Source organism: Actinokineospora sp. UV203, from assembly GCF_056323665.1.
The window spans coordinates 4,245,916-4,358,400 of sequence record NZ_CM150484.1 but is presented as its reverse complement, the minus strand read 5'-3'; the positions used below and the strand labels follow the sequence as shown (position 1 = coordinate 4,358,400).

The 112,485-nt window shown below is 68.4% G+C and carries 112 protein-coding genes and 1 pseudogene (2 of these 113 cut by a window edge); 64 read left to right on the top strand and 49 right to left on the bottom strand.

All coding sequences use genetic code 11. The features are described 5' to 3' along the window. From ACUZ2Y_RS20750 to ACUZ2Y_RS20740, 3 genes are all read right to left on the bottom strand, one after another. A protein-coding gene (locus ACUZ2Y_RS20750; protein WP_476321337.1) for an AMED_5909 family protein crosses the window boundary here: on the bottom strand, positions 1–89 show its 5' end (the start). Its footprint begins 184 nt before the window's first position; only the first 89 of its 273 coding nucleotides appear in the window; the start codon lies at positions 87–89; the stop codon falls past the left edge of the window. Between the two features lie 86 nt (positions 90–175). Further along, a complete protein-coding gene (locus ACUZ2Y_RS20745) occupies positions 176–487 on the bottom strand; it encodes a hypothetical protein (RefSeq protein ID WP_476321336.1) in 312 nt (103 codons plus the stop codon). Positions 488–770: 283 nt separating this feature from the next. Beyond that, positions 771–1,196: a plasmid replication, integration and excision activator gene (locus ACUZ2Y_RS20740; RefSeq protein WP_476321335.1), complete on the bottom strand. Its 426-nt coding sequence runs from the start codon at positions 1,194–1,196 to the stop codon at positions 771–773. A 177-nt stretch (positions 1,197–1,373) separates the two neighbouring features. Here ACUZ2Y_RS20740 and ACUZ2Y_RS20735 point away from each other — a divergent pair, with 177 nt between their 5' ends. The 4 genes from ACUZ2Y_RS20735 (at position 1,374) to ACUZ2Y_RS20720 (ending at position 5,115) form a co-directional block, all read left to right on the top strand. Next, complete coding sequence (locus ACUZ2Y_RS20735; RefSeq protein ID WP_476321333.1) at positions 1,374–2,216, top strand: GntR family transcriptional regulator; 843 nt, start codon at positions 1,374–1,376, stop codon at positions 2,214–2,216. Beyond that, entirely contained in the window at positions 2,213–2,929 is a 717-nt protein-coding gene (locus ACUZ2Y_RS20730) for an HAD family hydrolase (protein WP_476321331.1), read from the top strand. The genes ACUZ2Y_RS20735 and ACUZ2Y_RS20730 overlap by 4 nt, the downstream gene beginning before the upstream one ends. Before the next feature lie 366 nt (positions 2,930–3,295). After that, complete coding sequence (locus tag ACUZ2Y_RS20725) at positions 3,296–3,466, top strand: hypothetical protein (RefSeq protein ID WP_476321329.1); 171 nt, start codon at positions 3,296–3,298, stop codon at positions 3,464–3,466. A 1,262-nt stretch (positions 3,467–4,728) separates the two neighbouring features. Continuing rightward, entirely contained in the window at positions 4,729–5,115 is a 387-nt protein-coding gene (locus ACUZ2Y_RS20720; RefSeq protein ID WP_476321327.1) for a hypothetical protein, read from the top strand. Between the two features lie 59 nt (positions 5,116–5,174). On the opposite strand, the gene ACUZ2Y_RS20715 is transcribed toward ACUZ2Y_RS20720, so the two are convergent. Further along, positions 5,175–5,657: a winged helix-turn-helix transcriptional regulator gene (locus ACUZ2Y_RS20715; protein WP_476321325.1), complete on the bottom strand. Its 483-nt coding sequence runs from the start codon at positions 5,655–5,657 to the stop codon at positions 5,175–5,177. Positions 5,658–5,724: 67 nt separating this feature from the next. Between ACUZ2Y_RS20715 and ACUZ2Y_RS20710 the strand changes: the two genes are divergently transcribed. From ACUZ2Y_RS20710 to ACUZ2Y_RS20695, 4 genes and pseudogenes are all read left to right on the top strand, one after another. Beyond that, positions 5,725–6,222 (top strand): PaaI family thioesterase, encoded by a 498-nt coding sequence (locus ACUZ2Y_RS20710; RefSeq protein ID WP_476321323.1) that lies wholly within the window; start codon positions 5,725–5,727, stop codon positions 6,220–6,222. A gap of 16 nt (positions 6,223–6,238) precedes the next feature. Next, positions 6,239–6,742: pseudogene (locus ACUZ2Y_RS20705) on the top strand (O-acetyl-ADP-ribose deacetylase); the annotation flags it as partial. After that, entirely contained in the window at positions 6,716–7,174 is a 459-nt protein-coding gene (locus ACUZ2Y_RS20700) for a DUF6508 domain-containing protein (protein ID WP_476331974.1), read from the top strand. The pseudogene ACUZ2Y_RS20705 and the gene ACUZ2Y_RS20700, both read left to right, overlap by 27 nt. Before the next feature lie 39 nt (positions 7,175–7,213). Continuing rightward, complete coding sequence (locus ACUZ2Y_RS20695) at positions 7,214–7,801, top strand: DinB family protein (RefSeq protein ID WP_476321321.1); 588 nt, start codon at positions 7,214–7,216, stop codon at positions 7,799–7,801. Between the two features lie 33 nt (positions 7,802–7,834). Here ACUZ2Y_RS20695 and ACUZ2Y_RS20690 read toward each other — a convergent pair whose 3' ends face one another. Further along, positions 7,835–8,029 carry a hypothetical protein gene (locus tag ACUZ2Y_RS20690; RefSeq protein ID WP_091376584.1) on the bottom strand — a complete coding sequence of 65 codons (195 nt, stop codon included), beginning with the start codon at positions 8,027–8,029 and terminating at the stop codon, positions 7,835–7,837. A 40-nt stretch (positions 8,030–8,069) separates the two neighbouring features. Continuing rightward, positions 8,070–8,525: a hypothetical protein gene (locus tag ACUZ2Y_RS20685; protein ID WP_476321318.1), complete on the bottom strand. Its 456-nt coding sequence runs from the start codon at positions 8,523–8,525 to the stop codon at positions 8,070–8,072. Positions 8,526–8,832: 307 nt separating this feature from the next. Here ACUZ2Y_RS20685 and ACUZ2Y_RS20680 point away from each other — a divergent pair, with 307 nt between their 5' ends. The 3 genes from ACUZ2Y_RS20680 (at position 8,833) to ACUZ2Y_RS20670 (ending at position 12,040) form a co-directional block, all read left to right on the top strand. Further along, positions 8,833–9,570, top strand: a complete 738-nt coding sequence (locus ACUZ2Y_RS20680; RefSeq protein WP_476321316.1) for a response regulator transcription factor — start codon at positions 8,833–8,835, stop codon at positions 9,568–9,570. A 122-nt stretch (positions 9,571–9,692) separates the two neighbouring features. Then, the gene (locus tag ACUZ2Y_RS20675) at positions 9,693–11,525 is read left to right on the top strand and encodes an acyl-CoA dehydrogenase (protein WP_476321314.1); all 1,833 of its coding nucleotides are present in this window, start codon (positions 9,693–9,695) and stop codon (positions 11,523–11,525) included. A 224-nt stretch (positions 11,526–11,749) separates the two neighbouring features. After that, positions 11,750–12,040, top strand: coding sequence for a GlsB/YeaQ/YmgE family stress response membrane protein (locus ACUZ2Y_RS20670; RefSeq protein WP_476321312.1), 291 nt, complete (start codon positions 11,750–11,752; stop codon positions 12,038–12,040). A gap of 61 nt (positions 12,041–12,101) precedes the next feature. Here ACUZ2Y_RS20670 and ACUZ2Y_RS20665 read toward each other — a convergent pair whose 3' ends face one another. The 3 genes from ACUZ2Y_RS20665 to ACUZ2Y_RS20655 form a co-directional block, all read right to left on the bottom strand. Further along, positions 12,102–13,952, bottom strand: a complete 1,851-nt coding sequence (locus ACUZ2Y_RS20665) for a VanW family protein (RefSeq protein WP_476321310.1) — start codon at positions 13,950–13,952, stop codon at positions 12,102–12,104. A gap of 31 nt (positions 13,953–13,983) precedes the next feature. Continuing rightward, positions 13,984–14,277, bottom strand: a complete 294-nt coding sequence (locus ACUZ2Y_RS20660) for a GroES family chaperonin (protein ID WP_476331972.1) — start codon at positions 14,275–14,277, stop codon at positions 13,984–13,986. A 70-nt stretch (positions 14,278–14,347) separates the two neighbouring features. Then, complete coding sequence (locus ACUZ2Y_RS20655; protein ID WP_476331970.1) at positions 14,348–16,159, bottom strand: NHL domain-containing thioredoxin family protein; 1,812 nt, start codon at positions 16,157–16,159, stop codon at positions 14,348–14,350. 106 nt (positions 16,160–16,265) lie between these two features. Between ACUZ2Y_RS20655 and ACUZ2Y_RS20650 the strand changes: the two genes are divergently transcribed. The 3 genes from ACUZ2Y_RS20650 (at position 16,266) to ACUZ2Y_RS20640 (ending at position 17,165) form a co-directional block, all read left to right on the top strand. After that, entirely contained in the window at positions 16,266–16,517 is a 252-nt protein-coding gene (locus ACUZ2Y_RS20650) for a type II toxin-antitoxin system Phd/YefM family antitoxin (protein ID WP_476321308.1), read from the top strand. A gap of 3 nt (positions 16,518–16,520) precedes the next feature. Continuing rightward, the gene (locus ACUZ2Y_RS20645) at positions 16,521–16,787 is read left to right on the top strand and encodes a type II toxin-antitoxin system RelE family toxin (protein WP_476321306.1); all 267 of its coding nucleotides are present in this window, start codon (positions 16,521–16,523) and stop codon (positions 16,785–16,787) included. Between the two features lie 69 nt (positions 16,788–16,856). Continuing rightward, positions 16,857–17,165: a hypothetical protein gene (locus ACUZ2Y_RS20640; protein WP_476321304.1), complete on the top strand. Its 309-nt coding sequence runs from the start codon at positions 16,857–16,859 to the stop codon at positions 17,163–17,165. Here the strand turns inward: ACUZ2Y_RS20640 and ACUZ2Y_RS20635 are convergent, their stop codons facing one another. From ACUZ2Y_RS20635 to ACUZ2Y_RS20605, 7 genes are all read right to left on the bottom strand, one after another. Next, complete coding sequence (locus tag ACUZ2Y_RS20635) at positions 17,166–17,624, bottom strand: SRPBCC family protein (protein WP_476321302.1); 459 nt, start codon at positions 17,622–17,624, stop codon at positions 17,166–17,168. It lies immediately after the preceding gene. Between the two features lie 21 nt (positions 17,625–17,645). Beyond that, on the bottom strand, positions 17,646–18,668 hold the full coding sequence (locus tag ACUZ2Y_RS20630; RefSeq protein WP_476321301.1) for a M36 family metallopeptidase: 1,023 nt from the start codon (positions 18,666–18,668) through the stop codon (positions 17,646–17,648). A 67-nt stretch (positions 18,669–18,735) separates the two neighbouring features. Then, positions 18,736–20,943, bottom strand: a complete 2,208-nt coding sequence (locus ACUZ2Y_RS20625; protein WP_476321299.1) for a hypothetical protein — start codon at positions 20,941–20,943, stop codon at positions 18,736–18,738. Positions 20,944–21,045: 102 nt separating this feature from the next. Beyond that, positions 21,046–21,798, bottom strand: coding sequence for an amino acid ABC transporter ATP-binding protein (locus ACUZ2Y_RS20620; RefSeq protein WP_476321297.1), 753 nt, complete (start codon positions 21,796–21,798; stop codon positions 21,046–21,048). Continuing rightward, a complete protein-coding gene (locus ACUZ2Y_RS20615; protein WP_476321295.1) occupies positions 21,795–22,625 on the bottom strand; it encodes an amino acid ABC transporter permease in 831 nt (276 codons plus the stop codon). The genes ACUZ2Y_RS20620 and ACUZ2Y_RS20615 overlap by 4 nt, the downstream gene beginning before the upstream one ends. 77 nt (positions 22,626–22,702) lie before the next feature. Beyond that, positions 22,703–23,518, bottom strand: a complete 816-nt coding sequence (locus tag ACUZ2Y_RS20610) for an ABC transporter substrate-binding protein (RefSeq protein ID WP_476321293.1) — start codon at positions 23,516–23,518, stop codon at positions 22,703–22,705. A 172-nt stretch (positions 23,519–23,690) separates the two neighbouring features. Further along, a complete protein-coding gene (locus ACUZ2Y_RS20605; RefSeq protein ID WP_476321291.1) occupies positions 23,691–26,351 on the bottom strand; it encodes an MGH1-like glycoside hydrolase domain-containing protein in 2,661 nt (886 codons plus the stop codon). 107 nt (positions 26,352–26,458) lie between these two features. Here ACUZ2Y_RS20605 and ACUZ2Y_RS20600 point away from each other — a divergent pair, with 107 nt between their 5' ends. Genes ACUZ2Y_RS20600 through ACUZ2Y_RS20550 form a run of 11 tightly spaced genes read left to right on the top strand, consistent with a single transcriptional unit; the run spans position 26,459 to position 34,505 of the window. Beyond that, positions 26,459–26,938 (top strand): hypothetical protein, encoded by a 480-nt coding sequence (locus ACUZ2Y_RS20600; RefSeq protein ID WP_476321289.1) that lies wholly within the window; start codon positions 26,459–26,461, stop codon positions 26,936–26,938. 2 nt (positions 26,939–26,940) lie between these two features. After that, positions 26,941–27,576 (top strand): DUF3558 domain-containing protein, encoded by a 636-nt coding sequence (locus ACUZ2Y_RS20595; RefSeq protein ID WP_476321287.1) that lies wholly within the window; start codon positions 26,941–26,943, stop codon positions 27,574–27,576. Position 27,577: 1 nt separating this feature from the next. Further along, positions 27,578–28,879, top strand: coding sequence for a hypothetical protein (locus ACUZ2Y_RS20590; RefSeq protein ID WP_476321285.1), 1,302 nt, complete (start codon positions 27,578–27,580; stop codon positions 28,877–28,879). A gap of 2 nt (positions 28,880–28,881) precedes the next feature. Continuing rightward, positions 28,882–29,610 (top strand): ESX secretion-associated protein EspG, encoded by a 729-nt coding sequence (locus ACUZ2Y_RS20585; RefSeq protein ID WP_476321283.1) that lies wholly within the window; start codon positions 28,882–28,884, stop codon positions 29,608–29,610. Between the two features lie 43 nt (positions 29,611–29,653). Continuing rightward, positions 29,654–30,769, top strand: a complete 1,116-nt coding sequence (locus ACUZ2Y_RS20580; RefSeq protein WP_476321281.1) for an ADP-ribosylglycohydrolase family protein — start codon at positions 29,654–29,656, stop codon at positions 30,767–30,769. Positions 30,770–30,805: 36 nt separating this feature from the next. After that, a complete protein-coding gene (locus ACUZ2Y_RS20575) occupies positions 30,806–31,339 on the top strand; it encodes a YbaB/EbfC family nucleoid-associated protein (RefSeq protein ID WP_476321279.1) in 534 nt (177 codons plus the stop codon). A 14-nt stretch (positions 31,340–31,353) separates the two neighbouring features. After that, positions 31,354–31,662, top strand: coding sequence for a type VII secretion target (locus ACUZ2Y_RS20570; RefSeq protein WP_476321277.1), 309 nt, complete (start codon positions 31,354–31,356; stop codon positions 31,660–31,662). Continuing rightward, positions 31,659–33,305: a glycohydrolase toxin TNT-related protein gene (locus tag ACUZ2Y_RS20565; protein ID WP_476321275.1), complete on the top strand. Its 1,647-nt coding sequence runs from the start codon at positions 31,659–31,661 to the stop codon at positions 33,303–33,305. The genes ACUZ2Y_RS20570 and ACUZ2Y_RS20565 overlap by 4 nt, the downstream gene beginning before the upstream one ends. Next, complete coding sequence (locus ACUZ2Y_RS20560) at positions 33,302–33,553, top strand: hypothetical protein (protein WP_476321273.1); 252 nt, start codon at positions 33,302–33,304, stop codon at positions 33,551–33,553. Before ACUZ2Y_RS20565 ends, ACUZ2Y_RS20560 begins: the two co-directional genes overlap by 4 nt. A 35-nt stretch (positions 33,554–33,588) precedes the next feature. Further along, entirely contained in the window at positions 33,589–33,861 is a 273-nt protein-coding gene (locus ACUZ2Y_RS20555; RefSeq protein ID WP_476321271.1) for a hypothetical protein, read from the top strand. Next, the gene (locus tag ACUZ2Y_RS20550; RefSeq protein WP_476321269.1) at positions 33,861–34,505 is read left to right on the top strand and encodes an endonuclease V; all 645 of its coding nucleotides are present in this window, start codon (positions 33,861–33,863) and stop codon (positions 34,503–34,505) included. The genes ACUZ2Y_RS20555 and ACUZ2Y_RS20550 overlap by 1 nt, the downstream gene beginning before the upstream one ends. On the opposite strand, the gene ACUZ2Y_RS20545 is transcribed toward ACUZ2Y_RS20550, so the two are convergent. After that, complete coding sequence (locus tag ACUZ2Y_RS20545) at positions 34,502–35,323, bottom strand: EamA family transporter (RefSeq protein WP_476321267.1); 822 nt, start codon at positions 35,321–35,323, stop codon at positions 34,502–34,504. The genes ACUZ2Y_RS20550 and ACUZ2Y_RS20545 overlap by 4 nt on opposite strands. Positions 35,324–35,467: 144 nt before the next feature. Then, positions 35,468–36,883 carry a M20/M25/M40 family metallo-hydrolase gene (locus ACUZ2Y_RS20540; protein WP_476321265.1) on the bottom strand — a complete coding sequence of 472 codons (1,416 nt, stop codon included), beginning with the start codon at positions 36,881–36,883 and terminating at the stop codon, positions 35,468–35,470. A gap of 94 nt (positions 36,884–36,977) precedes the next feature. Here ACUZ2Y_RS20540 and ACUZ2Y_RS20535 point away from each other — a divergent pair, with 94 nt between their 5' ends. From ACUZ2Y_RS20535 to ACUZ2Y_RS20515, 5 genes are all read left to right on the top strand, one after another. Further along, entirely contained in the window at positions 36,978–37,826 is an 849-nt protein-coding gene (locus ACUZ2Y_RS20535) for a helix-turn-helix domain-containing protein (RefSeq protein WP_476321263.1), read from the top strand. Positions 37,827–38,050: 224 nt separating this feature from the next. Next, entirely contained in the window at positions 38,051–38,908 is an 858-nt protein-coding gene (locus ACUZ2Y_RS20530) for a hypothetical protein (protein ID WP_476321261.1), read from the top strand. 312 nt (positions 38,909–39,220) lie between these two features. Then, positions 39,221–40,423 (top strand): pyruvate dehydrogenase (acetyl-transferring) E1 component subunit alpha, encoded by a 1,203-nt coding sequence (gene pdhA, locus ACUZ2Y_RS20525; protein WP_476321259.1) that lies wholly within the window; start codon positions 39,221–39,223, stop codon positions 40,421–40,423. Next, a complete protein-coding gene (locus ACUZ2Y_RS20520) occupies positions 40,423–41,448 on the top strand; it encodes an alpha-ketoacid dehydrogenase subunit beta (protein ID WP_476321257.1) in 1,026 nt (341 codons plus the stop codon). The genes pdhA and ACUZ2Y_RS20520 overlap by 1 nt, the downstream gene beginning before the upstream one ends. Positions 41,449–41,451: 3 nt before the next feature. Then, positions 41,452–42,852 (top strand): dihydrolipoamide acetyltransferase family protein, encoded by a 1,401-nt coding sequence (locus ACUZ2Y_RS20515; protein WP_476321255.1) that lies wholly within the window; start codon positions 41,452–41,454, stop codon positions 42,850–42,852. A 68-nt stretch (positions 42,853–42,920) separates the two neighbouring features. Here ACUZ2Y_RS20515 and ACUZ2Y_RS20510 read toward each other — a convergent pair whose 3' ends face one another. Both ACUZ2Y_RS20510 and ACUZ2Y_RS20505 read right to left on the bottom strand, forming a co-directional pair. Continuing rightward, positions 42,921–43,550 (bottom strand): SCP2 sterol-binding domain-containing protein, encoded by a 630-nt coding sequence (locus tag ACUZ2Y_RS20510; RefSeq protein WP_476321253.1) that lies wholly within the window; start codon positions 43,548–43,550, stop codon positions 42,921–42,923. A gap of 17 nt (positions 43,551–43,567) precedes the next feature. Continuing rightward, complete coding sequence (locus ACUZ2Y_RS20505; protein WP_476321251.1) at positions 43,568–44,206, bottom strand: SCP2 sterol-binding domain-containing protein; 639 nt, start codon at positions 44,204–44,206, stop codon at positions 43,568–43,570. Positions 44,207–44,282: 76 nt separating this feature from the next. Between ACUZ2Y_RS20505 and ACUZ2Y_RS20500 the strand changes: the two genes are divergently transcribed. Next, positions 44,283–44,936, top strand: coding sequence for a TetR/AcrR family transcriptional regulator (locus ACUZ2Y_RS20500; protein WP_091376695.1), 654 nt, complete (start codon positions 44,283–44,285; stop codon positions 44,934–44,936). Positions 44,937–44,941: 5 nt separating this feature from the next. Further along, a complete protein-coding gene (locus ACUZ2Y_RS20495) occupies positions 44,942–45,598 on the top strand; it encodes a hypothetical protein (protein ID WP_476321249.1) in 657 nt (218 codons plus the stop codon). A 44-nt stretch (positions 45,599–45,642) separates the two neighbouring features. On the opposite strand, the gene ACUZ2Y_RS20490 is transcribed toward ACUZ2Y_RS20495, so the two are convergent. The 3 genes from ACUZ2Y_RS20490 to ACUZ2Y_RS20480 all read right to left on the bottom strand — a co-directional run bounded on the left by ACUZ2Y_RS20490 (position 45,643) and on the right by ACUZ2Y_RS20480 (position 48,882). Next, positions 45,643–46,482, bottom strand: a complete 840-nt coding sequence (locus ACUZ2Y_RS20490) for a MaoC family dehydratase (RefSeq protein ID WP_476321247.1) — start codon at positions 46,480–46,482, stop codon at positions 45,643–45,645. Continuing rightward, entirely contained in the window at positions 46,482–47,825 is a 1,344-nt protein-coding gene (locus tag ACUZ2Y_RS20485; RefSeq protein WP_476321245.1) for a 3-oxoacyl-ACP reductase, read from the bottom strand. Before ACUZ2Y_RS20485 ends, ACUZ2Y_RS20490 begins: the two co-directional genes overlap by 1 nt. Positions 47,826–48,045: 220 nt before the next feature. Then, positions 48,046–48,882, bottom strand: a complete 837-nt coding sequence (locus ACUZ2Y_RS20480) for an RNA-guided endonuclease InsQ/TnpB family protein (protein ID WP_476321243.1) — start codon at positions 48,880–48,882, stop codon at positions 48,046–48,048. Between the two features lie 272 nt (positions 48,883–49,154). On the opposite strand from ACUZ2Y_RS20480, the gene ACUZ2Y_RS20475 reads away from it, so the two are divergent. Together ACUZ2Y_RS20475 and ACUZ2Y_RS20470 are read left to right on the top strand one after the other, a co-directional pair. Further along, positions 49,155–50,453 (top strand): acetyl-CoA C-acetyltransferase, encoded by a 1,299-nt coding sequence (locus ACUZ2Y_RS20475; RefSeq protein WP_476321241.1) that lies wholly within the window; start codon positions 49,155–49,157, stop codon positions 50,451–50,453. 121 nt (positions 50,454–50,574) lie between these two features. Next, the gene (locus ACUZ2Y_RS20470; RefSeq protein WP_476321239.1) at positions 50,575–51,768 is read left to right on the top strand and encodes an AAA family ATPase; all 1,194 of its coding nucleotides are present in this window, start codon (positions 50,575–50,577) and stop codon (positions 51,766–51,768) included. On the opposite strand, the gene ACUZ2Y_RS20465 is transcribed toward ACUZ2Y_RS20470, so the two are convergent. The 3 genes from ACUZ2Y_RS20465 to ACUZ2Y_RS20455 form a co-directional block, all read right to left on the bottom strand. Continuing rightward, the gene (locus ACUZ2Y_RS20465) at positions 51,697–51,852 is read right to left on the bottom strand and encodes a hypothetical protein (RefSeq protein WP_476321237.1); all 156 of its coding nucleotides are present in this window, start codon (positions 51,850–51,852) and stop codon (positions 51,697–51,699) included. The two genes, ACUZ2Y_RS20470 and ACUZ2Y_RS20465, sit on opposite strands and share 72 nt — an antisense overlap. A gap of 26 nt (positions 51,853–51,878) precedes the next feature. Beyond that, a complete protein-coding gene (locus ACUZ2Y_RS20460) occupies positions 51,879–52,061 on the bottom strand; it encodes a hypothetical protein (RefSeq protein ID WP_476321236.1) in 183 nt (60 codons plus the stop codon). A 414-nt stretch (positions 52,062–52,475) separates the two neighbouring features. Further along, entirely contained in the window at positions 52,476–52,622 is a 147-nt protein-coding gene (locus ACUZ2Y_RS20455; protein ID WP_166657913.1) for a hypothetical protein, read from the bottom strand. Positions 52,623–52,924: 302 nt separating this feature from the next. On the opposite strand from ACUZ2Y_RS20455, the gene ACUZ2Y_RS20450 reads away from it, so the two are divergent. Then, positions 52,925–53,839, top strand: coding sequence for an ROK family protein (locus tag ACUZ2Y_RS20450; RefSeq protein ID WP_476321234.1), 915 nt, complete (start codon positions 52,925–52,927; stop codon positions 53,837–53,839). Between the two features lie 187 nt (positions 53,840–54,026). Next, positions 54,027–54,341, top strand: coding sequence for a hypothetical protein (locus ACUZ2Y_RS20445; RefSeq protein ID WP_476321232.1), 315 nt, complete (start codon positions 54,027–54,029; stop codon positions 54,339–54,341). Positions 54,342–54,377: 36 nt separating this feature from the next. Here the strand turns inward: ACUZ2Y_RS20445 and mctP are convergent, their stop codons facing one another. From mctP to ACUZ2Y_RS20400, 9 genes are all read right to left on the bottom strand, one after another. Further along, a complete protein-coding gene (gene mctP / locus ACUZ2Y_RS20440; RefSeq protein WP_476331968.1) occupies positions 54,378–56,012 on the bottom strand; it encodes a monocarboxylate uptake permease MctP in 1,635 nt (544 codons plus the stop codon). Positions 56,013–56,017: 5 nt separating this feature from the next. Further along, on the bottom strand, positions 56,018–56,299 hold the full coding sequence (locus tag ACUZ2Y_RS20435; protein WP_476321230.1) for a DUF3311 domain-containing protein: 282 nt from the start codon (positions 56,297–56,299) through the stop codon (positions 56,018–56,020). A 160-nt stretch (positions 56,300–56,459) separates the two neighbouring features. Further along, the gene (locus ACUZ2Y_RS20430; protein WP_476321228.1) at positions 56,460–56,687 is read right to left on the bottom strand and encodes a hypothetical protein; all 228 of its coding nucleotides are present in this window, start codon (positions 56,685–56,687) and stop codon (positions 56,460–56,462) included. 125 nt (positions 56,688–56,812) lie between these two features. Beyond that, a complete protein-coding gene (locus ACUZ2Y_RS20425) occupies positions 56,813–58,636 on the bottom strand; it encodes a phosphoenolpyruvate carboxykinase (GTP) (protein WP_476321226.1) in 1,824 nt (607 codons plus the stop codon). Positions 58,637–59,113: 477 nt separating this feature from the next. Continuing rightward, a complete protein-coding gene (locus ACUZ2Y_RS20420; protein WP_476321224.1) occupies positions 59,114–59,905 on the bottom strand; it encodes a hypothetical protein in 792 nt (263 codons plus the stop codon). Between the two features lie 116 nt (positions 59,906–60,021). Beyond that, complete coding sequence (locus tag ACUZ2Y_RS20415) at positions 60,022–61,854, bottom strand: dynamin family protein (RefSeq protein WP_476321222.1); 1,833 nt, start codon at positions 61,852–61,854, stop codon at positions 60,022–60,024. Beyond that, a complete protein-coding gene (gene grpE / locus ACUZ2Y_RS20410) occupies positions 61,851–62,321 on the bottom strand; it encodes a nucleotide exchange factor GrpE (protein ID WP_476321220.1) in 471 nt (156 codons plus the stop codon). Before grpE ends, ACUZ2Y_RS20415 begins: the two co-directional genes overlap by 4 nt. A 26-nt stretch (positions 62,322–62,347) precedes the next feature. After that, on the bottom strand, positions 62,348–63,439 hold the full coding sequence (locus tag ACUZ2Y_RS20405; protein ID WP_476321218.1) for a methyltransferase: 1,092 nt from the start codon (positions 63,437–63,439) through the stop codon (positions 62,348–62,350). Positions 63,440–63,457: 18 nt separating this feature from the next. Further along, on the bottom strand, positions 63,458–65,032 hold the full coding sequence (locus ACUZ2Y_RS20400; RefSeq protein ID WP_476321216.1) for a dynamin family protein: 1,575 nt from the start codon (positions 65,030–65,032) through the stop codon (positions 63,458–63,460). Between the two features lie 180 nt (positions 65,033–65,212). Between ACUZ2Y_RS20400 and ACUZ2Y_RS20395 the strand changes: the two genes are divergently transcribed. Together ACUZ2Y_RS20395 and ACUZ2Y_RS20390 are read left to right on the top strand one after the other, a co-directional pair. Further along, complete coding sequence (locus ACUZ2Y_RS20395; RefSeq protein WP_476331966.1) at positions 65,213–66,358, top strand: sensor histidine kinase; 1,146 nt, start codon at positions 65,213–65,215, stop codon at positions 66,356–66,358. Positions 66,359–66,377: 19 nt separating this feature from the next. Next, the gene (locus tag ACUZ2Y_RS20390; protein ID WP_091376751.1) at positions 66,378–67,034 is read left to right on the top strand and encodes a response regulator; all 657 of its coding nucleotides are present in this window, start codon (positions 66,378–66,380) and stop codon (positions 67,032–67,034) included. Here ACUZ2Y_RS20390 and ACUZ2Y_RS20385 read toward each other — a convergent pair. Together ACUZ2Y_RS20385 and ACUZ2Y_RS20380 are read right to left on the bottom strand one after the other, a co-directional pair. Beyond that, complete coding sequence (locus tag ACUZ2Y_RS20385) at positions 67,031–67,942, bottom strand: SDR family oxidoreductase (RefSeq protein WP_476321214.1); 912 nt, start codon at positions 67,940–67,942, stop codon at positions 67,031–67,033. The genes ACUZ2Y_RS20390 and ACUZ2Y_RS20385 overlap by 4 nt on opposite strands. Beyond that, entirely contained in the window at positions 67,939–68,514 is a 576-nt protein-coding gene (locus tag ACUZ2Y_RS20380; RefSeq protein WP_476321213.1) for a TetR/AcrR family transcriptional regulator, read from the bottom strand. The genes ACUZ2Y_RS20385 and ACUZ2Y_RS20380 overlap by 4 nt, the downstream gene beginning before the upstream one ends. Positions 68,515–68,756: 242 nt before the next feature. Between ACUZ2Y_RS20380 and ACUZ2Y_RS20375 the strand changes: the two genes are divergently transcribed. The 7 genes from ACUZ2Y_RS20375 (at position 68,757) to ACUZ2Y_RS20345 (ending at position 75,199) form a co-directional block, all read left to right on the top strand. After that, positions 68,757–69,692: an ABC transporter ATP-binding protein gene (locus ACUZ2Y_RS20375; RefSeq protein ID WP_476321211.1), complete on the top strand. Its 936-nt coding sequence runs from the start codon at positions 68,757–68,759 to the stop codon at positions 69,690–69,692. Between the two features lie 4 nt (positions 69,693–69,696). Beyond that, positions 69,697–70,461, top strand: a complete 765-nt coding sequence (locus tag ACUZ2Y_RS20370; RefSeq protein WP_476321209.1) for a hypothetical protein — start codon at positions 69,697–69,699, stop codon at positions 70,459–70,461. Next, on the top strand, positions 70,461–71,186 hold the full coding sequence (locus ACUZ2Y_RS20365; RefSeq protein WP_476321207.1) for a hypothetical protein: 726 nt from the start codon (positions 70,461–70,463) through the stop codon (positions 71,184–71,186). Before ACUZ2Y_RS20370 ends, ACUZ2Y_RS20365 begins: the two co-directional genes overlap by 1 nt. 364 nt (positions 71,187–71,550) lie before the next feature. Beyond that, positions 71,551–72,045 carry a hypothetical protein gene (locus ACUZ2Y_RS20360; protein WP_476321206.1) on the top strand — a complete coding sequence of 165 codons (495 nt, stop codon included), beginning with the start codon at positions 71,551–71,553 and terminating at the stop codon, positions 72,043–72,045. Positions 72,046–72,129: 84 nt separating this feature from the next. After that, the gene (gene trmB, locus ACUZ2Y_RS20355) at positions 72,130–72,780 is read left to right on the top strand and encodes a tRNA (guanosine(46)-N7)-methyltransferase TrmB (RefSeq protein WP_476331964.1); all 651 of its coding nucleotides are present in this window, start codon (positions 72,130–72,132) and stop codon (positions 72,778–72,780) included. Between the two features lie 78 nt (positions 72,781–72,858). Next, positions 72,859–73,866, top strand: a complete 1,008-nt coding sequence (locus ACUZ2Y_RS20350) for a nitric oxide synthase oxygenase (RefSeq protein ID WP_476321204.1) — start codon at positions 72,859–72,861, stop codon at positions 73,864–73,866. A gap of 25 nt (positions 73,867–73,891) precedes the next feature. Next, positions 73,892–75,199, top strand: coding sequence for an amidohydrolase family protein (locus ACUZ2Y_RS20345; protein ID WP_476321202.1), 1,308 nt, complete (start codon positions 73,892–73,894; stop codon positions 75,197–75,199). A 249-nt stretch (positions 75,200–75,448) separates the two neighbouring features. Here the strand turns inward: ACUZ2Y_RS20345 and ACUZ2Y_RS20340 are convergent, their stop codons facing one another. The 5 genes from ACUZ2Y_RS20340 to ACUZ2Y_RS20320 form a co-directional block, all read right to left on the bottom strand. Further along, entirely contained in the window at positions 75,449–76,141 is a 693-nt protein-coding gene (locus tag ACUZ2Y_RS20340) for an SDR family oxidoreductase (RefSeq protein WP_476321200.1), read from the bottom strand. 59 nt (positions 76,142–76,200) lie between these two features. Beyond that, positions 76,201–78,255 (bottom strand): PhoX family protein, encoded by a 2,055-nt coding sequence (locus ACUZ2Y_RS20335; RefSeq protein ID WP_476321198.1) that lies wholly within the window; start codon positions 78,253–78,255, stop codon positions 76,201–76,203. A gap of 269 nt (positions 78,256–78,524) precedes the next feature. Beyond that, positions 78,525–79,109, bottom strand: coding sequence for a Uma2 family endonuclease (locus tag ACUZ2Y_RS20330; protein WP_476321196.1), 585 nt, complete (start codon positions 79,107–79,109; stop codon positions 78,525–78,527). A gap of 94 nt (positions 79,110–79,203) precedes the next feature. Beyond that, positions 79,204–80,295: an inositol-3-phosphate synthase gene (locus ACUZ2Y_RS20325; RefSeq protein ID WP_476321194.1), complete on the bottom strand. Its 1,092-nt coding sequence runs from the start codon at positions 80,293–80,295 to the stop codon at positions 79,204–79,206. Between the two features lie 76 nt (positions 80,296–80,371). Further along, positions 80,372–80,917, bottom strand: a complete 546-nt coding sequence (locus ACUZ2Y_RS20320) for a PadR family transcriptional regulator (RefSeq protein WP_476321192.1) — start codon at positions 80,915–80,917, stop codon at positions 80,372–80,374. Between the two features lie 238 nt (positions 80,918–81,155). Between ACUZ2Y_RS20320 and ACUZ2Y_RS20315 the strand changes: the two genes are divergently transcribed. The 4 genes from ACUZ2Y_RS20315 (at position 81,156) to rarD (ending at position 87,381) form a co-directional block, all read left to right on the top strand. Continuing rightward, entirely contained in the window at positions 81,156–81,560 is a 405-nt protein-coding gene (locus tag ACUZ2Y_RS20315; RefSeq protein WP_091376787.1) for a DUF5318 domain-containing protein, read from the top strand. Positions 81,561–81,666: 106 nt separating this feature from the next. Next, a complete protein-coding gene (locus ACUZ2Y_RS20310) occupies positions 81,667–84,726 on the top strand; it encodes a transglycosylase domain-containing protein (protein ID WP_476321190.1) in 3,060 nt (1,019 codons plus the stop codon). Between the two features lie 119 nt (positions 84,727–84,845). Next, positions 84,846–86,408: a glycosyltransferase family 87 protein gene (locus tag ACUZ2Y_RS20305; RefSeq protein WP_476321188.1), complete on the top strand. Its 1,563-nt coding sequence runs from the start codon at positions 84,846–84,848 to the stop codon at positions 86,406–86,408. Between the two features lie 67 nt (positions 86,409–86,475). Then, entirely contained in the window at positions 86,476–87,381 is a 906-nt protein-coding gene (gene rarD / locus ACUZ2Y_RS20300) for an EamA family transporter RarD (protein ID WP_476321186.1), read from the top strand. On the opposite strand, the gene ACUZ2Y_RS20295 is transcribed toward rarD, so the two are convergent. Together ACUZ2Y_RS20295 and ACUZ2Y_RS20290 are read right to left on the bottom strand one after the other, a co-directional pair. After that, positions 87,378–88,763, bottom strand: a complete 1,386-nt coding sequence (locus tag ACUZ2Y_RS20295; protein ID WP_476321184.1) for a glycosyltransferase family 87 protein — start codon at positions 88,761–88,763, stop codon at positions 87,378–87,380. The two genes, rarD and ACUZ2Y_RS20295, sit on opposite strands and share 4 nt — an antisense overlap. A gap of 44 nt (positions 88,764–88,807) precedes the next feature. After that, on the bottom strand, positions 88,808–89,578 hold the full coding sequence (locus tag ACUZ2Y_RS20290) for a deoxyribonuclease IV (protein WP_476321182.1): 771 nt from the start codon (positions 89,576–89,578) through the stop codon (positions 88,808–88,810). 163 nt (positions 89,579–89,741) lie between these two features. On the opposite strand from ACUZ2Y_RS20290, the gene ACUZ2Y_RS20285 reads away from it, so the two are divergent. The 7 genes from ACUZ2Y_RS20285 (at position 89,742) to ACUZ2Y_RS20255 (ending at position 97,597) form a co-directional block, all read left to right on the top strand. Continuing rightward, complete coding sequence (locus ACUZ2Y_RS20285) at positions 89,742–90,728, top strand: hypothetical protein (RefSeq protein ID WP_476321180.1); 987 nt, start codon at positions 89,742–89,744, stop codon at positions 90,726–90,728. A 59-nt stretch (positions 90,729–90,787) separates the two neighbouring features. Beyond that, on the top strand, positions 90,788–91,636 hold the full coding sequence (locus tag ACUZ2Y_RS20280) for a hypothetical protein (protein WP_476321178.1): 849 nt from the start codon (positions 90,788–90,790) through the stop codon (positions 91,634–91,636). Positions 91,637–91,719: 83 nt separating this feature from the next. Further along, complete coding sequence (gene rpsF / locus ACUZ2Y_RS20275; protein WP_091377087.1) at positions 91,720–92,010, top strand: 30S ribosomal protein S6; 291 nt, start codon at positions 91,720–91,722, stop codon at positions 92,008–92,010. 19 nt (positions 92,011–92,029) lie between these two features. Then, the gene (locus ACUZ2Y_RS20270; protein WP_187221702.1) at positions 92,030–92,533 is read left to right on the top strand and encodes a single-stranded DNA-binding protein; all 504 of its coding nucleotides are present in this window, start codon (positions 92,030–92,032) and stop codon (positions 92,531–92,533) included. Between the two features lie 59 nt (positions 92,534–92,592). Then, complete coding sequence (gene rpsR / locus ACUZ2Y_RS20265; RefSeq protein ID WP_054053205.1) at positions 92,593–92,841, top strand: 30S ribosomal protein S18; 249 nt, start codon at positions 92,593–92,595, stop codon at positions 92,839–92,841. Positions 92,842–92,855: 14 nt separating this feature from the next. Then, entirely contained in the window at positions 92,856–93,314 is a 459-nt protein-coding gene (gene rplI, locus ACUZ2Y_RS20260; protein WP_187221945.1) for a 50S ribosomal protein L9, read from the top strand. 368 nt (positions 93,315–93,682) lie between these two features. Then, entirely contained in the window at positions 93,683–97,597 is a 3,915-nt protein-coding gene (locus ACUZ2Y_RS20255; RefSeq protein ID WP_476321174.1) for a replicative DNA helicase, read from the top strand. Here ACUZ2Y_RS20255 and ACUZ2Y_RS20250 read toward each other — a convergent pair. Further along, positions 97,564–98,100, bottom strand: a complete 537-nt coding sequence (locus tag ACUZ2Y_RS20250; RefSeq protein ID WP_476321172.1) for a P-loop NTPase family protein — start codon at positions 98,098–98,100, stop codon at positions 97,564–97,566. The two genes, ACUZ2Y_RS20255 and ACUZ2Y_RS20250, sit on opposite strands and share 34 nt — an antisense overlap. A gap of 127 nt (positions 98,101–98,227) precedes the next feature. On the opposite strand from ACUZ2Y_RS20250, the gene ACUZ2Y_RS20245 reads away from it, so the two are divergent. Beyond that, positions 98,228–99,016: a dioxygenase family protein gene (locus tag ACUZ2Y_RS20245; RefSeq protein ID WP_476321170.1), complete on the top strand. Its 789-nt coding sequence runs from the start codon at positions 98,228–98,230 to the stop codon at positions 99,014–99,016. Positions 99,017–99,114: 98 nt separating this feature from the next. Continuing rightward, positions 99,115–99,963, top strand: coding sequence for a diguanylate cyclase domain-containing protein (locus tag ACUZ2Y_RS20240; protein ID WP_476321168.1), 849 nt, complete (start codon positions 99,115–99,117; stop codon positions 99,961–99,963). A 58-nt stretch (positions 99,964–100,021) separates the two neighbouring features. Here the strand turns inward: ACUZ2Y_RS20240 and ACUZ2Y_RS20235 are convergent, their stop codons facing one another. The 4 genes from ACUZ2Y_RS20235 to ACUZ2Y_RS20220 all read right to left on the bottom strand — a co-directional run bounded on the left by ACUZ2Y_RS20235 (position 100,022) and on the right by ACUZ2Y_RS20220 (position 108,081). Next, the gene (locus ACUZ2Y_RS20235; RefSeq protein ID WP_476320266.1) at positions 100,022–101,236 is read right to left on the bottom strand and encodes an IS30 family transposase; all 1,215 of its coding nucleotides are present in this window, start codon (positions 101,234–101,236) and stop codon (positions 100,022–100,024) included. A gap of 136 nt (positions 101,237–101,372) precedes the next feature. After that, entirely contained in the window at positions 101,373–104,639 is a 3,267-nt protein-coding gene (locus ACUZ2Y_RS20230) for a beta strand repeat-containing protein (RefSeq protein ID WP_476321166.1), read from the bottom strand. A gap of 196 nt (positions 104,640–104,835) precedes the next feature. Next, on the bottom strand, positions 104,836–105,636 hold the full coding sequence (locus tag ACUZ2Y_RS20225) for a hypothetical protein (protein WP_476321164.1): 801 nt from the start codon (positions 105,634–105,636) through the stop codon (positions 104,836–104,838). A gap of 204 nt (positions 105,637–105,840) precedes the next feature. Then, entirely contained in the window at positions 105,841–108,081 is a 2,241-nt protein-coding gene (locus ACUZ2Y_RS20220; RefSeq protein ID WP_476321162.1) for a hypothetical protein, read from the bottom strand. Positions 108,082–108,145: 64 nt separating this feature from the next. Here ACUZ2Y_RS20220 and ACUZ2Y_RS20215 point away from each other — a divergent pair, with 64 nt between their 5' ends. The 6 genes from ACUZ2Y_RS20215 to ACUZ2Y_RS20190 all read left to right on the top strand — a co-directional run. Beyond that, a complete protein-coding gene (locus ACUZ2Y_RS20215) occupies positions 108,146–109,306 on the top strand; it encodes an AI-2E family transporter (protein WP_476321160.1) in 1,161 nt (386 codons plus the stop codon). After that, positions 109,303–110,475 (top strand): MacS family sensor histidine kinase, encoded by a 1,173-nt coding sequence (macS, locus tag ACUZ2Y_RS20210; RefSeq protein WP_476321158.1) that lies wholly within the window; start codon positions 109,303–109,305, stop codon positions 110,473–110,475. Before ACUZ2Y_RS20215 ends, macS begins: the two co-directional genes overlap by 4 nt. 20 nt (positions 110,476–110,495) lie before the next feature. Next, positions 110,496–111,131 (top strand): response regulator, encoded by a 636-nt coding sequence (locus ACUZ2Y_RS20205; RefSeq protein WP_407642669.1) that lies wholly within the window; start codon positions 110,496–110,498, stop codon positions 111,129–111,131. A 65-nt stretch (positions 111,132–111,196) separates the two neighbouring features. Further along, positions 111,197–111,868 (top strand): DUF5753 domain-containing protein, encoded by a 672-nt coding sequence (locus ACUZ2Y_RS20200; protein ID WP_476321156.1) that lies wholly within the window; start codon positions 111,197–111,199, stop codon positions 111,866–111,868. 6 nt (positions 111,869–111,874) lie between these two features. After that, positions 111,875–112,063 carry a DUF397 domain-containing protein gene (locus ACUZ2Y_RS20195; RefSeq protein ID WP_476321154.1) on the top strand — a complete coding sequence of 63 codons (189 nt, stop codon included), beginning with the start codon at positions 111,875–111,877 and terminating at the stop codon, positions 112,061–112,063. A 26-nt stretch (positions 112,064–112,089) separates the two neighbouring features. Further along, positions 112,090–112,485, top strand: partial view of a DUF1707 SHOCT-like domain-containing protein gene (locus tag ACUZ2Y_RS20190; RefSeq protein WP_476321152.1) — the 5' portion only. Its footprint extends 219 nt past the window's final position; 396 of the gene's 615 nt are visible here — the first part of the coding sequence; it begins with the start codon at positions 112,090–112,092; the stop codon falls past the right edge of the window.

Below are 112,485 nucleotides of genomic sequence, written 5' to 3'. Positions count from 1 at the left end.
GGTGCCCGCCACAGGTACTCCCGTGCGGTGAGCAGCGTTGTCGGTAGTGGGGCGGGGTTGCGCCAGGTCTCTACCCTGGTGACCACCACGAACCTCCCTTCGGTTGGTGTTGTGGGAGGCACGACGGCGGGCACCCGGGCCGCCAAGCAACGGAGCACCCGCCGCCGTGCCGGACTCAAAACCCCGCCCCAGACAAACCCGGCCCGGCAGGGGTGATCCAGTGCCGACCCGACCGTTCAACCGGCGCGGGTTCGCCGTCCGGGTCGATCTCCGCCGCCAGCCGCGCCGACTCCCTAGCCAGCACCCGGCAGAAGTTCGCCATCGCGACCAACCCGTCAGGAAACGGCGCGACACTCAACAGCACATCGACCGCGTCCAGACTGATCACCAACGCCGGGGGATGCCCCTGCCCGAACCGCACAACACCGGCAGACGCCCCATGCCCAGGCGAACCGGACGCGGTGAACCGCAACGCTTGCCCGCTCATTGCCCACTTCCTTCGGATTGCTGAACACGCAGGACCTCCATGCCCGCGCGACGTTCGAACTCCTCAGCCGCAACTACGGCCGCATGGCGAGCCCACAGCGGGATTGCCAGCTCTGCCGCGAGCACCCTCCAAGCACCCGCGACCTCCGCGTACGCGCGAGACAGACGACGAATTGCCTCGATATCCACAGGCTGTGGACGAGACGCAGCGAACAGCGCCGCCGTCTGCTCGGCGTAAGCGACGTTCCAGCGGGCGACCGCATCTCGAGACGCCCGCCCCGTCATCACGCGGCGTTCTTCTGCTCAGCGGTAGCCACAGGCTTGGCCGCCCGAGCACCGCCAGGAGCCCGCATCCCGCCAGCCCGGAAGCTGTGCGCGATACGACCCTTGTTGTTCGCATACGGGGTGATCGTCAGGCGCTCGAACTCCACCGCCGCGAACGGGAACCCGTTGGCCTTCGGCGGCGGAACCGGCTGGTAGTCAGCCGCGATCTTCACCTTGAACTCAGCGCCGAACCGCGCAGCCTCCTCGTTCGCGTCCAGCGCACGGACGGTCCAGACGAGCTGGTTGGTCTCCTTGTCCCGCTCCTGCATCTTTGGTGCGGCCGGGTTGTCGGAGAACGCCATCGAGGGCTCCACACCCAGCACGAACGCACCCAGCGGAAACACCTCCCCGAAGTCGACCGCGAACCGCGTCGGAATGACCGGCATCTCAACCTCCAGAACTTGTCTAACCGGACTAGCCATGTCGTACAAGTAGAAAGGTAGCCAGCTTGGCTAGACATGTCAAGTAGTAAGAGTGGACTAGCTCGCTAGGTGAGCTAGACAAGGCGTCGCGGCTTGGGTCAGACTTGCGTGGCGGTAATACCGCCTCGAAAGGAGTCAACGATGGGGCTAGACCCCGACGACCCGCGGCCGCCATACGTGCAGGTAGCGAACGCTCTACGGGCCGCAATTTTGACCAAAAAGTTCACTGCGGGCGACAAGCTCCCATCCCGCAACGAGCTCGCCAAGACCTACAACGTGGCCCCCATGACCGTTCAGAACGCCCTTCGCGAACTACGCGACGAGGGCCTGATCGTGTCCCGCCAGGGCAGCGGCGTCTTCGTCCGCGAACGCACCGAACGCCCGGTCGGCCTACGCCCCCACATCGAACGCGCCTTCGAGGCCGAGCACGTGACGGTGGACTTCGCAGGCTTCTCCGGCGAAACCCTGCACGGAGCCATGCAGGAACCTCTCGACAAGATCCGAGCAGGCCGTCTACGCCCGGAATCCCTCACGGTGCGCATCCTCATCCCGGACACCACAGCTCCTCTGGCCATCCCGTGCCGTGTTGAGGACCTAGGCGACAGCCCCGAGTTCCGCGCCCGCGCAACCGCGATCATGCACCGCCACGTTGGTGCCCTCACCGACACCGTCAACGAGCTGGGCTCCCTCGGCATCGTCAACAACGCCACCGCCACCGTGCGCGTCCACCACGCAGCCCCACTGTTCAAGCTCTACATCGTCAACAACGAAGAAGCATTCTTCGGCTTCTACCCAGTCCGAGAACACGTCCTCACCTTCGGCGAGACGCCCACCCCGATCTACGACCTCATGGGCAAAGACGCCATCCTCTTCCACCACTCCACCACCGACGACGACACCTCCACGGGCTCGCAGTACGTTGACCAGGCCCGGACCTGGTTCGACAGCATGTGGGGAACGGTGTCCAAGGAATTCGCGCCGTGATCAGTCCGATAGACGACGAAGAACTTCTTGATCGGCTGCTGCGAGACGCGGATGCGCTCCTGATCGATTTCGATGGTCCGATGTGTAACGTCTTTTCAGGCATCCCACCTCGGATTGTGTCCGACCAACTCAAGGATGTTTTGCGGCAAGGTGGGCACGTAGCGTTGCCGGTACAAGTGGGCACTTCCGACGACCCGTTCGACGTGCTGCTTCACGCAGCACGGCTTGGAGTGGAGGAAGGCCGCTACGTGGAAGCCGCCTTCGCTGCCCATGAGGTAGAGGCCGTGCAGCAGGCTCAGCCAACCCCAGGAGCGTTCGAACTAATTCGTGCTTGGCATCAGGCGGGACGCCGCGCTGCCATTGTTAGCAACAACGGGGTTCGTGCCGTTGAGTCATTTATTGGACTGCACGACCTGATGGGGTCTTTCGACTACATATCGGCGAGAATCGGTAGTGACGTCGCGGAACTCAAGCCGAGTCCTTTTCTCGTTAATCAGGTAGTGCATGCATTCAAAGTCGAACCCCGCCGGGCTTTGATGATCGGCGATAGCCGTGCGGACATGCTCGCTTCACAGTCGGCCGCAGTTAATTTCGTCGGATATGCAAACAAGCCTAAAAAGGTGGCCCTCCTGCAGAGCGAAAGCACGTCGATGCTTACCACCTCCATGGAGCTGCCCGCTCGGGTTGCCGAAAGGCTCGCCCTGGGTGCCTGAAACAGCGACACGCCGAAGACTCATCTTTGCGCGACACGCCGATGCGACACGCAGCAATTTTGTACCCAGGTTGCTCACAGGCCTTTAGCTGGGGTTTTAGCATGCCGCTGCGGCACCGTACCCAAGTTATCCACAGACAGCTGTCCACAGACACACCCGAACGCGGGATACATCCCCAGGTTGTCCACAGGTCGGTCCCCAAGGTCATTTGCAAGCGGCCGATCGGGGGGTACACACTCCGAACAACGTCGCAGCCAGCGGCGATGGCGGTTGACTATCTATCCCTCCGTGCCCGACGCGAACCGGTTGGGCCGGGCAGGTCGGCTCCGGGATCAACGGATTAGTCCAGCCGACTCGGAGGTGACGGTGGCCAACCGCCGCCGTAAGAAGAATAAGAGCAAGAAGAAGGCCAACCGCGGCAACATGCCCCCGGCTGGCCGGGCGAGGATTCTGACTCCTGCCCGGCTCAGCGCGGTTGCCCTGACGATCCAGCTCGTCGGCCCGATCTGGTCGATCATCGACATGCTGGTTCGATAGCAAGTGGAGGCTGCTGGGTGGCTTACACGCTGCCCGGCAGCCCTCCACGCTCAAGTTGACCAGACTGAGTCAACCTAACGCGGGTAGCGTCTCTCACATACCCCATGCGGTCAAGTTCGCATCCACAGCCTCTCTACCCCGTCTTTGCAGGTCAAGGGCCTTGTATTCGCTGTTGTGGTGTGACCCGATCGCGACGCGAGACCGCCGAGCTGCTGAATTTGGCTCTATGGGATCAAGGCGCGCCGCCCGCGGCGGCGCGCTCGGTGGGCCTGTTGCGCTGGCACCAGAGCTACATCCATCGCGGCACGGTCCGGCCTGCCGCTCCGCTCACGGCCGGACGGCCGCGCGGCGCAGCCACGGAGCGGCGCGAGTCCCGCGAGCCACCACAGACGGCGCACACCGCCCATCTCCTCGTCAGCCTGCCGGGCGATGCCGAGACCTGCCTCCGAATGCCAGGGTGGAGCCATGGCATCTCAACCGGACTTGTCAGCCAGCCAGCCCGAATCGCCGCGCGCGGAGATCCCTCGGTATGCGTCCGGCCGAGCACCGCGACACCTGTTCACTCGCGACCAGCTCTGGACGGCATTCGGCCTACTTCCTGGCGGTCCCATACGGGGCATCGTGGAATCTCAGTACGACCCGGTTGCCCTCTACGCGGTCAACGAGGCCCAGCTACCAAACTGATAGACGGCCAGCTCCCGGTCAAGGGGCCACGGGCCAGCTCGATGTGCCCGCCCGGTCTAAAGACAGTCTGTGGGCCACCCCGACGCCTGATCATGACTACGGCCAGCGACGCCGCGTCAAGGCGGGAGAACGTGCCTTGACCCGACGCCACTGTCCGTGTTTTGGCTTCGTGTCGGGGTGCAGGGAGGGGACTGGGTGGCCAGACCAGCCGTGCTGTTCGCGTGCGATAAGCCCTGGTCAACAGCGGGCAATCCCGGTCAGTCTTGACTGAGGGCGGGTCCAGGTCAGAGATGATCTCCCGCTGACTCCGCCAGATTCCCAAGCTGAATATGCGGGTTCGATTCCCGTCATCCGCTCAGCGGAAGTACCAGCACGTCAGAAGGGGTGTCACCGGATCATCGGTGACACCCCTTCGGCATTCGGCGATCTCCCGCGCTCTCGTGACACAGCGCGGTTCTCTGCGCACGGAGCGTGGCACGGTTGATTGCCCGTAGGGGCGGATCTGCGTCCTTGCCCACTCCCACACTGGAGTCCTGTTAGGACAGTTGGATCACTATCGCCGAACGGGAGCGCTAACCATGACGAAGGTCAACATGGTGGTCGTCAACCTCACCAATCACACACTGGAGTTCACGGGCCTACGGGGCGACGACGTCACCCAGGGTCCGGACCCCATCGTGCGACCGGGCCAGGCGGGGGTGGTGGCGATCTTCGACGCCGGGAGGGGCCGTTGGGACTGGGTCTACCTCAAGGATCAGGACAGCGGCCTCGCCTACCAGCTCTACATCGAGGAAACCGGAGTCCAGACGAGATACACGTTCTTCGGCTACAAGGACCCGAATTCAAGCGAGAAGAACGGCAACCCGAAGCCGTTCGCCGACGGTGTCGACATGTGCTTCTGGGACGGCCAGTCGGCCGCGCTGTTCACGCTGTTGAGCGCGCCACTGCCACCCACGGAGTCGTGACCCCGAGGCGCGAAAGGGTGCTGCCCGGTCACGGGCGGCACCCTGCTCCTCGCGGCCGTTCAGGAGACCTCTCGGCGGTGGGCGCCCGGGCCCGGGCGGGCGACGACGTCGCGGGGGGAGTCGATCTCGTGGCCTTCGGCGCAGTGCAGGTGGGTGGTGACGGGGGCTCCGCAGTCTCGGTGTGACATCTCCACCGGGGAGCCTTCCGGGTCGGCTAGGTACTTGTTGCCCCAAGACCAGATGGCGACCAGGACCGGGTAGAGGTCGAAGCCCTTCTCCGTCAGCCGGTACTCGTGGCGTTCGCGTTCGCCTGGGTCGCGGTAGGGGCTGCGGCGGAGGACGCCTTGGTCGACGAGCATCGCTAGGCGGTTGGTCAGGACCTGGCGGGGGATGTCGGTGTGCTCCCGCATCTGGTCGAACCGGCGGATGCCGTTGAAGACCTCGCGGAGGACCACGAATGTCCAGCGTTCCCCCAGGACGCCCATCGCGCGGGCGATGGTGCAGTTGTCGACGGACCAGTCCAGTGCCGGTGGGCGGGTCACGGAGGGCTCCATCACCTCAGCCTAAGTCTCGTTGACAGACTCAGCAAGCCGGTGCGAGTCTGAGTCCATGACACAGACTCAGACGCGTACCCGCACTTTCAGCTGGGACGACCCGCAGATCAACGCCGCCGCGCTCGGGCAGCTCAGCGGGCTCGAACTGATCCAGGCGATGATCTCCGGCGAGTTCCCCGCCCCGCCGATCATGCGGCTGCTGGACATGGAGCGGATGGAAGCCGAGGAAGGCCGCGTGGTCGTCGAGATGCGCGCGCAGGAGTTCCACTACAACCCGCTGGGCGGGGTGCACGGCGGGGTCATCGCCACGCTGCTCGACACCGCCGCGGCCTGTGCGGTGCACACGACGCTGCCCGCGCGGACCGGGTACACCTCGCTGGACCTGACGACGAAGTTCCTGCGCCCCGCCTCCCTGGCGTCGGGCCTGCTGCGCTGCGAGGGCACCGTGATCTCACGGGGCCGCCGAACCGCCCTGGCCCAGGCCCAACTCACCGACGAAGCAGGCCGGTTGCTGGCCCACGCGACCTCCAGCTGCCTTATCTTCGAGGTCTGACGACTTGGGGCGGCACTTGAAGATCACCACGGTCCGCGGGGACATCACCGAACAGCACGTCGACGCCGTGGTCAACGCGGCGAACTCCTCGCTGCTCGGTGGGGGCGGGGTGGACGGCGCCATCCACCGCCGCGGCGGGAAGGCGATCCTCGACGAGTGCCGCGCGCTGCGGGCTTCGAAGTACGGCCGCGGTCTGCCCACGGGCCAAGCCGTCGCGACGACGGCCGGTGAGCTGCCCGCGCGGTGGGTGATCCACACCGTCGGCCCCGGCTACGGCGCAGACGATCGAGTCGAGCTGCTCGCGTCCTGCTACCGGGAGTCGCTGCGGGTCGCCGACGAGCTGGGCGCCGCGACCGTGGCGTTCCCCGCCGTGTCGGCCGGGTCGTACGGGTGGCCCGCCGAGGAGGCTGCCCGAGTCGCGGTGGAGACGGTCTGGGCGGCTGACACCAAGGTCGCCGAAGCGCGCTTCGTGCTGTTCGACGAGACCGTCCTCATGGCCTTCCAGGACGCGGTCCGGCAGGCGGGGCCGACGGACTCGGCGATCACCGCGGACCTGGCCGCGATACCAGAGGACCGCTGGCAGCGGCTGTTCGCGCGGATGGACGGGCTGACCGACGCCGACCGGGAAGTGAAGTGGGGCGGCGGCAACGAGATCAAACCCGGCGTCACGCAGATGCCGTACCCGATCTACAGCGACGCCGTCCAGGAGATCCGGGGCCTGCTCCCGATGGCGGTGTACGACTGGTCCGCATGGATTCGGGACAACCCGGTGTTCCCCGAAGGGGCCGGACTCGACCAGCGCCCGGTCGCCGACGCGGTGCGGCTCGCGACCGCATACATCCGTGGGGAACGGTTCAGCGACGGCGCCATCGGCCAGGCCGTGAACAACGGCGCGCTGGGGGCGATCGTCGACCGGCTGCGGAAATGGACCGAATCGGAGAAGCTGGAGTAGACCGCGGCCGCAGCGACCGTGGCGGACGCCGGGGGCGACATGCGCAAGCCGGAAGTCTTTGTCCAGGCCGACAGGGCGCTGAACAACGTCGTCGCGCGGATCGCCGACGACCAGTGGGACCGCGAGCTGCCGGACACGATGCGCTGGGCGTCGCAGTTGGTGACGCTCAAAGACCTGGTAAATCACCACGCCCGCGACGACGCGTGGATGCCCGACGTGCTGGCGGGCCGGACGATCGACGAGGTGGACGACCAGTACGAGGGCGACCTGCTAGGCGCCGATCCGCGGGCCGGGTTCGCCCGGTGGGTGGAGATCGCGACCGACGCGGTGGAGCGGTTCCACGACTTCGACCGGACCGTGCACCTGAGCTACGGCGACTACCCCGCGAGCGACTACCTGCTGCACGCGACGGTGTTCCGCGGAATGGGCCTCTACGACATCGCCGAGTTGGTCGGCATCGAGCCACGGGTGCCGGAGGAGACGGTGACCGCGCTCTACGAGGTGATCGCCCCGAAGGCGCAGGACCTGCGCGAGATAGGGGTGTTCGGGCCGGTGGTGGAGGTCGAGCCCGACGCTCCACTGGAAGACCGCCTGCTCGGACTCACCGGGCGGAGTCCACTACGGTGAGCGGCCGCCGCCTGGGCGGCGGCCGCTGGACCGTCAGTAGTTGTTGTTCCAGGTCCGATTGATGTCCGAGGCCTTGCTCGGCGCGCTGACGCGCAGCACGTCCCAGCGCAGCGCGGGCTCGGCGGAGTTCTTCAGCGTGATCTGGTCGCCGACCTTGACCCGCGGCTCCACCCAGCAGGTGAGGTAGCGATTGGCCGAGCGCAGATCTACCTGCACCTTCATCGTCATGCGATCAAGGTAGCCACGGTCGGGCCGGGTGGCGAGTGAATTACTTGACCCGGCTGCGGATCTCGTCGTACATCGCGGGCAGGCCGAACTCGCGGACCGTGGTGAGGACCTCGCGGGAGAGGGAACCGAAGGGCTTGCCCACGTCGACCTGCCACCACAGGTCGCCGATGGGGACACCGGCGCCGACGAGGATCAGATTGCCGATGCGCTCCTGCCAGCCGGTGCCCGCGTGGCCCGCGCCGCGCAGGTACGGTCGGATTCGAAGCTGACTGGTCCACTCGTCGGTCGCGGAGACACTCAGCGCGAGGGTGAACCGTGTGGCGCGCGGACCGAGGTTGGACTGCAAGATCGACACCTGGCCGACGTGGGAGTCGCGGACCATCCGGTAGCGACGACCCTTGCCCGCCAGCCCCAAAGCGCGGAGACCAGGTGCGAGCCCGGTTTCGACCATGAGCCGGAACCACTCGTCCGCGTTGCGCACCGCGCCTGGTTCCACCGCCGCCCCCTTAGCCCATGGGTTGGAATCACGCACCGCGTCCGACCGATTACTGATCTGACCCTTGGTGACCTTATCCCGGACCACCGACCGATCCCTAAACATTCCTTGCACTACTGGCGGGTAAGGAAGTTCGTCCGGTTCCACGGTCTGCCGAAGTACCGTATTGGAGTGTAATCTAGATCACAGCGTTATCACCCTGAAGGGTGAGTTTGTCAACGGCCATGGAAACGAACACCGAGCAGCACGTCACGACGTACGCACCCGCGCGTCCAGTCCCGGACGGGGAAAGTCTGGAGGACGTCGAATGCCACATAGTTTCACCCAGCCGGGGATGGCCCGGCCGCTGGAGGGCGGCTTAGGTGTCGCGCTCGTAGACGGCGTGCCGCTGTTCCGCGAGGGACTATCGGCGCTGATCATGCGCACAGCGGGCTTCACCTGGCTCGGCGCCACGGACACGCCACAGGGGGCGGTGCAGTTCGCCGAGCGGTACCACCCGAACGTCGTGCTCATCGACTCCGGACTCGACCCCCGCAGCCACCTGAGCAACATGCTGGCGGCGGCGAACCCGAGCCTGACCACGCTGGTCATGATCCGTGACGCACACCGGACCACCCAGTACGTGGCGACCGCGATCGCCTCGGGGGTGCACGGTGTGATCTTGCGCTCCGCGGAGCCGCCACAGATCATCGACGCGATCCGGTCCGTCCGGACGGACCGCCGCTACGTCGATCCGGCGCTCGCCCAGACCGTCGCGGCCCCGCGGGGACGGCTGACCAGGGTGCCGGACGCCACGCTGCCGCTGTCCCGGCGGGAGTTCCAGGTGCTGCAGCTCATCGCCGACGGACTGGAGAACCAGGCGATCGCGAAGATCCTCTATGTGTCCGTGGAAACCGTGCGGACCCACGTGAAGAGCATTCTGCGAAAACTCGGCGCCCGTGACCGCACACACGCGGTCGCCGTGGGCTTCCGGTCCGGTGTACTACTCACGCAGGAATCACCACGTCAGCCGGCACCGGACACCCCTTCACGAACGGGCACGTGACCGGAACCACCGGCCCATCACCCGTCCGCGTACGCGAATTCACTTGCCGAGGTTACTGACAAGTAATATCCTGTTGTTACCGGTGAGTAGCACTCTCTCGCGTGAAGACACGGAGCATCCAGATGGGTCACTACAAGAGCAACGTCCGAGACCTCGAGTTCAACCTGTTCGAGGTGTTCAACGTCCAGGACCGACTGGGCAAGGGCGTTCTGGCCGAATCCGACGAGGACACCGCCCGCGGTGTGCTGGCCGAGCTGAACAAGCTGGCCGTCGGCCCGTTGGCGGACTCCTTCGCCGAAGCCGACCGCAACCCGCCGGTCTACGACCCCAAGACGTTCAGCGCCACGCTGCCCGAGGCCTTCAAGAAGTCGTACAAGGCGCTCTGGGACGGCGAGTGGTGGCGGCTGGGCCTGACCGACGAGCTGGGCGGCTTCGGCCTGCCCCCGTCAGTGTCGTGGGCCGCCGCCGAGCTGATCCTCGGCTCGAACCCCGCCCTGTTCATGTACATGGCGGGCCCGGGCTTCGCCGCGGTGGTGAACAACAACGGCACCGAAGAGCAGAAGCGCTGGGCCAAGATCATGATCGAGCGCGCCTGGGGCGCGACGATGGTCCTCACCGAGCCGGACGCCGGTTCGGACGTCGGCGCGGGCCGCACCAAGGCGTTCAAGCAGGACGACGGCACCTGGCACATCGACGGCGTCAAGCGCTTCATCACCTCCGGTGACCAGGACATCACCGAGAACATCATGCACTTGGTGCTGGCCCGTCCCGACGGACACGGCCCGGGCACCAAGGGCCTGAGCCTGTTCCTGGTGCCGAAGTTCCACTTCGACAGCGAGACCGGCGAGCCCGGCGAGCGCAACGGCGCCTTCGTGACCAACGTCGAGCACAAGATGGGCCTGAAGGTCTCCACCACGTGCGAGGTCACCTTCGGCCAGCACGGCACCCCGGCCGTGGGCTGGCTCCTCGGCGAGGTGCACAACGGCATCGCGCAGATGTTCCAGGTCATCGAGTACGCCCGGATGATGGTCGGCACCAAGGCCATCGCCACGCTGTCCACCGGCTACCTGAACGCCCTGGAGTACGCCAAGGAGCGCGTGCAGGGCGCCGACCTGCCGAACATGGTCGACAAGTCCGCCCCGCGCGTCACCATCACCCACCACCCCGACGTGCGCCGCAGCCTGATGCTGCAGAAGGCCTACGCCGAGGGCCTGCGCGCGGTGTACCTCTACAACGCCACCTTCCAGGACCAGGTCTGGACCCAGGAGGGCGACGAGGCCTCCATCAAGCTGGCCGAGCGGGTCAACGACCTGCTGCTGCCGATCGTCAAGGGTGTCGGCTCCGAGCGGGCCACCGAGCAGCTCGTGCAGTCGCTGCAGACCCTCGGCGGCTCCGGCTTCCTGCAGGACTATCCGATCGAGCAGTACATCCGCGACTCGAAGATCGACTCGCTGTACGAGGGCACCACGGCGATCCAGTCGCTGGACTTCTTCTTCCGCAAGATCGTCCGCGACAAGGGCCAGGGCCTCGCGTTCGTCGCAGGCGAGATCACGAAGTTCATCGAGAGCGAGAGCGGGAACGGTCGCCTGAAGCAGGAGCGCGAGCTGCTGAAGCAGGCGCTGGAGGACGTGCAGGGCATGCTCGGCGCCCTCATCCAGTTCCTGACCGCGTCGCAGGAGGACTCCCGCAACATCTACAAGGTGGGCCAGCACAGCGTCCGCCTGCTGATGGCGACCGGCGACCTGATGGTCGGCTGGTTGCTGCAGCGCCAGGCCGAGATCGCCCTGGCCAAGCTGGACGCGGGCGCCTCGGAGAAGGACAAGCCGTTCTACGAGGGCAAGGTCGCCGTGGCGTCCTTCTTCGCGAAGAACGTCCTGCCCGAGCTCACCGCCGGTCGCAAGATCGTCGAGTCGGCCGACAACGACCTGATGGACATCGACGAGTCCGCTTTCTGATTCGAGCGCTTCCCGCGGCGCGGACGGCGGCGGTCACCCCCGGGTGACCGCCGCCTTTTCGTCCGGCACGACACGGGGGTCCGTCAAACGGGTTACAGCGGCACGAACTTCACCCACTTGAGTGATATTTCGTCGGCGATCACTGTGCCACGACAGGCGGGGTCAACTCGGCGGTGCCAGGCTTTCGTGAAGCGTTCGATCACGCCTCGAAGCGAGGAGCTGACATGGGTGTAGGCGGCATTATCAGCGCGATCATCGTCGGGGCCATTCTCGGCGTCGTCGGCCGGGCGATCGCGCCCGGCGACCAGAAGATCCCGTGGTGGCTGACCATTCTGACCGGTATCGCGGCCGCGTTCCTCGGCACGCTGCTGGCCAAGCCGTTCGGCTGGGACAAGACGGACGGGATCGACTTCCTGGAGGTCATCCTCCAGGTGATCGTCGCGGTCATCGCGGTCACACTGGTGGCAGCCATCTGGGCGAAGATGCGCGGCGGGACAACCGCTTCACGGCATTGACCCACTGAGACGACGACGGGTCCCGGTGAAACTTCACCGGGACCCTTGTCGTCGTGCCGGATCAGCCCGCCGGTGGAGGCGGCGGGCAGGTGATCTTCGGCTGCGGGTTGTACTTCACCGTCCGGGTGTTGCGCCGGACCTCAGCGCCCGTCGCCGCGTCGCGGATGATCCGGGTGTCGGAGGTGGTGAAGCCCGGGGCGCCGTTGCTGGGCTTGCAGTTGGCGGCCGGGCCCTGCTTCTCGAACGGCGGCGTCTCGGCCGTGCGGCCGCCTGCCACCGATTCGACGGTGTACTTCTTGGTGCCCCAGATCTTCACCGTGATCGACGACGGCGTCCAGATCGTCTGGATGGCGATGCCGGTGGCCGAGTCGTTGGTGAACTTGATGTCGATGATGCTGTTGCCCGCGTGGTCCTGGAACACCGTGGCCTCGCGCGCGGCCGGGTAGCGGCTGATGTAGTAGCTGTGCTCCTTGTGCCCGGCGTCCTTGAGCGCGGCGAAGTAGCTCGCGTTGTAGAGGGTCGTGGCGAACTGGGAGATGCCGCCGCCGACCTCGCGCCCCGGCGCGCCGTCCTTGATCACGCCCGCCTCGACGTAGCCCTGGGCCGTGGTGCGCGGACCGGTGTGGCCGTTGAGGCTGAACGTCTCGCCCGGCTTGACGATCGCGCCGTTGACCTTCTCCGCGGTGACGCGGATGTTGACGCCGGAGTCCGGGGCGAATCCCTTGGTGGTGAACTCGCCGATGACCTCCTTGATGCCGAGCTGGTTGGCCTGCTCGGTGGTCACCTTCGCGGGGGTCTTGGCGTACTCGACCTTGATCTCGCGGGGGTTCGGCTTCTTGAGGACGTCGAGCAGCGTCGCGAACGCGGTGTCGTACTTGATCCCCATGCCGTCGACCGACGGGGTCACGGTCGGGGCGCCGCCCTCGAAGACGACGAGGGCGTCCTTGCCTTCCTTCTCGGTGGACGCGAGCTGGGGCTTGACCGCCTCGACGATCTTCGCGGTGTCCAGCTCCGGCGTCAGGCCGCCGCCTTCGGCGACCTCGAAGGTCAGGGCCGACGCGATGACGGTGGGCTCGATCTTGGCGTCCTTGCCCTCGCCCTTCACCACGACGGGCGCGGCGACAGCGGGCTTGGCGACCTCCTCGAACGCGGCCTTCACGCCCTCGGGGGTGGTCTTGACCGGCGTCTCCGTGACCGGGAGCTCGACCGCCTTGCCGCCCGCCCAGTCGGCGACGAGCGCCGCGCGAGCCTTGCCCGCGTCGAGGTCCTGGCCGGGCGCCGGGTCCACCATGGCCGGGGTCGCGCCGTCGAACTTGATGCCGCCTTCGACCGGCGGGCGGGTGACCTTGGCCTTGAGCTGCTCGACGGCCTCGTCCAGGGCGACGTCGTTCGTGCCGGTGACGACACCGACCTCACGGGTGCTGAACAGCGAGGTGATCCGGACGATCGGGTTGAGCGGCTGGTCGCCCGCCTGGTCGAGCGTGGCGGGCCAGTCCAGGGTGAGCCCGGACTTGGTCGGGTCGATCTGGTCCTCGACACTGCCCGCGCGGATCTGGACCGGCTTCGACAGGCGCGGCTCGATCTGCTCGCGCAGGGTCCGCTCGGCTTCGGTCTGCGACATCCCGCCGACCTCGACGCCCGCGACCATGACACCGCGGGGGACTTCGCCGCTGCTCATCAGCATGTCCACGCCGTAGAGCAGGCCGAGCGCGCCGACGACCGCGCCCGCGATGATCGCGGGCTTGCGCCAGGAGCGGCCCTCGGGGGCTCCGGTTTCGGCGGGTTCGGCGGGCCGGAACTGCTCGGTCCCCTCATCCCATGGACCGCCCGGAACCCTGGGGATCAGCTCGGTGAGCTCCCCACTCGACTCCGGCCAGCTGTGCTCCTGCGGCCACTTGTGGTCGTCCGGCACGCCCTACACCTTCCCCTTGACGATCCCCGCGCTACAGATACAAACCGGTTCCGTGCTCAATGCGCTCACTCGCGATGGCGTGCACGTCCCGTTCGCGCATCACCAGTCGCCCCCGACCGTGGATCTCGATTTCCAGCTGGTCGTCGGGGTTGAACAGCACCCGGTCGCCGACCTTGATGTTCCGCACGTTGGTGCCGATCCCGAGAACGTCTCCCCACGCGAGCCGCTTGGCCACCTGCGCGGTCGCGGGGATGACGATGCCTCCGGAGCTGCGCCGCTCGCCCTCCTCGGGGGTGAGCTCGACCAGCAGCCGGTCGTGCAGCATCTGGATCTCGAGTTTCTGTTCCGGCACCGACGAATGGTAACCGTCTACTCGCGCTCGACCCGCACGCGTGCTATGGACTGGAGTCCAGCCCGCCCAGCATCAGGGGTAGACGGCTCGCGCCCGCGGCCGTGACCCGGACCGGCACACCCCAGTCTTGCCTGGTCAGGTGGCATGCCGCGTGCTCGGAGTCGTCGTCGCAGCTGGCGGCCTGCGCCACGACGTGCAGCACACCCTCGGGGATATCCGGGGCCACGACCAGCCGACGGGTCAGGTCGGTGCCGACGCCCGCACCTTCGACGAGCAGTTCCGGCGGGGAGGAGGTCACTTCCAGCCGGGTCGACGGGCCGTAGCGGTCGTCGAGCTTCTGCCCGTTCTGCGGGGCGAAGACGACGACCAGTTCGAGCTCGCCCGGGGCGATGTCCGACGGCGGCCTGCGCACCTCGTGCGCCTCGCCGTCGACGTGCAGGGCGGCTCCGGTGTGCAGGGCGGCTGCGGTGTGCCGTTCAAGCCGGTGCGCGGCCGAGGCGACGACGATCAGCTCGCTGCCCCGAACGACGATGCCGGAGGGTTCGGCGATGCCGGTGACCAGCGTGCTGACCTGGCCGGTGGCCGGGTCGTAGCGGCGGATGGCGCCGTTGTAGGTGTCGGCGATGGCGACGGTGCTGTCGTCGAGGACCGCGACCCCCAACGGGTGCTGCAGCAGTGCCTCGTCGGCGTGGCCGTCGCGGTGGCCGAAGGCGAACAGGCCTTTGCCGACCGCGGTGTGCACGGCGAAGTCCCCCGCGTTGATCCAGCGCAGGGCCGAGGTCTCGGCGTCGGCCATCCACAGGCGGTCGGCGGTGGGGGCGAAACCGGAGGTCTGGGCGAAGAAGGCCTCGGTCGGCGTGCCGTCCACCAAGCCTTCGACGGTGGTGCCCGCGAAGCGGGAGACCTCGCCCGCGACCGGGTCGAACCGGCCGAGCGTGTGGTTGCCCGCCATCGCGATGACGACGCCGCCCGCGGGCTCCCACCAGGCCACGTCCCAGGGGCTGGTCAGGTCGATCTTGGTCGCCGGGCCGTCGGTCGCGCCTGCCAGCCACTGGTTGCCGGTGCCCGCGACCGTGGTGACCTCGTCGGTGTCGAGGTTGATCCCGCGCAGCAGGTGGTTGACCGTGTCGGCGACGACAACGTGGTAGCCGACCGCTTCGGCGACGTGCGCGGGCAGCAGGGTCAGGCCCGAGGGCTCGGAGAAGGTGGCCGCTTCGCCGTCTTGGCGGCCGCGCTCGCCGGTGCCGAAGACCCGGACGATGTCGTCACCGTCCATCTCGACGACCCGGTGGTGAGTGGTGTCGGCGACGAGCAGCGTGCCGGTCCCGGTATTGATGGCCTTCGCGGGGAAGCGCAGGTCGGTTTCGGCGGGCACCGGAGGGATGTACGGGCCGTCGCCGCGGTGCAGGGTGCCCTTGGCCTCGTGCTCGGCGACGACCTCGGTGATGACCCGCCGCAACGCCTCCACATGCCCCTCACCGGCGGCGACGTGCACGACGTAGCCCTCGGGGTCGATGACGACCAGCGTCGGCCACGCCTTGACGGCGAAGGCCTGCCAGGTCGTCAGGTCGGGGTCGTCGAGCACCGGGTGGTGCACCCCGTAGCGCTCGACGGCCGCGGCGAGCGCGTCGGCGTCGGCCTCGTGCACGAACTTCGGCGAGTGCACGCCGACGGTGACCAGGACGTCGGCGAACTCGGCTTCGAGTGGGCGCAGTTCGTCGAGGACGTGCAGGCAGTTGACGCAGCAGAAGGTCCAGAAGTCGAGCAGGAGGACCTTGCCGCGGAAGTCGCCTAGGTGCAGGGTCTTGCCGCCGGTGTTGAGCCAGCCACGCCCGACGAGCTCGGCGGCGCGCACCCGGCCGCGGGTCTGAGAAGTCACATGCGAAGTGAACACCGACAGGGGGCACACTGTTCCTGCGGCACCGGTTTCAACGATTGACACGTTTTGCACAATCTGGGGTATGACTGAGATGCCCATCAGCGCGGCCAGGGATCATCTGGGTGAGCTGGTTTCCCGGGTCGAGCACGCCCACGAACGGGCTGTGCTGACCAGGCACGGCCGGCCGGTCGCGGCGGTGATCTCGATCGAGGACCTCCGGGCGCTGGAGCGGGTCGAAGACGAGGCTGATCTCGCCGCTGCCCAGGCGGCACTCTCAGAGCGACAGCCACGCGTGTCGCATCGCGACACTCTCAGCGAGTTCGGCGTCGCCTGAACCGTGGCGTACGAGATCGAGTGGACCGCCGCGGCGGTCCGCGAACTTCGGAAACTTGATCGCCCGGCGGGTCGCCGGATCGCGCTTGCCGTCACCGCCCTAGGCGACGAACCACGGCCGCCAGGGTCGCGAACACTCGTCGGCCGGCCTGCCGGCGTGATGCGGATCCGCATAGGTGACTATCGCGTCGTCTACCAAGTGGATGACCACAAAATCATCGTGACGGTCGTGCGGGTCCCCCACCGCCGCGAGGTGTACCGCACGCTTTGATCAGGCTTCGGCGGCCTGCTTGCACAACGGCTGCTACGTTTCGGCCGAATCCTGGGGAGGACCGATCTCATGAACGCACCGCAAGCGCCATATCCGCCGGTCGAGCCGAGGCCGAGGCCCAACGCGGACGCGTACGGCAAAGCGTTCGCGGCGGCGGGCATCGGTGGGCTGGCACTGCTCGTGTTGATCTTCGCCATGCCGGGCTCGAGCGCTGGATACGCGGTCGGGCGACTGCTTGTCCCGATGGTGATCACGGCGCTGTTCGTCGGCTACGCGGCCAAGGCGAGCACCGAGCGTTGGCACTGGTGGCAGTACTACCTGACGGTGATCCCGTCGGCGCTCCTACTGCTCGTGATCATGCTCCGGAATGGCGGCTGATCAGGCCTCCGCGGCCTGCTTGAGGTTGGCCAGCGTGCGTTCGATGTTGCACTGGTTGTGCACGCGGCGGTCGGTGACGCCGGTGCCGATGACGGTGAGCGGGCGCAGCCAGGCCGGGCGGTGGTCCCAGGTGCTCTCCGTGACCCGGCAGCCGGTCTCGGTCGGCTCGATGTCGTACTGCCAGCGCGAGACCGGCAGGCCGAGGAACTTCACGTCGAAGGCGAAGCGGGTCGGGTCGGCGTCGGTCACGGTGGACACCGTCGACCAGGCGCGGGGGCCTCGGCGGTTCGTGCCGCGGAAGCGGGCTCCGACCTTGGGTCCCGCGGCGCCGTCCAGCCAGCTGCCGCGGGCGAACTCCTCGGACACCCGCGCCAGGCCTGGAAGGTCGCTGACCAGCGAGAACACCTGATCGGCGGGGGCTTCGACATCGACCTGGGCGCGGGCGTCCGGTGAGTTCATGGCCTCACCCTAAACGATTTGTCATACCGACGGTATGCCGCGAGCCGCGAACGCCGCACGGACCGTGGCCGCCGCGCCCGGGCCGTCCATCGAGTCGGCCGTGGCGATGGTGGTCAGGGCCGCCGCGGTGAACGAGGTGTCGGGGGCGAAGCCGAACTGGGCGTTGATGATGATCCGGTCGGCGACCTTGGCACCCAGGGCGGTGCGGATGTCCCACAGGGCGCGGGACCAGATCATGCCGTCGCGGTGGACGCTGGTGTTGGTCATGTCCGCGTACTTGCGGTCGGTGTCGATCCGACGCAGGCAGTGCGGCTCCGTGGAGGTGTAGCTGACCGCGTCCCAGTCGGCGACGCAGGCGGCGGGGGCGTTGACCGGCCAGTTGTAGTTCTGGGCGGCGGCCAGGCCGACGGTGACGGCGAGGTAGTCGCCGAACGCCTCGCCGATGGAGCCCGCCTCGTGCGACGTGCCGAAGCCCGCGACCTGGGCGTCGTGCACCGCGTGGCCGTACTCGTGGACGATGACCTCGCCGTCCTCGGCGTCGTCGACTCCACCCTTGCCCATGCGGATGATGTCGTGCTTGTCCCAGGAGTACGAGTTGTCCTGGCCCCACTGGTTGGTGCGGATGTCCTGCGATTCGGCGTTGACCGGGCGCAGTTGCGAACCGAATCCGAGGGACTGCAGGTATTCCTGGGCCTCATTGCCCCAGAAGTACGCCATGACCTGTTCGAATTCGTCCTGGCTGCGGGTGTAGACGAAACGGCCGTCGTCGGCCCTGGCCGGGTTTCCCGTTTCGGCGCGCACGTTGACCCAGCGCCCGGTGAGGGTGCCGGAGCCGTCGAGGTTGCGCAGCGGGACGGTCGCGTACGCCGACGCGGGCACGGCGGAGTCGGCGTCCTTGGCGTCGGTGAGCGCCTGGTTTCCGCTGGACTGCACGGGGTTGACCATGAACACCTGGCCCACGCCGGTGGTCGGTGCTGCCTCCGCGGCGGGTACGGCGGTGACAGCGAGCCCTAATGTCAGGGCAAGGACGGTGCGGCGTCGCATCGGATCTCCAATGGCCAAAGGTGCACGGTGCCTGCATCCTGCCCCGCGCGAGCGCGCAGTGGAAGGCCTAATTGTTGCGCCGCAACATTCGCGTGACACCGGCGGCGACCGTGGTCGCGAGAATCCAGCCCGCCGCGACCAACCCGGCCGCGATCCATTGTGAGGCACCGCCGACCGTCCACTTGTTCTTGTGTCCGAAGTCGACGATGGGCACGATCAGGTCCAGGGTATAGAGGACCGGGTTCCACACGAGGTGATCGTCCTCGTTGGACTCACGGGGGGCTTCGATGGCGGCGAACCAGACCGATCCCGCGACCAGACAAGCGATCAGCCAAGCCAACGCGCGAGTGGGCCGGTAGCCGTAGCCGACCATGGACCGCTGGAACCAGCTCCACGCATGGATTCCCGGCCGGGTCACGTGCGCGCCGTCGGCGAGGGCGACGTAGCGGCGGCGCTGCTTCTCCACGAGCACGGTGGCGGCGTGTTCCTCGTTGCCGGAAGCCCGCAGCATCGCGGCGAGCTGGTCGTACGCGCCGGGACGGTAGACCTCGCGCATGCCGTGCCGCAGCCAGGCGAGCCGCTCGGCGATCCGGCCGTCGTCGTCCAGGCCGACCGGGGCGGTGAGGGCGTCGTAGCGGAAGTCCTGCAGTTCGATGCCGCCCGAGGCGTGCCACAGGGCTTCGTTGTCAGCGAGGGCGGCGCAGTGCAGGTGCCGCAGGTCGACCCGGCCGCCCGGCGGTGTGCCGACGTCGATGCGCAGTTCCTGCGTTTGCAGGCCGTAGGCGTTGAGCGCGATGCCGTTGGTACCGCTCGCGAGCCGGGCGCGTTGGAAGTTGGTCTCCCGGCCGACTTCGGCGCGGCGGATGCGGATCTCGCCTTCGGCGTGGCTGTCGGCGAGGATCAGGTCTCGGCCGATGTGGGCGACGCGCAGGTCGAGCGACGGCTTCGGCGAGCGGTCGCGGTGGTAGTGCCCTGGTGCCAGCAGTTTGCTGCCGCGCAGGTCGACGTTGGCGCCGATCGTGATGCCGGGCAGCAGCAGCGAGCCGAACACCGTGGCCGAGCGGGCGTCGAGGTTGCCGCCGACGGTGAAGCGCCTGCCCTCCAAGGCGTCGCCCGAGCGGTTGCTGAACACGGCGCGGTCGAGCAGGACGCTGCCCTGGACTTTCACGTCGACGAACCGTGCTTGGCCTGCGATGCGGGCGTCGCGGGCGTCGATGCCGCCGCGGACCTCGGTTCCGTCGAAGTGCAGGGACCGATCGGCGTACGGGCCGGGCCGCGGGCCGTCCGCGTCGTCGCGGAACGTCTCGCGACCGCCGGAGAGATCGACCCTGGCGTGCGCCAGGCGAAGCGAGCCGCCGATGTGCGCGTTGACGATGCGGACCGTGCCGCTGCTGGCGAAGCCGCGGTCCAGATTGACATTGCCGTCCACTTTGGACCGGTCGGCGACCAGGGTGGCGTTGGGGTCGTAGAACGGGTCGTCCGGGGGCACCGGCCGCGAGTGCTCGGTGCGGGGCGCGAGTTTGGCGCCCCGCAAGGAGAAGTCGCTGTCGACGCGGGCGCTGGCGAGCAACACCTGGCCGACGCTGCGGAACGGGGCGCCGGTCGCGCCGTCGGGGGTGAGGTGCAGGTTGCCGCCGACTTGCATGCCGTTGCCGTTGAGGGCGAAACCCTTGGGGTTGTTGAGGAGCGCGCCGGCGAAGTTGACGTTGCCGCCGGTGCGCATGCCGGGGATGCGGATCTCGCCTTCGGCCTGCAGGTTCGCCGCGAGCAGGGCACCGGCGAGCTGCAGCCGGTCGGCGTGCAGCGCCGGACCGCCCGCGCCGAAGAGCTTGCTTCCGCGCAGCACAAGGGATCCGTGGATCGCGGCGTCGACCAGGTCGACCGTGCCCTGCACGACGGTGCCGGCGATAAGCAGCACGTCGTTGTCGGTGTGCAGGTTCCGCCCGAAGAGCCCGGGAAGCGCGCAGTCGCGGAACTCGACACCCGCGAGCTTGCCCTGCCGAAGGTCGGGCGCGAACTCGAACCGGCAGCGGACGAACTCCAGCAGATAGGGGTATTCGACCCCGCGCAGGTCGAGTTCGCCGATCAGGAACTTGTCGGAGACGATCAGTACCGGCGCGGTGGCGGGCTTGCGCCTGCGCAGCACGCCACCGTTGTCCGGCTCGACCGCGCGAAGCACGTCGGCGGCGAGCATGTGCGACCACTCGGGCGGGTTCGGCCGGTGCGGATCCAACACCGGACCGCCCGATTCCCCGGCCCAGTCCGCGATCGCCATGCGCTTCTCCTCAGTTGATCAACCCAAGAAGTTGAACGCATTCCGGTCACGCTTGGTTCCCACCCGGTTGCCCCGCGTGTGCGAAGCAACCGGATGGACCAATCAGTCGAGGTGCGTCGGGTCGAGCACCCGGCGGAGGAACGACTGGGTGCGCTCGTGCTGCGGCGCACCGATCACCTGCGCGGGCGGGCCCTGCTCGATGACGTACCCGCCGTCCATGAAGAGCACCTTGTCCGCGACTTCCTTCGCGAACTGCATCTCGTGGGTGACGACCAGCATCGTCATGCCCTCGTCGGCCAGCTGGCGCATGACCGTCAGCACCTCGCCGACGAGTTCCGGGTCGAGCGCGGAAGTCGGCTCGTCGAACAGCATGACCTCGGGGTTCATCGACAGGGCGCGCGCGATGGCCACGCGCTGCTGCTGGCCGCCCGAGAGCTGACTCGGCAGCGCGTTGACCTTGTCGGCCAGCCCGACGCGCTCCATGTTCTCCATCGCGACCTTCTCGGCCTCGGCCTTGCCGCGGCCGAGCACCTTGCGCTGCGCGATGGTGAGGTTGTTCATCACCGTGAGGTGACCGAACAGGTTGAACGACTGGAACACCATGCCGATGCGTCGACGCGCCTCGTCGAGATCGCAGTCGGGGTGGGTCAGCTCGACGCCGTTGACGACGACGGTGCCACCGTTGGGCTCCTCCAGCAGGTTCACGCACCGCAGCAGCGTCGACTTGCCGGAGCCCGATGGGCCGATGACACAGACGACCTCGCCCGACTCGACCTCCACATCGATGCCCCGGAGGACTTCGAGGGGGCCGAAGCTCTTGGTGAGTCCGGTGATCCGGACGGCGGGCTCGCTCACTTCGTCGCCTCCACGTCCACGTCGACCTTCTCCGGCGAGGCGATCTTCTTGCCGCCGGTTCGCTTCTCCAGGTACCGGGACAGGTACGACAGGGGAATCGTGATGATCAGATAACAGATGCCCGCGACCAGGACCGGCGTCAGGCTCCGGGACTGGTTGAGCTCGGTGCGGCCGAACTGGGTCAGCTCGTACTGCAGCTGGCTGGAGCCGAGGAAAAGCACCAGGGACGAGTCCTTGGTGAGCAGGATCAGCTCGTTGGTCAGCGGCGGCAGGATGATCTTGAACGCCTGTGGGATGACGATCCAGAGCATCGCCTTCGTGGGCGACATGCCCAGCGACCGGGCGGCCTCGACCTGCCCCTTCGGCACCGCCTGGATGCCGGCGCGGATCGTCTCGGCCATGTAAGCCGAGCCGACGATGCCGAGCGCGATCATGATCGACACATAGCGGTCGAGTTGCGTGCCGAAGGCGAGCGGGACACCGCTGCCGACCGCCAGGATGACGAGCAGCGCGGGCAGGCCGCGGAAGAACTCGATGTAGGCACCCGCGATCCACCGGTACACCACGACAGTGGACAGTCGCATGAGGGCCAGGATCACGCCGAGCACCAGCCCGAACCCGAAGCCCAGCCCGGTGTAGATGAGGGTGTTCACCAGCGCGATGGTGATGACCTCGGGGAACATCTTCCCCGCGACCTCGAAGTCGAAGAACGCGGCGCGGATCTTGCCGAAGTCGGCGGTGAAGGCCCCGATCAGCACTACCAAGGCGAGGATGGCGTACTGGACGCCGCGGACAACCCGGACACGTTGGCGTTTGGTCATGGCCATGTGTTGCTCCTAGGGAAATGGCTCGGACATGCGGCGGGGCCGGCGCGTTGGTGACGCACCGACCCCGCGGCCGTTCGCTACTTGCTCGGCTTCTTGCCGAACCACTTCTCGTAGATCTTGTCGTACTCGCCGCTCGACTTCGCTTCCTTGAGCGTGTCGTTGATGATCTTCAGCAGCTTGTCGTTGCCCTTCTTGACGCCGATGCCGTACTGCTCACCGGTGTCGAACTCCTTGACGACCTCGTAGTCGGTCTTCTTCTTGGCCCAGTCGTAGAGCACGCCGTTGTCGTTGATGCCCGCGTCGACCGCGCCGGTCTCCACCGCGTTCAGCAGCAGACCGAGGTCCTCGAAGGTGACCAGCTCGACGTCCGGGGCGTTCTTCTTGGCGTACTCGTCACCGGTGGTGCCGTTCTGCACCGCCAGCTTCTTGCCCTTGAGGGACGCGAGGTCGGTGATGCCTGCCCCCTTCTTCGCCACGAGCGCCTGCGTCGCGTCGAAGTACGGGTCGGAGAAGTCGAAGTTCTGCTTGCGCGTGTCGGTGATCGTCATACCGGCGGCGGCGAGGTCGCACTTGCCGGAGTTCAGGTCCACACCGGACTGGATGCCGTCGAACGGGGTGTCGACGATCTCCTGCGTGACGTTGAGCTTCTTGGCGACCAGGTCGACGAGTTCGACGTCGAAGCCGATGACCTTGCCGTCCTTCTCGAACTGGAACGGCTCGTACGGCAGACCAGTGCAGGTGGTCAGCTTGCCCGCACTGATGAGCTGGGGGACATCCGCTCCGCCTGGGGTGGTGCCCCCGGAGGGCGTGTCCGTCTTCCCGCAGCCCGCCGCGGCGACCGCAAGGGCCAGCGCGGGAACCAGGGCGAGCACCTTAAGCTTGGATCGAAGCACGGTGTCACTCCTCGTAACTTTGTTCAGATCGAGTGCACGCATCCTGCCACCGTCTTAGCGTGATGTGCAGTACCAGTTCGTTTGTCACAGCTCCGCAGCCAAGTTGTTGCGCGACCTTGACCCGGCACGCGTCATTTGCGCCCTATGAAGGTCAAGACCGAAAGAAGTCCGCTCAGCAGGCAGCTTTCGGCCACCCGGCGATAAGCACGGCGACCAGCGCGGTCCACCCGGTCTGGTGCGAGGCACCCAGGCCTTCGCCCGTGTCGCCGTCGAAATATTCACTGAACGTGACGTGTTCGGCCCACAGGGGCGTGCCGCTCGCCTCGATCCGCTTGCCGTTGGCGGGCCGGTGGCCGTCCGCACCAGGCAAGAAGAGAGCCGACAGTCGACGCGAAAGCTCGCGGGCGGCCTCACCGGCGGTGACGTGGTTGGCCGAGCCGGTGGGCAGCTCGACGGTGATGCGGCCCCGGTGGAACTCGTCGAGCACGGTGAGCGCCTCGACCAGCAGGGCGTTGGTCGGGAACCAGACCGGGCCGCGCCAGTTGGAGTTGCCGCCGAACATCGGGGTGCGGGACTCGCCGGGCTCGTAGTCCACGCGGTGGCCGTAGCCCGCGATGTCGACCTCGATGCCGCCGCGGTGGGCGGCCGAGAGCGACCTGATGCCGTGCGGGGAGAGGAACTCGCCCTCGTCGAACATCCGGGTCAGGACCCGGCGCAGCTTCGACTCGTCGAGCAGCGACAGCAGCGCGCTGCGCTCGCCGTCGTCCTCACGCCAGGTGAGGAACTGGCCGAACTCGGGCTGGCGGTGCAGCACGTAGTTGAGCCGGTCGGCGAACGCTGGCAGCTCGGTGAACACCCACGGCTCCAGCGACGCCGAGGCGAACAGCGGGATCAGGCCGACCATCGACCGCACCCGCACCGGCCGGGACTCGCCGCCGCCGCGGGAGAGCAGGTCGTAGCAGAAGCCGTCCTCCTCGTCCCAGATCGGCGTCCCGGCCGACCCGAAGTGCGTCGAGGCCTGGGCGATGGCCAGGAAGTGCTCGACGAACTTGGTGGCGACGTCCTCGTAGGCCTCGTCGTGGCGGGCGAGTTCCAACGCCATCTGCATGAGGTGCAGCGCGTAGGTGGCCATCCAGGACGTGGCGTCGGACTGCTCGAACCGCCACCCGTCGGGCAGCTGCTCGGAGCGGTTGACCGGGCCGATGTTGTCCATGCCGAGGAAGCCGCCCTCGAACAGGTTGTTGCCCTCCGGGTCCTTGCGGTTGACCCACCAGGAGAAGTTCAGCAGCAGCTTGTGGAACACCCGGGCGAGGAACAGCCGGTCGCCGTGCCCGGTCGCGCGCTGCTCGGCCCGGTAGACCTGCAGCGTCGCCCACGCGTGCACGGGCGGGTTGACGTCGCCGAACTCCCACTCGTAGGCGGGCAGCCTGCCGTCGGGGTGCATGAGCCACTCGCGGCACAGCAGGATCAGCTGGTCCTTGGCGAAAGCGGGGTCGACCTGGGCGAACGCCACCATGTGGAAGGCCAGGTCCCACGCGGCGAACCACGGGTACTCCCACTCGTCGGGCATCGAGACGATGTCGGCGACGTCCATCTGCGTCCAGTGCCGGTTGCGCGCCCACGGCCCTTTCCGCTCGTCGGGCGCAGGCGGGTGGGCCGGGTCGCCTTCCAGCCACTCGCGGACCCGGAAGCGGTAGTGCTGCTTTGTCCACAGCAGCCCGGCGTAGGCGCGGCGGGCGACCTTCTTCTCCTCCGGCGTGGCGCCGAGGGCGACGCGGTCGTAGAACCCGTCAGCCTCGGCCTTGCGCTCGTCGATGGTCGCCTGGAAGTTCCGGCCGAACGCGCGGCCGTGGCCGTCACCGGCGATGAGCCGCAGCCGGACGGTCACCGACTCGCCGGGCGCGACCTCGTCGAACCGGTACCAGGCGGCGGCCTTCGTCCCGGGCTGGGAGGCGGCCTGGACGACCTGGCAGGAGTCGGGGTCGCCGGTGACGATGTGGTCGCCGATGCCGGACTTGGTGTACCGGCTCGGGTTGGCGGGGCGGCCGAAGAGCAAAGCCTCGTCGGTCTCGTTGTCGGTCACGAGGAGTTGCGGGTCGCCGTCGAAATGCAGGGTGTACCGGCCCAGGCTCGAGTGCTCAGCCACCACCCGCGACCAGCCGTCGACCGTCGAGGCGATCAGCGCGGGCCTGCGGGCGTCCCGGCCCCACGACCAGGTGTTGCGGAACCAGACCTGCGGCACCAGATGCAGCGGCGCGGGGTCGGGCCCGTGGTTGGTGGCGGTGATCTCGACACAGATGTCGTCGGGCGCTGCCTTCGCGTAGGTCACCTCGACGTCGAAGAACCGGTTGCCGTCGAGGACACCGGTGTCGGCCAGCTCCGGCTCCCGCCCGTCGCGGCCCGCGGCCCGGGCCAGCTCACGCAGGCGCTCGTAGGGGTAGGCGGCCTGTGGGTAGCGGTAGACCGATTTCATCCAGGAGTGGGTGGGGGTGCCGTCGGTGATCCACCAGTACTCCTTGACGTCCTCACCGTGGTTGCCCTCTTCGTTGGTGAGGCCGAAGTAGCGTTCCTTGAGGATCTCGTCCTGGCCGTTCCACAGGGCCAAGCCCAGATTGAGAAACCCGAACCGGTCGCAGATGCCCGCGATCCCATCCTCACCCCACCGGTAGGCGCGGGACCTGGCCTGCTCGAAGGGGAAGTAACCCCAGGCGTCACCGTTCGCGGAATAGTCCTCGCGGACCGTGCCCCACTGGCGGCCCGCGAGGTAGGGACCCCACTGCCGCCAGGGTGCGTCGGCGGTCGGGGACTGGGCCAACCTCTCGTGCTCACTCATCACCCCACAGTGTGCGGCAGCCCGTCGAATGCGGTGAAACGCCCCCGTGACGCCTACCAGGGCCGGTACGGTCGTCACGCAGCGGAGTGGGCGGGGACTGAGACGGCATGGACGCATTCGACAGCATCGCGGGATCACTGGACCGCGCATCGGCGCTGGGCAGCGCGTCGGCGCTGAGCAGCGCGGGCGCAGGCTTGCGCGGGGTCATGCCTCCGCCGCCGGGAAGCGGCGGGAAGTTCAACTTCGCCCCGAACGAGATCCGCGCCATCGTCAAGGACTGGCTGGAACTGGCCGACGGGTATCAGGAATCGTTGACAGGGTCGGTACGTCTCGTGCAGGTCGAAGGCCCAGGTGAAGAGGACGCCAGCGAGCGACATGCGGTGTCAGCCAGTGCGTCAGGCAGTGCTTACCTGGAGTCAGTAAAGCTGAAACACGCTTATTGCATCGAGCAAGCGGCAAAGTTTCAGGATGCCCTCGACCGCTACCTCGGCACCGAAGAAGCGAGCAAGATCAGGTTGCGGCTTCAAGAAGGCCAACTGCCCATCGGTGACACTTCCGGCGGGCACGCCACGACCGGAGGCATCTGACCGTGCGTATTCGTCACATCCTGGCCTGTGGTGTCGCCATTGTCGGCCTGGCGGGATGCACCAGTCCCCAGATCGGCGCTCCTGTGGAATCGAGCCCGCGGCCCGAAACGTCGACTCCTACGGAGAAGCCGACAAAATCCTCGGATCCCATAAGTGATCTACCGTCCCACGGCGCCCCCAAGGTCGAGTCCCCCGTGGAGACAGGCAAGTTCCAGCCCGATCCATGCGCCATCTTCACCGAGGATCAGTTGCGGGAATACGGCGTCGGTGCGGGCAAGCTGAATACCGACCCACTCGGCAAGATCTGCACCTGGAAAACCGCGGATTCAGGCTCGTTCGACCTCGGTTGGGACGTCAAGACGGGACGTGGGCTCAGCGGGGTCTACCACCAAAAGCAGATAGGGAAGTTCAAATTCTTCGAGCCGCTTGCCGACATTGAAGGGCTTCCAGCAGTCGCGCTCGGCGTGGTGGACACGAGAAGTGCGGGTGTTTGCAGTATCTCGGTGGGTGTGTCCGACACAGTGTCATTCCTGGTGTCGCTCGCGCAGTCGGCAGCCAAACAGGGCACTCGATCTCCGTGCGATGTGGCGGCCACGATAGCGGCTGACGCCGTGAGGAACATGAAGGCGGGGGCTTGAGATGACCGATCCGCGTAGCGGCGTGGCTGGACTTTCCGCATACGAGATCTACCAAGCCTTGAAAACGCGTGCTCGCGGAACCGAAAGCCTCCAGCAGGCGTCGTCAGCCGCTAATAAAGAGGCGGTCCTTGAAGCGGCGCGGGCAAGCCGGGTTCTTGAGCTGTCCGCCAAGATCGCGGCGGGCTGGGAGGGGGCTGCGGGAGATGCCGCGCTCGGTTCGGCGAAGCCGCTGATCGACGTGTCCAAGATCGGCGCCGAGAACCTCGAGAAGACCACCAAGATCCTCGAATCCCAGTCGGACGGATTCCATGCCGCCTCGTCGGCGGTGCGGCCGGTCGCTGAGAATCCGCCGGAGACCGGATTTATAGACGACGTCAGACCGTGGTTCACAGACACCCCGACCGAGACGGAAAAATACGAAGCCGACTCGCTCAACAACATCCGGGTGTACGAGGCGTACGACCACCAGTCGATGGCGCACGATGAGGCGCTGCCGATGGACTACTCCTACATCCAGGATCCCGGTGGCTCCATCGGCATTGAGCCGCCGGTGAAGAATCCGCCGGATGATCCGGGTGGTGGCGGTGACAAGGATCCGTACACGCCTCCGGGGCGCATCGACGAAGGCCGCGACGAGTGGACGCCGCCGCCGGTCAAGCCGGTCGAGCCGGTGGACCCCAGGCCGGTCGAGCCGGTCGACCCGACAAAGCCGGTCGACCCGACAAAGCCGGTCGAACCGGTCGACCCGACGAAGCCGGTTGAGCCGGTCGACCCGACCAAGCCGCAGCAGGTGGACGAGACCAAGCCCAACCAGCACATCCAGACGAAACCCGACCCGGTGCAGGTGCGGCCGCTTCCGGTCGACCAGCCCGGCCCGTCGAACCAGCACAACAGCATCTACGGACCCGGCGGCACCGGCGGCAATCCCCGCGGTGGCGACGGCACCGGTCGCGGCAGCGGCGGGCCCGGCGGCCCCCGTGGCGGAGGCGGCGGCGGTGCTGGAGGGGCCGGTGGCTCCGGCATGCGCGGCGGTGGCTTCGGCAGTGGGGCCGGTGAGCACGGGCCCGGTGGCCGTTCCGGTGCGATCGGCGCCGGTGGTGACCACGGGCCAGGCGGTCGCGGTGGCGCGGGCGCCGGTGGCCGTGGCGGCGGCGCGGGCATGGGCGGCGGTATGGGTGGCGGCGGCAGAGGGCAGGGCGGCGAGGACGAAGAGCACACCCGCGCGTCATTCCTGCAGGAAGACGACCCCGAGGCGATCTTCGGCACCGACCAGATCACCGCACCCCCGGTCATCGGGGGCTAGGGATGAAGGTCGAGCTTTCGGTCACCACCCTGTTCCGACTGCTGGAGAAGGCGAACCTCGGCGAGCCGCACGTGATCTTCGCCGGCGGTGCGCGGTACTACTCGCCGCGGTTTCAGCAGGAGACCGACGCGCGGTTGCGGCGGGAGCTTGACGCGGCCGGGATCAATGGGCCGCGTGGGGTGGACCCGGACTTCCTTGACCTGCTCTCGCTGATCCAGCGCGCGGGTGTGGAGTACTTCGGCTGGTTCCACGACGCCGAGGGGCCGTATTCGGTGCTCACGGCCGCACTCGGCAGGCACGCGGTGCTGGCGGAGCGGGTCGAGAACACGGTCACCTTCGAACGGGTCGAGCCCACCAGGCTGCTCGACGCGTTCCTGTTCCGGCTGCCGAACGTGCCCGCCGCGCGTGGGGAGTCGATCTCGGTGCGGCTGTCGGACCTCGACGCGCCCAAGTCCGATGGGTTCTCCCGGCCTTCGGGTCCGCCGCAGGCACGCAGGCTGCAGGAGCTGATGAAGCAGCCCCGGCTCAGCGGCGGGAAGCTCTACACCGCCAAGCGTGACCAGCGTGGAAAGCGTTTGCGGGCCGCGGACTGGATCACCGCGATCGACACCCAACAGGGCCGGTGGGCGGTCTACAAGACAAGTCGCGGCGAAAGCTCGGTCACCGCGGTCCCCGGCACGCCACAGCTGATCGCGACTCGGATGCGCGAACTGCGGGAATCGATCAACTGACCATGCGATCTCAAAGCGGGCCGCTGAACTAACCTCTGACGCCGTGGACGGTGATTTCCCCTACGACCGGGTGATTCCGGTCGATCAGTGGCTCGGCTGCCTGCTCGCGGGCGCGGTGGGCGACGCGCTCGGTGGGCCGGTCGAGTTCCTTTCGATCGCCGACATCCGGGCGCGGTTCGGGCCGGCAGGCACGACCGGGTACGCCGACGCGTACGGCGGGCGGGGGAAGATCACCGACGACACGCAGATGACGCTGTTCACCCTCGAAGCGATGATCCGCGCCCACATCGCCAAGCGACTGCTGTACTTCGATCAGCATCCGTCGTCGGTGTTGCAGCACGCCTACCAGCGGTGGCTGCACACGCAGGGCGTGCCGTGGCACAAGTCGGCCGGGTCGTACGCGATGCAGGCCGAGCCGGACGGCTGGCTTATCGGCGAGCGCGACCTCTTCCACCGCCGCGCGCCCGGCTCGACGGTGTTGCACGCCCTGGAGGGGTACGCGGCGGGCGCGGAACGCGGGACGCTGTCGCACCGGCTCAACGACTCCAAGGGCTGCGGCGCGGTGATGCGCGCGGCCCCATGCGCACTGTGGACGGAAGACCCACTCGACGGGTTCGTGATCGCCGCTCAGGCGGGCGCGCTCACCCACGGCCACCCCAGCGGCTACCTGTCCGCCGGCGCGCTCGCGTTCCTGGTCCACCGCCTGCTCGACGGCGCCGACCTGCCCGACGCGATCGCCGACGTCCGCGCGGAGCTGGTCACCTGGGAGGACTCCGCCGAGACGGTGGCGGCGCTCGACGGCGCGGTCGCGCTGGCCGAGCGCGGCAGGCCCTCGCCGGAGGCGCTCGCGGGCCTCGGCGGCGGCTGGGTCGGCGAGGAGGCCCTGGCGATCGGCGTGTGCGCCGCGCTGGCCGCCGACGACTTGGCCGACGGGCTTCTGCTGGCGGTCAACCATTCCGGCGACAGCGACTCGACCGGGTCCATCTGCGGCAACCTGCTCGGCGCGGTGCACGGCGTCGACGCGATTCCGGTGGACTGGTTGGCGGAGTTGGAACTTCGGGACGTCATCGAACGTCTGGGTAGGGACGCGCTGATCGAGTTCAGCAGGCACAACTCGCTTGAGGACCCCGAGTGGCAGGTGCGGTATCCGGCCTGGTGACGCCAGGTTCCGAGCGGCAGTCCGAGAGGGGAAACGGTGAACCAGCCGAATTTCGGTGGGGACGGCTACCAGACCGAGCAGGAGATGCGCCGCTGGGCCGCGGCGGTCGAGGAGAAAGCCCAGCGCTACCAGGTGATGCAGGCCGAGGTCGCGCGCGTCTCGGTGACCGAGTCCTCGCGGGACGACGTCGTCCGGGTGACGGTCGACGCGACCGGCGCGGTGACCGATCTGGTGATCAGCGACAAGCACCGTGACCTGGCGGGCGCGGAGCTCTCGACCATGGTTCTGACGACCATGCGCCGCGCCCAGTCGAGGATCACCGACCACGTCGCGGAGGTCATGACCCGCACTGTCGGCGACGATCAGCAGACGGTGACCACGGTGGTGGATTCGTATCGGCAGAGATTTCCGGAACCGGAGCCCGAATCCGAGCGTCCGACCGGAAGCGTGGTCGAGGAGATGCAGCTCGGCGACGTCCCGGAAGACGACCGGCCCCCGACCCGCCGGTCCCGTCCGCGCCCGCCGCAAGACGATGACGACGACTGGGGCGGACCGCCCATCCTGAGCTGATCGAAGGAGTCCCGGTGCCGAACGGATATGACGTCCTGACCGGTGAGTTAGCCGGTCACGCCGGCAGGCTCGACGCCCTGCAGGACCGCCTGGACCAGGCGCTGCAGGCGGCGAGCTCGGTGCACATGGGCACCGAGGCCTACGGCGTGATCTGCCAGTTCTTCGTGCCGATCGTGCACTCGGTCAGCGGCCCGGGCGTCGAGGCGATCCGGCAGGCGGCGGACTCCGTGACCGACACCGCCCAGGGCATCCGGGACAACACGACGTCCTACGACAACGTCGAGCAGGCCAACACCCAGCCCTTCGCGGGCGGTGCGCGATGACGAACCCGCTGATCGCCGAACGCGAGGACTCGACCACCGCCGTCACCGGCATCGGCATCGCCGAGTCCGCGATCGACATCTATAACGGCGTGCAGAGCGGCTCGTGGGTCGAGGGCGGCATCGGCGCACTCGGCGGCGGCCTCGAAGTCCTGTCGCTGGTGCTCGACCCGATCGGCACGCTCGGTCAGTACGCGGTCTCTTGGGTGATCGAACACGTCGCCCCGCTGCGGGACGCACTGAACTGGTTGGCCGGGGACGCCGACCAGATCGCCGCCTACGCGCAGACGTGGAAGAACGTGTCGCAGGCCGTCGCGGGTGTCGCGGCGGACTATCAGACCGAGGTCACCAACGGCACCGCAGGCTGGGCGGGCCCAGCGGCCGACGCCTACCGGAACAACGCCGGTCAGCAGAATGAGCACATCACCGCCGCCGGCACGGGCGCGGAGACGATCGGCACGGTCGTCGAGGTCGTCGGCGTGCTGGTCGGCGTGGTCCGCGGCATCGTGCGCGACCTGGTCGCCGAATGCATCTCCACGCTGCTGATCCGCCTGCCGCAGTGGCTCGCCGAACTCGGCCTCACGCTGGGTCTGGCCACCCCACACGTCGCCGCGTCGGTGGCGGCGCTGGTGTCGAAGTGGGTCGGCCGGATCACCGACATCATCGCCAAGCTGACCCGCTCGGTGGAGAAGCTGCGCCCGATCATGGCCAAGCTCGGCGAGATCTGGGAGGCCATCAAGCGCGGCCTGCAGAAGCTGCGCACGGTCGGCGGCACCGAATCCCCGAACGCGCCCGACACCGTCCGCTCCGCGACACCCACGACCACGCCCAGTGGTTCGGCCGCCCCGACCCTGCCGTCGAGCGCGACACCTACGACACCGAGCAGCACGACGACGCCCTCCGGTTCGGCGGACGCCCCGACGGCATCGAGCGCTACCCCCACTACGCCGTCGGGAACCACCACACCCAGCGGATCCGCGGACCCGTCGACCACACCGCATACTCCGCCGCCCGATGCCGATCCGACGCCGCCCGCGAGCGCCCGCGACTACGACGCGGCAGGCAAGACGATCCCGACCAACCAGTTGCGGCACCCGCACGCGAACCTGATCGACGACGACTTGATCAGCCAGGCCAGGGCGAACCCGAATCGAGACGCGATCATCAACACCAACGGCGTACCGGGGGACCACCCGGCAGTCCGCGACCTCATGCCCCCTGATTACGACCCACACGCCGGACTCGGCGAGGCGGGCTGGAATCAGCAGTACTGGCCAAGTGGCGACACCGGCCGCTACGGCAACCGGATGCTGGAGTGGCCCGACCCTGAAGCGCACCCTCAGGGCTTCAACACTCCGGAGTCCCGCACGCCGGGCGTCCTGCAGCCAGGCCAGACGATCGACCGGTTCGGCAGCGCGCGCGGCGACTTCGTCTCACCGGCCGACACGCCATATCCGCAGCGCGGCCTGCCGCCGGACAATCTCAACAACGGCTATCACCAGTACGAAGTGGTGCGCCCGTTGCCCGTGTGGGAAGGTCCGATCGCCCCCGCGATGGGTCAGCCGGGCGGCGGCACCCAATATGTGTTGCCGCACTCCGTGGTCGATTTGATCAACGCCGGATACCTCAGGGAGATCCCGCTGTGAACCTGCAAGCCCTCGGAACCGCGCTGGACGCGATGGGAATCGAGCCCAGGGTCGTCGCCCTCGGCGCGCGCGACGAACAGTGTTGGTGCGTCCTACCCGGCGCGGATGGGGTCTGGGAGGTGTACTGGCTGGAGCGAGGCCAGAAGAACCACCTTGTGCGGCTGCCGACTGAGGCCGCCGCGTGCGAACTGCTTTTGGGCAAGCTCGCGTACAGCGAACTCGTGGCGGGCAGGTTGCGCCGGGTGTGAGGGACACCTCGACTTTTCGTTCGGGCGCATACGCCGTGCTCGACGGCGTGGCACGGCCAGGCTTGTTCCCACCCGGTTCGCTCGACCGCGTCTGTTCGGTCGAGACCCACGCGACATGGCGCGACCTTCGGGTTGTCGTGGTCACAGCCGCGCCGGGCGGAGTCGTGTCGGTGCGGCTGGTGGACGAGGACGTCTCTCGAGCCGTCGACAGCGGCTTCCGTCAGGTCGAAAAGTACGAGTACGGACGCGACGTCCTTGTCTCGGACCTGATGGACGTGCACGAGATCGAGAAGGACCTGTTTCCGTGATGTCGAGACCATGGCCGGCGACCGCGGAAGCGGCGATCGCGGAACAGCATCGGCTTAAGGATCTCGTTTCGCACGAGGTCCCCGAAGGGTTCGCGCCGAAGACGGCGGCTGGGCTTGATGTGCACTACACCGATCGCGGGACCGCGGCCGTGTGCGTGCTGGACTTGGCCACACTTGAGGTGGTCGATCAGGCGGTCGTCACCGGGACCATCGATTTCCCTTACATCTCAGGCCTTTTCGCGTTCCGGGAGCTTCCGCTGCTCCTGCCCGCGCTGGAGAAGCTCTCGGTGACGCCGGACGTGCTGGTCTGCGACGGGCAAGGGATCGCGCATCCCCGACGGTTCGGGTTGGCGTGTCATGCGGGGGTGTTGACCGGCATTGCGTCCATCGGCGTGAGCAAGAGTCCCAACGGCGACTGGGACATGCCCGGCCCGCACCGCGGGGACTGGACGCGAATCGAGGACGAGCGCAGGCCGATGGGTCGAACGTTGCGCACGCGCGAAGGCGTCAAGCCGGTGTTCCTCTCCATCGGGCACAAGATGGACATCGACACCGCGACCGAGCTGGTCCTCACGCTCACCCCGAAATACCGCCTCCCGGAGACGACACGGCGCGCGGACCGGCTCAGCCGCGGCCTCGATTAGCGGCCCGCCACCACGACGGCGACCAGCAGCAACGCCATCCCGATGCCCGTCGACACCGTGAGCACCTCACCGAGCCAGCCGACCGCGATCACCGTCGCGGTGAGCGGTTCGACCAGGGTGATCACTGATGCCGTGGTCGCGTGGACGGATTTGAGGCCGGTGAAGAACATGGCGTACGCCAAGGCTGTCGGCACCGCGCCGAGGTAGCCGATCAGGCCCAGCGTTTCGGGTGTCATCACCGGGACCACGGCGAACGGCGCGAGCAGGACCGTCCCGACCGCGAGCGCGGCCAGTGTCTCGCCGAGTGACCCGCGGCCGAGGATCGTGGCCGCCGCGAAGCCCACGGCGGACAGCAGCGCCAACGCCAGGCCGGTGAGCGACGATCCGGCGGGCCCGCACAGGAACACCAGGCCGACCAGACCGCTGACCGCGCCCACGGACCCGCGCCTGCTGAACCAGGTGCGCGAGCCCAACGCGGTCAGTGCGGGTGTCGCGCCCAAGGTCACCGCGGTCGCGACGGCGACGCCGGACGCGCCCACCGCGGCGAAGTACGCCGACTGCGACACGGCCAGGCAGACACCGGTCGCGACCGAACGCGCGCCCGCGACTACCGGCTGCCCGGTCATCAGCCAGCGGACACCCAGCACCAACGCGAGCAGCACTGTGCCGCAGACGAACCGCCAGAAAGTGACGGCGACCGGGCTGAGGTCGGTAGTCCGGTCGAGGATCGCCGCCGCCGCGCCGCCGGTTCCCCAGGCGATGGCGGCGGTGACGACAAGGGAAAGGCCCTGCCAGGTGGGCAGGGTGGTGCGAGACATCATTTTCTCCAGGGAGATCGCTGCCGACACGGGAACCGTGTGCGGGCAGCGACCACCGACCTGGCATCAGAGGCCAGGTCGGTTGTGGAGAGCGCCGCCCGCTAGTGGGCGGGCGGAGGGGAAATGATGAAGTAGCCGTGCACGTCAGCTCCTGGCGTGGGCGTCGAGGATGTGGACGATCGCTTCGGTGACGCGGACCGCGTGCGCGACCTCAAGGGACTCGTCCGGCACGTGGATGTTGCTGTCCGGCCCGACCGCGCCGGTGATGACGAACTGCGCGTCGGGGTAGCGCTCGGCCAGCAGTCCCATGAACGGGATGGAACCACCCATTCCCATCGTGCGCCACGGATTTCCGAACACGGTGTCGCTCACACTGTCCAAAGAGGACCGCAGCCAGGGCGCCAGCGCGGGCGCGTTCCAGCCGCCCGCCGCCTCCAGCCGGGTGAGTTCGACCTGCGCGCCGTCCGGGACGTCGGTGGTCAGGATCTTGCGGACCGCTTCGAGGGACGCGTCGGCGTCGGCCGTCGGCGGCAGGCGGAAGCTCAGGGTGAGGGTGGTGAAGGGCCGCAGCACGTTGCCCGCGTCGGCCGGTTCGGGCATGCCCGACGCGCCGATGATCGACAGGGTGGGGCGCCAGCTGCTGTTGAGGAACAGCTCGACCTCGTCGTCGGTGACCGGACGGACGCCCGGCGCGAACGGGATCGCGGAGAGGACCGAACCAGGCGCGGACTCCACGGTCGCGCGCAGTTCGGCGAGCCGGTCCCCGGGGATCTCGACGTTCATCTCCGAGAGCTTGATTTCGCCGGTCGCCGAGTCCTCGATCCGGTCGAGCAGCTGCCGCAGGACGCGGAACGAGCTGGTCACGACCCCGCTGACGGTCCCGGAGTGCTGGCCGACGGTCAGCACCCGCACGGTCGCGGTCACCGACGCGAGTCCGCGCAGGGAGGTGGTCAGCCAGAGGCGGTCGTAGTCCATGCCCCCGGAGTCGAGGCAGACGACGAGCGACACCGCGCCGAGGCGGGCGTCGAGGTGTTCGAGGTACGCGGGCAGGTCTGGGCTGCCGGACTCCTCGCAGGTCTCCAGCAGCAGGACGCAGCGGCTGTGCGCACCACCGGAGGAGCGGACGGCTTCGATGGCGGCGGTCGCGGCGTAGCCCGCGTACCCGTCGTCGGAGGCGCCGCGGCCGTAGAGCTTGCCGTCGCGCAGGACGGGCGTCCACGGGCCGAGCCCCTCGGACCAGCCGCCGACGGGCGGCTGCTTGTCGAGGTGGCCGTAGAGCAGGACGGTGCCGTTGTCGACCCCGTCGGTCGCCGGGATGTCGATGAAAAGCAGCGGCGTGCGCTCCGGCAGTCGGACGACATCGATGATCGCGCCGGGGATGTTGCGTTTCGCGATCCAGGCCCGCAAGTGTTCGACGGCCGTGTCGAGGTTGCCGTTGGCGGCCCAGGCCTCGTCGAAAGCGGGGGAGAGGGCGGGGATGGCGATGAAGTCCTGGAGGCTGGGCAGGATCTCTGCGTCCCACAGGTTCCGGACGGTCTGCGCCGCTGCTGTCGTGTCCACGGCCCGATACTGCCACTGACGCTGTCCCGGTAGGTGAAACGGCTCATCTCATCGTGTCATTTCCCCAGGTTGTGATGTCTGGTGAAGTGATCACGTGAGCCGGATTGAGGGGACAGCTCGGACGCGGGCGTTGGCCGCCGAGCTGAAGGACCTGCGTGAACAGGCGGGACTGACGACCCGGGAGGCCGCCGCCCGTGTGGGCTTCTCGGCCGCCGGCTTGAACCGATCGGAGTTGGGGAAGCGGGTGCCCAGCCTGGAGGAGGTGGGGGCACTGCTCGCTGTCTATTCGGTGGTGGGCAAGAAGCGGGCGCGGATCCTCGAACTCACCCGCGCGGCGAACACGCCGGGCTGGTGGGAGTCCGGGTACGGGCGCCCACTCCAACTGCAACTGCCCGCGCTGATCACCTTCGAGTCGCAGGCCACCCGAATCGTCAACTTCGGCCCGCTGCTCATCCCCGGACTGCTGCAAACACACAACTACATACGCGCGGTCATGCGCTATGCCGGCATTTCGGAGGAAGACGCGGAGGCGCGGATCGCGACCAGGGTGCGGCGGCAGACCTTGCTGACCAAGAGCCGTGGCCCGTCATACTTGGCGATCGTCGATGAGGCCGCTCTCCGCAGGCCCATGGGCGGTTCGCTGGTGATGGCCGACCAGATCCGCAAGCTGGTCGAGATGTCCGAGTTGCCCAACGTGACGATCAGGGCCATCCCGTTTCGCCGGGGTGGATACCTCGCCGCCGGCGGGTTCTCGCTGCTGAACTTCAGCAAGGCGACCCCGATCGTGTTCCTCGACCAAGGCTCGGTTGGTGCGTTCCTGCACAAACCCGATGACACCTGTAGGTATCAGCGCTCCACCGACACGATGCTGAAGATCGCGTTGAGTGCTGAGGAGTCGGTGGATTTTCTGGCTCGAGTGGCCACCGACCATGACCGGGGATGAGGCATGGCCGCGCAGTGGCGGAATCGAGTTTCACTGGATCCGAAACGGACTGCATTGGAGTCGGACTCCAAAGCCCTTGACAGCGGGCAACTCTCGCTCACCGAAGCTTCCTGGCACCGGGCGCTGAGGTCGCTATCAGCTGGGGTCGGGCACTCTCGTCAGTGAGGCCGTGGCCGTGAAAGTTCCCGCACACGGTCACGGCCTCACCCGCTAACCTGCCGCCCATGAAGCGCTCCGTGGGTGTCCTCGCCATCGCCTGTCTCGCACTCACCGCCTGTGGTGAGAAACCCGCTGCCCCCAACGCTTCCCCGAGTTCCACCGCCGCCCCCAAGCCGACCGGTCTCACCGGTGCGCTCGCGGCTGTCCGGGCCAACGACAGCACCCGTGAGCGGTTCGAGTACGCCGACCTCACCAAGATCAAGCGGCTCAAGGACAGCAAGAACTTCGGCATGGTCGGCAGTTCGCAGATCACCGAGTCCCCCAAGAAGCTCAAGGACCTCCTGGCCCTCGACCTCGCCGCGTTCGACGAAGCCGTCACCGCGGGCAAGGCTCCGGCCGCCGCCGGGCGTTTACGCGGCACGTTCGACAGTGCCGCCGTCCAGGCCGCCGTCGCGAACAAGGCCGCCAAGCCTGAAGCTTTCTCCGCCGTCCACGCGACCGGTTCCGTGCTGCTCTACTCGTCGTCCGCGCCTCAGCTCGACTGGTTCGCCGAGGGGGCAGGCAGCTTGGCCGAGGACAAAACCATGGCCGCGCACGCGGGCTGCCTGGGCGATGTCGCGGCTGCCGCGATCGGGCCGATCGCCTCCGCCGGCGTTCGGATCGACGGCAAGGACGACACCACCGAGATCATCTGCCTCAAGGCGCACTCGCCCGAGGACGCGGCCGAGATGAAGATCCAGATCGAGGCCACGCTCAAGAGCGCGAAGACCTCCTCCGGCACGCCGTGGTCCCGGGTGGTCCCAAAGCCGACCGTCGACGTCGTGGGCGACACCGTCCGGATCACCTCGACGACCGCTCCCGCGGGCACCGTCATCGCCGCCTTCGCGAAGGGCGACATCGAGCGGCTTCCCCTGTTCGAGTGACGCAGGTCACCGTGAGTGCGGCGGGCGTGTGCGGAGTGTCCACACGCGCCGCGCTGAACTGCTTCAACCACGTTCCCGTTTGATCCCCTAACGTCGGGGATCCAAGTGTTTTCCCAGCTCAGCGGCCCGTGATCGACTTAAGCGGGGCACGGGCCCTTCACCAATCCGGGTAGCTTCGTGTCAGGATGTGGGAGAGAACCGTCAGCGCCGACGGTGACCTCCCACTCAATCCGGGTGGCAGGGGTGACCGGCGGCGCGGCTGCATGCCGTCGCCACAAGCGACTGTGCGGCCCAGACACGAGGAGAACGCGCATGTCGTCCCCAGAAACGTGGACGCACCCGGAGCCCCGGGAAGGTCCAGCCGCCACCGCTGCCGCACCCACAGCAGAGCAGGTGATCGCGGGATTGCGAGCGACAAGCGAAGGCGGTCCGGAGCTGGTCCAGCTCCTGACCCCGGAAGGCGAACGGGTCGAGAACCCCGAGTTCGACCGCTACGTCGCCGACGTCACCGCCGAGGACCTGCGCGGTTTGTACCGCGACATGGTCCTTGTCCGCCGCGCCGACCGTGAGGCCAACGCACTGCAGCGCCAGGGCCAGCTAGGCATCTGGGTCCCGCTGCTCGGCCAGGAGGCCGCCCAGATCGGCGCGGGTCGCGCGATGCGGCCCACCGATATGGCGTTCCCCAGCTACCGCGAGCACGGCATCGCGTGGACCAGGGGCATCCACCCCAAGGAGCTGCTGGGCATCTTCCGCGGCACCGACAACGGGAGCTGGGACTCGAACGCCACGCGCTTCCACCCGTACTGCATCGTCATCGGCAACCAGGTGCTCAACGCCGCCGGTTACGCGATGGGACAGCGGTTCGAGGGCAAGGTCGGTGACGACGACGGCGAAGCCACGATGGTCTTCTTCGGCGACGGCGCCACCTCGCAGGGTGACGTGCACGAGGGCTTCGTGTGGGCCGCGGTCTACGACGCGCCTCTTGTCTTCTTCTGCCAGAACAACCAGTGGGCCATCTCCGAGCCCACCGAACGCCAGACCCGCCTCCCGCTCTACCAGCGGGCCCGCGGCTACGGCTTCCCCGGCATCCGGGTCGACGGCAACGACGTCCTCGCGACGCTCGCCGTCACCCGCTGGGCGCTCGACGCCTGCCGCAACGGCAACGGCCCGGTGCTGATCGAGGCGTTCACCTACCGGATGGACGCCCACACCACCACCGACGACCCGACGCGCTACCGGCTCTCCGACGAACTCGAGGCCTGGAAGCTCAAGGACCCGATCGAGCGGCTGCGGGTGAACCTGGTCCGGCACGAGAACGCCGACCAGGCCTTCTTCGACTCCGTGCAGGCCGACGCCGACGCGCTGGCCGCGGAACTGCGCGACTACTGCTTCAACATGGGCGAACCGCCCATCGAGCAGATGTTCAACAACGTCTACGCCGAGCCGAGCCCGGTGCTCGACGCGCAGCGCGACGACTTCCTCGCCTACCACGCGAGCTTCGGAGGTGAGCACTGATGGCCGCACCCGCTATCAACAAGCCCGGGACTGAATCGACCGTCCAGTCGCTCACCCTCGGCAAGGCGCTCAACCTCGGCCTGCGGGCCGCGATGGAGGCCGACCCGAAGGTCCTCATGATGGGTGAGGACGTCGGCAAGCTCGGCGGCGTCTTCCGCATCACCGACGGCCTGCAGAAGGACTTCGGCGAGCACCGCGTGCTGGACACGCCGCTCTCGGAGTCCGGCATCATCGGCACCGCGGTCGGCCTGGCCGTGCGCGGCTTCCGCCCGGTGTGCGAGATCCAGTTCGACGGGTTCATCTTCCCCGGCTTCGACCAGATCGTCTCGCAGGTCGCGAAGCTGCACGCGCGCACGCAGGGGCGAGTCAAGATGCCCCTGGTGATCCGCGTTCCGTTCGGCGGCGGTATCGGCGCGGTCGAGCACCACTCGGAGTCCCCGGAGTCGTACTTCGCGCACACCGCGGGCCTCAAGGTCGTCTCGTGCTCCAACGCCGTGGACGCCTACTGGATGATCCAGCAGGCCATCCAGTCCGACGACCCGGTGCTGTTCTTCGAGCCGAAGCGGTACTACCACTCGGCGAACATGAAGGCCGAGATCGACACCAACGCGACGCCGATGCCGCTGTTCCAGTCGCGCGTGCTGCGGCAGGGCACGACGGCGACCGTGGTCGCCTACGGGCCGTCGGTGAAGGTCGCCATGGACGCGGCCACCGCCGCGCAGGAAGAGGGCAAGTCGCTGGAGGTCATCGACCTGCGGACGCTGTCCCCGCTCGACCTGGCGCCGGTCTACGACTCGGTGCGGCGCACCGGTCGGCTCGTCGTCGTGTCGGAGTCGCCCGCGGAGGCCTCGCTGACATCCGAGATCGCGGCGAAGGTCCAGCAGGAGTGCTTCTACTCCCTGGAGTCGCCGGTGCTGCGGGTCAACGGGTTCGACGTCCCGTATCCGCCCGCCAAGCTCGAAGAGCACTTCCTGCCCGACCTCGACCGAGTGCTCGACGCCGTCGACCGCTCCCTGGCGTGGTGAGAGATGCCTGAATACAAGAGCTTTCCGCTGCCCGACACCGCGGAGGGGCTGACCGAGGCCGAGATCCTGGCCTGGCACGTCCAGCCGGGCGACACGGTCACCGTCAACCAGATCATCTGCGAGATCGAGACCGCGAAGGCGGCCGTCGAGCTGCCCTGCCCGTGGGCGGGTGTGGTCACCGAGCTGCACGTCCAGCCGGGTCAGACCGTGGACGTCGGCACGCCGATCCTGACCATCGACGTCGACCCGGGCGGCGCCGCGAAACCGGCCGCCGCCAGCACCAACGGGTCCGCGCCCGCCGAGGCCGAGGAGGAGATGAAGCCGCTGGTCGGCTACGGCTCCAAGACGGTCACCGCCAAGCGCCGCACGCGCAACGGCCCGGCAGTCCCGGCCACCGCCGACGCGGCCGCCGCCCAGAGCACCGTTGGTGCGGCTTTTGAGCGGCACCAGGGCCCGGTGCCCGAGGAGGCCGCCCCGGTCCACGTCGACCCGACGCCGATCGTCCCGGACAGCCCGGCCGACCTGATCGACCTGCCCGGCGGGTACGTCCCGCTGGCCAAGCCGCCGGTCCGCAAGCTGGCCAAGGACCTCGGCGTCGACCTGCGGTCGCTGACCGGCACCGGCGACAGCGGCGTGATCACCCGCGCCGACGTCGAGCGGGCCGCGTCCAGCCCCGCGGAGGAGGGCCAGGTCAAGGCCCCGGTCCGCGGTGAGCGGCGGGTGCCGATCAAGGGCGTCCGCAAGATCACCGCCCAGGCCATGGTCGCCAGCGCCTTCACCGCACCGCACGTCACGGAGTTCCTGACCATCGACGTCACCCCGATGATGGAACTGCGCGCGAAACTGAAGAACCACCCGGAGTTCCGGAGCGTGCGACTGACCCCGCTCGCTTTCTGCGCCAAGGCGATCGCGATGGCGATCAAGCGCACCCCGGAGGTCAACTCCTCATGGGACGAAGCGGCTCAGGAGATCGTCTACAAGGACTACGTCCACCTGGGCATCGCGGCGGCAACCCCTCGCGGCTTGATCGTGCCGAAGATCCGCGACGCAGACACGTTGTCGTTGCGGGAACTGGCGGAGGCCCTGGACCTGCTGACCACGACCGCACGTGAGGGCAAAACCCCGCCATCGGACATGGTCAACGGCACCATCACGATCACCAACGTCGGCGTCTTCGGCGTCGACACCGGAACCCCGATCATCAACCCAGGCGAATCCGCGATCCTCGCCTTCGGCGCGATTCGGGACACGCCTTGGGTGGTCGATGGTGACATCAAGGTCCGCAAGGTCTGCCAACTCGCGCTGAGCTTCGACCACCGGTTGGTGGATGGCCAGCAGGGCTCGGAGTTCCTCGCCGACGTCGGCGCACTTTTGGCCGACCCGGGGCTGGCGATCACGTACTGAATGTCGATCTCAGTGTTCTGAGTGTTGGACTCGTTGTTCTGAACGGGGGACTCGCGGGAGTCCCCCGTTCAGGGTTTCGGGAGGTCGAAGTAGGAGATGAGGGTGGCGGCGAAGGCGATGTCGCCCTTGACTTTCACCTTGCCCGACAAGAACAGCATGGGCAGGTTCACGACCCCGGTGACCGCGCGCAGGAAGTCCGTCGGCGAGATGGTGACCGTGACCCGAGCATCGTCGGTCGGCTCATCGCCGGACTCGCAGCGGCCCTTTTCGATCACGGTCTCGAACCGGTCGTAGTCGCCGGGGCCTGAGCCGCCGGTGAAGCGCCAGTGGATGACGGCGTGCAGGCCTGCCGACCGCTCCCTGTTCAGGTGCGACGCCATCCGGCTGAAGACTTCCTCGAACACGACCTGTCGCAGCCGAGGGTGGGCCATGAGGGCATCAAGCTGCTCGCGGCTCGCCCGCGACATGAAGCTGATGAAGGTGTCCGTGCGCATCCCGGCGAGTTCGAGGCCGGTGCCCGCCGTCCCGAGCATGTCCAGGGTTGAGATGAGCTGGACGAACTGCCCAGGGTCCAGCTTCGCCGGGTCGATCGCGTCGGCGAAGCTGTCGAGGTCGTGGACCGTGCGCGGCTCGATGCGGTGCCACTTCTGCTTGCGGCGCCACTGTCGTCGGCTCCTGCCCAGTCGGCTCCTGCCCATTCTGGCAGTGTGCCTGGTCAAGCCCGTGGCAGATCGAACAGGCCGGCCAGTCCGGCGGCGAACGCCAGGTCGCCGCGCACTTTTAGTTTGCCGGTCATGAACAGCACTGGGGCGGAGGCGTTGTTCGAGATGAGCTTGAGGAAGTCGACCGGGGACAGGGTGATGGTCACCTTCGGCTGCTCGGACATCTCCCGGTTGACCGCGCAGGTGCCGTTCTCGATGACCGTCTCGTAGCGGTCGTAGCCGCCTTCTCCGGCGCCGCCGGTCAGCCGCCAGTGGATGACGGCGTGCAGGTCGCGGACGCGGTCTTGGCGCAGGTGGGTACTCATCCGCCTGAACACCTCATCGAGGATCCTGGCGCGCAGGGCCGGATCGACCATGATCGACTGGACCTGTTCGGTGGAGGCCGAGGAGATGAGCTTGGCGAAGGTGTCCGCGCCCATGCCGGACAGCTTGATATCCGCGCCCTCGGCGGCGAGCCGATGGAACGCGCGCAGCATCGTCGAGAGGTCGGATCGTCCGACTTTCCTCGGATCGATCGCGCGCCCGATAGCATCGACGTCGATGTCCATGGCAGTCGCTTCGGCGACGGTCATCCGATCGAGCAACGCGACCAGATCCCGCGGCTTCATCGCACCCTTGGGTGACTCAGACATCAGCCCCTCCTTACCTACTCCCCAGTAGGCTACGGACGGGTAGATTCACGTGCAAGTAGGAATCGGGAGGACCAGGGTGAGCGTGGACGAAGAGCGCAGATCAACGCGGGTGAAGCGACTGCCCCGCGAGGTCCGCGAACGCCAAATCCTCGACGCCGCGGTCCGGGTGTTCTCCCAGTACGGCTACCACAACGCCTCGATGGACGAGATCTCCGAGGTCGCCGGCGTCTCCAAGCCGATGATCTACGCGTACCTCGGCCACAAGGAAGACCTGTTCGCCGCCTGCATCCGCCGCGAGGCGACCATGCTGATGGAAGCCATCGCCGCCGGTGTGACCACCGAGCAGGCTCCCGACATGCAGCTCTGGCACGGTCTGCGGGCGTTCTTCCAGTTCGTCGGCGAGCAGAAGCAGAGCTGGCGGGTGCTGCACCGGCAGGCGACCTCACAGGGCGGCCCGTTCAGCGAAGAGCTCCTCGCCATGCGCGGCCGGGCCATCAACCTTGTCGACGCGTTGCTTGTGCGATCCGCCACCACCCGCGGTGAGGCCCCCGCGAAGTCCACGGAAGCCCTCGCGGCCGCCCTGGTCGGCGCCAGCGAGTCGCTCGCCGACTGGTGGCTGGACCATCCCGAGGTGTCGGACAAGACTGTGGCCTCCTGGTTGATGAACCTGGTCTGGATGGGCTTCGGCGACCTGGTCACCGGCACCGTGTGGACCCCGACCCCGGAGTGACGAAGATGCTCGCGATCATCCTGTGCGAGTGCCCGGAGACGGTGCTCGACCATGGCGTCGACACGGTCCGGCTGGGCAGCAGGCCCGAGCGCGCCGACCTGGAAGCCGCGTTCGCCCGAGCGGCGGACCGGCCGATCGGTGTGCTGGTCGAGGACGAGGAGTCCTTCGACCACTTCGTCGGCCTGCTCGACGGCGAGATGGCGTCGACCCCGATCACGCTGCTGGAGTGCCCGGAGACGTCCTTCCACCTGGAGGACACCGACCCCTTCATCCAGTGGGACGAGCCCGGTCCGGAGCGGCCGGTCCCCGCGGTGCGCAGCGACGACGGCACCGCGTCCTGCTTCCAGCTGACCCTCTACCCGGACTCCGACGACCCGGTGGACCTCCGGGTCCAGGTCGACGGTGTCGAACTGTTCACCGGCCCCGCGTACTCGGTGACCGCGTTCCCGAGGCCCGCGGGCACGGCGATCTGGGTGTCGACCCCGCGCACGGACCTGATCTCCAGGGTCCTGCGCCGCCCGCCGAGGTTCGCCCAGGTCGCGACCGGCACGGACGTGTGGGTCACGAGCAACCACGAGCTGACCCCGCTCGAAGGCGAGGGCCCACCCCGCAAGGGACACCGGCTGCGGCACAACCCGGCCGGGATCACCCTCCACAACTGAGAAACGGCCCACCGCCGAAACGGTGAGCCGTTCTTCATCAGCGACTAGAGGGCGGTGATCGTGCCCTCTAGGTGCGGCTGCGGCTTGCGCGCGTTCACGAGGTCGAACTTCCACCCGGCGCCCACCGGCGTGGCCGCGAAGCCCACCTTGGCGGGCAGCAGCACCGGCAGCTTGAACCGGACGTCGACGGTGTACGCGTCCGGCAGTCTGCCCTCGAACGCCGCCAGGCAGCGCGCCTTCGTCCACATGCCGTGGGCGATGGCGCGGGGGAAGCCGAACAGCTTGGCCGAGAGCGGGTGCAGGTGGATCGGGTTGCGGTCGCCCGAGACCTCCGCGTAGCGCCGGCCGATGTCCTCCGGGACCTTCCAGACCGACGTCGGCTCCGGCAGCTCCGAGCGCTCACCGTTCGGCTCGGACTTGCCCGAGCCGCCACCGCGGTTGAGGTAGGTGCTGACGTCGTGCCAGATGACCACACCGCCGATCGACGCCTCACTGATCATGTCGAACTGCCGCCCCTTGGGGTGCTCGCGGAGGTTCTCCACGTGCACCCGCAGGTCGAACTTCTCGTCGACGCGCAGCGAGCGGGTCTGGGTGATGCGGTTGGCGATGTGCACGGACCCGACCAGCGGGAACGGGAAATCGCTGTCCGTCATCAGCTTGACCTGCATCGGGAAGGTCAGCATGTGCGGGTAGGTCGCGGGCAGCTCGTCGGTCAGCCGGAACTCGCAGACCCGGTTGTAGTCGGCGAGGTGCCGCGGGTCGACCGAGACACCGGTGCGCACGTAGTCGCGCTCCGGCAGCGGGCCGCCCTTCTTCGTGAAGCCCGCGAGCACCGCCTTGGGGAACAGCAGCCCCAGGTTCGGCGACTCCTTCAGCTCCACCATCACGCCCCCAGGAGGCTCTGGCCGCAGACGCGCACGACGTTGCCGTTGACCGCGCCGGACGCCGGACTGGCGTACCAGGCGATCGTCTCGGCGACGTCCACCGGCAGACCGCCCTGGGCCATCGAGTTCATCCGGCGACCGGCCTCACGGATGAACAGCGGCACGGCGGCGGTCATCTGGGTCTCGATGAAGCCCGGCGCGACGGCGTTGATCGTGATGCCCTTGGCCGCGTACTCGTCGGCGAAGGCGTTGACCATGCCGATCACAGCGGCCTTGCTGGTGCCGTAGTTGCTCTGGCCCAGATTGCCCGCGATACCGGCGATCGAGGACACGCCGATGATGCGTCCACCAGAGCGCAGTGTCTCATTGGCCAGCAATGCCTCGTTGACCTTGAGCTGGCTGGTCAGGTTGACGGCCAGGACCGAGTCCCAGGCGCCTTCCTTCATGTTCGCCAGCGTCTTGTCTCGGGTGATGCCCGCGTTGTGCACCACGATGTCGACGCCGCCGTGGCGGGTCTTCAGGTACTCGACCAGCTTGGCGGGCGCGTCGGCCGCGGTGACGTCGAGCTGGAACGTCGAACCGCCGACCTTGTTGGCGACCTTGGCGAGGTCGGCGCCCTGGGCCGGGATGTCGAGGGCGATGACGTGCGCGCCGTCGCGGGCGAGCACCTCGGCGATGGCCGCGCCGATGCCGCGGGAGGCGCCGGTGACGAGCGCGACCTTGCCCGCGAGCGGGGCGTTCCAGTTCTCCGGCTCGGTGACGCCGCCGCCGTGCGTGCCGATCCGGATGACCTGGCCGTCGACGTAGGCCGACTTGGCCGAGAGCAGGAAGCGCAGGGTCGACTCGGCCTTGTCCTCAGCACCGGGCTGGACGTACACAAGCTGGGCGGTGGCGCCGCGCTTGAGCTCCTTGCCGACCGAGCGGGTGAAGCCCTCAAGCGAACGCTGGGCGATGATCTCGCCCGGAGCGGTCGCGCTCTCCGGCGGCGTGCCCAGGACGACGACCCGACCGGACGGCGCGATGGAGCGCATCACCGGGTGGAAGAAGTCATAGAGCGCCCGCAGCTGGGTGGGGTCAGTGATTCCGGTCGCGTCGAAGACGAGTCCGCCGTACTTTTGGGTGTCGCCCCCAGGCGGTGCGGTCAGGACCTCTATACCTGCCGACTTCAACACCGAGCCGATGGCGTCGACCAGTCGTCCGGTGCCCCCTACCAGCGCCGGGCCGGTCAGAGCGGGCTCGCCGCTCTTGTACCGGCGCAGCGGCTCGGGGTTCGGCAGTCCGAGACGCTTCACGAGAAGCCGTCCGACGCCGGAAGTGCTGAACTGTTGGTAGCGGTCAGTCATCCGTTTTACGCCTCCCTACTCGCTAGTAAACTTACTCCAGAGTAGGTTACGATGCTACCGCAGATGCAAACCTGTGCTCAGGAGGATGACATGGCCCGTTCGTCGGACCTTGACGGTCCTTCCTGCTTCATCGGCCGCAGCTCCGGCACTGCCGGAGTCTGACGTGGCCTCCACAGGCGTTTCGGCTCTCCGGGGAACTTCCCGGCGAGGGTTTGAGCTGTCAGACGGGGTCAGCCAACATTGCCGTGAGCATGTTGATGGCCGCGTTATGGTCGCGGTCGTGGGTAATGCCGCACGCGGGGCAAGCCCAGCACCGTTCGGCCGGCGTGAGTGCGGCGTTACGGTGCCCGCAGCTGGCAGCGGAGCAGGATTGGGAACTGGGGAACCAGCGATCGGCCTTCCACGACCGCGACCCGTACCACGCCGTCTTGTATTCGAGTTGGCGAACGAACTCACCCCAGCCGGCGCCCACGACCGCCCGTGCCATCCTTCGGTTGCCGATCATCCCCGCGATGTTGAGTGTTTCCACCGCGATCGCCGACTTGGTTCTCGCCGGCGTCGTAGCGGTCTTATGCAGGAAGTCTTTGCGCCGGTTGACAACCCGCAGGTGTATCCGGCCGAGTTCGACACGGCGCTTCGCCCGGTTGCTCGAGTCGGTTCGGGAACGCGCCAGTGCTTTGTTCGCCCTCCGCAGCTTCCGCAACGCGGATTTCAGCGGTTTGGGCGAGGAAATCTTGGTCAAGGTTCCGTCCGCGTCGGCAATTGTGGCGAATGTGGCCAGCCCGAGATCAATCCCACAAGCTGGAGCATCGGACGGAACCGCACGCCTTCTGTCAAGGTCGTCGCGATCCACGTCGACTTGGAACGAGATCCACCACCGGTCGACTTTTCTCCTTACGGTCGAGCCAAGCACTCGCGCCCTGCCGGCCGCGAGTCGATCGACCAGCCAAGACACGTCTTCCCTGGTCACGATCTTGCCGACACCAGGCACGTAGGATTTCTCGGCCTCACGCTGCGCCGATGCGGCCCGCAGACGCCCAAGTGCGAAGTTCTCCACGAGTCGAGACAACCCGGCGTGCCGACTGAGCATCACCCGCCGGCCATCGGTGGGAGCCAACTCGATTCGGAATCCCGGCTTAGTCACGGTTCGAGGCCCGATTGGCGTACGTGGGCAGCCGTGTCCGGCGACTCCGGGACGGACCATCACTTACGTGCGTCAGGTTCACCATCGGCGCATTACGACCAGGCACCGACAGCCAGTCCATGACCGACGGCGACCGCCAGTCACCGCATCGAGAAGAATCCAACAACAAGCACAAGGAATCACTGATGAGTACCCGAGCAGCCTCGTCCACCACTCGCGTGCGCCGCGTCGCGATCCTCGGCGGGAACCGGATTCCGTTCGCGCGGTCAAACGGGCCCTACGCCAAGGCTTCCAACCAGGACATGTTCACCGCCGCGCTGGATGGGCTCGTCGCCCGGTTCAGCCTGCAGGGCGAGCGCATCGGCGAGGTCGCGGCCGGTGCTGTCCTCAAGCACAGCAAGGACTTCAACCTCGCGCGTGAGTCCGTGCTCGGCAGCAAGCTCTCCCCGGAGACCCCCGCCTACGACATCCAGCAGGCGTGCGGCACCGGTCTCCAGGCGATCATGCAGGTCGCCAACAAGATCGCCCTCGGCCAGATCGACTCGGCCATCGCGGGCGGCGTCGACACCACCAGCGACGCCCCGCTGGCGGTGAACGAGGACCTGCGCCACATCCTCATCGCGCTGAACAACGCCAAGACCGTTCCGCAGAAGCTCGCCCTGGCCGCGAAGCTGCGCCCCAGCCACCTGATGCCCGACGTCCCGCGCAACGCGGAGCCGCGCACCGGTCTGGCCATGGGCGACCACGCCGCGATCACCGCCAAGGTGTGGGGCATCACCCGCGAGGCGCAGGACGAGCTGGCGGCCTCGAGCCACCAGAAGCTCGCCGCCGCCTACGACCGGGGCTTCTTCGACGACCTGGTCACCCCGTTCCAGGGCCTCTCGCGCGACCAGAACCTGCGCCCGGACTCGTCGGCGGAGAAGCTGGCGAAGCTCAAGCCGGCGTTCGGCGGCGCCGACGGCACCATGACCGCGGGCAACTCCACGCCGCTCACCGACGGCGCGTCCGCGGTGCTGCTGGCCTCGGAGCAGTGGGCCAAGGACCACAAGCTCCCGGTGCTCGCCTACCTCACCTTCTACGAGACCGCCGCGGTCGACTACGTCAACGGTGACGAGGGCCTGCTCATGGCGCCCGCGTACGCCGTGCCGCGCATGCTGGCCCGCGCGGGCATGACGCTGCAGGACTTCGACTTCTACGAGATCCACGAGGCGTTCGCGTCGCAGGTCCTGGCCACGCTGGCGGCGTGGGAGGACGTGGCGTTCGCCAAGGAGAAGCTGGGCCTGACCGAGCCGCTGGGCTCGATCGACCGGGCGAAGCTCAACGTCAACGGCTCCTCGCTCGCCGCGGGCCACCCGTTCGCCGCGACCGGCGGCCGGATCGTCGCGACGCTGGCCAAGCTGCTGAACGAGAAGGGGTCCGGCAAGGGCCTCATCTCGATCTGCGCGGCGGGTGGCCAGGGCGTCACGGCGATCATCGAGAAGTAGAAGCTCCTCTACGGGTCTCTAGCGAGCTGGCTAGAGACCCGTAGAGGCCCAACGGTCGACACGCCGTAGGGATTCTCGCTCAATATCGGGTCCACGCTAGAAACGCCGATACCGTCGGATGATGGACCCGGTCCGCAACCCGTTCGCTCCCGGCGCGGGCCAGCGCCCGCCCGAGCTCGCCGGTCGCGAGAAGGAACTCAAGGCGTTCGAGGTGGTCCTCGAACGCGTCGCCCGCGGCCGCCCGGAACGCAGCCTCGTCCTCACCGGCCTGCGCGGCGTGGGGAAGACGGTCCTGCTGGGCGAGCTTCGCTCGATGGCCGTCCGCCGCGGCTGGGGCGCGGGCAAGATCGAGGCCCGACCGGACGCCGACCTGCGCCGACCGCTGTCGGCCGCGCTGCACCGCGCCGTCCGCGACTTGGCGGTACGCCACCGTGCCCCCGACCGTGTCGAGTCGGTGCTGGGTGTGTTGAAAGCCTTTGCTCTAAAAGCAAACCCCGACAACGCGAAGCTGCGTGAGCGCTGGCAGCCGGGCATCGACGTCCCCGCCACCCAGGGCCGCGCGGACTCAGGCGACATCGAGATCGATTTGGTGGAGCTGTTCACCGAGGTGGCCGAGCTGGCCCAGGATGTCGGCACCGGCGTGGCGGTGTTGATCGACGAGATGCAGGACATCAACCCCGACGACATCTCCGCCCTCTGCGCCGCCTGCCACGAACTGTCCCAGTCTGGTGCGCCGCTGGTGGTCGTCGGCGCGGGCCTGCCGCACCTGCCCGCGGTCCTGTCGGCAAGCAAGTCCTACTCCGAGCGGCTGTTCAGGTACGTGCGCATCGACCGCCTGGACCGACGCGACGCTGATCAAGCCGTGCTCGCACCGGTGGACCGCGAGGACGCCGGGATCACGCCGGAGGCCTTGGACGCGCTGTTCGAGCGTTCCGGCGGCTACCCGTACTTCATCCAGGCCTACGGCAAAGCGGCGTGGGACGCGGCGCCCGACGACCCGATCACCGTGGAGGATGTCGCGGTCGCGGCGCCGGAGGCGGAAGCGGAGTTGGCGGTCGGCTTCTTCGGCTCCCGCTACGAGCGCGCGACACCGGCCGAACGCGAGTACCTGCGGGCGATGGCGGAACTGACGGAGGGAAAGGACGAGGGAGCGGGCACCTCGGATGTCGCGGTCTACCTGGGCCGCAAGCCATCGTCGTTGTCACCGGCGAGGGACAGCCTGATCAAGAAGGGCCTGATCTACTCAGCGGAACGTGGGCGCATCGCCTTCACCGTCCCCCACTTCGGCCGCTACCTCTTGGGCATGGACGAATGAGCACCGTGGGCGACTAGCCTCGGATCGACCTCGGCTGATCAACTGGGACACCCGCTGCGGTGACACTCCCAGGACCTCAGCCACGTCGCGGCCCGACAGGCCCGCGTCGATCAGCTTTGCCGCGAGTTTCGCGATTCAGTCGCCGCGCGCTCCCGCGCTTCGGCAGCATCAGTGACGGCTTGTCGAACATGCGACACCTCGGCCTGGTCGACTCCAGTGACCTTGAACTCGACAGACACTTGACCCTGATCGAGTGGGATGTCCTCCATGACCGCGATCAGGTCGCGTGCCATGGCCGTCGCCTCAGCCGCGGCCACCCCTTCGAAAGACAAGCCATCTGCGAACCGATGGGCTTGACCACTCCAACTGAGACCAGACTAAGGGGCGATGTGGACGCAGGCGGCGGGCACGGCCGATCAAGACGGCGGGCGTCGCCACGCCGGGTCAGGAGTAACCGCACCGTGGGGGTTTGGGGGCTCGGCCCCCAAGACAGAGGACGAAGGACGAAGGGCAGGGCGCGAAACGCGAAGCGTTGAGTGCCCAAATGGAAACCCCGTAGTGCTGCCAGGTCGGGGGTCCGCCAGCACTACGGGGTCAACCGGAACATCGTGCTGAGTCCCGGTGGTGTTACACAGAACCAAACTGTGCCCTGCATCACATTTTGGTTCTGTGTAATTGAAGGCTATTCAGGGTCGAGCAGGAAGGGCTTAGCGCCAGGTCACGTGCTGCGTCTGAGCGAGGGTGATCAGCTCGTGACGCATCGAGGGCGTAGCCGCCTGCTCGATCGCGCGAGTCACCGCCTTGCGAGTACGGGCCTCGACGCGGCGGGCTCGGATCTTCGCAGCGATGTTCATGGTGGTCGCATCCCCTTCGGAAGCTATTTGCCGTTCTGGCTGACCGGCATGACTCAAGTATGCACCTTCCGCTCCACAAATGCACCCGTTTGTCCGGTGAACTGGCGCACATCCCGATGAATCATCGGTCAACTACAGATGGGCTCCGGCGGCTGTCCGGTCTGGGGTGTGACCCGGCGGACACCCGGCTAACGCGAAACGGGGGTGGCGCGATGCCGTCCTACCCGCCTATCGAGTGATCTACTAAAATTCTTAGATCTACCTAGACAAGCGGAGACGACCGTCGGCGGCATACTTCTCGGGTGGCTTACCTGGGTATTGACATCGGCGGGACGAAGATCGCGGCCGGGATCGTCGACGGCGGCGGCAAAGTGCTGGAACGCCTGCAGGTCCCGACTCCCGAAGGCGACGCCGACACGGTGTTCGCGGCGATCGAGGAGTGCGTGCGGAAGCTGGACACCGAAGTCGACGGTGTCGGCGTGGCCAGCGCGGGCCCGCTCGACCTGCGGGCCGGCACCGTCTCGCCGGTCAACATCCCAGAGTGGCGTGGCTTCCCGCTGCGCGACCGGGTGCGACAGCTCTTCCCCGACAACGATGTCGTCCTGGCCAACGACGGCCTGTGCATGGCGCTCGGCGAGCACTGGGTGGGCGCGGGCCGCGGGACCGCCGACATGCTCGGCCTGGTCGTCTCGACCGGCGTCGGCGGCGGGCTGGTCCTCGGCGGTCGCGCGTACCCGGGCCGCACCGGCAACGCCGGGCACATCGGGCACACCGCCGTCGACGACGAGCCGGACTGTCCGTGCGGCGGCGTTGGCTGCGTCGAGGTCCGCGCGAGCGGGCCGAACCTGGTGACCTGGGCTCGATCCCAGGGATGGAACGCCCCGGACGACGCCGACGCCAAGGCGCTGGCGGACGCGGCGATGGCGGGCGACGAGATCGCGAACGCCGCGTTCGAGCGCAGCGGGCGAGCCGTCGGCATGGCGATCGCTTCGACCGCCGTGATGTTCGATCTTGAGCTGGCGGTGGTCGGCGGCGGGGTGGCCCAGGCCGGTGAGCTGCTGTTCGCGCCCATCCGTTCGGCGGTCGCCCGGCACGCCAAGTTGACGTATGTGAGCGATTTGCGGGTCGTTTCCGCCGAATTGGGCAAAGACGCGGGCATCGTCGGCGCCGCGTCGCTCGTGGCGCGACCTGCGACGATGCCGACTCCACCCGAATAGGCCAACAGTCGACTCCGGTGATCGCTTCCGGTCAGCGAATCACTCGATCGGCGTGCCTTGTCGCTTGCCTTCCGTTCGTCGCTGAACACGCTCCGCTCACCGTCTACTTCGAAGTAGAAGGGTGATCTTCGGCCGAATGGCGGCAGACTTAACGGCGACTCGGGCAGACCTAAGGAGTTCGACAGCTTTGGCCGTTAAAGGAGCAGAGTCCACCAGTGCGGAACACCGCCGCGCCGTGCACCTGACTTACGTGCCGCCCCCGGCTGACCGCACGATCCCGTCGCCGAGGTCGGAACCCGCGCCCGCGCGGCATTCCGCGGGGGAGAAGTTCATGCTCGCCGCCGAGCGCGTGCTGGGCGGCTTAGCGCCGACGCTGCGCCGGGCGCTGATGATGTTGGGCATCGCCGTGGGCGGGCTCATCGTCGTCGCGTTCACCGCGGGCGTCGCGATCGCCGGGGTGGCCGCCCTCATGCTGGCCGCCGTGGCGTACTCACAGAGGTAGGTGCGCGCGGGCCGACTGCCCGCGCGCACCTCGCCTCTAGTGCGCGCCGATCTTCTTCAGCTTCTTGTCACCCTCGTCGACGTGGTAGTCGCCGAGGTTGGTCTCGTCGGTGCCGTTGAACGTGCGCATCCGCCGAGCGATCACCGTCACCACGACCGCGACGAGCAGGTTCGCCGCGAGCGCCAGGATGCCCGCGTAGATCAGCAGGGTGTTGCCCGCGAAGGGGTGCCAGCCGAAGATGCTCAGGTCGGTGAGCTTGAGGGCCGACGACCCGAAGTGCTGACGCTTCCCGTCCGCGCTGGGGATGTTGTAGAGCAGCCACATGCCCCAGGCCATGCCGACGGTCCAGCCGGCGATCAGTCCGCGCATGTGGAACCACCGAGTGTAGAGCGCGATGGCCACGGCGGGCAGCGTCTGCAGGATCATCACGCCGCCGATGAGCTGCAGGTCGATCGAGAACTGCGGGTCGATGAACAGGATGAACGCGACCGCGCCGAACTTGACCACCAGCGACGCCAGCTTGGCCTGCTTGGCCTCCTGGGCGGGCGTGGCGTCCTTGTGCATGAACTCCTTGTAGACGTTGCGCGTCCACAGGTTCGCCGCGGCGATCGACATGATCGCGGCGGGCACCAGGGCGCCGATGCCGATCGCGGCGAACGCGATGCCGGCGAACCACGCCGGGAACTGGTCCTGGAACAGGACGGGCACGATGGTGTTCGTGTCAGCCTTGCCTGTCGCCTGGTTCATGATCGGCTTGGTGCCCGCCGAGATGGCCATGTAGCCGAGGAGCGCGAGCAGCCCGAGGACCAGCGAGTACGCGGGCAGCGCCGACATGTTCCGCTTGATCACCTTGCGCCCGCGGGAGGCGAGCACTCCGGTGATCGAGTGCGGGTACAGGAACAGCGCGAGCGCCGAGCCCAAGGCCAGCGTCGCGTACTGCAGCTGGTTGTTCCCGTTGAGCAGCAAGCCATCGCCCGCCGCGGGCGTCGCCTTGAACTTCTCCTCGGCCGAGCTGAAGATCTCGCTCCAGCCGCCGAGCTTGACCGGCAGGTAGATCACCGCGACGATGATCACCACGTAGATCAGGATGTCCTTGACGAACGCGATCAGCGCGGGCGCCCGCAGGCCCGACTGGTAGGTGTAGACCGCGAGGACGATGAACGCGATCAGCAAGGGCAGGTGCCCGACGATGCCGGAGCCGTTGAACCCGAGCGTGCGCAGCACCGCCTCCAGTCCGACCAGCTGCAGCGCGATGTACGGCATGGTGGCGACGATGCCGGTGATCGCGATCAGCAGGGCCAGCAGCGGCGAGCCGTAGCGCCCGCGGACGAAGTCGGCCGGGGTGACGTAGCCGTGCACCCGCGAGACCGACCACATGCGCAGCAGCGGCATGAAGACGATCGGGTAGACGATCACCGTGTACGGCAGGGCGAAGAACCCGGCCGCGCCCGCGCTGAACATCAGCGCCGGGACCGCGACGAAGGTGTACGCCGTGTAGAGGTCGCCGCCGATCAGGAACCACGTGATCCACGAGCCGAACTTGCGCCCGCCCAGTCCCCACTCGTCGAGGTGTTCGAGCGTCTCCCCGGCCTTCCATTTGGCCGCCACGAAGCCCATGACGGTGACCACGCCGAACAGCAGGGCGAAGACGATCAGCTCTGTCCAGTGCAGGTCGTTCACCGGCTCGTCCCTTCATCCAGGTCGTCCACGTCGAGGCCGTCGCCCGGCGCGGGCTTCGTCGGCGCGTCCGCCGTCTTGAAGAAGACGAGCGTCGTGCACAGGACGCCGACGGGAATCCCGACGAACTGGAACCAGTAGTAGAAGGGCATTCCGAACAGCTCAGGGCCGGTTCGGTTATAGAGGGGAGTGATCAACCAGAGCAGCGGAACCGCCAGCAGCAGGTTCCATGGGCTCCACCTCAGTGTGGAACCCGCTTTCCCAGGCAGGGCCATTGGCATACCTCGCTCGCTTCGCGGGAGTGTTGCCGGGAAACACTAGAGCGCGAGGGCGTTCCCGTCACCAGTTGACTGGTAACGAATTCATGCCGCGATTCGCCAACGAGAGGGCAATCGTCCACAGGCTGTGCACAACTTTGTCCACAGGCTGTGGACAGCAAGTTCAGAGGTCGAAGGCCGAAACGCTGTGCAGTTCGGCGAGTCGATCACCGATGATCAACAGGCAGGGCAGGCAGCGGGGGCCTTCGTGGGACGGGCCGATCCTGCCGAACGGCACGCTGTGCGTGCACGCGGCCTCGACGAAACTCGCCGGACGCTCATCGCTGGGGAAGGCGTGTACCCGTTCGTCGTATCCCGATCGCCGCCACCGCCATCTAGCCGCCTCGCCCATTGTCCTCAGCCTCCCCGAATCGTGATCGTCCTATTCATGGGACAGGACAACACGCTGATGGTGACGCTGAAAACGCCGGAAGGCCACCACGAATCTCGTGGTGGCCTTCCCGGTTTTGCCAGTTGCTAGCCCAGACGCTGCTTGAGCGCTTCGAACTCGTCGCGCAGCGGGGTCGGCAGCTTGTCGCCGATCTTGTCGAACCACTCCTCGATGAGGGGCAGCTCGGCCTTCCACTCCTCGACGTCGACCTTCAGCGCGGCCTCGATGTCACCGCGATCGCCCTCGACGCCGTCCAAGTCGAGGTCGTCGATGGTCGGCACGTAGCCGATCGGGGTCTCGACCGCCGCGGCCTTGCCCTCGATGCGCTCGATGGCCCACTTCAGCACGCGGGAGTTCTCACCGAATCCAGGCCACAGGAACTGCTTCTCGTCGCCACGGCGGAACCAGTTGACGTAGAAGATCTTCGGCAGCTTGGTCGCGTCGGCGCTCTTGCCGGTCTCGATCCAGTGCTTGAAGTAGTCACCGGCGTGGTAGCCGATGAACGGCAGCATCGCCATCGGGTCGCGGCGCACGACACCGACCTGGCCGACCGCGGCCGCGGTGGTCTCGCTGGACAGGGTGGCGCCCATGAAGGTGCCGTGCTGCCAGCTGCGCGACTCGGTGACCAGCGGGATCGTGGTGGCGCGGCGGCCACCGAAGAAGATCGCCGAGATCGGCACGCCGTTGGGGTCGTCCCACTCGGCGGCCTTGGTGTCGCACTGCTCGATCGGGGTGCAGTAGCGCGAGTTCGGGTGCGCCGCCTTCTCCTCCGAAGCAGGAGTCCAGTCGTTCTTCTTCCAGGACGTGAGGTGCTCGGGCGCTTCGCCAATGCCCTCCCACCAGATGTCACCGTCGTCGGTCAGGGCGACGTTGGTGAACAGCGAGTTGCCCTTGGCGATGGTCTTCATCGCGTTCGGGTTGGTGTGGAAGTCGGTGCCCGGCGCCACGCCGAAGAAGCCGTTCTCCGGGTTGACGGCGTAGAGGCGGCCGTCCTTGCCGAAGCGCATCCAGGCGATGTCGTCGCCGATGGTTTCGACCTTCCACCCGGGGATGGTCGGGTCGAGCATCGCGAGGTTGGTCTTGCCGCAGGCGCTGGGGAAGGCCGCCGCGACGAAGTAGACCTTGTTCTCCGGGGAGGTCAGCTTGAGGATGAGCATGTGCTCGGCCAGCCAGCCCTCGTCGCGGCCCATCACCGAGGCGATGCGCAGCGAGTAGCACTTCTTGCCCAGCAGGGCGTTGCCGCCGTAGCCGGAGCCGAAGCTCCAGATCAGCCGCTCCTCGGGGAAGTGCACGATGTACTTGGTGTCGCTGCACGGCCACGCGACGTCGGCCTGGCCCGCTTCGAGCGGCGCGCCGATCGAGTGCAGGGCGGGGACGAAGTCGCGCTCGGTGCCGTCGGCGTCGACGAACCGCTGCAGCGCCTTGGCGCCCATCCGGGTCATGATCTTCATCGAGACCACGACGTACTCGGAGTCGGTGATCTCGACGCCCAGCATCGGGTTCTCCGCGTCGAGCGGGCCCATGCAGAACGGGATCACGTACATCGTGCGGCCGCGCATCGAGCCCCGGTAGAGCTCGGTCATCACGGCCTTCATCTCGGCCGGGTCCATCCAGTTGTTCGTGGGACCGCAGTCGGCCTCATCCTGCGAGCAGATGTAGGTCCGCTCCTCGACGCGCGCGACGTCGTTGGGGTCGGAGGCCGCGTAGAACGAGTTCGGTTTTTTGTCCAGGCGGGTGAAGGTGCCTGCCTCCACCAGCTTGTCCGTCAGCCGGGTCCACTCCTCTTCGGAGCCGTCGACCCAGACCACCTGGTCCGGAACGGTCAGTTCTGCCACCTCGCGCACCCACGCCAGGAGTCGCTGGTGCGTCGTCGGTGCCTGGTCAACGCCAGGGATTGTCACTGCCGTCATCTCGCCTCGTCTCCTGACTGAACGCCGAAATGCCGATCAGGACGCCCTCTGTCCTGGGGGACCGACGGCGTCCACATCGAATGGCTGCGCGCCCGCTCCGGATGAAGCGGGTCCGTGCCATGAAGGAATGCATTGAGGCTAGCGAAGTGACTGCCAGGTAACCGAGACCTGTCCTGTCGGTTCCCTCACAGGAACGATAAGGGAATCGATTCAGTACACGGATGCGTAGTCACAAATCGGACATCCACCTGTCCGCTCTGCGAACTCGGCCGCCGAAACGTGAGTCTTCCCACGTCAGGCGGGGGGTTCAAGAAAAGATCCCGACACGCAGCTGCGTGCCGGGAGCTTGTCCGCCTCCCCGAAATTCAAGGGGTTGGTCACCCTGCCGTTCCTAAGGGGCCGGATCGGCGGTAACCGTGGTCGGGTCTCGTCACGATCCCCTTAGGTGGCGGTGGATGGCGCGGCCGGTTTGCTGGACTACTGGTTCCAGGCGGAGTCGGAGGCGGTGGTCTTGTCGCCGGAGCCCTCGGACTCGTAGGTGCCGTCGGAGTTGATGTGACCGGTCTCGACGGTCGTCCACTCGTCTTCGCCGGTGTGCTCGGAGATGGTGACGTCGCCGTCGGCCTCGACCACGATCGCCTGGTCGGCCTCGCCGTCGCCGTCGGAGTCGGTGAACGCGTAGGTGTTGCCGTCCTCGTCGGTGACGACCGCGGTGTCGTTGGTGCCGTCGCCGTCGGCGTCGTACTCCGCCTTGCCCGCGGTCTGGTCGCCGTCCTTGGTGTCGACGGTGATCTCCTCGCCGCCTGCGCCCTTCGAGTCCTTGGCGTCGCCCTCGGCGTTGTCGTCCTTCGACGAGGTCGGCGTGGCGTCGGTGCCCTTGTCTTCCTTGTCGCTCTTGTCGGCTGTGTTGTCACTCGAGGAGGCGCCACCCTCGTCAGCGCCGTCCCCCGAGGGCGCTTCGACGGAGTTGGGGTCTGCCTCGGTCCACTCGCCGGAGGACTCGTCGTACTCGGCGGCGCCGGTGACGTTGCCTTCCTCGTCGAGCTGGACCATCGTGTCCGCGGTGCCGTCGCCGTCGGTGTCCGTGAACGCCATGTAGCCGTCCTCGGTCTGCACGACGGCGGTGTCGTTCGAGCCGTCCTTGTCGTAGTCGTAGTTCTCTTCGACCTCGAACTCTTCGCCCCCGACCTCGACGGTCAGCTCGTCCTGGCTCGACGTGTCGTCGGCGGTGGTGTCGTCAGAGTCGGCGCCGGTCTCGTCCACGTACACGTGGAACCCCCTTACTGAATCCCTTTCGGGATCGTCCGTCTTAAGTGTGGGTATGACTGACGACCCGTCGGTCCGGTTCCCGGCGTTACCAAAGAACTTCGGTACCGCTGATCGGGTCAACCCTTGTCGCGCACAGAGCGGATGCTCGCGAGGAGCTTCTCCGCGCGGTCGCGTCCGGCGACTACGTCGGTCAGGCGCTTGTTTACCACGGTCACCAGCTTTTGCCGCTCGCTCACGTCAAGTCGTAATGCCTTGTCGACCTCACGGAGTTGTTCTTCGATTCCGGCGATCCGCTTGCCCAATGCCTCGTCGAGCGCGAGCGAGAGCTGCGACTCCGCGTCGATGAGCTGTTCGGACACCAACTGGTCCAACGTGGAGCGTGAATCGGCGATCGACTCGTTGAGCCAGAGCTTCATGTGCTGCTTGTCGGCGGAGTGCTTACGCGTGCGCGCGATCCACCAGCCCGCGCCAAGTCCGATGATGATGGTGGGCACCAACAAGATCGGCGCTGCCACGGCGCCCACGATCGGCAGCACCGCCATCTTGCCCGCGCCGAAGCCGCCCGAGATGCCCATGAAGACCAGCAGCTTGTCCTCCGCGGTCGGCATCCGCTTCTCGGCGGCGCGCAGGACTACTTGGGACTGACCGGAGCGGGCGAACTGCGAGCGGATGACCTCGAGTTCGTCGGGGCTGAACAGCTCGCTGAGCACGGTGTCGGCGACCTGGTTGAGCCGGGTGCTGACCGACTGGCTGATCCGGCCGGACACCAGCTGCATGGCGGCGTCGACCTGGCCGGGCAGGGCGGCGAGCTTGTCCCGGTCGGCGGTGTCGATGGCCTGGCGGAACCACGACTGCAGGTCGCGCATCTGGCGGCTGACCTCGTGCGCGTTCTCCAACCGGGCGCGCTGGATCTCGCTGCGGAGCTTGACCTGCCAACCCCTGGTCGAGGAGCGGCGCTCCGACGTCAGCTCCTCCTTGCGGGCGCGCAGGGCCTCGGCCTCAGCCTCGCCGGTGGTGAGGGCGCGGCGTTCGTTGTCCAGCTTCACTTTCAGCTCGCCGAGCGCCGAGGACAGCGCGCGCAGCGTGTTCGCCTCCGACAGCATCGCCGAGCGGCCGACGAGCAGGCTCTGCAGCGCCTGCTGCAGCTCCACGACGCCGGACTTCTCCTTGAGCATGGTCGCGGCCTCGGGGCTGGGCGCCTTGCCCGCCATGTCGAACATCCGCGACGACACCGGGTGGAAGGTGGCGCCTGCGAAGCGGGGGGCGTGCTCGGTCAGCAGGGCCTGGTTGGCTTCGAGCACCTGCCGCCAGCCGCGGTACTGATCCACTTTGGACAGCGCGAAGACGACCGTCTCCACCCGCTCGCCGATGTTGGCGAGGAAGTTCAGCTCGCCCAGGGTGAACGGGGCGGACGCGTCGACGACGAAGAGCAGCGCGGTCGCCGACGCGGCGGCCTCGATGGCCAGCTCGCCGTGCACGGAGTCGAGGCCGCCGACCCCGGGGGTGTCGACGAGGACGAGCTTCTCCAGCAGCGGCACGGGTCCGTCGACCTCGACGTAGCGCGGCGGCAGTTCGCCGTCGGGCAGGTCATGCGCGGCGGAGACCCAGTTGATCAGCTTGCCGAGGTCGACCGGGACCGGCGCGAGCTGGCCGGGGTAGCAGGCCCGGGCCTCCCACTGCGGCGCGTGGCCGAAGATCAGGTAGGTCGCGGTGGCCACGTCCGCGTCCACAGGGGACAGACCGGGCGTCTCGATCAGGGCGTTGACCAGCGAACTCTTGCCGCGGTTGGTCTCACCGACGACCACCACGGCCGGCTTCTTCTTGCGCCGCGAGCGGATCTCCTCGACCCACTGCGCGGACTCCGGCTCGGCTTCCCGGAGCAGGGCGAGCAGCTTCTCCCTGGCCAGCGCGACCTGCTTGGGCAGCGACAGCGGCTGGGGCTGGGTCATGCGGTGGTCGCCTTGGCTGTGTAGACGGTGACGATCGGCGGGCGCAGCACCTGCCCGCGGTCGCTGAAGCCGACGACCTCGGTCTCGGCGACCGTGCCGTCGAGCGCCTCGTCCTCGGTGCCCATGGTGCCGCCCGCCTCGTGCACCGACGGGTCGAACTTCACCCCGTCGGGCCGAACCGCGTCGACGCCGACCGCCGCGAGACCTTCCTCGATGCGTTCGGCGACACCGGAACTGCGGGCGCGGTCGTGCGCGTAGAGGCACAGCGTCACCAGCGCGCGGCGCTCGTCGAGCGCCTGGTCGTAGAGCTCCGGCGCGATGCTGACCAGCGCAGGTTCGACCCGGAAGTCGTCCACCAGCTCCACCGGCGCGGCGGCGTCCGCGTTCTCGATCACCTGCGCTTCGACCTGGATGGTCGAGTCCTCGTTGCCGCCGTCTTTGCTCTTGCCCTTGAACCAGGAAGCCACGGTTCCGGAGAGTACAGGCAGCGCACTCAGACAGGAGTCGATTCGAGCACGCACAGCGGAGAGACCGTCTGGACCACCTTGTCGAGCCGGAAGCCCGCCCGTGCCAGGAACTCCCGGTGCTCCTTCTCGGTGCGCTCCCGGCCGCCGACGATCACCAGCATCTCCAGGTCGATCAGCTTCGCGGGATGGGGAGTGTTTCCCTCCGGCACGACGAAGTCGACGAGCAGCAGCTTGCCCGCCGGATCGATCGCTTCCCGGATGTTGCGCAGGATCACCAGGGCCTTGTCGTCGGCCCAGTCGTGGATGATGTTCTTCAGAACGTAGGCGTCGCCGCCCGCCGGGACGGTCTCGAAGAACGACCCGGACTCGACCGAGCACCGATCCTGGACGCCGTGCGCGCGCAGCACCTCATCGGCCCCCGCGGTCACTGACGACAGATCGAACAACACGCCTTTCGAGTCCGGCGACCGCTGCAGGATCGCGGCCAGCAGGGAGCCGTGGCCGCCGCCGACGTCGACGATCTTGCGGAACCGGGAGAAGTCGTAGGCGGCGAGCACCGGGGTCTTCGCGAACGCCGACATGCTCGTCATGGCGGTGTTGAAGACTTCCGCGTAGGCCTTGTTCTGCTCGAAGTACGCCCAGACGTCCATCCCGCGAACCTTGGACACCGCGTCCCCGCCGTCGCGCACTGAGTCGAGCAGGTGTCCCCAGTGCTCCCAGTGCTCGGGTGAGCCGACCATCTTCGCCATGGACCCCATCGGCACCTCGGCGTCGGAGCGCAGGGTGCGCCCCAGTGCGGTCAACGAGTACCGCCCTCGGCCGTCCACACGGAACACACCCTGGCTGCCGAGAGCGCGCATCAGCCGGTTCACCGCGTCGGGGTCCGCGGCGACTCGGTCCGCGATGTCCTTCGCCCGAAGGGGCCCGTCCTTGAGCACGTCGGCGATGCCGAGCTTCGCGGCGGCGTAGAGCGCCTGCGTGACCATGCTGCCGCTGATCAGGTCGATCATGGCCACCTGCGGCGGCACCATCTTGCGGTGCAGCGAACCGATCCGGGCGCGGATCCCCTCGACGAGACGCACGAGCCGGGCGGGCGGAACCTTCGCGTCGCCTGTCATGGCGTCTCCACGGGGTGGCTATCCGGCGCTACCTGTGTCCTGGGCCTTGAGCTGCTGCCAGATAAGAAAGTACGCCCGGTGCACGACGTGGGCGACCCGGCTCTGCGCCGGGGTGGCGCCGAAGGACGCGAACGAGCGCCACCAGCCCGCGCGTTCGAGCGCGTAGGCCGACAGCTCCTTGTGCGGCCTGCCCTTCATGCCCAGCTGCTCGGGGACGTCCGGGCTGCTGCCGACCCGGAGCACCTCTTCGGCGAGGTCTTCGGGCATCGACACCGCACCCGACGTGACCAGGGTGAGGGCTTCGAGCAGGCGCAGTTGGTGGGCCTCGGGCTTGGCGAGCAGGACCTCGATCGCGTCGTGCACGCGCTGGCGCTCACCCGGGTCGCCGGAGGCGTGGGCCAGCGCGGTGACGGAGGCGAGCGCGGCGGCGGCCTTGATCCCGTCGGCCCGGGCGCGGAAGACGGCGTCGAGCCTGCTGCGCAGCCCGGCGAGGCCGGATGCGTCGAGGAGCTTGCGGCGCAGGGCGCCCGCGGTGAGGTCGGGGTCGGCGCGCAGGGCGTCGACGGCGGTGCGGATGCCGTAGAGGTCGAGCTTCTCCAGCAGCTTGACCCGGGTGCCCGCGGCGACTTCGCAGTCCCAGGTCGTGAAGATGTCCGCCGACAGCAGCATGGTTTCCCAGGTGGCGTCGTCGAGCTTGGACAGCGCGCGCAGCGCGTCGGCGTCGGCGGAGGTGAAGCCGCCGGACTCGGCGGACTCGGCGAGCAGGCCGATGACCGGGATGACGTCGGCGACGCGGGGCTTGAGGGTGGCGGCCTGCTTCTCGGCGAGCAGGGTGGCGGCCTTCCACACGTCGCCGTCGCTGCCGGTGACCGACTCCGGGGTGATGGTGTCGGCCTTGTTGAGCACGGCGATGGCGTTGACCGGGCCCGCCTCGCGGCTGGCGGTGGCCGCGGTGAACGCGGCGAGGGCCTGCTGGTCGTCGGCGCGGACGCCCTGGGTCACCACATAGAGGACGGCTTCGGCGCCGGCGACCGCGTTGCGCGAGGTGTCGTCGAGTTCGCCGTCGCCGGACTCCTCGTCTTCCTCCTGCTGCGCGGCGCCGAGGAGCTGCTCGGTGCGTTTGACCGACGCGAGGTCCAGCGAGCCCAGGCCCGGGGTGTCGATGACGGTGAGGTCGCGCAGGACGGCGTTGGTGAGGTACGCCTCAAGGTGCGAGACCTTGTCGAAGTCGACTTCGAGGTCGTTGGGGATCATGCCGCCGACGTCGAAGGGCAGCACCTGCTTGGTGCCGTCGAAGAAGATCAGCTCGACCCGGTCGACCGTGCCGTACTGGAACCGGGTGACCAGCCGGGTGCACTCGCCCACGTCGGTGGGGGCGATCCGGCGGCCGATCAGCGCGTTGACCAGCGTCGACTTGCCGGATTTGATCCGGCCGGCGACGGCGACCTGCAACGGGGCCGAGAGTCTGCGCAGCACCTCGCGGAAGCCTGCCGCCGTCCGCGCGGACACCTGCGGCTGCAGGCGCTGGCACAGGTTGGCGACCGCCGCCGACAGCGGCCCGGCGAGATGCTGCTGCTCGGTCGCGGATGTCAAAGCCCGATTCCTCCCTCGGTCGTGAGGAATCGTGCCATGAGCGCGGTGGCCGTGTGCCCAGACCGTCGGATCCGCCCCCAGGAGGAGACCAAGTGCGACGGCAGGTTGACGCGCGCGCGTCACGAACCTGCCTACGCTCATCGAGTGCGGCGGCTGAGCTTGTGGATGAAGAAGCACCCGATGGCGGGCGACATCGTCATCGCGACCTTCCTCGTCCTCTTAGAGCTGCTGTCGCTGTTCGAGATGCCTGGCGGCGTCGAGTCGTGGGTGTACTGGCTGGTCGGCGCCGCTCTGCTGGGCCCGCTGGTCATCCGCCGCCGCGACCCGCTGCTCTCGGCGTACCTCATCTTGTTCGCCGGTTTCGCGCAGCTGCTCACGCACGGGGTCCCGATCGGGATGGGCACCGACGCGCGGGTGCGGCTGGCCGACTTCGCGCTCGGCATCGCGCTGTACACCCTGGTCACCTATGTCGGCCGCAAGCAGGCCGCGCTGTACGCGCTCTGGCTCGCGCTGGGCACCTCGGGGTGGGCGATCTGGCGGATCGGCTACCCGGAGGCGGTCCTGCCGACCCTGGTGATCGTGGTGATCTTCGCGCTGTGCTGGGTGCTGGGCGAGTTCACCGGCGCCCGCAAGGCCTACCACGTGGAGGTCGAACGCAGGCTCGCGCTGTTGGAGACCGAACGCGACCAGCAGGCGCGGCTGGCGGTCGGCGAGGAGCGCGCCCGCATCGCCCGCGAACTGCACGATGTGGTGGCGCACGCGGTGAGCGTGATCGTCGTCCACGCCGACGGCGCCGCCTACGCGGTGCGCACCCAGCCGGAGCTGGCGGAGCGGGCGATCAACACGATCTCAGCCACCGGCCGCGAAGCCCTCACCGAACTCCGAAGGCTCCTCGGCGTCCTGCGCAGCGACGGCGACGAGTCCGAGCTGGTGCCCCAGCCGAGCACCCAGTCCCTCGCCGACCTGGCCGAACGCGTCCGCACGATCGGCGTCCCGGTGCGGTTGGATTTGTCGGGCGACCTCGACGACCTGCCCGCGGGCGTCGGCCTGGGAATCTACCGAATCGTCCAGGAGGCGCTGACCAACACCATCAAACACGCGGGCACCGGCGCGTCGGCGGAGGTGCGGGTCACCCGGATCGGCGACCGGGTCGAGCTCGACATCACCGACCGCGGCTCGGGTAAGGCGCTGGCGAACGTCGTCGGCGGCAACGGCCTCATCGGGATGAGGGAACGCGCCAACGTCTTCGGCGGCACCCTGCAGGCGGGCCCGGAACCCACCGGCGGCTGGCGAGTCCACGCGGTTCTGCCAGTGTCGACGGCCTGAGGAGGCTACGTTGGGTCGCGTGATCAGGGTGGTACTCGTCGACGACCAGGAACTCATGCGTGTCGGTTTCCGCATGGTCCTCGGCGCACAGGAGGACATGGAGATCGTCGGCGAGGCGGGCGACGGCCGAGCGGCCATCGACCTCGCGGAGCAACTGCGCCCCGACGTGGTCCTGATGGACGTCCGCATGCCCATCCTCGACGGCGTGGAGGCGACTCGCGTCATCACTGAGAAGGGAACGTCGAAGGTCCTGGTCATGACCACCTTCGACCTCGACGAATACGCCCTTTCGGCACTGCGGAACGGCGCCAGCGGCTTCCTCCTGAAGGACACACCTCCGGCGCAGTTGGTGTCCGCGCTGCGCTCGGTCGCCAGCGGGGACGCCGTCGTCTCGCCCAGCGTCACCCGCAGGCTGTTAGATCGATTCCTCGGCCCGGGCGGCGGCGAACCCCGCGACGCGGCGGTCCTGGACGCGCTGACCGAACGCGAGCGCGAGGTCCTGGTGCTGATCGCCCAGGGCCTGTCGAACACCGAGATCGCCAGGAAACTCTTCCTGTCAGAGGCGACAGTGAAGACCCACGTCGGCCGCGTGCTCGCGAAACTCGAACTACGCGACCGAGTGCAGGCAGTGGTCCTCGCCTACGAAACCGGCTTGGTCCGCCCCGGCGACGCCTAGCGGTACGCGGCAGCGTCCACTGTGGATGGATCGAGGCCGCCGCCGTGGACGTCTTCGAACCAGCGGCCCCAATCCGGCCTGCTGCCGTCGACGTCGGTGAACCCGTACTCCCGCATCAGAGTCCAACTCGCCAGCGTCCTCCCCGCGAACCGCGAAACCTGGGGATCGGCGGCGAGCGCGGCGACGGCCCGCCCGAGGTAGCGCGGCGTCTCCGACATCACGTAGTCAGGCTCCTTGGCCTCACGCCAGTTGTCCTCGGTGACCCCGAACGTCTCCAACATCATCTCCGACCGCAGGAACCCCGGAGTCACAGCCATTCCGGTGCACCCGACCGAAGCCAACTCGGCGCCGAGCGCCCGCCCGATAGCCCGAATCCCGGACTTCACCAGGTGATACGGAATCCCGACCGGTCCGGGATAGTCGTCCGCATCCCCATCGGTCACCTCGATGACCAACCCGCCCGGCCGCGACACCACGAGCGGCAGGAGCCGGTGCAGCGCGATCAGGTGCGTGTCGAGCCCGTTGTGCACGACATCGAGCGCCTTCCGCAGGTCCGACTCCCAGAACGGCGTCCCGAACTCGACGAACTTGTCCCCACCCCACACGTCGTCGACCAGAACATTGATCCGCCCGTGCTCCGAAGCGACCCGATCCCGCAAAGCGTCCACATCGGACAGGACGAGGAAGTCGCACTGGGCCGGGATCCCGACACCACCCGCGGCGGCGACCAGCTCGGCCGTCTCCTCGATCGTCTCCTTGCGCGCCATCGGCGACTGGTGCTCGCGCGTGGTCCGCCCAGTCACGTAAACAGTCGCCCCAGCCGCCCCGAGCTCGACGGCGATTCCCCGACCACATCCCCGGGTCGCCCCGGTCACCAAAGCCACCTTGCCCGCAAGACTCACGATCATCCCCTCCATCCATCGAGAACCGCGTCCACATCCGCGGCCAACCGGTCTTCCAACCGGCCAGTCGGCCGAATCGACCAGTCCATTGACACCCCGTTCACCACCGCCAGCAACACCTGAGCGGCCCGCGAAGCACTCGGAGCGCGCGGCAAGTCGGCCGATGCCACCCGAAAGGCGCGACGGAGCTCGGCCTCCATCGCCGCGTAGTGCTCGCCCAACAGTCCCCGCAAGACCGGATCCACAAGATCGACCCCGAGCTGCCCCAGGTGGTTCGCCGCGGTCGTCGCGTCCCCAAGTCCGATGTGCGTCACGATCGCCGCCGCCCGCAGACCGTCCACTGGGGACGTCGCCGACTCCGCCGCCGCCCGCATGGTGACGGCCACCTCACCGGTGAAGTGAACGGTCAGCGCCCGCAGCAACCCGCTCTTCGACCCGAACCGCTGCGCAACCGTGCCCACCGACACCCCGGCCTCCGCGGCAACCTGAGCCAGGGTGAACCCGGGTCCATGTCGGCCGATCACGTCGCCGGTGGCGACGAGTAATCGCTGGTCGGTGATGGTCTGAGGCCTGGCCATGCAGTTATTGAACCACGATTCATTAACCCTGTCACCCCGATGGGGCCCCTCGATGGAATCAGGGTCGGCTCAGGGTCGTCACGGATTGGATCAGACCTAAGGCTGATGGACCGTAGTCCCACAAGGTGACCCGCACGCGAGACCTCAGCACGACGCGGAATCTCGCGGCACCGCTCAAGATGGTTGACGTGGGGGAGCCGTCGCGGACGAGCGCACCGGCACCGAAGGCAAAGGGAGAAATCATGATCGAGGCAGTGGGCCTCACCAAGCGGTACGGGAAGACGCTCGCCGTGGACAACCTGTCGTTCACCGTCCCGACCGGCCGGGTCACCGGCTTCCTCGGGCCGAACGGCGCGGGCAAGTCGACGACGATGCGGATGATTCTCGGCCTCGACACGCCGACCGGGGGTTCGGCGCTGATCGACGGCAAGCACTACCGCGACCTGCACCAGCCGCTGCGCACGGTCGGCGCGCTGCTCGACGCGAAGTGGGTGCACCCGAACCGCTCGGCGCGCGCGCACCTGCAGTGGATGGCGAAGTCGAACAAGATCAACCCGAAGCGCGTCGAGGAGGTGCTCGACATCGTCGGCCTGACCTCGGTCGCCGGGAAGCGCGCGGGCGGCTTCTCGCTCGGCATGTCGCAGCGCCTCGGCATCGCCGCCGCGCTGCTCGGCGACCCGCAGGTGCTGCTCTTCGACGAGCCGGTCAACGGCCTCGACCCCGAGGGCATCCTGTGGATCCGCAAGTTCATGCACCGGCTCGCCGATGAGGGCCGCACGGTCTTCGTCTCCAGCCACCTGCTCTCCGAGATGGCGCTGACCGCGCAGGAACTCGTCGTCATCGGCCGCGGCAAGCTGATCTCGCAGAGCTCCACCGAGGACTTCGTGGCGCAGGCCACCGAGAACACCGTCCGGGTCCGCAGCCCGCACCTGTCCGCCCTGCGCACCGCGCTCGGCCGCACCGGGGTCTCGCTGCGCGACGAGGGCGACAGCCTGGTCGTGAGCGGCATGGACTGCGCCGAGATCGGCGAGCTGGCCGCGACGACCGGTGCCGTGCTGCACGAGCTCAGCCCGCAGCGCGGTTCGCTGGAAGAGGCGTTCATGCAGCTCACCGGCGACTCCGTCGAGTACCACGCGGGCCTGGCCGAGACCACCGACCTCGTCGCGGCGGGGAAGTGACGTCATGACACTCCTCGCTGTCGAACGCATCAAGCTGTTCACCACCCGCTCGCCGTGGTGGTGCACGCTGATCGCCCTCGGCGTCACGGTCGGGTTCGCCGCGCTGATGGCGGGCACCGCCGAGGCGGAAGTCCCGATGACGGTCAGCGCCTCCCAGTTCGGCTACGGCTTTGGCATGGTCGTCGTCATGGTCATGGCGGCGCTCGCGGTCACCACCGAGTACCGCTTCTCCACCATCCGGGCCACATTCCAGGCCATTCCGAACCGCACGGCCGCACTTCTGGCCAAGACCGTCGTGGTCGCGCTGCTCGCCGGAGTCATCGGCCTGGTGGCCGCGTTCGGCTCCTGGGGCATCGCCGCGCTGATGACGCCCGGCGCCGACCTGGCGGTCAACACCGCCTTCGAGTGGCGCGCCGTCGCGGGTGTCGGCCTGGTCTATGCCATCGCGGCGGTCGTCGCGGTCGCCGTCGGCATCCTGGTCCGGCACTCGGCGGGCGCGATCTCGCTGCTGCTGATCTACACGAACCTGGTCGAGAACCTGGTCACGCTCATCCCGACGGTCGGCCCGAAGATCCACCAGTGGCTGCCGTTCAACCTGGCGCACCACTTCCTGACCGGGAACCCGGACCCGACCGGCAGGCCCGACCAGTTCGGCCCCGGGCTGTCCGACGCGACGGTCGGCCCGTGGCCCGCGGTGGCGATCTTCGCCGGGTTCGGCCTGCTCATGCTCGCGATCTCGCTGGTCGTGGCGAACCGGAGGGACGCCTGATGACGCTGCTCGCGGTCGAACGCATCAAGCTGTTCACCACCCGCTCGCCGTGGTGGTGCCTGTTGACCGCCCTCGCGGTGACCGTCGGGTTCGCCGCGCTGACCACCGGGACCAAGCCGGACGACTTCCCGCTGACGCTGGCGATGACCCAGTTCGGCCGGATGTTCGGGCTGATGGTGGTCATGGTGATGGCCGCGCTGGCGGTCACCACCGAGTACCGCTTCTCCACCATCCGGGCCACCTTCCAGGCGATCCCGAACCGGACCGCGGCGCTGCTGGCGAAGACTCTGGTCGTCGCCCTCCTCGCGGTGGTCATCGGCGAGATCGCGGCGTTCGGGTCCTTCGGTATCGCCACGCTCATCCAGCCTGAGGCGAACCTGGCGATCACGTCGGCCGCCGACTGGCGGATGGTCGCGGGCACCGGCCTGGTCTACGGGCTCTCGGCGGTCCTCGCCGTGGCCGTGGGCGTGCTGCTGCGGCAGTCGGCGGGCGCGATCTCGGTGCTGATGATCTGGCCGCTGCTGGTCGAGACGCTCGTCCCGGTGATCCCGCGGGTCGGCGACGACATCGCGCGGTGGCTGCCGTTCACCGCGGCCGACCAGTTCCTCGGGGGGCCGACCGGCAACCCGCCGCTGAGCCCGTGGGGGTCGCTGGCCTACTTCGCCGGCGTCTGCGCGGTGCTGTTGGTCGCCGCGGTGGTAACGGCGAACAAGCGGGACGCATAAGGACGTGATCGCCCGTCGTCGGGGGATGGCGGCGATCATTCGGGGAAAGCGGGCCCGGGTCACCTTTCGGGGGGTGGCCCGGGTCCTCTGTCTTGACTGGATCGACGCGACGAGGGGCTTTGACGCCCTACCGTCCATTCGGCTCGGTTGCCTACAACAAGCACGCGGATTAAGACCACGTTAAGTAGGTGTGATGTTCGCCACAGCACGCGGACAGCGGTCCCCTGTTCGGGGTCTGATCAAAGTCCCCTTCCCGTCTCGGGCGAGCCCTTGGAGGTGGACCTTGACGGTGGTTGATTCGAGCGCACCGCGGCGCACCAAGTCCGTCGACCGCGTTGTGAACCGCGGTCTCCATGTCGAGCCCATGATCAGCCTGGAGTGGGCCGAGGCGTTGGAGCAGCCCAACAACGGGCAGGCGTCCGCCCCCGCCGACGCCCGGCTGTCGTGGGTGCACCGCGCCCCCGAGCGCCAGGTGCTCGCCCTCTACCGCGCCGCACGCGCGGCCGACCCCGGCGTGTCCGCGCCGTGGTGGCTGCGGGCGATGGCCGCGGGCCTGCTGGGCACGAGACTTGAGGGCTTCCTCCTGGAGGACCGGGTGGCCAAGCTCCTCGACGCGCGCCCCGGCTGGGTGTTCGTGCCGTGGGGAGAGGAGGGCGAGCCGGGGTACTGGGAGTACATGCCCTCGGAGCGCGCGCTGAGCACGCCGGGCATCCCGACCACCCTCGCGCACACCGACCGCCACCCCGGCTGGATCGACGTCGTCGCCGTGCACGCGGGCCCGGCGCCGCTGCCGATCGCCGTCGCCGGCCCGGCCGACCTGCGCTCGAACCTCGCCCGGATGGAATCGCTGAGGCCCTGACCTGGCAGGCTGTCCGGCGTGACACCGACAGAGCAGGAGCCCCGCAAGCGCAGCATCGTCAGCTTCGTGCACCGCGGCGGCCGGATGACGGTCGGTCAGGCGAAGGCCTGGGAGCGGCGCTGGGACGAGTTGGGCAAGCAGGTCCCGCAGCTGCCGCCGGGGCCGATCGAGCTCGACTCGTGGTTCGGCAGGCACGCGCCCGTGCTGCTGGAGATCGGCTCAGGCATGGGCGAGACCACCTCGCAGCTGGCCAAGGCCGCGCCGGAGCTGAACTACCTGGCGGTGGAGGTCTACCAGCCGGGACTCGCCCAGCTGATGCTGCGCGCCGAGGCGCTGGAGCTGACCAACCTGCGGCTGCTGCGCGGCGACGCCGTCGTGCTGCTCGGCGAGCACATCCCGCCGGACTCGCTGGCCGGTGTGCGGATCTTCTTCCCCGACCCGTGGCCGAAGAAGAAGCACCACAAGCGCAGGCTGGTTCAGCCCGACTTCATCGCGCTGGTCGCCTCCCGACTCGCGCCGGGCGCCACGGTGCACCTGGCGACCGACTGGGAGAACTACGCGGAGCAGATGATGGAGGTCCTCTCCGCGGAGCCCGCGCTGCGCAACCGCTTCCCGGACGAGCCAGGGGGCTGGGCGCCGCGGCCGGAGTGGCGGCCGGTGACGAAGTTCGAATCCCGGGCTCGGGAAGAGGGACGAATCAGCCGCGACCTGATCTTCGAACGAGTGAACATCTGACGGAACGTGACACGATTGCAGTAGAAACCACACGTCCGAGTAGTCGAGTCGGGGAGCTTAAGTACCGATATCAGTGATGTGACCGCACTGCGCGACGACATCACCCCGCTGCCTGCCTGTGCCGAACTGCGCAACGCCGCCGAAGCGTTCCTCCGACAGTTCCACGCCGCACGGCCCAAGGCGGGCCCGGTCGAGCCGAGGCTGGCGAAGGTCCGTGCGGAGATCGCCGCCACCGGAACCTACCGGCACACCCCCGCCGAGCTGGCCTTCGGCGCGCGTGTCGCGCTCAAGGAAAGCGGCTGGTGCCCCGACGGCGTGCCGTGGCGGGGGCTGCTGGTCCGCGACCTGCGCGACATCCGCGACGCCGCCCAGGTCGCCGCCGAGTGCGGCCACCACCTGCGCATGGCCCTGGGTGACGGCGCGATCCGCCCGGTGGTGAGCGTGTTCGCGCCGGACACCCCCTGGCGGCGAGGCCCGCGCATCCGCAACGACCAGCTCGTCCGCTACGCCGGATACCGCGGCGACCCTGCGGGCGGAGTGCTCGGCGACCGGCGCTACGTCGACTTCACCACCGGCGTCTGCAGGCTGGGCTGGCGCCCGCCGCTGCGGCGCGGCGCGTTCGACCAGCTGCCGCTGGTGATCGAGACCGAGGACGATGGCGTCCGGCTGCACATGCTCCCGCGCGAGGTCATCCGCGAGGTGCCGCTGACCCACCCGACGCTGCCGTGGTTCGCCGAGCTGGGGCTGCGCTGGCACGCGGTGCCGGTGATCAGCAACCAGCGGCTCCACATCGGCGGCATCGACTACCCGGCGGCGCCCTACAACGGCGTCTACATCTGCCGGGCCATCGGCGAGGACGTGCTCGCCGACGAGGCCGCCTACGGGCTGGCCATGGTCGTCGCGGCCCGGCTCGGGCTCGACACGTCGAGCGAGCGGACGCTGTGGCGCGACCGGGTCGCCGTCGAGTGCAACCGTGCTGTCCTGCACTCGTTCGACGAGGCCGGGGTGACAATCGAGCACTCGGCCGATGTCTACGCCCCCGCCACCGACTACCCCGGACACCCGGCGTTCCTGCGTGGCCACTGACGGTCGAGTGGCAGGATTGTCGGCTATGAGCCTGCGTCTGCGCGCCCCGATCGTCCTGCCCTGCGATGCCGCGTGCTCCGTCCTGCGCGACGCCGTGGTCGACATCGACGAGGACGGCCGGATCGTCCACTGTGGACCCTTCGCCGACGCGCCCGCGTCCGACGCCCCGGTGCGTGAGCTGACCGGCATCCTGCTGCCCGGGTTGGTCAACACCCACGCCCACAGCCCGATGACCGTCCTGCGCGGCATGGGCGACAACCTGCCCCTGATCCGCTGGCTCACCGAGGCCATCTGGCCCGCCGAGGGCAGGATGACCCGGCAGGACGTGCACGACGGCATGGTCCTGGGCTCGATCGAGATGCTCCGCGCGGGCGTGACGACCAGCGCCGAGATGTACTTCCACGGCGAGGAGGTCGCCCAGGCGGCGCTCGACACGGGCGCCCGGGTCGTCTTGGCGCCGGCGATCCTCGACGGGCTGGGGATGGACTGGCGCAAGATGCTCGCCGACATCTCCGCCTGGATCGACGCCGACGGTGTCCGCTTCGGCCCAGGTGAGCGCGTCGAACTCGGGTATGGACCGCACTCGGCGTACACGCTGCCGCCGTCGGCGCTCACCGAGGTCGGTGCCGCCGCCCGCGAGCGCGGCGCCCTGATCCAGATCCACGTCGCGGAGTCGACCCAGGAGGACGAGGTCCAGCGGGCCAACCACGGTTCGGTCCCCGCGCTGCTCGCGTCGTCCGGGCTGCTCGGCGGCCGGGTGCTCGCGGCGCACTCGGTGCACCTGTCGGATGAGGACATCGCCCTGTTCGCGGCGAACCGCGTCGGTGTCGCGCACTGCCCGGGCTCGAACATGAAGCTGGCCTCGGGCATCGTCCGTCTACGAGACCTGCGCGCGGCAAACGTCGCGGTCGGCGTCGGCACGGACGGCCCCGCGAGCAACGACGACCTGGACCTCTGGGAAGACGTCCGCCTGGCCGCGATGCTGTCCCGCGTGTCCACAATGGACTCCACCGCCATGGGCGCCGCCGACGCCCTGCTCCTGGCCACCCGCTGCGGCGCGGAAGCCTTGCACCGCGACGACATCGGTGCCCTGGAGCCGGGCCGGTGGGCGGACATGGTGCACGTCGGCCTGGACGACCCGGCGTTCGCGGCGGGCCTGGACGTGCCGGATACCCACCTGCTGGCCAACCTCATCTGGGCCGCGGGGTCCCGCACCGTGCGGGATGTGTGGGTGGCGGGTGAGCAGGTGGTCGCCGACGGCGAACCCACCCGCGTCGACCGCCGGCAGGCACAGGCGACGGCTGGCAAGGTCACCAAGCGCCTGCTGGGCTGACTTATCCACATCCCGACCGGCTATCCACAACCCAGCAGCGATCCCTGATTTCTGTCACCCATCGCCGATAGACTGGCCAAGGGCAAGTCCCCCCAGGGAGGGCGGGGGTTTGCGCCCGGTGGGCTTGGGGCGAACAGTTGCCCACGACGTAGCCGGACGGCGTGGATGTGTTTCGCACAAGCACAACGAGGCGAACCAGATCACGCACCTGCACGAGGGACCCGGCACTAGGTCACAGGTTGTTGTTGTTCAGCGGACCGGACGGGAGCGGATCACCAGGTCCGTCGGGTGGGAGTCCGGGGTGGCGGCGATCGCGGTGCGGACCAGCTCCGCCACCGATTCCGGGGTCAGGTACCGCTCCGGCTCGAAGTCGCCGCCCTCATCCGCGCGGACTACCCGCTGCATGTCCGTGGCGGTGCGGCCCGGGTAGACCGAGGTGACGCGCAGGCCCGCCGATTCCTCCTCAGCCCGCAGGACGTCGGCGTAGGCGCGGAGGGCGAACTTGCTTGCGGCGTAAGGGCCCCAGTTGGGGTTGGCGTTCTGGCCCGCGCCGGAGTTGATCAGGACGACGTGCCCCTTGGCGGCACGCAGGGCGGGCAGCAGAAGCCGCGTCAGTTCGGCGACGGCGACGACGTTGATCTCGTAGGTCGAGCGCCAAAGCTCCGCGGGGGATTCGGTGAGCGGGCCGACTCGGGCGAGGCCCGCCGAGTGGACCAGGACGTCGAGCTTGCCGATGTCGGAGACCGCCTCCGCGAGAGCGGCTTCGTCGGTGAGCTCAACCGGCCAGGGGCGGGCGTCGGGCAGGTGCTCGGCCACGGCGGCCAAGGCCTCGGTGTCGCGGCCGCCCAGCAGCAGGGAATGCGTGTTCCCCAGGGCTAGGGCGATGGCGGCGCCGATGCCGCGGGACGCGCCGGTGATCAGGGCCAGAGGTCGCTCGGTCATAGTGCAAACCTACGACAACGCACCCGCCGCGAGCTGGGCGGCGGGTGCGTTGTCCGGGGTCAGGAACCGATGCGGTGGCCGGGCTTCCAGACCGCCACCACGGCCGACCGCGGCTGGCTGGTGCCGCCGTCGGGCCAGTGCGCGAGCGGGTTGTCCGCGCTGGCGTTGTCCAGTTCGCCCGGGTGCTGCACCGACACCAGGACGAACTTGTCCTCGATCACCGGACCACAGGTCTCCGCGCCGACCGAGACGGTGAGGAACTGCTTGAGGTGACCGCGCTCCGGGCCGCTGGTCGCGGTGGCGAACAGGCCGTCGTTGGAGCCGAGCTGGTTGCCGTCGGTGGAGATCCACAGGTTGCCGTGGCCATCGAACGCCAGGTTGTCCGGGCAGGAGATCGGGCTGACCTGGGTCTTGTCGTACCCGCCGAAGTAGGTGTCCGACGCGTTCGGGTCGCCGCAGACCAGCAGCAGCCGCCAGGAGAAGGTGAGCGCGGTGTTGTCGCCGCCCGCTTCCTCCCACTCCAGCACATGCCCGTGCCGGTTGAGGCCGCGCGGGTTGATCTCCGTGGGGCCTTCCTTGCCGGGCTTGCCGCGGTCGGTGTTGTTGGTCAGCGCCGCGTAAACCAAGCCCGTACGCGGGTTGGCCTCGACGTCCTCCGGGCGGTCCATCTTCGTGGCACCGACCTTGTCGGCGGCGAGACGCGTGAAGACGTAGACCTCTTCGGCGGTGAAGCCATCCACAAAGGACTTGTCACCCGCCGCGAGCGCGATCCACTTGCCGACGCCGTCGTACTCCCCGTCCGCGGGCAGCACGCCCGGGGTGAAGTGCGGGCTGTCGCCGGTGAACTGCGCGACGTAGAGCGTGCCGTCGCTGAGGAGCTTCTTGTTGTGAGCGCGCGCGTACCGGCTGTTGCCCGGACGCATCCGCTCCTTGGAGACGAACTTGTAGATGTAGTCGAAGCGCTCGTCGTCGCCCATGTACGCGACCACACGGCCGTCGCGCGCGACGTGGATGTTGGCGCCCTCGTGCTTGAATCGGCCGAGCGCGGTGTGCTTCACCGGGTTCTCGCCGGGCTCCAGCGGGTCGATCTCGACGATCCAGCCGAACCGGTTGACCTCGTTGGGCTCCTTGACGACGTCGAACCGGTCATCGAAGCGCTCCCACTTGCGGCCGCTGGGGCCGCCCGCGAGGCCGTAGCGGGCCAGCCGCGCCTTGGCAACCGGGTCGGTGACGTCTTTGCCGTTGGCGAAGTACTGGTTGAAGTTCTCCTCGCCGGACAGGACCGTGCCCCACGGCGTCACGCCGCCCGCGCAGTTGTTCAGCGTGCCGAACACCGTGCGCCCGGTCGGGTCGGCCTTGGTCTTGAGGAAGTCGCTGCCCGCCGCGGGCCCGACGACGTCGAACGTCGAGGTCACGGTGATCCGGCGGTTGTAGCGGCGGTCCATCTTCGGCGTGATCTTGCCGGTGCGCCGGTCGCGCTCCACCACGACGACGGACATGCCGTGCGCCGCCCAGCCGATCTTGACCTGCTCCTCGGTCGGGGTGGCCGAGGAGTAGCCCTTGAACATGAACGACTCGGTGCTGTACTCGTGGTTCGAGACCATCAGGTACTGGTCGCGCCAGAGCGGGACGAGGCCGCAGAAGTCGTTGTTGAAGCCGAACTGCTTCGCCTGCGCCGCGGCGGACTGGTTGTCGAAGTCGAACGCGGGCGCCCCGGGCAGCACCGCGTCCCCCCAGCCGATGACGACCGAGGACACGTAGCCCTCCGGCACCGTGATCTGGTCAGCGGTGTTCGGCGCGACCGGGGTGAAGTCCATACCGCGGGGACGGCGGTGGCTGTCGCCGTTCTCGGCCTGCTGTTCGGAGTCGTCCGCGGCGGCCGCGCCGCCCACGACAGCGGCGCTCGCGCCCGCGACGGCGAGCACCGCGCCCGCCTTGAGCATGCCGCGGCGGCTGACGATCGAGCGGACGACGTCGCCGAAGTACGCGTTGCCCGAGGTGTTGGGGGCGTCGTGCGAACAGGCGTTGCCGCAGCGGTACTCGCAGGTCACCGCCTGCCTGCCGAGCGGGTGGTTCGTGGTTAACAGCGGCAGATCGATGCGGCCGTCAGGCACGGGAGCCTCCTACGGTCTGCCCAATGTGGACAGCCAAAAGCGATTGGTGGGAACGGCGTGACCGTAAGAGTTCGAAACCAGCCACAGAGGTCATCCAAGTGAACGCGAAGCGAACAGATCAACCCCTAAACCCTGGCGCCAGTTTCGGTCCGGCCATGACAACGGCCACCGCCGGAGATCCGGTGGTGGCCGCTGCGCCGAATGGGTCAGCGTTCGTCGTGGCCCCTGATGAAGACCTCGACCGCCGCATATGCGTCGTCAACCGCGATCTACGACTCCAGCAAGGTCGCGGGATCGAACTTCATCGGGAACGGAATCTCACTCTCGAAAGTCATGCCACCCAATGCCTTCGCGTGTGGCACGTACCGATCGCCGTCGAGCTTGAGCAGTTCGACGTGGGCGTCGAACTCGCTGATCTCGACCCGCAGGTAGAACGGGATACCGGCCTCAGCGCACATCTTCGGCTTGTCGATCCGATCCCGTCGCTTGCTGGACGGCGAAACAAACTCGCCGACAACAAGCACGTTGTCGGCCGGCACCCAGGTCAAATTCTTGATCGGTGCCCGGAGAATCGTGAGATCCGGCTGGATCCAGGTCTGGGGGTTGAACCTGACGTTGACAGTCGGGTAGACACGATGACCTGCCGCGTAAGCGGGTTCGTAGAACTGTCGCAGTAGCGCGCCCATCGCAAATCCGTTGGCACTGCCCTCATATGGGCTCATGATCAGGTAACCGTCCACACATTCGAACGACGTTCCCGCGGCTGCCCCCGGGATGGGAAGGTATGCCTCGGCGAACTCAGTCGTCCACTGCCCATACAGCTCGGACAGCGGGTCGAAGTCGCGTGTGATCATCTCGGCTACCACCGCTCCATCGTCTCGAACAAATGAGCGAAAAGCCACCACCGGGAGATCACTTCACCCGATGGTGGCTTCCACCATAACTGCCTCAGCGTTCGACGTCGCCCCTGATGAAGGCCTCGACCGCCGCATACGCGTCGTCGTCGGAGTACTGCTCCGGCGGCGACTTCATGAAGTACGAGGACGCCGACAGGATCGGGCCGCCGATGCCGCGGTCGAGCGCGATCTTCGCGGCGCGGACCGCGTCGATGATGACGCCCGCGGAGTTCGGCGAGTCCCACACCTCAAGCTTGTACTCGAGGTTCAGGGGGGTGTCACCGAAGGAGCGGCCCTCAAGGCGCACGTACGCCCACTTGCGGTCGTCGAGCCACGGCACGTGGTCCGACGGGCCGATGTGCACGTCCGCCTTGGCCATCTCGTGCGGGATCTGCGAGGTGACCGACTGCGTCTTGGAGATCTTCTTGGACTGCAGGCGCTTGCGCTCCAGCATGTTCATGAAGTCCATGTTGCCGCCGAAGTTCAGCTGGTAGGTCCGCTGCAGCTCGACGCCGCGGTCCTCGAACAGCTTCGCCATGACCCGGTGCGTGATCGTCGCGCCGACCTGCGACTTGATGTCGTCACCGACGATCGGGACGCCCGCCTCGGTGAACTTCGCCGCCCACTCCGGGTCCGACGCGATGAACACCGGCAGGGCGTTGACGAACGCGACACCCGCGTCGATCGCGCACTGCGCGTAGAAGCGGTCGGCGTCCTCGGAGCCCACCGGCAGGTACGACACGAGCACGTCGACCTCGGCCTCGCGCAGCGTCGCGACCACATCGGCCGGGTCCTCGTCGGACTCGGTGATGATCTCGCGGTAGAACTCGCCCAGCCCGTCGAGGGTGTGGCCGCGCTGGACCGTCACCCCGGTCGGCGGCACGTCACAGATCTTGATCGTGTTGTTCTCGCTGGCCACGATGGCCTCGGACAGGTCGCGCCCGACCTTCTTGGCGTCGACGTCGAACGCGGCGACGAACTCGATGTCGCGCACGTGGTAGTCCCCGAACTGCACGTGCATAAGACCTGGGACGCGGGCGGCAGGGTCGGCGTCACGGTAGTAGTGCACGCCTTGGACCAGCGACGCCGCACAGTTGCCGACGCCGACGATGGCCACCCGCACGCTCTGGCGGTTCTCGCCCATGCCGGTTCTCCTTCTCGTTTCACGCCGCACCCTGTCCGGCGCGGATCTCGGGACAGGCCGATGCCTGTCTGGAAGTTCAGTCGGTCCCGCGCTGTTCCTGCTGCTCGTGCGCGATCAACTCGTTGAGCCAACGCACCTCGCGCTCGCTCGTTTCCAGACCGAGCCGGTGCAGCTCTCTGGTGTACCTGTCGATCTGCTCGCCCGCGCGTGCCATCGACGAGCGCAGACCTTCCCTGCGCTCCTCGACCCGGCGGCGCCTGCCTTCCAGGATTCGCATCCTGACCTCGGCCGGAGTCCGCGAGAAGAAGGCCATGTGGACGCCGAATCCCTCGTCGTCCCAGGTCTGCGGACCCGCGTCGGCGAGCAGCGTGCCGAACCGCTCCTTGCCTTCGGCGGTGAGCTTGTAGACCCGCTTGGCACGCCTGTTCCACGTCCTGGCGGCCTCGTCGTCCGGTGTCTCCTCGGCGATCAGCCCGGCCCGCAGCAGCCGCCGCAGAGTCGGGTAGAGCGAGCCGTAAGAGAACGTGCGCAACGTGCCGAGCAGGTCGTACAGCCGCTTGCGAAGCTCGTATCCGTGCATCGGGGCCTCGTGGAGAAGCCCGAGAATCGCGAACTCGAGCATGCGGAGCCCCCTTCCGGAAACGGAGCGTGTCCTACTGAACAACTATATCGTGCCGATACATCCGGCGCCGGACAACTCAGCGGCCTGTGTCTATCGACACGTCAACGCCGCAGGTGGCGGGCGGTATGCCGATATCGGGTGGTCAGCGGGCCCGGAGATCACAAATCCGACGCACGACGCATGTCCACTGCGCTGAACGGAGCACCCCCGTGGTAACGGGCCCGCGTACGCTGTCCCCGTGCGAACGCAACGGCAGGTAGTCGACTACGCATTGCAGCGCCGCGCGCTGCTGGCGGGAGTCCACTCGGGTCGTGTCGGCACCTTCGAGGTGTGCGACGCGAACCCGTACCTGCTGCGTGCCGCCAAGTTCCACGGCGTACCGACCGAGGTGACCTGCCCGGTCTGCCGCAAAGAACAGCTGACCCACGTCAACTGGGTCTATGGCGAAGAACTGAAACACGCGTCCGGCTCGGCGCGGGCCCCGGAGGAACTGGTCAAGATGTCGACCATGTTCGAGGAGTTCAGCGTCTACACGGTCGAAGTTTGCCGCACCTGTTCATGGAACCACTTGGTGCAGTCATACGTCCTGGGTAAGGGGGGCGTGCGCGCGCCCAAACCCCGTAGGAGGACGGCAGCGGAGTGAACGGATTGCGAACCGGAGAGTCTCGACCGAGGCTGCCCTGGAATTCCGCTGCGGATGACCACCGAACGACGCCCCAGATCGGGGCGCCGGTTTGGGAGGCCTTTTCGTGAACGACCACAGTGACCACCGCCGCCGCGAGCCCGAGTGGCCCTCCGGGGACGAACCGGACCGGGGCACCGGCGCCGAGCAGTCCGTCGAGCGCACGGGCTTCTGGAGCCCGCTGTGGGAGGAAGAGGACGAAGCGGGCCGTCCCCGTGGCGGCCCCGACGCCCCGAGCAGGCCACCCGGCCCGCCCGGTGACCGGCCGGGCCCCTACTCGAGCCCTGACTTCGCGGGCCGCTCGGCCCCTGAGGACTTCAACGCACCCGGGGGACCAGTCCGTCCCCGCGACGACTTCGGCACGCCCAGGCGTGGCCCCGGCGGCCCGAACGAGTTCGCCGGTGAGCGCGGCCGTGGGCCTGCGCGCCCGGACGACTTCGTCGGCGACCGCGGCCGTGGGCCGGGTGGACCCGACGACTTCGGTGGCCAGGGCAGGCCAGGCGGTCCGGTGCAGCCGGGCGGGCGCGGCCCGGGTGGTCCCGGTGTTCCCGGCGGATTCGGCGCGGCAGGCGCCGCCGCCGCGGGTGGCTTGGCGGCCGGTGGGGTGGCGGGCGCGGCCGGACACGGCGCGGGTATCGCCGGTGCGGCGGGTCGCGGCGGTCCGCGTATCCCCGGCGGCCCCGGCATGCCCGGTGGTCCCAACGGCCCGAATGGGCCCGGCAACTTCACCGGTCCCGACGGACCCGGTGGCGGGTTCCCCGGCGGTCCCGGCGCGACCCGCGCACTGAACGCACCTGGTGAGCAGCCCACGATGGCCGTTCCCCCCATGTCCGGCGACCGCCGCCTGCCTCCCGGCAGTCGCCCGGTGCCCCCACATGATCCAGGCGAGGACCCGACCATCTACCTGCACCAGAACCCCGGCCACTCCCGCGGCGAGCCCGCGCTGCTCACCCACCGCGAGCCGGACTACGAAGACGACTACGACGACGATTACGGTCCCGACGACGAAGTCCCGGTGACCGACGCGGAGGCTCGCGCACTACGTCGCAAGAAGATCTGGCGGCGGGTGCGGCGCACGGCCTACGTCGGCACGGCGCTCGGGATCATCATCCCGGTCCTCGCCTTCTTCATCACCTACCAGATGGTGGAAGTGGAGAGCCCGCAAGACCTGGCCGCCAAGCAGGACCAGGCCGTCACGCTGCGCTGGGCCGACGGCAGCGAGATCACCAAACTCGCCGAGTCGGGCGCCAACCGGCAGCTGCTCACCTACGACCAGATGCCGGACGTCATGCGCAAGGCCGTCTACGCGGCCGAGGACGCGTCATTCGAGACCAACGCCGGCTTCGACATGACCGGCATCCTGCGCGCGGTCTGGAACCAGGTCAGCGGCGGCGAGGGCGGCGGTTCGACGATCTCGCAGCAGTACGTCAAGAAGGCCAGCGGCGACGAGGATAAGACGCTGACCCGCAAGTGGACCGAGCTGGTCAAGTCCTACAAGATGAACGAGACGTACTCCAAGCCGGACATCATCACCGCGTACCTGAACACGATCTACTTCGGTCGGGGCGCCTACGGCGTGGCGGCGGCGGCGAAGGCGTACTACAACATCGACGACCTGATGACGATCAACAAGTCGCAGGCCGCGCTACTCGCGGGCATGATCCAGACGCCGTCGCGGCACAAGGACACCCAGTACCAGATCGACCGCTGGACTTACGTAACCGGCCGGATGATCGCCAACACCTGGATGACCGAGGCCGAGCGCCAGCAGACGCCGTTCCAGCCGCCGGTGCCGCTCGAGGAGACCAAGGGCGAAGGCCTCTCAGCTCCGCTCAAGGGGCGGCTCCCCAAGCTGGTGTACGCGGAGCTCAAGACGCTCGGCATCGACGAGGACACGGTCCGCCGCCACGGCTACAAGATCCAGCTCACGCTCGACAAGACCGCGCAGTCGCTCGCCGAGCAGGCGGTCAACGACGTGATGCAGGGCCAACCGACAGCACTGCACCCCGGCTTGGTCGCCGTCGATCCGAAGACCGGACACATCCGGGCGTACTACCCGAACTCGAACGGGGCAGGCACGGACTGGGCGGCCGCGGTCCAGGAGCCGGGCTCCGCCTTCAAGCCGTTCGACCTGGTCGGGCTCCTCAAAAAGGACAAGGGTCTCTACGAGACATACGACAGCTCGCCCAAGGCATTCGGTGGAAGCAAAATCATCAAGAACGCCTCGAGGCCGGGTTGTGGTGAGTGCACCGTCTCGCAGGCGATGAAGGAATCGCTCAACGTCGTGTTCAGCGACATGGTCTACAACGACGTCAAGCCCAAGGGAGTCGCCGAAGCGGCGGCCCAGGCAGGCGTGCGCTCACCGCTGGACAAGGCAACCGGCGACATCAACATCGCGATCGGCGGTGGCGACACCCAGGTGAGCACGGTCGACATGGCCTCGGCCTACGCGACGTTCGCCGCGAACGGCATCTACCGGGCGCCGCACCTGGTCGCGAAGGTCGAGAAGCCGGACGGCACGGTCCTCTTCGAGGACAAGAACTACCAGCCGTACCTGGAGAAGCTCGCATTCGACGAGGACCCGGAGAAGAGCCAGAAGATCGCCCGCAACGTCACCGAGGCGCTGCTTCCCATCCCGAAGGCCTCGGGCATCCCGTGCGCGGGTGACCGGTTGTGCGCGGGCAAGACCGGGACCCACCAGTACCAGGACACGCCGGACAACTCGAAGGCCTGGATGGTCGGGTACACCCCGCAGCTCTCGACCGCGGTGTCGCTCAGCGGTGACAAGGACAACGGCTACAGACTCAAGGACGCGAAGGGCGACATCGTCTACGGCAGCGGTCTGCCGGGCAAGATCTGGAAGAAGTTCATGGACAGCTACCACCAGCAGTCCAAGCTTCCGAAGGAGAACTTCGGCAAGTTCCTGGCGATCGGCAAGCCCGAGTACAAGGAGCCGCCGAGCACCAGCAACCCGCCACCGACGACGGAAACCAAGCCGTCGCAGGAGACCAAGCCGCCGAAGACGACTGAGCCGAGCGAGCCGACCGAACCGACGACCACGACGACCCGCACGCGGATCACGCGACCGACGTCGGAAACCGGACTACCGCTTCCCGGCAGCAACTGATAGTCGAGCAGCACAACGGACGGGTGGGCGCCTCAGGCACCCACCCGTCCGTTGTCTGTTGATGAGTAGATCGTCGTTGCCACGTCCCTCCGGCGAGGTTTGCCCGTAGCATCGCGCGCGTGTCAGTCGAAGAGGGTCAGTCGCCCGGGTCAGGGCAGGTGGGGACGGACGACACCGCGTCGCTGGGGCCGCGGGAGCGGGTGCGGCCGACGTGGGGGGAGTCCCTCGCCAGGCACGCGAGCGCGCCGTTCGGTGGGGTGACGGGCAGACACGCGGCCGTCGGCAGGCACTGGTTCTGGACGCCGCTGCGGGCCGCGCTGCTCATCGGGGTGGTGGCGCTGACCCTGGGGTGGTTCGCGAAGGCGCCCTGTATCCAGCAGTACGACGCGGGCAACGGGCAGTTGGAGCTGGACTGGCGCTCCGGCCGCCAGTTCGTCGCGATGTGCTACTCCGACATCGTCCCGCTGTACTCCGCCGAGCGGCTCGACCAGGGCGGCTTCCCGTACCTGACCAGTTGGTTCGACGACGAGGGCAAGCCGACTCAGCACGAGCGGTTCATGGAGTACCCGGTGATCACCGGGATGTTCCAGTGGTTCAACGCCAAGCTCGCGCAGGGCTGGGTGTCGCTGGCCGCCGCCGGGTGGCTGCCGAGCGGGCTGCCGGTGGTCGTCTACTTCGACATCAGCGCGTTCTGGTTGGCGCTGGCCTGGCTGGTGACCATCTGGGCGGTCGCCCGAACGGCCCGGCGCAGACCGTGGGACGCCGCGTTCATCGCGCTGTCGCCGCTGGTGATCGTGCACGCGTTCACCAACTTCGACACCCTCGCGACCGCGTTCGCGGCCGGGGGTCTGCTCGCGTGGGCGCGCAAGAAACCGGTCCTGGCGGGCATCCTGCTCGGGCTTGGTGGCGCGGCGAAGCTGTATCCGTTGTTCCTGCTCGGGCCGCTGCTCGTCCTGTGTATCCGGTCGGGCCACACGAAGGTGTGGATGCGGGCGGCGGTCGCGGCGGTGGTGTCGTGGGCCGCGGTCAACGCGGCGATCTTCCTGCCGGAAGCGACCCGGCGCGGCTGGGGCGAGTTCTTCCGGCGCAACTCGGACCGGGGCGCCGACCCCGACTCGATCTACAACGTGATCATGCATTTCACCGGCTGGCCCGGCTTCGACGGTCCGCTGGCGTTCGGTGAGTCGCCGACGCTGCTGAACCTGGTGACCGCGGGCCTGTTCCTGCTGTGCTGCGCGGGGGTGGCGTTCGTCGCCTGGCACGCGCCGACGCGGCCGCGGGTGGCCCAGCTGGCGTTCCTGGTGGTGGCGGCGTTCCTGCTGACCAACAAGGTGTGGAGTCCGCAGTACTCGCTGTGGCTGGTCCCGATCGCGGTGCTGGCGGTACCGCGCTGGAAACCGCTGCTCGCCTGGATGACGATCGACGCCCTGGTCTGGGCCCCGCGCATGGCCTACTACCTCGGTGAAGGCCAGAAGGGCCTGCCCGAGGACTGGTTCCTGGGGTTCGTCGTCGCTCGCGACATCGCCGTCCTGGCCCTGTGCGCCCTGGTGATCTATGAGATCTACCACCCGGCCCGCGACCTGGTCCGCCAGTACGGCGAGGACGACCCGGCAGGTGGAGTGCTCGACGGCGCCCCGGACCGGTTCACTCTTCCCCGCCGCGCACCCGCCCTCGTGGAATAAGGATGCGGGGTTTCGCGCTGTCCCATGCGAGACTCGCGGAAAATGGTGGGATGATCGGAGGACCCTGGTGTCGGGACAGCGACGAGGTTTCCTCCTCGGCCTCGGCGCGTATCTGACCTGGGGTTTCTTCCCGCTCTACTGGCCACTGCTGGCCCCGGCCGGTCCGATCGAGATCCTCGCCCACCGCATCGTCTGGTCGCTGCTGGCCGTCGCGGGCCTGACCATCGTCGCCCGGCGCTGGACTCGACTCAAAGCCGTCTTCGGCGACCGCCGCAGGCTGGCGTTCATCGGCGTCGGCGCCGTGGTCATCGCGGTCAACTGGGGCGTCTACATCTACGGCGTCAACAGCGGGCAGGTCGTCGAGACCTCCCTCGGGTACTTCATCAACCCGCTGGTGACGATCCTGCTCGGCGTGGTCGTCCTCGGCGAACGGCTGCGGCCCTGGCAGTGGGTCGGGCTCGCCATCGCGTTCGCCGCGGTGGTGGAGCTGACCTTCGACTACGGCCGGGTGCCCTGGATCGCGGTGACGCTGGCGTTCTCCTTCGCCACCTACGGTCTGATGAAGAAGAAGGCCGACGTCGGGTCGACCGAGGGCCTCACGATCGAGACGATGGTGCTGGCACCCCTCGCGCTGACGTTCCTGCTCGCGGGCGGCGGCGGCACGTTCGGCCACGCGGGCTGGCCGCAGGCCGCCCTGCTGGTCGGCACGGGCGTGATCACCGCGATCCCGCTGCTGATGTTCGGCACGGCCGCGACGAAGGTGTCCATGACGACGCTCGGCCTGCTGCAGTACACCGCGCCGATCGTCCAGTTCGCCGTCGGCCTGCTGGTCTTCCACGAAGCCATGACGACGGCACGCTGGGTCGGGTTCGGCCTGGTGTGGCTGGCCCTGGCCGTGATCACCGTGGAAGCACTGGTGAGCAGGCGCCGTGCGGCGCTGCGCCCGATCGAACGGCAAGCGGAGCTCGTCTAGACCCGGGACGGCGCCTCGATCTCGACCTCGTCCTCGTCGACCGCGGAATCCGCCGTGAGGAATGCGATGAACAGGCCCACCAACAGCCCCGCGCGCCCCCACACACCGATCATGACCAGCTGCGCGCTGAAGCTGTCGTAGACGCCGGAGGGCAGCCTGGCCGCGATCCGCGCGAACCACAGGAAGATGCCGACGCCCATGGCGAAGTCGGCGACGAAGTACGCCGCGATCCAGCCCCAGCGGATCTTCAGCAGGACGAACATCGGGACCAGCCACAGCGTGTACTGCGGCGAGTGGACCTTGTGCAGGAGCAGGAAGCCGCACAGCATCGCCGCGGACACCGCGACCCACGGGTATGTGCGTTCCCGCTGGTAGCGGACCCAGCCGATGGCGCACGCGGCGGCGAACGACGCGAACACCAGGACCGGTGAGGCGAAACTGATGAACTCCTGCACCGAGTCGTTGCCCGGGTCGGAGTCCGGCCGCAAGCCCCAGAACCAGATCGAGTTGGCCGTGATGTCGGCCTTGCGCTGGCCCTGGAAGACGAACGACGCCAGCCAGCCCTCGAAACCCGCGACCGCGAACGGGATGTTGACCGCGATCGCCGTCCCCATCGCGATCAGCGCCACCCGGACCATGCCCGCCACGTCGCGGGCCTTGCCCTCGGCCAGCTCCTTGCCGCCGCGCCCGCCGGTCAGGACATAGAGCATCAGCGGGAGAACGAAGATCGCCGGATACAGCTTGAACGCGAACCCGAGACCGAGCAGCACCGCGCTGACCGACGCGCGCTGGATCAGCGGGCGGTCGACACCGCGCTTGCCCCAGCCGCGGTGCACGACGTAGACCGCCGCGACCGCGCACAGCACGACCGGGAGCTCCCAGTTGTGGAACGCGTAGAGCACCAGCGGCGGCGACAGCGCCCAGATCAGCGCCCGCCAGCGCGAGAGCCTGCCGAGCAGCCACGCCGTCGCCAGGCCGAAGGGGGCCATGAGCAGCGCGGACGCCAGCAGGAAGGCCGCGTCGGTGTCGGCGAACAGCGCGCCCGCCCAGATCATCAGCCCGGTGAGCACCGGGTATTCGACCGTACCGCCGACCAGCTCGCCGTTCTCGTTGATCGACCCGTGCACGTACGGGAACACATGGCGGTCGACGTCGCGGCCGATCCAGAGGAACTGGATGTCGGAATAGCAGACGTCGGCGTACTTGCGCTCGTGGAAGTCGGGCCCGCTGCGTCCCCAGTCGTCGAACTCGGGGCCCGCACATCTGTCCTTGTTCGCGAAGCCGAGTAGCAGGGTGAACCCGCAGAGAAGCACGAGCAGGGCGAGTGACGCGCGACCGAGCCGGAGCACCGTCGACGAACGGTCCTGCGGTGCCTCGGGCACTGCGCTTTCCGCCTTCCCTGACACCGTCACCCCCGCGGGCACGCTCACCGGCCGAGTGCCTCGCGCAGGAACGCGATGTCCTCCGCCTGGCCGTCGGACGGGGTCTCGACCACCACCGGGGCGCCTGCCGCCGCGACCACGTCGACGAGTTGCTTTGCGTCGATCGTGCCAGTCTTGATGTTGGCGTGCCGGTCCCGGGTCGAGCCGAACTCGTCGCGGGAGCTGTTCAGGTGCACCAGGTCGATCCGCCCTGTGATTCGCATCACCCGATCGGTGATGTCGACCAGATCCTCGCCCGCCGCGAACGCGTGGCAGGTGTCGAGGCAGAACCCGGCGCCGAACTCGCCGACCGCGTCCCACAGCCGGGCGAGCATGTCGAAGCGGCGGGCCATGGCGTTGTCGCCGCCCGCGGTGTTCTCGATCAGGATCGGCACCGCGAAGCCGCCGTCGGCCTGCTGCCGCTCGAAGAACTTGCGCCAGTTGTCGATGCCGATCGAGGGGTCCTCGTCGGCACCAAGATGGCCGCCGTGCACGACCAGGCCCTTGGCTCCGACCTGGGCCGCGCCTTCCGCGTGCTGCACGACGAGCTTTCGCGACGGGATGCGAATGCGATTGTTTGTCGACGCGATGTTCACCCGATAGGGAGAATGGATGAACACCGTCAGATCGGACGCGAGCAACTCCGCGGTCTGCGGGTGAGGCTGCGGTGCCTTGAAGCTCTGCGGGTCGGACAGGAAGAACTGGACGACCTCGGCCTCGCGCTCGCGCGCGGCACCGACGGGGTCGTAGTCGCGGACATGGGCACCGATGCTCATGGATCGCGAGCGTAGTCGTCAGCACCCACAGACAGGACCCTCGGTGGCAAGCCGATGCTCTTCACGGGTGATTCGCACCTAATCAGGCCTGGTCGCCGTCACGATGAGCGGTTACCGTCGTTACTTTCACTGAAGCTACTTGTCGGTATCCGAAGGGGTGACCATGCGACGCCGCTACAAGACGTTCGCCACCGGCCTCGTTCTCGCCATCAGCGCGGCGACGGGGAGCCTGGTCATGTCGTCGGGCACCGCGGCGGCGGCCGACCCCATCGTCGTGGGCAGCTGCGGGGCGAGCATCCAGGGCACGCCCGGCCAGCCCGTGGCACTGAGCCCCTCGGCGCTGCTGAGCCCGATCACCAACGTCCTCAACAGCCTCCCGCTGGTCAAGGTCACCCTCGCACCGCTGGTCAACGGCGTGCTCGCCTCGATGGGGCCGATCCCGATCGGCGCGCTGCCCAACGGCAGCGGCACCATCGGCGGCTCCAGCATCGGCGACGCGGTCACCAACGCGCTGGCCCGAACCGCGCTCGCACCCATCGCCAACGCCGTCGGCTCGGCCATGGCGTCCAGCTGCACCGTCCTGGTCAAGGGCGTCAACACGGTCGTCGCCCCCGTCCAAGAGGGCTCAAAGACCGTCGCGGGCGCGATCGAGCAGGGCGCCGCGGCGCTGCCGCTGCCCGGCAACCCGACCAACCCGACACAGCCCCCCGGCACCACCAACCCCGGCGCCCCCGGCGGCAGCGGTCCTGGCGGCACCAACGGCGGAGGCAGCCCCGGCGCGCTCCCGGGCTCGAACCAGCCCGTGATCGGCGGCGTCCCCAGCGGGGGCGGCATGTTCTTCAGCCCCAACTACAACTTCGGTCGCTCGCCGATGGCCGACTACTCGAACCTGCCGTTCGCCAAAGCCGGGCTATTCGCCCCGTCGCCCGGCGTCCGATACGGCGGCGGCGTCCCCGGCTACTCGCCGCAGTTCGGCATCCTCGGCGCGAACAACGACACCGACGGCGTCCAGGCCGCGGGCCACGCCGACGCGCTCACCCCGCTCAGTGGCAACCGCATCGCGTTCCCGATCCTGCTCGCCGTGCTGGCCCTGTCCGGCGTGACCGCGGCACTGGTCCGCACCTGGGTTCTTCGCCGCATGACCGCATGACTTGATCGCCGGTCTATCGTTCACCCGATAGTGGCGTACGACACGAAAGGGTGCACCGGGTGCGGCGACTGATCTGCTCTGCTCTCGCATTGCTCGCCGCGGGTGCCGCGGTCTCCCTCGGACCGGCGCAGGCCAGTGCGGCCCCCATACCGTTCGTCGCCGTGGACTGCTCCCAGTCCGTCATCGCCTTCAAGGGCCAGCCGGTCACGCTCGCCCGGCTCGCGGTAGCCGGGCTGGTCAGCCAGGCCGTCCGCGAGACCGAGGGCCTGGGCGCCTTGCGCGGCACCGCGGTCGGCGTCGCCTTCCCGCTCGGCGCGTCGATCCCCGTCGGCGAGGTCCCCGACGGCACCGGCGAGATCCCCGGGTCCGCGATCGCGGACGCCGTGGCGACCGTCGTGCGGCCGATGCGGGAGCTGGTCCCGCATACCGACGCCGCGGTCGCGCGCGTCCACCAGCTGGTCACGGAGAAGTGCGGCATGACGGTGCGCGCGCTCAACCCGTCCAAGACCGCTCCCGGCACCAAGCCCGGCGGCCCGTCCGCCAACCCCACGCTGACCCCGAACGCACAGCCCGTCGGCGGCTACACGGTTCCCGACCAGCTCCGGCTCTACGACGGCGCCGCGCTCGCCGGGGCCGCCAAGCGCGACTACGGGTCGATCCCGTTCGCCAAGGCGGGCCTGTTCGTGCCCTCGCCCAGCGCCCGCTACGGCAGCGTCCCCGGCTACAACCCCGAGTTCGGTCTCCTGAGCGACAGCACTGACAACGCGGCCTTCCGCACGGCGGGCGACGCCCAGGCGCTGCCGGTGGGCGCGGGCAACACCGTCGGCCTGCCGATCCTGCTGGCCGTTCTCGCGTTGTCGGTGGTCACTGGTGCACTGGTCCGCACGTGGGTGCTGCGCAGGGCCTGACCGGCCGCTGTTACGCTCTGTCCGCAGACCCTCCTGCCACGGAACGTCCGTGGCCGCGAGTCCACAGGAGGTGAGTGGTCTTCATGCGTCATTACGAGGTTATGGTCATCCTCGACCCCACACTCGACGAGCGCACTGTCGCTCCGTCGCTCGACACGTTCCTCAACGTGATCCGCACGTCGGGCGGAAACGTCGAGAAGGTCGAAATCTGGGGCAAGCGCCGCCTGTCCTTCGAGATCAAGAAGCACGCCGAAGGCATCTACGCCGTGCTCGACATCATCTCGGAGCCCGCGGCTGTGAAGGAGCTGGACCGCCAGCTGTCCCTGCAGGAATCCGTGCTGCGGACCAAGGTCATGCGGCGCGAGAACGCCTGACGGGACCAGGAGGCAAACGATGGCTGGTGACACGACGATCACGGTGGTCGGAAATCTGACCGCCGATCCAGAATTGCGCTTCACCCCGTCGGGTGCTGCCGTGGCCAGCTTCACGGTCGCGTCCACCCCCCGCACGTTCGATAAGGCGAGCGGCGAGTGGAAAGACGGCGAAGCGCTCTTCCTGCGGTGCAACATCTGGCGACAGGCGGCCGAGAACGTGGCCGAGTCGCTGACCCGCGGTTCGCGGGTGATCGTGAGCGGACGGCTCAAGCAGCGGTCTTACGAGACCCGCGAGGGCGAGAAGCGCACGGTCATCGAGCTTGAGGTCGACGAGGTCGGCCCCTCGCTCAAGTACGCGACCGCCAAGGTAAACAAGGTCAGCCGAGGCACCGGTGGTGGCGGCGGCGGTTACGGCGGCGGTGGCTCCGGCCAGTCCGCTCCGCCCGCTGACGACCCGTGGGGCTCCGCACCTCCGTCAGGCGGCGGTGGCGGCGGCGGCTTCAACGACGAGCCTCCTTTCTAAAGCGCACTGCACCGCGCTCACCCCAGACTCTTTCACTAGATAGAACCCAGGAGTAAGACGTGGCCAAGCCACCGATTCGCAAGCCCAAGAAGAAGGTCTGCGTGTTCTGCAAGGACGTGAAGAAGGACCGTCCGGTGAACATCGACTACAAGGACACCACGCTGCTGCGCAAGTACATCTCCGACCGCGGCAAGATCCGCGCGCGTCGGGTGACCGGCAACTGCAGCCAGCACCAGCGCGACGTCGCCATCGCGGTGAAGAACGCTCGCGAGGTCGCCCTGCTTCCCTACACCTCGACCGCTCGCTGATCAGGAGGAGACGCATCATGAAGCTCATCCTCACCACTGACGTGAGTGGACTTGGTGGCCCCGGCGACGCCGTCGAGGTCAAGGACGGCTACGGCCGCAACTACCTGCTGCCCAAGGGCTACGCGATCCTCGCCACCAAGGGTGCCGAGAAGCAGGTCCAGGTCATCCGCCGGGCCCAGGAGGCCAGCCGGATCCGCGACCTCGACCACGCCAAGGAGGTCAAGGGCGCGCTGACCGCATTGGGCAGCGTGCCGCTGGCCGCCAAGGCCGCGTCGAACTCGGGCAAGCTGTTCGGCTCGATCACCACGGCCGACATCGTCGCCGCCGTCAAGGCGGCCGGTGGCCCGGTGCTCGACAAGCGCGCGATCGACCTCGCCGGCCACATCAAGACGGTCGGCAAGCACTCGGTCAACGTGCGGCTCCACCCGGACGTCACCGCCGCCTTCACCGTCGAGGTGAACGCGGCGGGCTGACCCCCGTCCCACCGAATCCGCCCCTTCCGCCGCGAGCGGGAGGGGCGGTTTCGTGTCGGTGCCCACTGTCCCCAAGTTGTCCACAGGTCGTGTTCACCCACTGGGGTGACGCCCGCGGCGACACGCCGAAGCAGCGATTAATCGCGACACGCCGGACGATCGTGGGAGAGTTTTCTCCACACCTTGTACACAGCCTCTGACCTGGGCGTTCTTGTGAGACTGGTGTAGTTATCCCCAAGTTGTACACAGGTACGCGGGCAGCTGTACGCAGGTGGCCCAAACCATCCACAGGTTATCCACAGTTGTGTCCCCAAGGCCGTTTGCAAGCGGCCGATCGGGGGTTCTAGCGTCGGCACGGCGGCACCGAAATGTCGCCGTGCCGACGTACCGTCGGACCGAACAGATGTACGAAGGAGGGCCGCGTGGCGCTGACCGATGACCGCTCTTTGCCGCCGATGCCGAGCGGCCCCGAGCACGGTCTCGACCGGCAGCCACCGCAGGACCTCGCGGCCGAACAGAGCGTGCTCGGCGGCATGATGCTGTCCAAGGACGCCATCGCCGACGTGATCGAGGCCCTGCGCCCCGGCGACTTCTACCGTCCGGCGCACCAGATGATCTACGACTGCGTGCTCGACCTGTACGGCCGCGGCGAACCCGCCGACCCGATCATGGTCTCCGCCGAACTCGAACGCCGCGGCGAACTCCGCCGAGTCGGCGGCGCCCCGTACCTGCACACGTTGATCGCCACGGTGCCGACAGCGGCCAACGCCGGCTACTACGCGGAGATCGTCGCGGAGAAGGCGATCCTGCGCAGGCTCGTCGAAGCGGGAACCCGCATCGTCCAACTCGGCTACCAGGGCGCCGAGGGCGCCGACGTCACCGAGATCGTCGACCGCGCGCAGGCCTCGATCTACGAGGTCACCGAACGCAGCATGAGCGAGGACTACGTCGCGCTCGAGGAACTGCTGCAGCCCACCATGGACGAGATCGACGCCATCGCCTCCCGCGGCGGCAACTCCCTGGGCATCCCCACCGGCTTCGCCGACTTGGACGAGGTCACCAACGGCCTACACCCCGGCCAGATGATCATCGTCGCGGCGCGACCTGGTGTTGGCAAGGCGCTGGCGCTGGACACGCCGCTGCCCACACCCACGGGCTGGACCACCATGGGCGAGGTCAAGGTCGGCAACGAGCTGATCGACGCCGAGGGCAAAGCCACCCGGGTCGTCGGCGCGACCGACGTGATGGTCGGGCGCCCGTGTTTCGAGGTCGAGTTCAGCGACGGCACCGTGATCGTCGCGGACGCCGAACACCAGTGGCTGACCAGCACGCGAGCGGCCCGCCGCGCCGCCGCCGGGCCGTCCTCCGAGATCCGCACCACAGCCGAACTCGCGGCGTCCGTCCGGTGCGAGACCAGCGACCGCCGGGCCAACCATGCTGTGGCGCTGACCGCGCCGCTGTTTTTCGCGGAGGCCGATCTCCCGGTCCCGCCTTATGTGCTCGGCGCCTGGCTGGGTGATGGCGACTCTGCCGGGGCTCGGTTCACCACGAACGATCCCGAGATCATCTGCCACATCGAGGCGACCGGGATCGAGGCCCACGAGTACGGCAACATGCGCTACCACCTGCGCCTTCCGACTCCCGAGCCGGTGGCCGCGAAACTGTGCGTCGTCTGCGGGGTGTCCTTCGTCCCGCGTACGAGCGAACTGAAAACCTGTGGCCGAAGCTGCGGTGGCAAGTCCCGCTTCGTGTCCGCGCCCGTCCCGGCGCCGCACTGTCGGGACTGCGGCAATCCGTCGACCGGTGGTCGCCTGTGCCAGCCGTGCACCTGGGAACACGGGTCGCTGCAGGCCATCCTGCGGACGATCGGCGTGCTCGGCGACAAGCACATTCCCGCTTCGTACCTTCGTTCGTCCGAATCCCAGCGGCGCGCGCTCCTCGCCGGACTGCTTGACACCGATGGGACGGTCACGGCCACGGGTTCCGCCCAGATTTCGGTCACCGACCGCCGGCTCGCCTACGACATCCACGAGCTGATCGTCGGGCTCGGCTACCGCTGTCGCATCCGAACCAAGCGGGTCGCGGGACCTAACGAAGACCGTTCCACGGCGTACACGATGACGTTCACTCCGCAGGACCGCGTGTTCCAGCTCGAACGCAAGCACCTGCTGCAGAAGGACCGGATGTCGGACCGCCCGAGCCGCCCGGCGGTTCGGCACATCGTGGATGTCCGGCCGATCGCCTCAGTTCCGGTGCGCTGCGTCGAGGTGGACAACGCGAATCACCTTTACCTCGCCAGTCGGTCGATGATCCCGACGCACAATTCGACCCTGGGTTTGGATTTCGCGCGGTCCTGCTCGATCAAGCACGGTATGAGCAGCGTCATCTTCTCCCTGGAAATGAGCAAGACCGAGATCGTCATGCGCATGCTCTCCGCCGAGGCGCGCATTCGGCTCGGGGATATGCGCGGTGGTCGGATGAGCGACGACGACTGGACGCGACTGGCTCGGCGGATGAGTGAGATCAGTGAGGCGCCGATCTTTGTCGACGACTCGCCCAACATGACGATGATGGAGATCCGGGCAAAGGCTCGGCGGCTCAAGCAGCGGCATGATCTGAAGCTGGTCGTGGTCGACTACCTGCAGCTGATGACCTCCGGCAAGCGAGTCGAGTCGCGGCAGCAGGAAGTCTCCGAGTTCTCCCGGCAGCTCAAGCTGTTGGCCAAGGAGATCGAGGTGCCGGTGATCGCGATCAGTCAGCTGAACCGTGGTCCCGAACAGCGAACCGACAAGCGGCCGATGCTGTCCGACCTGCGTGAATCCGGCTGCATGACGCTCGGCACTCGAATCCTGCGCGCCGACACTGGTGTCGAGAGCACATTCGGCGAGTTGCTTGGGTCCGGCGAACTGCCGGTGGTGTGGAGCCTCGACGAGCGCCTGCGCATGGTTCCGCGCGCCATGTCGGCCGTGTTCGCCAGCGGGGTAAAGGAGGTCTTTCGGCTTCGTCTTGCCTCAGGTCGCGAGGTCGAGGCGAGCGCCAACCACCCGTTCCTGACCGTCGACGGCTGGGTCGCGCTCGGTGAACTCGCGGCGGGAGATCGGCTCGCGGTGCCTCGGCGAACGCCGGAACCGCTCGAACCGGCCGCACTACCCGATGCCGAAGTGATCATGCTTGGACACCTGATCGGCGACGGGTCTTTCGTGCGCCGCCAGCCGATCCGTTACGCGAGCACCGACGAGGCGAACCTCTCCGCGGTCGCGGAAGCAGCCAAGCACTTCGGTATCACCGCCGTCCGAGATGACTATCCCGCAGCCAGGTGTACGTCACTGCGTTTGCCCGCACCGTTCCGCCTTACCCACGGCAAGCGAAACCCCATCGCCGCCTGGCTCGACGGGTTTGGGCTGTTCGGCTTGCGCAGCCACGAGAAGTTCGTTCCCGACCGGATCTTCTCCCTGCCGACGCCTCAGGTCGCCATGTTCGTGCGCCACCTGTGGGCGACCGACGGATCGGTGCGGTGGGACGAGAAAGCAGGCCAAGCGCGGATCTATTACGCCTCGACCAGCCGCCGGCTCGTCGACGACCTTTCACACCTACTGCTCAGGTTCGGCATTCACGCACGGATCAAGCGGAACACCAAGCCCGGCTATCGCGACAACTGGCACCTCTACATCGACGGCGCAGAGAACCAACTCGAGTTCGTGGACCGGATCGGTGTGCACGGGCTTCGCGGTATCGCTGCGGAAGTCGTCGCGGGCCACCTTCGGATGATCACCGGCAACACCAACCGGGACACCGTTCCGCGCGAGGTATGGGATCGCGTCAAGACGCTCCTCGACTCTCGACGAATGACGCACCGGGAGTCCGCCGCCGCCATGGGTTCGAGGTTCTGTGGCTCCGCGATGTGGAAGCACGCACCAAGCCGGTCACGGTTGGGTCGAGTGGCCGCTGTGCTCGACGACGTCGAACTTGACCTGCTGGCGACGAACGACGTGTTCTGGGACGAGGTTGTCGAGGTCGAAAGTCTTGGTGTGCAGTCGGTGTACGACGCGACGGTTCCCGGGACCCACAGCTTCGTGGCCAATGGAATTCATGCCCATAACTCGCTTGAGCAGGACGCGGACATCGTGCTGCTGATCAACCGGCCCGATGCCTGGGATCGGGACGACCCGCGGGCGGGTGAGGCGGACTTGATCATCGCCAAGCACCGTGCCGGACCGACGGCGACTGTGGTGGTCGCCCACCAACTGCACTACAGCCGGTTCGCGGACCTCGCCCAGGGCTGAGCGCCCACCCAGCGCCGGACATCGCCCGCGCTGGTGAAGTGGACGATGTCGACGTTCGGGTGTGCCTCGGTCAGCGCGCGGGTTTTGGCGCTGGTCGCGGCGTGCTGTGACCAGGCCCAGCGGATCGGGTGCTCGGGGTCGGCCCACTCGCGCCAGTTTTCGGTGTTGCCGTTGAAGAGTTCGCGGCCGGTGACCGCTCGGGCGAGGCTGCGGCGGATCACCCGGTGCATGACCGTCCGGCGCGGCAGGTCGAGCCAGAGCAGGGTGTCGGCGCGTTCCCACAGCAGGTTTCCGAGGAACCGCTGGTACTGCGCTTCGCAGACCCAGCGGTCAGTGCGGGCGAAGGCAGCGACGTCGGACTCGAACTCGGGGCGCTTGACCCAGCCCGGACCGTGGTGCAGCGCGTCGAGTTCGTAGCGGGGCAGGCCGAGCCCGGTCGCGACGCGCCGGGCGAGGGTGGTCTTGCCGGAACCGGACACCCCGGCGATCAGGACGCGTCGCACCCGGTCACTTTACGGCGGTGATCTCACTGAAGGTGAGCAGGTAAACGCGGTCCTGACCTTGCTCGGAATACTTCGGCCCCCGCCCGCGTCGTGTATGTTGAACATTCAACCTCTACGGGATGGCGACATGACCACGTCGAGCAGGCAGCCGGTCCTCTATCTCAGCCACGGCGCGCCGCCGCTGGCTGACGACCAGCTGTGGACTCGCCAGCTCGCCGAGTGGTCTTCGACCATCGACAAGCCGACGGCGATCCTCGTCGTGTCCGCGCACTGGGAAGAGGCGCCGCTGACCCTGGGCGCCACCGAGACCGTCCCGCTGGTCTACGACTTCGGCGGCTTCCCCGAGCGCTTCTACCAGGTGAAATACCCCGCTCCCGGGGCGCCGGAACTGGCCGCCAAGGTTCGCGGTCTGCTGCGCGGCCCGAGCACACCGACCGCCGACGACCCGCACCGCGGACTCGACCACGGCGCGTACGTCCCGCTGGTGGAGATGTACCCCGGTGCTGACGTTCCGGTGTTGCAGATCTCCATGCCCACACTCGAGCCCGCCGCGCTTATCGACATCGGCCGCAGGCTCGCGCCGCTGCGCGACGAGGGCGTGCTGATCGTCGGCAGCGGGTTCTTCACTCACAACCTGCGCGCGATGACCCCGCACCTCGGCCCGGACCACGCGCCGCCGTCGTGGTCGAGCGAGTTCGACGACTGGGGTGACCGGGTGATCGACTCCGGCGACTTCGACTCGCTGATCGACTTCGAGCGCAAGGCGCCCGCGGCTCGGCTCGCGCATCCGCGCACCGAGCATTTCGCGCCGCTGTTCGTCGCGCTTGGCGCCACTGTGGACACTCTTCGCGCCCAGCGTTCGATGATCGAGGGGTTCTGGTTCGGTTTGGCGAAGCGCTCTTGGCAATTCGATTGACCAAAGATCACCGGTACGGGTGGTATCCGGTGCTTGAATTGGTATAGGTGGACAGGGAAGGGTTCTGCGCAAGTCTCAGCGACGGAAGGCGCGGGCCGATGAGCGCGGTTCACCTAGCGGCACCCCTCGTGCCGGATTCCGGTTGGGACGACCTCGTCGCGGAACTCCCGTATGGGCTGGGCCTGCACGACGAGCACGGGTCCGTGGTCGTGGCGAACGCCAGCGCCGCGGAGTTGCTCGACCTGCCGCCGCACCATTTGCGCGCGGGCACGAACCCGCCCGACTGGCGGCTGTGCGACGACTCCGGCTCCCCGGTTCCGAGCATGCCGGAGCTGGCCCGCCAGATCGGTCGCGCGGGATCGTCGACGACGATGCCGTTCGTGGTGACCCGGGTGAACACCCCGTACCGCAGGCTGTGGGCCGACATCCACCCGGTCACGCACCGGGGACGCGGGATGACGCTGATGGTGATCCGCCCGGTCGAGTCCGAGCCGGTGCGGTGCCTGCTCGACCCGACCACCGGACTGCCGCACCGCGCGCTGCTGTTCGACCGGATCGAGCAGAGCCTGGTGCGAGCCCGGGTCCACGGGACGCGGACCACGCTGGTGCTCGCGGATCTTCGCGGCCTGGGCAAGGTCAACCGGGATCTCGGCTTCGACCGCGGCGACGAGTTGTTGGCGCTGCTGGCCGACCGGCTGCGGTCGGGGCTGCGGGCCGACCAGACCGTCGCCCGCTACACCGGTGGGACGTTCGCCGTGGTCACCGATCATCCATCGGGAACCGGCGACCACCTCGCCGCCCGGATCCGTGAGGTCGCCGCGGGTGCCGCACGCATCGGTGACCAGGAGATCGAACCGGATCTTCGGACCGGGTGGTCGACCAGCGGCGGCGACGGCACGGTGCACCGCCTGGTGTCCCAAGCCGAGACTCGGCTGCGCGAAAGCTGAACGAACACAAGAAAGGCCCCGCCGTGGCGAATTCCAGGGGTCGTTGCAACACAAGTGATCAACTGGCTTCGGTCAGGAGTTTAGCCAAACGCTCGGCTGGGGTGTCCCAGCCGAGCGTTTTGCGTGGGCGGCGGTTGAGCTGGGCAGCGACCGCGGCCAGGTCGTCGGGCGTGTGGACCGCGAGGTCGGAGCCCTTGGGGAAGTACTGGCGCAGCAGGCCGTTGGTGTTCTCGTTCGAGCCGCGTTGCCAGGGTGAGTGTGGGTCGCAGAAGTAGACCGGCATGTCGGTGGCGGTGCTGAACTCGTGGTGGCGGCCCATTTCCGAGCCCTGGTCCCAGGTCAGTGAACGCTTCAGGTGGCCGGGCAGCTTCGCGATGGTGGTGATCAGGGCGTCGCGGACGTGCTCAGCGGTGCGGGAGCGGCCCAGATGTACGAGCAGGACGTAGCGGGTGCTGCGCTCCACCAGGGTGCCGATCGCGGATTGCTGGTCGCCACCGATGATGAGGTCGCCCTCCCAGTGGCCGGGGACGGCGCGGTCCTCTATCTCGGCGGGTCGATCGCTGATCATCACCATGGGATGGGTGAACCGCGGTTGGCGCTGAGCGGTGATGCGGCGGGGTTTACGCACGGTACGGCCGGTGCGCAGCGCCTGGGCGACCTCGCGGCGCAGCTCGCCGCGAGCCTGGACGTAGAGGGCCTGGTAGATCGTCTCGTGGGTCACGTGCAGCTCCGGCCGGTCGGGATGATCGCGGCGCAGCCGGCGGCTGATCTGCTCTGGACTGCACTTGTCATCGAGCATGCCCTGGACGTGCTCGCGCAGCTCGGGGCAGGCGGCGATCTTGCCGATCTTCGGCCGGGGACGGCGGGCCTCGGCACGATCCTGGGCGCTGTGCGGCCGGTAGTCCCCCGACTCGGGGTGAGCGTTTCGCGTGATCTCCCGGCTGATCGTCGACGGGCTGCGGCCCAGCTCGGCCGCGATCGACCGCCGCGACCGGCCCGCGCGCCACAGGTCGGCGATCACGATCCGTTCCTCGACCGACAGAAATCGGTCGGTCAACGGCGCAGGCCGGGCGGGAGGCAATGGATCTGCCTTCCGCCCGGCCTGACTTGCACGACCATGCCGCCACCGGTGACCGGTCCTGCGGTTGATCCCGACGATCCGACACGCCTGAGCTGTTCCCACACCTCGCGCCACAAGATCAAGATAGTGCTGGCGCTCGGCGGACAACTTCTTCCGGCCCTGAGACGACCGGTTCTCGCGGATCTCGAACACTGCAACCCCTGAACAAGTCAGGTGTTGCGACGATCCCTAGAACCCAAGCCGTGGCGGGGCCTTTCTCATTTTCCTAACGGGGGATGGGCCCGGGGCGGGAGGTAGGAAACCCCGGGCCCATCGCACCGATCAGTGGTCAGCCGATCGGGAAGTGCCCGAACACGCCGGCGAGCTTCGCCTTGGTGTCGTCCAGCGAGGGCAGAGCCGGGGCACCCGTGCGGGGGGCCGCGGCCGTGGGCCGGGCCACGGGGGCCTTCAGACCCGCGAGGGCGGGGGTCTGAACCGGCAGCTTGTCCAGCTTCGGAGCCTGGAACAGGTCACCCGAGAACACGCCGCGCACGTTGTCCAGGCCGGGCATGGCCGGAGCAGCGAAACGCGGAGCGGGCTTGGGGGCCGTCGGCGCGGGAAGGTTGACCTTCTTGCCGTTCAGCTGACCGGTCATACCGGTCACGCCGGACAGCGGGTCGCCCGCGTGCGGCTCCTGGATCGACGGCGTGCCGCCGAGGCCACCGGCCATACCCGAGAGCGAGTTGACACCGGCTCCACCCAGCAGACCGGCGAGCAGGCTGGAGATCGGGTCGCCCGCACCGGTGCGGGCATTGCCCGCCATGGGCAGCGAGCCCAGACGCGGCATCGCGGGCAGGCTGGTGGCCTCGAGGCCACCGGTCTGCGGCAGGTCCAGCTGCGGGGTGTCCTCGCCCACGGTGATGTTGCTTTCGTTGGTGGCGAAGGTCATCGCCTCGGCCAGAACCTCGACCGGCACGTCGTAGATCGGCAGGTTGACGCCGATCGGCAGGTCGCCGTCGATGCCGGACAGGCTGCCCATGTCACCGGAGGTGGTGGAGGTGCCACCCACCGAACCGTTGGTGACGCTGTCCGAGGCCCCGATCGAGTCGCTGAACAGAGCGGCCACCGCGTTGCCGTGCGGCTGCACGACGGCGGCGGCGGGAACGTCGACCAGGTTGCCCGAGATGTTGCCGTTGTCGCCGTTGGTGGTGATGTCGCCACCGGAGACCGCGTTGGTGTCGTTGGTCGCGGCGGCCGTGTCCATGCCGCCGACGCCCGAAACGGCGTTACCGAAGGCCTGCGCGATCGGCAGCGCCTGCGCGGCGACGACGTTGCCCGCGAGCGAACCGTTCTCGCCGTTGGTGTCGACGGTGCCGCCCGCGTCCGACGTGGTGACGTTGTGGGAAGCGGCGTCGTTGTGGCCGAGCACCGCGGCCGAGTCACCGAAGGCCTGGACGGCCGAGGCGACCGGAACTGAGACGACGTTGCCCGTGCCCGAGCCGTCCTCGCCCGAGGTCTGGGCGTAGTCGCCCGCCTCGGAGTCGACGGTGTTGCGGCCGGCCTCCGTGCCATTGCCGACGACGGTGGCACCGCTGGACAGGACCTGCGTCGGGATCGCGACGGGAGCCTGGGCGATGTTGCCCGCCAGCGTGCCGCCGTTGCCCTTGGCCTTCGAGTAGCCGCCCGCGTCGACAGTGCTGTCGGTGTCGCTGTAGGCGACCGTGTCGGCGACGACGCCGCCGCCGTTGCCCGCGACCTGGACCGGACCCGCGACGGGGACGTTCGCCAGGTTCGAGGCCAGGACGCCCGCGTCGTCGTTGGTGCTGCTGTCGCCGCCCGCGCTGGCTGTCTTGGTCTCGGTCACGGTGGAGTTGGTGCCACCGATGACAGCCGCGGTGTTCGCGAGGCCCTCGACCGGAACGGCGACCGGAACGGTCGCGGCGTCGCCGCCGATGACGCTGTCGTTGCCGGTGGTGCCGGTGAAGCCGCCCGACTCGGACGTGCTGGTCGCGATGCAGGTCGCGTCGGCCTGGCCGCCGCCCGCACCCGTGTTGCCGCAGGCGTCGATCGGAGCGGTGACCGCCGGAACGGCCGCGAGGCCGCCGATGACGCTGCCGTCGCCACCGGTGTAGGAGCTGCCACCCGCCTCGGAGCTGACGTCGGTGGTGGTCTCGGTGACGGCGGTGCCGATCAGCGATCCCGCGTTGGCCGAGGCCTGAGTGGGAATGGCGACCGGCGCGTGGCCGATGGCGCCACCGATCACGGACTCTTCGCCGTTGGTGAGGTTGGAGCCGCCCGCGACGGCGTCACCGCTGGTGGCGCACATCGTGGTGGCGATGCCGACGACCGCCGCGGCGTTGCAGTCCACGGCGACCGGGCCCGCGAGGGCAGGCTGCAGGACGTTGCCGGAGCCGACAGCCTCGTTGCCGTTCGTCTTGATGTAGGCGGGCTCGTCGTAGGTGGGGCCCGACTGGGCGTCACCTGCCTGGGCGTAGGCGTCGCTGGCGGTGAGTGCGTCGGCGATGCCGACGAGGGTGACGGCGTTGCCGTTGCCCTGCACCGGAACAGCGACGGGCACCGCGCCCGCGTTGCCCGACAGCACGCTCTCTTCGCCACCGGTGACGATCGTGCCGCCGGAGGTGGCCTCGGAGTAGCTGGCCGAGTCGGTGGTCGCGATGCCCGCGCCGGAAACCGCGTTGCCGTTGAGCTGCACCGGGGTGGCGCCGTGGCCCGCGAGGACGTTGCCCGAGAGAACCCCGTCGGTGCCATCGGTGACGATGTCACCGTCGGCGGACGCCGACTGCGACGAGGTGTTGTACGAGTCGGCGGTGCCGCCCGCGGCGATCGCGTTGCCGGTGATCTGGATGGGCGCGGCCCACGCCAGGGCGACGACGTTGCCCGCGAGGGTGCTGTCCGACCCGTCGGTGACGACCGGGGTGCCGTGGTGGGCCGTCTGGTTGGAGGAGTTCTCGACCGACGCGTCGCCGAGGATGGCGATCGCGTTGCCGGAGATGTCGATCGGGACGACCAGGTCGCCGACGATCTTGTTGCCGCGGAAGAGGTCGTCTTCGGTCCCGATGGACTTCGGCGAGACGCCGTCGGCCGGGGTCAGCCCGGTGAGCGGGGCTCCCGCGAGGCCATCCGTGGTGGGCAGCCCAGTCGTGGGGAGTCCCGTGGTGGGGAGTCCCGTGGTGGGGAGTCCCGTGGTGGGCAGGGCCTGGGTGCTCGGCAGGCCGCCCGTGGCGGGCAGCGCCTCGGTGGACAGCGGGGCAACACCGTTGGTGCTGGTCAGCGCCGGGGGCATGCCGCCCGCGGTGGGCAGACCGGAGTTCAGGCCGCTCGTGGGCAGGGCCGGGGTGACACCGCCGGTGGCGCCTGCCAGGTCGCGCGGCGAAACCGTGATGTCGTGGTTGACGCCACCCAGGTTGTGCTGCCCGAACGGGGTGCCCAGCGCGTTGTTGTCGATCCTGATCGGCACGCTGACCGAGCCGTCCAGGGCGGACGGCGGAACGTCGGGGTTGAAGCTCTCGTCTGCGGACGCGATGCCGGTACCCAGCATCAACATTCCACCTGTGACCAGCGCGGTCTGGAAGCCGCGCTTCGCCCAGATATGCATCTGGTGTTCTCCTTCTCGGTTTCCCATTGCTGGGGCTAATGCGGGTGACCGGACGCGAAACCGCGTCGGGGCAGCGGCCACCTGCGTTAAGGGGTGCGGGAACTAGCCCGCGGGGGGTGAAGGCACGACCTGGGCATGCCGATCTACGCGCATGAACCCAGCGAAGCGGCTAGTGGCTTCGCGGTCGCGCGGGAATTCAGTCTGGAGTGACGCCGGGCTGCTGGCCGACGGTGACGGGGACGTGAACCTGGGCCGAGCGCGAAGCATCGGCGGTGTTCAGGTCAATGCCCGACGGAACCGAGGAGAGCAAGCCGAAACTCGGCGCGTCCACGGAGTTGGCTCCGGTGTGTCCGGTGCCAACGGGGGCGGGGATGCTCAGCGGCACCAGCGGACTGGTGCCGCGGGGCGTGACCGGAGCCTCGTCGGAGGTCTCCGGCGAACCTCGCCGGTTCATACCGTCGGCGAGAGCGCGGTCAACCGCGCCCGCCACGGCGTTCTGGTCGATCGCACCAGGCCGCACCCCGACAAGAGTGGTGGCCTTGGCGATCGGCGCCCCGACGGCGGGCGCGGTGACGGCGGAACCGTCAGGCGCGTCGACGCCGGGATTGGTCACTCCGGGGAACTCGACATCGTCCACGTCGTCGATCGCGTCGACCGGGAGCGATGCCGCCTTCTCGAAGTGCTCGGTGATCTTCTGCCCGAACTCGTCGAAGGCTTCCTTCGCGTGTTCGCCGAAGAGCGGGTCAGGCTCGCCGATGATCCGGCCGATGCTGCCGGCGAGGTCAGAGACCACCGGGAGCTCCATTGGCGCGGGAGCGGACTGAGTGCCTTCGGACGGGAACATCGGGAAGTCGAACGACGTGTCTGCCGTGGCGGAGGCCGACGAGATGGCCCAGGCCGCCGCGGTCGTGGCGACAGCGCCGCCGAGGACCATGAGCGAACGGGAGAGGACACGCCGCATTGCTGCGGTCGTCTTCTCCGTCTTCACTCGGTCCACGTGCGGGTACCTGTCACTTTCCGATCTTGGGCCGCACGGCGATCACCGTGCACCGCAGACATTGGCACCCTTGGTGCTCGTTATGCACGTGTGACACAGGAGGCCCACCTGATCGTGTGACGAACACAGAGTGTTTCCACAGATCACGATCAGTAGTGGTGCAGGTCAGGAGCTCAAGATCAGGAAATTGTCCACACCTGTGGGTTAACCGCGTTTGAGCACGCGGGTCGCCCCGGCCGCCGCCGTCGTGGCCAGAATCCAGCCCACGGCGATCAACGCGCCCGCGATCCACTGCGACGCCCCGACCATCCGCCACTTGTTGTCCTGCCCCAGATCGACAATCGGAAGCAGCAGGTCGGTGGCCAGCAGCGGCGGGTTCCACACCGGGTTGACGTCGGCGTCGAGCTTCTCCATCACATGGGTGTTGAACCAGAGCAGGCCCAGCAGCCAGAACAGCAGCAGCCACACCATCGCCAGCCAGGGCCGGTAGCCGTAGCCGACCGTCCACTCCTGGAGCCTGCCCCACATCCGTCCGGCGACGTTGAGCTCGGCGTAGCGCCTGCGCTGGCGTTCGAGCTGGACCAGCTGGGCCCGCTCCTCGTCGCCCGCGCCCGCGTACACGGCGGCCAGCTGCTCGTAGGGTCCCGGCGCGAAGTCCGGTTGGACCGCGCGAAGCCAGGCGAGCCGGGTGCCGACCGAGACCTCGGGGTGCGAGGTGATGGCGGTGAAGCTGAAGTCCTCGAGATCGACTCCGCCGCGGGCGGCCCAGAGTCCGGGTCCGTCTATGACCGACACGACGGACGCGCGCGTGAGCACCACTTGCCCGCGCGGGGGTCGGCGCGGTGGGAACGCGAGGACGAGTTCCTGCGCGGTCAGCCCGTAGGCCGACAGCGACTTGTCGGTCGCCGGGTGCCTCGGGTGTGTGCGGCCGCCGAGCCGGGCGCCGCCGAAGGTGGCCATCTTGCCGACCTCGACCAGCCGGACCCGGACACCGCCGATCGCCAGGAAGCCGTAGCTGCAGAGCAGGTCCTTGCCGATGGTGGCGACCCGGGCGTCCAGCGACGGCTTGACCGTCCCGTTGGGACGCAGGCGCGGCTTGATGAGCCGGGCGCCAGAGCAGTCGAGGCTGGACCCGATGTGCGCGTTCTGCAGCCGCACCGATCCGCTGATCCGGACTTTGCGCAGGAACAAGGTGCCGCCGACGCGCAGGCGGTCCGCGAAGAGCACGTCGATCGCGGGCCCGCACAGGCGCGCGCGGGACAGGCTGGCGCTGCCGTGCACGTGGGCGTCGACAAGCCGGATCTGGCCGTAGGTGCGCAGGGCGGTGCGCTGGTCGCCGTCGGAGTCGATCTTGCCCTGGACCGCGCCGCGGCATTCGACGTCGCCGAACACCTCGACGCCGTCGCCGATCAGGGCGACCGGCACCCGGTCGACGGCGGTGCCCGAGGCGAACGCCGCGGCCAGCCTGGCGACGACGTCCCGGCGGCCGATGGTCGCGCCGGATAACAAGAGGTGTCCGCCGATCCGGGCGCCGCGCAGCGCGACCGCGCCCGCGGCGGTGAACCCGGCGTCGAGCTTGACGTCGCCGTCGACTCGCAGCCGGTCGGCGTCGAGGACGGTGTGGTCCTCGGCGGTGCCGTGCGGCAGGACCAGAACCTGGCTCTCGGTGGCGGTGCCGTCGTGCAGGTGCGCGCCGGAGAACACGGCGTCGCCGCCGATGCGGGCGCCGGAGAGCAGGACGGTGCCGGTGGCGTCGAAGCGGCCGCCGCCGGTGTCGCACATCAGGTTGCCTTCGACCGCCATGCCGGTGGCCTCGAGCACGGGACCCGCCGGGTTCGCCATCCGCGCGCCGGTCAGGTGGACGCTGCCGCCGATGTTCGCGCCGCGCAGCCGGACCTCGCCGAACGCGCGGGCGGCCACGCCCTGGATGGAGCCGGACACGCGCAGGCGGGCGCCGAGCAGAGCAGCGCCGTTCGGGTTGCGCAGGACCGCGCCCGCGAGCCGGAGGGTGCCTTCGATCGTCGCGTCGGTGAGGTCGAGCACACCGGTGCAGCTGAAGCCCGGTTCGAGGACCAGGTCGCTGCCGACGCGCAGGTTGCGGGCCTTGACCCCGGGGACCCGGCAGCCGGGCATGGTCAGGCCGACCAGCCGGGCCATCCGCAGGATCGGCGGCCGCTCAAACGTGCAGCGGCGCAGCGCGATGACGTGGTCGACGACCCGGCCCTCGATGTCGAAGGAGCCGGTCACGGTGGCGTTGTCCAGGCGCAACGCGGGCATCGCCCCGGGTTCGAGCGGGTAGGCCTCGGCCAACAGGGCCGCGAGCACCGGGCCGCGGACCGGCCTGCCGCCGAGGTCGAGCCTGCGGCCGGTGGTGAACGCCGAACGGACCTCGCGCTCGGTGTCGGTCAGCGACGACAGCGCCACGTACTGGGTCCCGGCTTCCATCACAGCGCCATCACATCAGACAGACTGGTCGCCGAGGAGCGATTCGCCGGATACGGTGATCGCGATGACCAGAACCCGCGCCACCGCGCCACAGGACGTCACCACGCTGGTACCGAAGGGACTCCGGGTCAGCGCCGCGCTGGCCTGGCGCTTCCTGATGATCATCGGTGCGCTCTACGTGATCATCTGGCTGCTGGGCTACTTCGCCCACGTGGTCATCCCGATCGCGATCGCCCTGCTGCTCGCCGCGCTGATGGCGCCCGGCGTGGAAAAACTCGTGCAGTGGCGGGTGCCCCGGGGACTGGCCGCGGCCATCGCCATGGTCGGCGGCATCGCGGTGGTCGGCGGGGTGCTGACCTTCGTGATCATCCAGTTCAGCAACGGCCTGCCCCAGCTGCAGGCGCAGGTCGCGGACAGCCTCGACACCATCCGCGACTGGTTGGCGACCGGTCCGCTGCATCTGCGGCAGGACCAGATCCAGAACTTCCTCGACAACGCGATCACCGCGATCAAGGACAACCAGTCGGCGATCACCTCCGGCGCGATCACTACCGCCGCGACGATCGGCGAGGTCCTCACCGGCCTGGTGCTGACGCTGTTCATCCTCATCTTCTTCCTCTACGACGGCGAAGGCATGTGGCGCTTCGTCACCCATGCGGCGCCCGCTCGCGTGCGCGCGCGGGTCGACGTCGCGGGTAGGCGCGGTTTCTCGTCGCTGGTCAGCTATGTGCGGGCCACCGCCGCGGTGGCGATCTTCGACGCCGTCGGCATCGGCGTGGGCCTGGCGATCATCGGTGTGCCGCTCGCGGTGCCGCTGGCCGCGCTGGTCTTCCTGACCGCGTTCATCCCGATCATCGGTGCGCTGATCGCGGGGACCGTGGCCGTCCTCGTCGCCCTCGTGGCGAACGGGTTCGTCGCGGCGCTGATCGTGCTGGCCGTGGTCGTGGCCGTCATGCAGATCGAGAGCCACATCCTGCAGCCGTGGCTGCTGGGCCGCGCGGTCAAGCTGCACCCGCTGGCCGTGGTCCTGGCGATCGGCGTCGGCTTGATCGCGGCGGGCATCGCGGGCGCGCTGCTGGCGGTGCCGCTGCTGGCGGTGCTCAACGCGGGCATCCGGTCGCTGGTCAGAGAGCAGGACCCGGAGCCAGAAGAGGTCGACGTGTTCGACGACACCGGTTCGGTGCCGAACGTCAAGGACGGCGAACCGGAGCCCAGCAAGCCATGACGCGCAGGGTGCGGCTGCCCGGCGACCGGTACCGCGGCCCCATCACGAAGGACCCCGCGGCGCCGCTGTGGCTCTCGGCGGTGTTGTTGCGGATCATCACGCTGATCTTCGCGACCGGCGTGGTGGTCAATCACCACGATGAATACGCGAACACCGGGCTGGCCTATGCCACGGTCGGCGGGATGGCGGTCTGGACTGTCGTCACGTCGGTCTATTACCTGCGGGACACCGGCAAGGCCGTCTGGTTCATCTTTGTCGACCTGCTGGTCTGTGTGATCGCGATGGCGATGTCGCGGCTCGTGCTGACCCACGCGCAGCTGACTGAGCTGGCGGTGCCGCTGGTGCCGACGGTGTGGGTGACGGCGGTCGTCGCGGTCGGCGCGGTCCGCGCGGGTCTGTCCGGCGGGACGCTGTTCGGGCTCGTCGTGGCGATGGTGAACTACGCCGTGCGCGGGTATGTCGACACGGATCTGACCCGCGACCTGGTGCTGCTGGTGGCGATCGGCGGTGTGCTCGGGCTGGCGGCGACCACCTCCCGGCAGTCGGCCGAGCGGCTGGCGAAGGCGCTGCGGGTCGAGGCCGCCACCGCCGAGCGCGAGCGGCTGGCCCGCACGATCCACGACAGCGTGCTGCAGGTGCTGGCCCGGGTCCGCAAGCGCGGGCGCGAGGTCGGCGGCGAGGCAGCCGAGCTGGCCGAGGAAGCGGGCAGGCAGGAAGTCGCGCTGCGCGCCCTCGTCTCGGCCGCGCCGCTGGAGTCCGCCGAGGACGGCAGCGCGGATCTGCGGCCCCGCCTGCAGGTGCTCGCGACGGACCGGTTTCAGGTGTCGGTCCCGCCGACCGCGGTGACCATGCCCGCGTCGGCCGCGGGTGAACTCGCCTACCTGGTCCGGGAGGCACTGGAGAACGTCGACCGGCACGCGGGCCCGGGCGCGCGGGCCTGGGTGCTGCTGGAGGACCTCGGCGACGAGGTGGTCCTGAGCATCCGCGACGACGGCGTGGGCATCCCCGCGGGCCGCATCTCGGCCGCCGAGCACGAGGGGCGTTTGGGTATCGCCCGGTCGATTCGCGGTCGGGTCAGCGACCTCGGTGGCACCATCACCCTGGAGACCGCGCCCGACTCGGGCACGGAGTGGGAGATCCGGGTCCCGGTGAGAAGGGCAGCACGGTGACGGAACAGCCGATCTCGATCATGGTGGTCGACGACCACCCCATCTGGCGGGACGGTGTGGCGCGCGACCTCGCCGAGCGGGGGTTCGAGGTCCGCGCGACCGCGGGCGACGCCGCCTCGGCGGTGCGCATCGCGCGAACCGTGCGGCCGGACGTGGTGCTGATGGACCTCAACCTCGGTGAAGAGTCCGGGGTGGAGGCGACCCGCAAGATCACCGGCGAGCTGACCGGCACCCGCGTGCTGGTCCTGTCGGCCAGCGGCGAGCACAACGACGTGCTGGAGGCGGTCAAGGCGGGCGCGTCGGGCTACCTGGTGAAGTCCGCGTCGGCGGAGGAACTGGTGGCGGCGGTCCGGCGGACGTGGGCCGGTGACGCGGTCTTCAACGCGGGCCTGGCGGGCCTCGTGCTCGGCGAGTACCGGCGGATGGCGTCGGGCCCGGAGGAGAGCGGCGCACCGAAGCTGACCGACCGGGAGACCGAGGTGCTGCGGCTGGTCGCCAAAGGGCTGACCGCCCGGCAGATCGCCGACCGGCTGGTCCTGTCGCACCGGACGGTGGAGAACCACGTGCAGTCGACACTGCGGAAGCTGCAGCTGCACAACCGAGTGGAACTGGCCCGGTACGCCATCGAACACGGGCTCGACGGAGAACCGGACTAGTCAGACCAGTGGCATGGGCCAGCGGTAGCCGCCGTCGGGGGAGTCCAGCCACACGAACCGCTACGGTGTCACCGGCGCCGAACGACGAACCGTCCTTGAGCTTGGCGCACAGGCCCGCACCCGGCAGAAGAAGCGGGTCCACGTCGACCACCCTGCCGGACTCCTACCAGCGGTTCGCCGACCTGGAGGCGAGCGCTTCGGAGATCGACTGCTTCGAGACCGGCATCATCCCCGGTCTGCTCCAGTCCGAGGGCTACATGCGCGCGATCCTCGCCGAATGCGAAGGTGTGTGGTGGGAATCGAATGCGGTAGATGGCAAGGACCGCCTCATCTTTCGGGAGCAGCGGCAGCACCGCGTCCTCGAATCCGGCGATCAGCGAATCATGCGATTCGTGATCACCGAGGACGCGTTGCGCGCGAACCTCGGCGAACCCGAGATCATGCGCGAGCAACTCCGGCACATGCTCGGCCTGCTGCGCAGCCACCGCGATCTCACGATCCGAGTGCTACGCAACGATGTTGCGGGCAACCCATCTCGTGGGCGCGGGTTCTGGATCTTCGGCTTCGGCGATCGTGGTGCACCCGTCGGATTTTCTCCCACTCCGGTCGGGCCATCGGCCTACTACGATGCCGAGGCAGACACTGCCGCGATGCGCCTGTCCTTCTATCGGATCTGGGAACTCTCGCTCAGCAGGCAGGAGTCGCGCCGATTGTTGGAAAGCACCCTGAAGGAGTAAGTCCGCATGGCCTCGCAGACCCGCGACACCGGATGGTTCAAGAGCTCCCACAGTGGCGGCAATGACGAGGCCTGCGTAGAGGTGCGGATGACCAACGCGAGTATCGGCATGCGCGACTCCAAGAACCCCGATGGTCCGGCGCTGGCAGTGCCCCCAACCTCTTGGGCGGGGTTCGTGGCATTCACGTCACGGTAGGGCGTTTCGCGCCTATCTTGGGTGGTGTGACCACCCCGATCAGTCCCCGCGAACTTCGAGTCTCCGACGCCGAGCGCACCCATGTGGTCGGCGTGCTGCAGAAGGCCATCGGACACGGCCTGCTCAGCCTCGACGAGTTCACCGCCCGCACCGATGTCGCGCTGGCCGCGCGGACGCGGGCTGAGCTCAACACCGTCCTGGTCGACCTTCCCGGCCTGGCCCATCCGGAGTCCGGTGTCGCGCCGGTCAAGCCGGTGGAGTTCCGGGCGACGATGTCGGCGCTCAAGCGCGAGGGCGAGTGGATCGTGCCGCGCGACATGGTCATCCGCAGTCAGATGGGCTCGACCGTCCTGGACTTCTCCGACGCGGTCATCTCGTTCCCCGAGATCCGCGTCGAGGTCGATGTGGCGGCGGGTTCGGTG

What these genes read in the sequence shown, in the direction of transcription:
- ACUZ2Y_RS20325 (WP_476321194.1), bottom strand. Translation starts at nt 80,295, where the DNA reads ATGGGCGAGAACCGCCAGAGCGTGCGGGTGGCCATCGTCGGCGTCGGC.
- ACUZ2Y_RS20470 (WP_476321239.1), top strand. Translation starts at nt 50,575, where the DNA reads ATGGACCCGGTCCGCAACCCGTTCGCTCCCGGCGCGGGCCAGCGCCCG.
- ACUZ2Y_RS20425 (WP_476321226.1), bottom strand. Translation starts at nt 58,636, where the DNA reads ATGACGGCAGTGACAATCCCTGGCGTTGACCAGGCACCGACGACGCAC.
- ACUZ2Y_RS20495 (WP_476321249.1), top strand. Translation starts at nt 44,942, where the DNA reads ATGCTCGCGATCATCCTGTGCGAGTGCCCGGAGACGGTGCTCGACCAT.
- ACUZ2Y_RS20680 (WP_476321316.1), top strand. Translation starts at nt 8,833, where the DNA reads ATGCCACATAGTTTCACCCAGCCGGGGATGGCCCGGCCGCTGGAGGGC.
- ACUZ2Y_RS20255 (WP_476321174.1), top strand. Translation starts at nt 93,683, where the DNA reads ATGTCGCCGTGCCGACGTACCGTCGGACCGAACAGATGTACGAAGGAG.
- ACUZ2Y_RS20385 (WP_476321214.1), bottom strand. Translation starts at nt 67,942, where the DNA reads ATGATCGTGAGTCTTGCGGGCAAGGTGGCTTTGGTGACCGGGGCGACC.
- ACUZ2Y_RS20630 (WP_476321301.1), bottom strand. Translation starts at nt 18,668, where the DNA reads ATGCGACGCCGCACCGTCCTTGCCCTGACATTAGGGCTCGCTGTCACC.
- ACUZ2Y_RS20515 (WP_476321255.1), top strand. Translation starts at nt 41,452, where the DNA reads ATGCCTGAATACAAGAGCTTTCCGCTGCCCGACACCGCGGAGGGGCTG.
- ACUZ2Y_RS20230 (WP_476321166.1), bottom strand. Translation starts at nt 104,639, where the DNA reads ATGCATATCTGGGCGAAGCGCGGCTTCCAGACCGCGCTGGTCACAGGT.
- ACUZ2Y_RS20650 (WP_476321308.1), top strand. Translation starts at nt 16,266, where the DNA reads ATGACTGAGATGCCCATCAGCGCGGCCAGGGATCATCTGGGTGAGCTG.
- ACUZ2Y_RS20430 (WP_476321228.1), bottom strand. Translation starts at nt 56,687, where the DNA reads ATGGGCGAGGCGGCTAGATGGCGGTGGCGGCGATCGGGATACGACGAA.
- ACUZ2Y_RS20290 (WP_476321182.1), bottom strand. Translation starts at nt 89,578, where the DNA reads ATGAGCATCGGTGCCCATGTCCGCGACTACGACCCCGTCGGTGCCGCG.
- ACUZ2Y_RS20735 (WP_476321333.1), top strand. Translation starts at nt 1,374, where the DNA reads ATGGGGCTAGACCCCGACGACCCGCGGCCGCCATACGTGCAGGTAGCG.
- ACUZ2Y_RS20600 (WP_476321289.1), top strand. Translation starts at nt 26,459, where the DNA reads ATGGACGCATTCGACAGCATCGCGGGATCACTGGACCGCGCATCGGCG.
- ACUZ2Y_RS20435 (WP_476321230.1), bottom strand. Translation starts at nt 56,299, where the DNA reads ATGCCAATGGCCCTGCCTGGGAAAGCGGGTTCCACACTGAGGTGGAGC.
- ACUZ2Y_RS20625 (WP_476321299.1), bottom strand. Translation starts at nt 20,943, where the DNA reads ATGGCGATCGCGGACTGGGCCGGGGAATCGGGCGGTCCGGTGTTGGAT.
- ACUZ2Y_RS20395 (WP_476331966.1), top strand. Translation starts at nt 65,213, where the DNA reads ATGGCGGGCGACATCGTCATCGCGACCTTCCTCGTCCTCTTAGAGCTG.
- ACUZ2Y_RS20635 (WP_476321302.1), bottom strand. Translation starts at nt 17,624, where the DNA reads ATGAACTCACCGGACGCCCGCGCCCAGGTCGATGTCGAAGCCCCCGCC.
- ACUZ2Y_RS20660 (WP_476331972.1), bottom strand. Translation starts at nt 14,277, where the DNA reads ATGCTGCACGACCGGCTGCTGGTCGAGCTCACCCCCGAGGAGGGCGAG.
- ACUZ2Y_RS20475 (WP_476321241.1), top strand. Translation starts at nt 49,155, where the DNA reads ATGAGTACCCGAGCAGCCTCGTCCACCACTCGCGTGCGCCGCGTCGCG.
- ACUZ2Y_RS20195 (WP_476321154.1), top strand. Translation starts at nt 111,875, where the DNA reads ATGGCCTCGCAGACCCGCGACACCGGATGGTTCAAGAGCTCCCACAGT.
- ACUZ2Y_RS20240 (WP_476321168.1), top strand. Translation starts at nt 99,115, where the DNA reads ATGAGCGCGGTTCACCTAGCGGCACCCCTCGTGCCGGATTCCGGTTGG.
- ACUZ2Y_RS20345 (WP_476321202.1), top strand. Translation starts at nt 73,892, where the DNA reads ATGAGCCTGCGTCTGCGCGCCCCGATCGTCCTGCCCTGCGATGCCGCG.
- ACUZ2Y_RS20285 (WP_476321180.1), top strand. Translation starts at nt 89,742, where the DNA reads ATGCGACGCCGCTACAAGACGTTCGCCACCGGCCTCGTTCTCGCCATC.
- trmB (WP_476331964.1), top strand. Translation starts at nt 72,130, where the DNA reads ATGACGGTCGGTCAGGCGAAGGCCTGGGAGCGGCGCTGGGACGAGTTG.
- ACUZ2Y_RS20220 (WP_476321162.1), bottom strand. Translation starts at nt 108,081, where the DNA reads ATGGAAGCCGGGACCCAGTACGTGGCGCTGTCGTCGCTGACCGACACC.
- ACUZ2Y_RS20205 (WP_407642669.1), top strand. Translation starts at nt 110,496, where the DNA reads ATGGTGGTCGACGACCACCCCATCTGGCGGGACGGTGTGGCGCGCGAC.
- ACUZ2Y_RS20485 (WP_476321245.1), bottom strand. Translation starts at nt 47,825, where the DNA reads ATGACTGACCGCTACCAACAGTTCAGCACTTCCGGCGTCGGACGGCTT.
- ACUZ2Y_RS20710 (WP_476321323.1), top strand. Translation starts at nt 5,725, where the DNA reads ATGACACAGACTCAGACGCGTACCCGCACTTTCAGCTGGGACGACCCG.
- macS (WP_476321158.1), top strand. Translation starts at nt 109,303, where the DNA reads ATGACGCGCAGGGTGCGGCTGCCCGGCGACCGGTACCGCGGCCCCATC.
- ACUZ2Y_RS20460 (WP_476321236.1), bottom strand. Translation starts at nt 52,061, where the DNA reads ATGGCACGCGACCTGATCGCGGTCATGGAGGACATCCCACTCGATCAG.
- ACUZ2Y_RS20565 (WP_476321275.1), top strand. Translation starts at nt 31,659, where the DNA reads ATGACGAACCCGCTGATCGCCGAACGCGAGGACTCGACCACCGCCGTC.
- ACUZ2Y_RS20270 (WP_187221702.1), top strand. Translation starts at nt 92,030, where the DNA reads ATGGCTGGTGACACGACGATCACGGTGGTCGGAAATCTGACCGCCGAT.
- ACUZ2Y_RS20490 (WP_476321247.1), bottom strand. Translation starts at nt 46,482, where the DNA reads ATGGTGGAGCTGAAGGAGTCGCCGAACCTGGGGCTGCTGTTCCCCAAG.
- ACUZ2Y_RS20545 (WP_476321267.1), bottom strand. Translation starts at nt 35,323, where the DNA reads ATGTCTCGCACCACCCTGCCCACCTGGCAGGGCCTTTCCCTTGTCGTC.
- ACUZ2Y_RS20745 (WP_476321336.1), bottom strand. Translation starts at nt 487, where the DNA reads ATGAGCGGGCAAGCGTTGCGGTTCACCGCGTCCGGTTCGCCTGGGCAT.
- ACUZ2Y_RS20405 (WP_476321218.1), bottom strand. Translation starts at nt 63,439, where the DNA reads ATGACAGGCGACGCGAAGGTTCCGCCCGCCCGGCTCGTGCGTCTCGTC.
- ACUZ2Y_RS20550 (WP_476321269.1), top strand. Translation starts at nt 33,861, where the DNA reads ATGTCGAGACCATGGCCGGCGACCGCGGAAGCGGCGATCGCGGAACAG.
- ACUZ2Y_RS20695 (WP_476321321.1), top strand. Translation starts at nt 7,214, where the DNA reads ATGCGCAAGCCGGAAGTCTTTGTCCAGGCCGACAGGGCGCTGAACAAC.
- ACUZ2Y_RS20675 (WP_476321314.1), top strand. Translation starts at nt 9,693, where the DNA reads ATGGGTCACTACAAGAGCAACGTCCGAGACCTCGAGTTCAACCTGTTC.
- ACUZ2Y_RS20375 (WP_476321211.1), top strand. Translation starts at nt 68,757, where the DNA reads ATGATCGAGGCAGTGGGCCTCACCAAGCGGTACGGGAAGACGCTCGCC.
- ACUZ2Y_RS20720 (WP_476321327.1), top strand. Translation starts at nt 4,729, where the DNA reads ATGACGAAGGTCAACATGGTGGTCGTCAACCTCACCAATCACACACTG.
- ACUZ2Y_RS20455 (WP_166657913.1), bottom strand. Translation starts at nt 52,622, where the DNA reads ATGAACATCGCTGCGAAGATCCGAGCCCGCCGCGTCGAGGCCCGTACT.
- pdhA (WP_476321259.1), top strand. Translation starts at nt 39,221, where the DNA reads ATGTCGTCCCCAGAAACGTGGACGCACCCGGAGCCCCGGGAAGGTCCA.
- ACUZ2Y_RS20505 (WP_476321251.1), bottom strand. Translation starts at nt 44,206, where the DNA reads ATGTCTGAGTCACCCAAGGGTGCGATGAAGCCGCGGGATCTGGTCGCG.
- ACUZ2Y_RS20360 (WP_476321206.1), top strand. Translation starts at nt 71,551, where the DNA reads ATGATCAGCCTGGAGTGGGCCGAGGCGTTGGAGCAGCCCAACAACGGG.
- ACUZ2Y_RS20585 (WP_476321283.1), top strand. Translation starts at nt 28,882, where the DNA reads ATGAAGGTCGAGCTTTCGGTCACCACCCTGTTCCGACTGCTGGAGAAG.
- ACUZ2Y_RS20520 (WP_476321257.1), top strand. Translation starts at nt 40,423, where the DNA reads ATGGCCGCACCCGCTATCAACAAGCCCGGGACTGAATCGACCGTCCAG.
- ACUZ2Y_RS20640 (WP_476321304.1), top strand. Translation starts at nt 16,857, where the DNA reads ATGAACGCACCGCAAGCGCCATATCCGCCGGTCGAGCCGAGGCCGAGG.
- ACUZ2Y_RS20590 (WP_476321285.1), top strand. Translation starts at nt 27,578, where the DNA reads ATGACCGATCCGCGTAGCGGCGTGGCTGGACTTTCCGCATACGAGATC.
- ACUZ2Y_RS20415 (WP_476321222.1), bottom strand. Translation starts at nt 61,854, where the DNA reads ATGACCCAGCCCCAGCCGCTGTCGCTGCCCAAGCAGGTCGCGCTGGCC.
- ACUZ2Y_RS20605 (WP_476321291.1), bottom strand. Translation starts at nt 26,351, where the DNA reads ATGAGTGAGCACGAGAGGTTGGCCCAGTCCCCGACCGCCGACGCACCC.
- ACUZ2Y_RS20365 (WP_476321207.1), top strand. Translation starts at nt 70,461, where the DNA reads ATGACGCTGCTCGCGGTCGAACGCATCAAGCTGTTCACCACCCGCTCG.
- ACUZ2Y_RS20380 (WP_476321213.1), bottom strand. Translation starts at nt 68,514, where the DNA reads ATGGCCAGGCCTCAGACCATCACCGACCAGCGATTACTCGTCGCCACC.
- ACUZ2Y_RS20340 (WP_476321200.1), bottom strand. Translation starts at nt 76,141, where the DNA reads ATGACCGAGCGACCTCTGGCCCTGATCACCGGCGCGTCCCGCGGCATC.
- ACUZ2Y_RS20530 (WP_476321261.1), top strand. Translation starts at nt 38,051, where the DNA reads ATGAAGCGCTCCGTGGGTGTCCTCGCCATCGCCTGTCTCGCACTCACC.
- ACUZ2Y_RS20320 (WP_476321192.1), bottom strand. Translation starts at nt 80,917, where the DNA reads ATGCTCGAGTTCGCGATTCTCGGGCTTCTCCACGAGGCCCCGATGCAC.
- ACUZ2Y_RS20330 (WP_476321196.1), bottom strand. Translation starts at nt 79,109, where the DNA reads ATGATCACACGCGACTTCGACCCGCTGTCCGAGCTGTATGGGCAGTGG.
- ACUZ2Y_RS20690 (WP_091376584.1), bottom strand. Translation starts at nt 8,029, where the DNA reads ATGACGATGAAGGTGCAGGTAGATCTGCGCTCGGCCAATCGCTACCTC.
- ACUZ2Y_RS20615 (WP_476321295.1), bottom strand. Translation starts at nt 22,625, where the DNA reads ATGGCCATGACCAAACGCCAACGTGTCCGGGTTGTCCGCGGCGTCCAG.
- ACUZ2Y_RS20370 (WP_476321209.1), top strand. Translation starts at nt 69,697, where the DNA reads ATGACACTCCTCGCTGTCGAACGCATCAAGCTGTTCACCACCCGCTCG.
- ACUZ2Y_RS20510 (WP_476321253.1), bottom strand. Translation starts at nt 43,550, where the DNA reads ATGGGCAGGAGCCGACTGGGCAGGAGCCGACGACAGTGGCGCCGCAAG.
- ACUZ2Y_RS20245 (WP_476321170.1), top strand. Translation starts at nt 98,228, where the DNA reads ATGACCACGTCGAGCAGGCAGCCGGTCCTCTATCTCAGCCACGGCGCG.
- ACUZ2Y_RS20740 (WP_476321335.1), bottom strand. Translation starts at nt 1,196, where the DNA reads ATGCCGGTCATTCCGACGCGGTTCGCGGTCGACTTCGGGGAGGTGTTT.
- ACUZ2Y_RS20700 (WP_476331974.1), top strand. Translation starts at nt 6,716, where the DNA reads ATGGCCTTCCAGGACGCGGTCCGGCAGGCGGGGCCGACGGACTCGGCG.
- ACUZ2Y_RS20215 (WP_476321160.1), top strand. Translation starts at nt 108,146, where the DNA reads ATGACCAGAACCCGCGCCACCGCGCCACAGGACGTCACCACGCTGGTA.
- ACUZ2Y_RS20670 (WP_476321312.1), top strand. Translation starts at nt 11,750, where the DNA reads ATGGGTGTAGGCGGCATTATCAGCGCGATCATCGTCGGGGCCATTCTC.
- rpsF (WP_091377087.1), top strand. Translation starts at nt 91,720, where the DNA reads ATGCGTCATTACGAGGTTATGGTCATCCTCGACCCCACACTCGACGAG.